Annotated in this window: 113 protein-coding genes, 5 pseudogenes and 2 riboswitches (2 of these 120 only partly in view); of the genes and pseudogenes, 83 read left to right on the top strand and 35 right to left on the bottom strand. The window is 39.1% G+C overall.

Translation table 11 applies throughout. The features are described 5' to 3' along the window. A protein-coding gene (locus NAF01_RS14575) for a hypothetical protein (protein WP_250800646.1) crosses the window boundary here: on the top strand, positions 1-45 show its final stretch. Its footprint begins 1551 nt before the window's first position; only the last 45 of its 1596 coding nucleotides appear in the window; its start codon lies off the left edge, out of view; the stop codon is at positions 43-45. Positions 46-266: 221 nt separating this feature from the next. Then, positions 267-470, top strand: coding sequence for a hypothetical protein (locus NAF01_RS14570; protein ID WP_250800645.1), 204 nt, complete (start codon positions 267-269; stop codon positions 468-470). 360 nt (positions 471-830) lie between these two features. On the opposite strand, the gene istB is transcribed toward NAF01_RS14570, so the two are convergent. Further along, on the bottom strand, positions 831-1577 hold the full coding sequence (gene istB, locus NAF01_RS14565) for an IS21-like element helper ATPase IstB (protein WP_250800644.1): 747 nt from the start codon (positions 1575-1577) through the stop codon (positions 831-833). Beyond that, positions 1574-2776, bottom strand: coding sequence for an IS21 family transposase (istA, locus tag NAF01_RS14560; protein WP_250800643.1), 1203 nt, complete (start codon positions 2774-2776; stop codon positions 1574-1576). The genes istB and istA overlap by 4 nt, the downstream gene beginning before the upstream one ends. 170 nt (positions 2777-2946) lie before the next feature. On the opposite strand from istA, the gene NAF01_RS14555 reads away from it, so the two are divergent. The 6 genes and pseudogenes from NAF01_RS14555 (at position 2947) to NAF01_RS14530 (ending at position 11667) form a co-directional block, all read left to right on the top strand. Further along, complete coding sequence (locus NAF01_RS14555; protein ID WP_250800642.1) at positions 2947-5643, top strand: DEAD/DEAH box helicase; 2697 nt, start codon at positions 2947-2949, stop codon at positions 5641-5643. Further along, the gene (locus tag NAF01_RS14550; RefSeq protein WP_250800641.1) at positions 5634-8300 is read left to right on the top strand and encodes a DEAD/DEAH box helicase; all 2667 of its coding nucleotides are present in this window, start codon (positions 5634-5636) and stop codon (positions 8298-8300) included. Before NAF01_RS14555 ends, NAF01_RS14550 begins: the two co-directional genes overlap by 10 nt. Positions 8301-8835: 535 nt before the next feature. Then, a pseudogene (locus NAF01_RS14545) lies at positions 8836-9432 on the top strand (thiamine pyrophosphate-dependent dehydrogenase E1 component subunit alpha); the annotation flags it as partial. A 1-nt stretch (position 9433) separates the two neighbouring features. Then, a pseudogene (locus tag NAF01_RS14540) lies at positions 9434-9751 on the top strand (sigma 54-interacting transcriptional regulator); the annotation flags it as partial. A 374-nt stretch (positions 9752-10125) separates the two neighbouring features. Next, positions 10126-11025, top strand: coding sequence for a formyltetrahydrofolate deformylase (gene purU, locus NAF01_RS14535; RefSeq protein ID WP_250800639.1), 900 nt, complete (start codon positions 10126-10128; stop codon positions 11023-11025). A gap of 153 nt (positions 11026-11178) precedes the next feature. Continuing rightward, positions 11179-11667 carry a DinB family protein gene (locus NAF01_RS14530; RefSeq protein ID WP_250800638.1) on the top strand — a complete coding sequence of 163 codons (489 nt, stop codon included), beginning with the start codon at positions 11179-11181 and terminating at the stop codon, positions 11665-11667. 95 nt (positions 11668-11762) lie between these two features. Here NAF01_RS14530 and NAF01_RS14525 read toward each other — a convergent pair whose 3' ends face one another. Then, complete coding sequence (locus NAF01_RS14525; protein WP_250800637.1) at positions 11763-12233, bottom strand: DinB family protein; 471 nt, start codon at positions 12231-12233, stop codon at positions 11763-11765. Positions 12234-12557: 324 nt separating this feature from the next. Continuing rightward, positions 12558-13115 (bottom strand): helix-turn-helix domain-containing protein, encoded by a 558-nt coding sequence (locus tag NAF01_RS14520; protein WP_250800636.1) that lies wholly within the window; start codon positions 13113-13115, stop codon positions 12558-12560. Between the two features lie 113 nt (positions 13116-13228). Here NAF01_RS14520 and NAF01_RS14515 point away from each other — a divergent pair, with 113 nt between their 5' ends. The 9 genes from NAF01_RS14515 to NAF01_RS14475 all read left to right on the top strand — a co-directional run bounded on the left by NAF01_RS14515 (position 13229) and on the right by NAF01_RS14475 (position 23676). Next, entirely contained in the window at positions 13229-13825 is a 597-nt protein-coding gene (locus tag NAF01_RS14515) for a LysE family transporter (protein WP_250800635.1), read from the top strand. Between the two features lie 162 nt (positions 13826-13987). Next, complete coding sequence (locus tag NAF01_RS14510; protein WP_250800634.1) at positions 13988-15562, top strand: PucR family transcriptional regulator; 1575 nt, start codon at positions 13988-13990, stop codon at positions 15560-15562. A gap of 111 nt (positions 15563-15673) precedes the next feature. Continuing rightward, complete coding sequence (locus NAF01_RS14505; protein WP_250800633.1) at positions 15674-16858, top strand: metal-dependent hydrolase family protein; 1185 nt, start codon at positions 15674-15676, stop codon at positions 16856-16858. 182 nt (positions 16859-17040) lie between these two features. Further along, positions 17041-18447, top strand: a complete 1407-nt coding sequence (locus NAF01_RS14500) for a sodium:solute symporter family protein (protein WP_250800632.1) — start codon at positions 17041-17043, stop codon at positions 18445-18447. A 26-nt stretch (positions 18448-18473) separates the two neighbouring features. Continuing rightward, positions 18474-19604, top strand: coding sequence for a M24 family metallopeptidase (locus NAF01_RS14495; protein WP_250800631.1), 1131 nt, complete (start codon positions 18474-18476; stop codon positions 19602-19604). A gap of 69 nt (positions 19605-19673) precedes the next feature. After that, positions 19674-20849, top strand: a complete 1176-nt coding sequence (locus tag NAF01_RS14490; RefSeq protein ID WP_250800630.1) for a metal-dependent hydrolase family protein — start codon at positions 19674-19676, stop codon at positions 20847-20849. Between the two features lie 173 nt (positions 20850-21022). Then, a complete protein-coding gene (locus tag NAF01_RS14485) occupies positions 21023-21385 on the top strand; it encodes a Na-translocating system protein MpsC family protein (protein WP_019382235.1) in 363 nt (120 codons plus the stop codon). Between the two features lie 129 nt (positions 21386-21514). Further along, positions 21515-22537, top strand: a complete 1023-nt coding sequence (locus NAF01_RS14480) for a Nif3-like dinuclear metal center hexameric protein (RefSeq protein ID WP_250800629.1) — start codon at positions 21515-21517, stop codon at positions 22535-22537. A gap of 17 nt (positions 22538-22554) precedes the next feature. Beyond that, complete coding sequence (locus NAF01_RS14475) at positions 22555-23676, top strand: hypothetical protein (RefSeq protein WP_197216229.1); 1122 nt, start codon at positions 22555-22557, stop codon at positions 23674-23676. Between the two features lie 10 nt (positions 23677-23686). Here NAF01_RS14475 and NAF01_RS14470 read toward each other — a convergent pair whose 3' ends face one another. Next, the gene (locus NAF01_RS14470; protein WP_250800628.1) at positions 23687-24151 is read right to left on the bottom strand and encodes a hypothetical protein; all 465 of its coding nucleotides are present in this window, start codon (positions 24149-24151) and stop codon (positions 23687-23689) included. Between the two features lie 305 nt (positions 24152-24456). On the opposite strand from NAF01_RS14470, the gene NAF01_RS14465 reads away from it, so the two are divergent. After that, positions 24457-25422 (top strand): hypothetical protein, encoded by a 966-nt coding sequence (locus NAF01_RS14465; RefSeq protein WP_250800627.1) that lies wholly within the window; start codon positions 24457-24459, stop codon positions 25420-25422. A 29-nt stretch (positions 25423-25451) separates the two neighbouring features. Further along, entirely contained in the window at positions 25452-26069 is a 618-nt protein-coding gene (locus tag NAF01_RS14460; RefSeq protein WP_250800626.1) for a hypothetical protein, read from the top strand. 186 nt (positions 26070-26255) lie between these two features. On the opposite strand, the gene NAF01_RS14450 is transcribed toward NAF01_RS14460, so the two are convergent. Then, positions 26256-26729, bottom strand: coding sequence for a DUF2975 domain-containing protein (locus NAF01_RS14450; protein WP_250800625.1), 474 nt, complete (start codon positions 26727-26729; stop codon positions 26256-26258). A gap of 449 nt (positions 26730-27178) precedes the next feature. Here NAF01_RS14450 and NAF01_RS14445 point away from each other — a divergent pair, with 449 nt between their 5' ends. Continuing rightward, the gene (locus tag NAF01_RS14445; protein ID WP_226617805.1) at positions 27179-27805 is read left to right on the top strand and encodes a class I SAM-dependent methyltransferase; all 627 of its coding nucleotides are present in this window, start codon (positions 27179-27181) and stop codon (positions 27803-27805) included. Between the two features lie 628 nt (positions 27806-28433). On the opposite strand, the gene NAF01_RS14440 is transcribed toward NAF01_RS14445, so the two are convergent. Further along, complete coding sequence (locus NAF01_RS14440) at positions 28434-28577, bottom strand: hypothetical protein (protein ID WP_226617806.1); 144 nt, start codon at positions 28575-28577, stop codon at positions 28434-28436. A 285-nt stretch (positions 28578-28862) separates the two neighbouring features. After that, positions 28863-29084 (bottom strand): hypothetical protein, encoded by a 222-nt coding sequence (locus tag NAF01_RS14435; protein WP_197249608.1) that lies wholly within the window; start codon positions 29082-29084, stop codon positions 28863-28865. Positions 29085-29535: 451 nt separating this feature from the next. On the opposite strand from NAF01_RS14435, the gene NAF01_RS14430 reads away from it, so the two are divergent. After that, the gene (locus tag NAF01_RS14430; protein ID WP_250800624.1) at positions 29536-29844 is read left to right on the top strand and encodes a YciI family protein; all 309 of its coding nucleotides are present in this window, start codon (positions 29536-29538) and stop codon (positions 29842-29844) included. 386 nt (positions 29845-30230) lie between these two features. Here NAF01_RS14430 and NAF01_RS14425 read toward each other — a convergent pair whose 3' ends face one another. Next, the gene (locus NAF01_RS14425) at positions 30231-30983 is read right to left on the bottom strand and encodes a YwaF family protein (protein ID WP_250800623.1); all 753 of its coding nucleotides are present in this window, start codon (positions 30981-30983) and stop codon (positions 30231-30233) included. A gap of 495 nt (positions 30984-31478) precedes the next feature. On the opposite strand from NAF01_RS14425, the gene NAF01_RS14420 reads away from it, so the two are divergent. Beyond that, on the top strand, positions 31479-31769 hold the full coding sequence (locus NAF01_RS14420) for a hypothetical protein (protein WP_226617809.1): 291 nt from the start codon (positions 31479-31481) through the stop codon (positions 31767-31769). A 116-nt stretch (positions 31770-31885) separates the two neighbouring features. Here the strand turns inward: NAF01_RS14420 and NAF01_RS14415 are convergent, their stop codons facing one another. Both NAF01_RS14415 and NAF01_RS14410 read right to left on the bottom strand, forming a co-directional pair. Continuing rightward, the gene (locus NAF01_RS14415) at positions 31886-32605 is read right to left on the bottom strand and encodes a nucleotidyltransferase domain-containing protein (protein ID WP_250800622.1); all 720 of its coding nucleotides are present in this window, start codon (positions 32603-32605) and stop codon (positions 31886-31888) included. A 283-nt stretch (positions 32606-32888) separates the two neighbouring features. Continuing rightward, positions 32889-33440, bottom strand: a complete 552-nt coding sequence (locus NAF01_RS14410; protein ID WP_226617810.1) for a DUF6143 family protein — start codon at positions 33438-33440, stop codon at positions 32889-32891. A 271-nt stretch (positions 33441-33711) separates the two neighbouring features. On the opposite strand from NAF01_RS14410, the gene NAF01_RS14405 reads away from it, so the two are divergent. The 11 genes from NAF01_RS14405 (at position 33712) to cyoE (ending at position 45528) form a co-directional block, all read left to right on the top strand. Beyond that, positions 33712-34701: a LacI family DNA-binding transcriptional regulator gene (locus NAF01_RS14405; protein WP_250800621.1), complete on the top strand. Its 990-nt coding sequence runs from the start codon at positions 33712-33714 to the stop codon at positions 34699-34701. A 220-nt stretch (positions 34702-34921) separates the two neighbouring features. Then, a complete protein-coding gene (locus tag NAF01_RS14400; protein WP_250800620.1) occupies positions 34922-36352 on the top strand; it encodes a PTS transporter subunit EIIC in 1431 nt (476 codons plus the stop codon). Between the two features lie 55 nt (positions 36353-36407). Beyond that, on the top strand, positions 36408-37898 hold the full coding sequence (locus NAF01_RS14395) for a glycoside hydrolase family 32 protein (RefSeq protein WP_250800619.1): 1491 nt from the start codon (positions 36408-36410) through the stop codon (positions 37896-37898). Positions 37899-37908: 10 nt separating this feature from the next. Then, complete coding sequence (locus tag NAF01_RS14390) at positions 37909-38886, top strand: carbohydrate kinase family protein (protein ID WP_250800618.1); 978 nt, start codon at positions 37909-37911, stop codon at positions 38884-38886. A 216-nt stretch (positions 38887-39102) separates the two neighbouring features. After that, positions 39103-39594, top strand: coding sequence for a fasciclin domain-containing protein (locus tag NAF01_RS14385; protein WP_227887761.1), 492 nt, complete (start codon positions 39103-39105; stop codon positions 39592-39594). Positions 39595-39984: 390 nt separating this feature from the next. After that, positions 39985-41079, top strand: coding sequence for a DNA sulfur modification protein DndB (locus tag NAF01_RS14380; protein WP_250800617.1), 1095 nt, complete (start codon positions 39985-39987; stop codon positions 41077-41079). Then, the gene (locus NAF01_RS14375) at positions 41076-42110 is read left to right on the top strand and encodes a DNA sulfur modification protein DndB (RefSeq protein WP_250800616.1); all 1035 of its coding nucleotides are present in this window, start codon (positions 41076-41078) and stop codon (positions 42108-42110) included. The genes NAF01_RS14380 and NAF01_RS14375 overlap by 4 nt, the downstream gene beginning before the upstream one ends. Positions 42111-42264: 154 nt before the next feature. Beyond that, positions 42265-42828, top strand: coding sequence for a competence protein ComK (locus NAF01_RS14370; protein WP_226617818.1), 564 nt, complete (start codon positions 42265-42267; stop codon positions 42826-42828). Between the two features lie 176 nt (positions 42829-43004). Then, a complete protein-coding gene (locus NAF01_RS14365) occupies positions 43005-43448 on the top strand; it encodes a hypothetical protein (protein WP_250800615.1) in 444 nt (147 codons plus the stop codon). A 191-nt stretch (positions 43449-43639) separates the two neighbouring features. After that, positions 43640-44380, top strand: a complete 741-nt coding sequence (locus NAF01_RS14360; protein ID WP_250800614.1) for a hypothetical protein — start codon at positions 43640-43642, stop codon at positions 44378-44380. A 230-nt stretch (positions 44381-44610) separates the two neighbouring features. After that, positions 44611-45528 (top strand): heme o synthase, encoded by a 918-nt coding sequence (cyoE, locus tag NAF01_RS14355; RefSeq protein WP_250800613.1) that lies wholly within the window; start codon positions 44611-44613, stop codon positions 45526-45528. 39 nt (positions 45529-45567) lie between these two features. On the opposite strand, the gene NAF01_RS14350 is transcribed toward cyoE, so the two are convergent. Both NAF01_RS14350 and NAF01_RS14345 read right to left on the bottom strand, forming a co-directional pair. After that, the gene (locus NAF01_RS14350; protein WP_250800612.1) at positions 45568-46569 is read right to left on the bottom strand and encodes an HAAS signaling domain-containing protein; all 1002 of its coding nucleotides are present in this window, start codon (positions 46567-46569) and stop codon (positions 45568-45570) included. Then, on the bottom strand, positions 46556-46903 hold the full coding sequence (locus tag NAF01_RS14345; protein WP_250800611.1) for a PadR family transcriptional regulator: 348 nt from the start codon (positions 46901-46903) through the stop codon (positions 46556-46558). Before NAF01_RS14345 ends, NAF01_RS14350 begins: the two co-directional genes overlap by 14 nt. A 249-nt stretch (positions 46904-47152) precedes the next feature. On the opposite strand from NAF01_RS14345, the gene NAF01_RS14340 reads away from it, so the two are divergent. After that, positions 47153-47473: a hypothetical protein gene (locus NAF01_RS14340; RefSeq protein WP_248347772.1), complete on the top strand. Its 321-nt coding sequence runs from the start codon at positions 47153-47155 to the stop codon at positions 47471-47473. Positions 47474-47598: 125 nt separating this feature from the next. On the opposite strand, the gene NAF01_RS14335 is transcribed toward NAF01_RS14340, so the two are convergent. Beyond that, positions 47599-48222 carry a LysE family translocator gene (locus tag NAF01_RS14335; RefSeq protein WP_250800609.1) on the bottom strand — a complete coding sequence of 208 codons (624 nt, stop codon included), beginning with the start codon at positions 48220-48222 and terminating at the stop codon, positions 47599-47601. A 359-nt stretch (positions 48223-48581) separates the two neighbouring features. After that, positions 48582-49559: an NAD(P)-dependent alcohol dehydrogenase gene (locus tag NAF01_RS14330; protein WP_250802476.1), complete on the bottom strand. Its 978-nt coding sequence runs from the start codon at positions 49557-49559 to the stop codon at positions 48582-48584. Between the two features lie 284 nt (positions 49560-49843). Between NAF01_RS14330 and NAF01_RS14325 the strand changes: the two genes are divergently transcribed. Both NAF01_RS14325 and NAF01_RS14320 read left to right on the top strand, forming a co-directional pair. After that, a complete protein-coding gene (locus NAF01_RS14325; RefSeq protein WP_250800606.1) occupies positions 49844-50170 on the top strand; it encodes an ArsR/SmtB family transcription factor in 327 nt (108 codons plus the stop codon). Between the two features lie 76 nt (positions 50171-50246). Beyond that, positions 50247-50762, top strand: coding sequence for an SRPBCC domain-containing protein (locus NAF01_RS14320; RefSeq protein ID WP_250800604.1), 516 nt, complete (start codon positions 50247-50249; stop codon positions 50760-50762). Positions 50763-51233: 471 nt separating this feature from the next. On the opposite strand, the pseudogene NAF01_RS14315 reads toward NAF01_RS14320, so the two are convergent. After that, positions 51234-51779: pseudogene (locus NAF01_RS14315) on the bottom strand (IS110 family transposase); the annotation flags it as partial. 400 nt (positions 51780-52179) lie between these two features. Between NAF01_RS14315 and NAF01_RS14310 the strand changes: the two are divergent. From NAF01_RS14310 to NAF01_RS14230, 17 genes and pseudogenes are all read left to right on the top strand, one after another. After that, entirely contained in the window at positions 52180-53700 is a 1521-nt protein-coding gene (locus NAF01_RS14310; protein WP_250800602.1) for a class I adenylate-forming enzyme family protein, read from the top strand. A gap of 71 nt (positions 53701-53771) precedes the next feature. Then, positions 53772-54521, top strand: coding sequence for a helix-turn-helix transcriptional regulator (locus NAF01_RS14305; protein ID WP_222501604.1), 750 nt, complete (start codon positions 53772-53774; stop codon positions 54519-54521). 150 nt (positions 54522-54671) lie between these two features. Next, complete coding sequence (locus NAF01_RS14300) at positions 54672-55784, top strand: XdhC family protein (RefSeq protein WP_250800600.1); 1113 nt, start codon at positions 54672-54674, stop codon at positions 55782-55784. Beyond that, a complete protein-coding gene (locus NAF01_RS14295) occupies positions 55785-56402 on the top strand; it encodes a nucleotidyltransferase family protein (RefSeq protein ID WP_250800599.1) in 618 nt (205 codons plus the stop codon). Then, entirely contained in the window at positions 56386-58797 is a 2412-nt protein-coding gene (locus tag NAF01_RS14290; protein ID WP_250800596.1) for a xanthine dehydrogenase family protein molybdopterin-binding subunit, read from the top strand. Before NAF01_RS14295 ends, NAF01_RS14290 begins: the two co-directional genes overlap by 17 nt. A 17-nt stretch (positions 58798-58814) precedes the next feature. Further along, positions 58815-59270 carry an SRPBCC family protein gene (locus NAF01_RS14285; RefSeq protein WP_250800594.1) on the top strand — a complete coding sequence of 152 codons (456 nt, stop codon included), beginning with the start codon at positions 58815-58817 and terminating at the stop codon, positions 59268-59270. A 16-nt stretch (positions 59271-59286) separates the two neighbouring features. Continuing rightward, positions 59287-60162: an FAD binding domain-containing protein gene (locus tag NAF01_RS14280; protein ID WP_250800592.1), complete on the top strand. Its 876-nt coding sequence runs from the start codon at positions 59287-59289 to the stop codon at positions 60160-60162. Position 60163: 1 nt separating this feature from the next. Further along, complete coding sequence (locus tag NAF01_RS14275) at positions 60164-60670, top strand: (2Fe-2S)-binding protein (protein ID WP_250800591.1); 507 nt, start codon at positions 60164-60166, stop codon at positions 60668-60670. After that, complete coding sequence (locus NAF01_RS14270; protein WP_250800589.1) at positions 60670-62226, top strand: class I adenylate-forming enzyme family protein; 1557 nt, start codon at positions 60670-60672, stop codon at positions 62224-62226. Before NAF01_RS14275 ends, NAF01_RS14270 begins: the two co-directional genes overlap by 1 nt. Beyond that, entirely contained in the window at positions 62226-63029 is an 804-nt protein-coding gene (locus NAF01_RS14265; RefSeq protein WP_048008582.1) for an enoyl-CoA hydratase/isomerase family protein, read from the top strand. Before NAF01_RS14270 ends, NAF01_RS14265 begins: the two co-directional genes overlap by 1 nt. Before the next feature lie 51 nt (positions 63030-63080). Then, positions 63081-64337: a benzoate/H(+) symporter BenE family transporter gene (locus NAF01_RS14260; RefSeq protein WP_250800587.1), complete on the top strand. Its 1257-nt coding sequence runs from the start codon at positions 63081-63083 to the stop codon at positions 64335-64337. A gap of 285 nt (positions 64338-64622) precedes the next feature. After that, positions 64623-65334, top strand: a pseudogene (locus NAF01_RS25110) (IS110 family transposase); the annotation flags it as partial. A 133-nt stretch (positions 65335-65467) separates the two neighbouring features. Then, complete coding sequence (locus tag NAF01_RS14250) at positions 65468-66370, top strand: LysR family transcriptional regulator (protein WP_048008584.1); 903 nt, start codon at positions 65468-65470, stop codon at positions 66368-66370. Positions 66371-66591: 221 nt separating this feature from the next. Then, positions 66592-67107, top strand: a complete 516-nt coding sequence (locus NAF01_RS14245) for an acyl-CoA thioesterase (protein WP_163140467.1) — start codon at positions 66592-66594, stop codon at positions 67105-67107. A 24-nt stretch (positions 67108-67131) separates the two neighbouring features. Beyond that, entirely contained in the window at positions 67132-67503 is a 372-nt protein-coding gene (locus NAF01_RS14240) for a hypothetical protein (protein ID WP_048008585.1), read from the top strand. A gap of 633 nt (positions 67504-68136) precedes the next feature. Further along, the gene (locus NAF01_RS14235; protein WP_250800583.1) at positions 68137-68565 is read left to right on the top strand and encodes an ASCH domain-containing protein; all 429 of its coding nucleotides are present in this window, start codon (positions 68137-68139) and stop codon (positions 68563-68565) included. Positions 68566-69374: 809 nt separating this feature from the next. Next, on the top strand, positions 69375-69887 hold the full coding sequence (locus NAF01_RS14230) for a CBO0543 family protein (protein ID WP_250800582.1): 513 nt from the start codon (positions 69375-69377) through the stop codon (positions 69885-69887). Between the two features lie 3 nt (positions 69888-69890). Here NAF01_RS14230 and NAF01_RS14225 read toward each other — a convergent pair. From NAF01_RS14225 to hxlA, 3 genes and pseudogenes are all read right to left on the bottom strand, one after another. Then, positions 69891-69998: pseudogene (locus NAF01_RS14225) on the bottom strand (short chain dehydrogenase); the annotation flags it as partial. Positions 69999-70093: 95 nt separating this feature from the next. Further along, on the bottom strand, positions 70094-70651 hold the full coding sequence (hxlB, locus tag NAF01_RS14220; protein WP_076258576.1) for a 6-phospho-3-hexuloisomerase: 558 nt from the start codon (positions 70649-70651) through the stop codon (positions 70094-70096). 8 nt (positions 70652-70659) lie between these two features. Next, positions 70660-71292, bottom strand: coding sequence for a 3-hexulose-6-phosphate synthase (gene hxlA / locus NAF01_RS14215; RefSeq protein WP_222501614.1), 633 nt, complete (start codon positions 71290-71292; stop codon positions 70660-70662). A 252-nt stretch (positions 71293-71544) separates the two neighbouring features. On the opposite strand from hxlA, the gene NAF01_RS14210 reads away from it, so the two are divergent. Continuing rightward, positions 71545-71907, top strand: coding sequence for a transcriptional activator HxlR (locus tag NAF01_RS14210; RefSeq protein WP_250802474.1), 363 nt, complete (start codon positions 71545-71547; stop codon positions 71905-71907). A gap of 162 nt (positions 71908-72069) precedes the next feature. Here the strand turns inward: NAF01_RS14210 and NAF01_RS14205 are convergent, their stop codons facing one another. Next, positions 72070-72504, bottom strand: a complete 435-nt coding sequence (locus NAF01_RS14205) for an Rrf2 family transcriptional regulator (RefSeq protein WP_048008591.1) — start codon at positions 72502-72504, stop codon at positions 72070-72072. A 224-nt stretch (positions 72505-72728) separates the two neighbouring features. On the opposite strand from NAF01_RS14205, the gene NAF01_RS14200 reads away from it, so the two are divergent. Then, the gene (locus NAF01_RS14200) at positions 72729-73592 is read left to right on the top strand and encodes an SDR family oxidoreductase (protein ID WP_250800580.1); all 864 of its coding nucleotides are present in this window, start codon (positions 72729-72731) and stop codon (positions 73590-73592) included. Between the two features lie 629 nt (positions 73593-74221). Then, positions 74222-75316 carry an L-dopachrome tautomerase-related protein gene (locus NAF01_RS14195; RefSeq protein ID WP_250800579.1) on the top strand — a complete coding sequence of 365 codons (1095 nt, stop codon included), beginning with the start codon at positions 74222-74224 and terminating at the stop codon, positions 75314-75316. Between the two features lie 130 nt (positions 75317-75446). On the opposite strand, the gene NAF01_RS14190 is transcribed toward NAF01_RS14195, so the two are convergent. The 7 genes from NAF01_RS14190 to NAF01_RS14160 all read right to left on the bottom strand — a co-directional run bounded on the left by NAF01_RS14190 (position 75447) and on the right by NAF01_RS14160 (position 79496). Then, a complete protein-coding gene (locus tag NAF01_RS14190; protein ID WP_048008595.1) occupies positions 75447-75746 on the bottom strand; it encodes a spore coat protein in 300 nt (99 codons plus the stop codon). A gap of 18 nt (positions 75747-75764) precedes the next feature. Continuing rightward, positions 75765-75959, bottom strand: coding sequence for a hypothetical protein (locus NAF01_RS14185; RefSeq protein ID WP_048008596.1), 195 nt, complete (start codon positions 75957-75959; stop codon positions 75765-75767). Between the two features lie 18 nt (positions 75960-75977). Continuing rightward, the gene (locus NAF01_RS14180) at positions 75978-77114 is read right to left on the bottom strand and encodes a zinc-dependent alcohol dehydrogenase (protein WP_076258590.1); all 1137 of its coding nucleotides are present in this window, start codon (positions 77112-77114) and stop codon (positions 75978-75980) included. Between the two features lie 18 nt (positions 77115-77132). After that, positions 77133-77501: a spore coat protein gene (locus tag NAF01_RS14175; protein WP_222501620.1), complete on the bottom strand. Its 369-nt coding sequence runs from the start codon at positions 77499-77501 to the stop codon at positions 77133-77135. 16 nt (positions 77502-77517) lie between these two features. Then, positions 77518-77763, bottom strand: a complete 246-nt coding sequence (locus NAF01_RS14170; protein WP_048008599.1) for a hypothetical protein — start codon at positions 77761-77763, stop codon at positions 77518-77520. Between the two features lie 273 nt (positions 77764-78036). Continuing rightward, entirely contained in the window at positions 78037-78525 is a 489-nt protein-coding gene (locus NAF01_RS14165; protein WP_250800577.1) for a CBO0543 family protein, read from the bottom strand. A gap of 494 nt (positions 78526-79019) precedes the next feature. Further along, a complete protein-coding gene (locus NAF01_RS14160; RefSeq protein WP_250800576.1) occupies positions 79020-79496 on the bottom strand; it encodes a hypothetical protein in 477 nt (158 codons plus the stop codon). A gap of 320 nt (positions 79497-79816) precedes the next feature. Between NAF01_RS14160 and NAF01_RS14155 the strand changes: the two genes are divergently transcribed. The 6 genes from NAF01_RS14155 to NAF01_RS14130 all read left to right on the top strand — a co-directional run bounded on the left by NAF01_RS14155 (position 79817) and on the right by NAF01_RS14130 (position 85312). Next, positions 79817-80284, top strand: a complete 468-nt coding sequence (locus tag NAF01_RS14155) for a hypothetical protein (protein ID WP_250800574.1) — start codon at positions 79817-79819, stop codon at positions 80282-80284. 369 nt (positions 80285-80653) lie between these two features. After that, positions 80654-82417: a Rieske (2Fe-2S) protein gene (locus tag NAF01_RS14150; protein WP_250800572.1), complete on the top strand. Its 1764-nt coding sequence runs from the start codon at positions 80654-80656 to the stop codon at positions 82415-82417. 513 nt (positions 82418-82930) lie between these two features. Further along, positions 82931-83134 carry a helix-turn-helix transcriptional regulator gene (locus NAF01_RS14145; RefSeq protein WP_283935809.1) on the top strand — a complete coding sequence of 68 codons (204 nt, stop codon included), beginning with the start codon at positions 82931-82933 and terminating at the stop codon, positions 83132-83134. After that, entirely contained in the window at positions 83131-83565 is a 435-nt protein-coding gene (locus NAF01_RS14140) for a hypothetical protein (RefSeq protein WP_226617863.1), read from the top strand. Before NAF01_RS14145 ends, NAF01_RS14140 begins: the two co-directional genes overlap by 4 nt. A gap of 17 nt (positions 83566-83582) precedes the next feature. Further along, complete coding sequence (locus NAF01_RS14135; protein WP_250800571.1) at positions 83583-84125, top strand: small multi-drug export protein; 543 nt, start codon at positions 83583-83585, stop codon at positions 84123-84125. A 338-nt stretch (positions 84126-84463) separates the two neighbouring features. Continuing rightward, positions 84464-85312 (top strand): sialate O-acetylesterase, encoded by an 849-nt coding sequence (locus NAF01_RS14130; RefSeq protein ID WP_222500937.1) that lies wholly within the window; start codon positions 84464-84466, stop codon positions 85310-85312. Between the two features lie 153 nt (positions 85313-85465). Here the strand turns inward: NAF01_RS14130 and NAF01_RS14125 are convergent, their stop codons facing one another. From NAF01_RS14125 to NAF01_RS14105, 5 genes are all read right to left on the bottom strand, one after another. Continuing rightward, complete coding sequence (locus NAF01_RS14125; RefSeq protein WP_250800569.1) at positions 85466-86470, bottom strand: DUF3231 family protein; 1005 nt, start codon at positions 86468-86470, stop codon at positions 85466-85468. 856 nt (positions 86471-87326) lie between these two features. After that, positions 87327-87842, bottom strand: coding sequence for a cupin domain-containing protein (locus NAF01_RS14120; protein ID WP_222500933.1), 516 nt, complete (start codon positions 87840-87842; stop codon positions 87327-87329). 81 nt (positions 87843-87923) lie between these two features. Beyond that, complete coding sequence (locus NAF01_RS14115) at positions 87924-88340, bottom strand: hypothetical protein (RefSeq protein ID WP_222500931.1); 417 nt, start codon at positions 88338-88340, stop codon at positions 87924-87926. A gap of 396 nt (positions 88341-88736) precedes the next feature. Next, the gene (locus tag NAF01_RS14110; protein ID WP_250802473.1) at positions 88737-89840 is read right to left on the bottom strand and encodes a GerAB/ArcD/ProY family transporter; all 1104 of its coding nucleotides are present in this window, start codon (positions 89838-89840) and stop codon (positions 88737-88739) included. 929 nt (positions 89841-90769) lie between these two features. Further along, positions 90770-91123, bottom strand: a complete 354-nt coding sequence (locus NAF01_RS14105; RefSeq protein WP_250800567.1) for a DoxX family protein — start codon at positions 91121-91123, stop codon at positions 90770-90772. Between the two features lie 112 nt (positions 91124-91235). Between NAF01_RS14105 and NAF01_RS14100 the strand changes: the two genes are divergently transcribed. The 12 genes from NAF01_RS14100 to NAF01_RS14045 all read left to right on the top strand — a co-directional run bounded on the left by NAF01_RS14100 (position 91236) and on the right by NAF01_RS14045 (position 101528). Further along, positions 91236-91943: a Crp/Fnr family transcriptional regulator gene (locus tag NAF01_RS14100; RefSeq protein ID WP_250800565.1), complete on the top strand. Its 708-nt coding sequence runs from the start codon at positions 91236-91238 to the stop codon at positions 91941-91943. 178 nt (positions 91944-92121) lie between these two features. Continuing rightward, the gene (locus tag NAF01_RS14095; RefSeq protein ID WP_048008614.1) at positions 92122-92358 is read left to right on the top strand and encodes a DUF896 domain-containing protein; all 237 of its coding nucleotides are present in this window, start codon (positions 92122-92124) and stop codon (positions 92356-92358) included. Positions 92359-92546: 188 nt separating this feature from the next. Further along, on the top strand, positions 92547-92945 hold the full coding sequence (locus NAF01_RS14090; RefSeq protein WP_048008615.1) for a DoxX family protein: 399 nt from the start codon (positions 92547-92549) through the stop codon (positions 92943-92945). A 149-nt stretch (positions 92946-93094) separates the two neighbouring features. Beyond that, complete coding sequence (locus NAF01_RS14085; protein WP_250800564.1) at positions 93095-94033, top strand: ring-cleaving dioxygenase; 939 nt, start codon at positions 93095-93097, stop codon at positions 94031-94033. Positions 94034-94056: 23 nt separating this feature from the next. Beyond that, positions 94057-94665 carry a flavin reductase family protein gene (locus tag NAF01_RS14080; RefSeq protein ID WP_250800562.1) on the top strand — a complete coding sequence of 203 codons (609 nt, stop codon included), beginning with the start codon at positions 94057-94059 and terminating at the stop codon, positions 94663-94665. 34 nt (positions 94666-94699) lie between these two features. Then, on the top strand, positions 94700-95632 hold the full coding sequence (locus tag NAF01_RS14075) for a ring-cleaving dioxygenase (RefSeq protein WP_250802471.1): 933 nt from the start codon (positions 94700-94702) through the stop codon (positions 95630-95632). A gap of 321 nt (positions 95633-95953) precedes the next feature. After that, positions 95954-97198, top strand: a complete 1245-nt coding sequence (locus tag NAF01_RS14070) for a helix-turn-helix domain-containing protein (RefSeq protein WP_250800561.1) — start codon at positions 95954-95956, stop codon at positions 97196-97198. Between the two features lie 386 nt (positions 97199-97584). Beyond that, positions 97585-98781, top strand: coding sequence for a styrene monooxygenase/indole monooxygenase family protein (locus tag NAF01_RS14065; protein ID WP_250800559.1), 1197 nt, complete (start codon positions 97585-97587; stop codon positions 98779-98781). A 4-nt stretch (positions 98782-98785) separates the two neighbouring features. Next, on the top strand, positions 98786-99310 hold the full coding sequence (locus tag NAF01_RS14060) for a DinB family protein (protein WP_250800557.1): 525 nt from the start codon (positions 98786-98788) through the stop codon (positions 99308-99310). Positions 99311-99336: 26 nt separating this feature from the next. Beyond that, positions 99337-99885 carry a GNAT family N-acetyltransferase gene (locus NAF01_RS14055; RefSeq protein ID WP_250800555.1) on the top strand — a complete coding sequence of 183 codons (549 nt, stop codon included), beginning with the start codon at positions 99337-99339 and terminating at the stop codon, positions 99883-99885. Further along, the gene (locus NAF01_RS14050; RefSeq protein ID WP_163139654.1) at positions 99885-100391 is read left to right on the top strand and encodes a DinB family protein; all 507 of its coding nucleotides are present in this window, start codon (positions 99885-99887) and stop codon (positions 100389-100391) included. Before NAF01_RS14055 ends, NAF01_RS14050 begins: the two co-directional genes overlap by 1 nt. Before the next feature lie 201 nt (positions 100392-100592). Then, a complete protein-coding gene (locus tag NAF01_RS14045) occupies positions 100593-101528 on the top strand; it encodes a transporter substrate-binding domain-containing protein (RefSeq protein ID WP_250800553.1) in 936 nt (311 codons plus the stop codon). Positions 101529-101866: 338 nt separating this feature from the next. Here the strand turns inward: NAF01_RS14045 and NAF01_RS14040 are convergent, their stop codons facing one another. Further along, entirely contained in the window at positions 101867-102634 is a 768-nt protein-coding gene (locus tag NAF01_RS14040; protein WP_250800552.1) for an alpha/beta fold hydrolase, read from the bottom strand. Between the two features lie 557 nt (positions 102635-103191). After that, positions 103192-103929: an IclR family transcriptional regulator gene (locus tag NAF01_RS14035; protein ID WP_048008627.1), complete on the bottom strand. Its 738-nt coding sequence runs from the start codon at positions 103927-103929 to the stop codon at positions 103192-103194. A gap of 177 nt (positions 103930-104106) precedes the next feature. On the opposite strand from NAF01_RS14035, the gene NAF01_RS14030 reads away from it, so the two are divergent. The 5 genes from NAF01_RS14030 (at position 104107) to NAF01_RS14010 (ending at position 110736) form a co-directional block, all read left to right on the top strand. Next, entirely contained in the window at positions 104107-104961 is an 855-nt protein-coding gene (locus NAF01_RS14030; RefSeq protein ID WP_250802469.1) for a dimethylarginine dimethylaminohydrolase family protein, read from the top strand. Between the two features lie 40 nt (positions 104962-105001). Continuing rightward, positions 105002-105805 carry a dimethylarginine dimethylaminohydrolase family protein gene (locus tag NAF01_RS14025; RefSeq protein WP_284709484.1) on the top strand — a complete coding sequence of 268 codons (804 nt, stop codon included), beginning with the start codon at positions 105002-105004 and terminating at the stop codon, positions 105803-105805. 50 nt (positions 105806-105855) lie between these two features. Continuing rightward, complete coding sequence (locus tag NAF01_RS14020; RefSeq protein ID WP_250800550.1) at positions 105856-107490, top strand: M20 family metallopeptidase; 1635 nt, start codon at positions 105856-105858, stop codon at positions 107488-107490. A gap of 87 nt (positions 107491-107577) precedes the next feature. After that, positions 107578-108984 carry an amino acid permease gene (locus tag NAF01_RS14015; RefSeq protein ID WP_250800549.1) on the top strand — a complete coding sequence of 469 codons (1407 nt, stop codon included), beginning with the start codon at positions 107578-107580 and terminating at the stop codon, positions 108982-108984. A gap of 534 nt (positions 108985-109518) precedes the next feature. After that, entirely contained in the window at positions 109519-110736 is a 1218-nt protein-coding gene (locus NAF01_RS14010) for an MFS transporter (RefSeq protein ID WP_250800547.1), read from the top strand. 328 nt (positions 110737-111064) lie between these two features. Here NAF01_RS14010 and guaC read toward each other — a convergent pair whose 3' ends face one another. Continuing rightward, entirely contained in the window at positions 111065-112048 is a 984-nt protein-coding gene (gene guaC / locus NAF01_RS14005) for a GMP reductase (protein ID WP_284709483.1), read from the bottom strand. An 81-nt stretch (positions 112049-112129) separates the two neighbouring features. Beyond that, a riboswitch (purine riboswitch) is annotated at positions 112130-112228 on the bottom strand. Positions 112229-112477: 249 nt separating this feature from the next. Between guaC and NAF01_RS14000 the strand changes: the two genes are divergently transcribed. The 4 genes from NAF01_RS14000 to cobJ all read left to right on the top strand — a co-directional run. Continuing rightward, on the top strand, positions 112478-112735 hold the full coding sequence (locus tag NAF01_RS14000) for a DMT family transporter (protein WP_250800545.1): 258 nt from the start codon (positions 112478-112480) through the stop codon (positions 112733-112735). Continuing rightward, complete coding sequence (locus NAF01_RS13995; protein ID WP_250802464.1) at positions 112728-112844, top strand: DMT family transporter; 117 nt, start codon at positions 112728-112730, stop codon at positions 112842-112844. The genes NAF01_RS14000 and NAF01_RS13995 overlap by 8 nt, the downstream gene beginning before the upstream one ends. 179 nt (positions 112845-113023) lie before the next feature. Next, positions 113024-114358, top strand: a complete 1335-nt coding sequence (dsdA, locus tag NAF01_RS13990; protein ID WP_250800544.1) for a D-serine ammonia-lyase — start codon at positions 113024-113026, stop codon at positions 114356-114358. A 231-nt stretch (positions 114359-114589) separates the two neighbouring features. Beyond that, positions 114590-114768, top strand: a riboswitch (cobalamin riboswitch). A 233-nt stretch (positions 114769-115001) separates the two neighbouring features. Further along, positions 115002-115343: the start of a precorrin-3B C(17)-methyltransferase gene (gene cobJ, locus NAF01_RS13985; RefSeq protein WP_250800543.1), read on the top strand. 1281 nt of this gene lie beyond the right edge of the window; the window shows 342 of its 1623 coding nt (coding positions 1-342); it begins with the start codon at positions 115002-115004; its stop codon lies off the right edge, out of view.

Raw genomic sequence — 115343 nt, 5'->3', positions numbered from 1 at the left:
AAAAAGCTTTATTACAAAAAAGATTTTAACTGGCCTACTACATAAAATGGGATTACCAGAATGTTAAATACAACAATGAACCTCACTAAAGAAAAAGAGATTGAAGACATCCTTTTAAATATTGTAAAAGGAGCCTATGACCAAATAAGAATGATTCAATGTTATTGACAAAAACCAGTTAAACATAATGGTTGCAACTGAGCATTATGAAGAATTTCAAGAAGCAATAAAATGCAACTTTATTCTTGATGAAGATAACGACATTTATGGATGAAAAGGGATATTACCAGTTATTAAGAGAATTGCAGGCCGAGTTTATCAGCATGTATAAAGAATGTGGCTTGTTTGATTTTTTTTCAAAAGGCAGTTATGAAGTGAATGGAGAATCAAGATTTCAGGATAGCGATTGTATCGCACCTAAGGGGAAGTTTTTTGCTCCGTTTGAAGATGCTTTATTGATGGTTCATTAATAATTATAAAAAAACAGCATGACAATTTAGGCATGCTGTTTTTATTTTGTTTCCACTTAGGTATATAGAGGACTTTCCCTTTTTTTCTACTATATTTTTAAAGGCAAGCATTATAAAAAATTTAGGTGCAATTTTTTTGAAAGAAATTAATTTTATACTGAAAAATAGTGCTCGTTGATTATTTCAGTTCATATTTACAGGTTAGAACAGTAAGGAACCATGAGGAAGCAAAGAAACACAACCATATACCCGTGTTATTTGCTCAGTTTATCAAATAACCTTACTAAATTTTTGACTGCCTGTCAAGGCCGGTTGTATCTTCCTCAAAATCGCCGGTTTAAAATTCCCCAGAAGGACTTTTCAGTCCTTCTGTGTCTTCATTTGCTTTTCCTTAAGCCTATAACTATTACCTTTTAGATTGAAAATCCTTGAATGGTGTAAAAGACGGTCTAGCATAGCTGTCGCAATAATGGGATCTCCCACCATTTCTCCCCACTCACCAAACCCTTTATTGGAGGTAAGTATAATCGAGCCACGTTCGTATCTTCTTGAAATTACTTGAAACAGGTAATGAGCACTTTGAGGATCTAGGTTAAGGTATCCTATTTCATCAATTATCAAAACTGAAGGTTTAACAAACGATCGTATCTTTCTTTCAAGTTTCTCGTTCTGTTCTGCTTTTCTTAATTGCGAAACCATATCACTCAATGTAATGAAATAGGTTTTTAGCCCCTTCGAAACTGCTTCAAGTCCAATCGCCACTGCTAGGTGAGTTTTTCCTATGCCAGGTGGCCCGAGGAAAATAAGGTTTTCATTTTCCTCTAAAAAGGACAGATTCATTAACTCTTTAATCCTTCTCTCATCAATGTTTGGCTGTACTGTAAAATCAAAATCGTCCATCGTTTTCCTGTAAGGAAATTTCGCAAACTTTAGCAGTGTCTTCATCGTTCTTTCCTGCTTTTCTATGATTTCTAATTCAAGAAGGCTGAATAAAAACTGCGAATATGGTACATTATCTTTAGATGCTTGCTCGGCCAATATGGACCATCGGTCCGCTATTACGGGCAAGTTCAACTTGTGGCTATATTCCCTTATTTTCTTTCTCATGAGGATTCACCTTTGGTGAATTCGTCGTAGATTGAAAGGGAACGTGTATCCACTTCCACAGAAACAGGCTGAGGGGCGCCAACCACGACAGTCTGTTTCTTTTTTATTTTCTCGGAGAATGGAATTATCTTTTTACGTCGTTGCTGAATTCCAATTTCCTCTCCCTGGTAGAATATCTTGATGGAACCAGCCAAGGATTCCTTAACTAAAATCTCTTTTCCTGCATATTTAGAGGACAATATCCAGTGTTCGCCTTTATAAGAGAAACTCGAATCCCAATGGACCTTTCTAAAAGAAATATAACTAGTATCATATTCTTTCTTATCATGAATGGGCTGAAGCTTTTCCTCTGTCCACCTTTCTTGTGGAGAATAACCGGTTGTTTCGTTTCTTTTTCGATTTCCTACTGCATCCAGCCACCTAAAAAGAAGTTGATTTAATTCCTCCAGGCTCTCAAACTTCGTTCCATTGTAAAAGTTATTCATGATATACTGGATTGCTCTTTCGACCTTGCCTTTTGTCTGAGCACGGTAAGGTCTACAGGCCTTTGGAATAAAACCATAGTAGGCTGCGAATTCCGAGAATCGTTTATTCCACTTAACTATTCCTTGATCCCTGCCATCCGTGACCGTCCTCATATTATCAAACAATACAGAGGAGGGGACTCCTCCAAGATATTTGAAGCTGTTAATCAAACATTGCATTACATGTTCTTGATCTTGAGATAAGGTGAACGCTGCGTATTTCATCCTGGAATATCCGAGAATGCCTACAAACATTGATAGCTTTACCTTTCTCCCATCAAGGATGACTTCTCCGACTTCTTTCCAGTCTACCTGCATCTGTTGACCCGGAAGGGTTTCATAACGGACCGTATATTTCTTTTTGGCCTGTTTCCTAAAAGGCTGCATGTAGTCTTTTAATATGGTTTTGCCCCCCTGATAACCTAGTGCTTTAATTTCTGAAAGAATCTTTTCCGAGTTAAATACCTGGTCTTCCATCATTCTCCTATCAATGTAATCTTTAAAGGCATCAAGTTTACTGCTTCTTTTTCTTTTCTTTCCAGTGGGTACCGTAGCTGAACTGATGTATTTTTTTACTGTCTTCCAGTCCATTTTCAGCTCTCTTGCTATGTCTGAAATGCTCATACCTCTCTTATACATTTCCTTAATCATAAAAAATTCCCCTCTAGTCTTCACAAACCATAGCTCCTCTCAATCACTATGGTTCTATTTTAGATGGGGAATTTTATTCCGGCTATTATGGGGATTTTAACATCGGCTTTAACACTGCCTATTTCTGGTATACTATAAATACAATATTTTAGAATTTTATTGGAATATCAATTTATAAATTTGGAGGAAGATATATGCCATATCTACAGTGTACTTGCGGTTCATTGCTAAAAGGTTATCAGTTGAGTCGAAAGGTATTATCTGCAGGTGAATATAGGCTTTGTGAGTATAAAGTGGGAGCTGCTTTGGAAGCGGGTTCATGGAGGGGTATTGATGAAGCAAACGAATGGATGAAGAATAAAGACGATGCCGTCTATTGTCCTAAATGTCATAATGAGATATCAATCGATCCCGCAGAAGTTGAAGTTTTATTGGATAAAAGAATTCCAGGGCTAAGCTCAAGTGAGTTTGATTCCATTGAAGTTATCGAAAAATTGAAGCAGGTGAGCCAAAAGGAGCGTGCTGAAATATTCGTCCATAGCATTCCGGAGAGTGATCCTGTTTTTGGGGAGATTTACGATGAATTGCCAGAAAGTTTATGCCATGCCCTCAAACAGATGAATATAGAATCCCTTTTTACCCATCAGGCTGATACATATAATGCAGTTAGAAAAAACAAGGATGTTGTGCTTGTTACACAGACTGCTTCAGGAAAAACACTGTCATTTAATTTACCTATTTTACATGGGCTATTAGAGAATGAAAATGCAAGAGCATTATATATTTTCCCAACAAAAGCTTTAGCTGATGATCAAGTTGAACAGCTATATCGTTGGACAGGGGAAAAGGTTGAAGAAGATTTTTTCGAGCAGGATGAGTGGTTCGAAAGAACTATCCGATTAGGTTCTACAAACCTTCCTTATGGGCGTCTTGATGGAGATACACAGCCAGGATCAAGAAAAAGGTTGTTGAAGGATGGCAGAATTCTGTTTACAAACCCAGATATGATTCATCATTCTATTTTGAGGCAGGTTCAAGGAAACCATCAAACTTCCAAACACGTCTGTAACCTTCTAAAAAATTTGAAGTATATTGTCATAGATGAAATGCATCTGTACAGAGGGGCTTTTGGTAGTCATGTTTCATTGGTCATCCGCAGGTTAAGGAAGATTTGTGAGGAACTGGGTAATCACGATATCCAATTTATCTTATGTTCAGCCACGATTGAGAATCCGAAACTATTAGCTGAGGAATTGACTGGGAAAAGTGAATTTACCTTAGTGGACAACGATGGATCATCAAAGAGGAAACGTCATGTCGTATTTTGGAATCCAGGAGTAACCCTGGATACAGGAGTGCGTAAAGCACCTGTATCGGATGCTATTTCCATTGCTGAAAATGTTCTTGTGCATGAAGAAAAAATCATTCGGACAATTATGTTCCAGGGGTCCAGATTGCAAGGGAAAGTAACAGCTCGTTCTATGAAAGATGTATTAAGAAAAAAGCTAAAACTAAAAAAGGAAAATGTAGCAGGGGTCCAGTTGTCTGCTTTTTATAATGGCATGCTAGGTGTTGATGAGAGAAAGCAGGTAATTAATGCAATTAAGAAAAGTGATGTCCATTTAGTAATAGCCACTAATGCTCTAGAAGTTGGAATTGATATCGGAGACTTAAGTTTTGCGATTTTAAGCGGTTATCCTGGGAGTAAGGCTGCGTTTTCGCAACAAATAGGCCGAGTTGGGAGAAAAGGTGAAGGGGTGGCAGTCATGATTTTTGAAGATGAGCCGCTTCAGCAGTATTACATGCAAAATCCAAATACCTTCTTGGAAAAGCCGCCAGAAGTTGTAAGAATTGATCCAAAAAACGCAGAACTATTAAAACTGCATCTTGCTTATCTGCAGGAAGAACTTGGTAGACCGCTGTCAATAGAGGATTTGAAAATTTTCTTGGTAAATGATGAAGTTTCTAAACAATTACTTGAAAATATAGAACCACCTAATGAGGAAGAATTGCCAAGGTGTAGTTTAAGATCAGGATCTTTGCAAAGCTACAAGGTCGTGGTCACAAAATCGCGGGATGTATTACTAGAAAGTATTGATGAGTGGACTGCATTCAGGGATTTTCATGAGGGTGCCATCTACTGGAATGCTAATGAAAAGGGTTATCGGGTTGATAGTATTAATCGCAAGAAATTAGAAATTCTTGTGACACCGATACGGGGAGAGATAGAATACTATACTCAATCTATTTTTAAAGACTTTATAAATGTTTCAGAGGAAATATCTGTTCAGGAAAGCCAAAAGGTTATAAAATCTACTGGCATTTTAAATATAAAAAGGTCAATATTTGGATTCAATAAATCATATTTTGGTTCCCGTGTTCCTGATGTCGAGAATCTCAATCCTCCATTGGTAGCTGATTTTGATGCAGAAGGCATGTGGGTAGTGTTATCTGATGAGTTAATACAAGAAGTAAAATACGCTTTAGGATTGGATTACACTGAGGAAAAACTGGATGGGTCTATACGCGCTGCTGAGCATGTTTTACTGTCAGTTATACCGGATACCATCATTTGTGATGCAAATGATATCTCCGGTTTTTCAGGGCTATCTGTTTCTGGGTTTGCTAATAAGCCTGTTATTGGTTTTTATGGTAATCAATCAGGAGGAATGGGTACAACCAAAGCGATAGGTGAACATATAGAAAGGATATCGAAAAGTGCAATTCACCTCTTGAACAATTGCTCATGCTCTGGCGGATGCCCTTCATGCATTCAATACCCGGGTAAGGACAATGACCATCTTTCAAAGATAGGTGCAAAGGCTATCCTTCTGTTGCTTAGCCATTCTATCAAGAATAGTATAAAGGGGGCTGAACTTAATTGCCTTTAGTATGTATAAATTGCCATACAGCAAAACAAAAGCAGTTATATTTTTATCAGATTAGTAGAAAGTTCAAAGGTATCCCTTATAGAAGGCTGATTAAGCAGCCTTCTAATGGTCTTCATGTTGAATCGTGGATTAAAGATAATGATAATATGGATAATACTCCAGACGGGATATACTGTGAAAACTGCCATAAGAGTTTAAATGAAGAATTTTTAACATTTGATGAATTAGCTTTACTCGCAGATAACAGAATGGAGACCTGGTCATTTAAAGATCAATCACTAGACGAGGTAGTAGGAACTCTAACCTCCCTAAGTAATAAGATAGGTTCTTCTGTTGAGAGATACCATATTAATTCGAAGTCAGCTAGGTATGGGGAACTTGAGAAAGACTTGCCTTCTTCCTTAGCAAACAAATTAAAAAAAATAGGTATTGAAAAACTATACTCTCATCAGGCTGAAGCAATTAATCGTATACGAAATGGTGAAAATGTAGTCATTACAACAGGTACTGCTTCCGGAAAGTCTATGGTGTACACAATACCAGCACTAGAAACATTTCTAAATGATGAGAATGCAACTGTTCTTTATTTGTCACCGCTTAAAGCGCTTACTCGCGATCAGCTTCTGACATTAGATAGATTTAATGATAATGAAACTGAAAGTCAAGATTCTTTTGGATACAGAACTATTTCATTGGGAGGGAAAAAAGTAAGTGCTGGGGTACTCGAAGGAGGAAAGTCTGATTCTGTAAAGGAATTAACTTATGATTATGCAAGATATTGGTTGACTAATGCACACTTCCTGCACTTTATTCTTCAAGGTGCAGTACATTTTAAACACAAAAGCAGGTATATTCGTTTTTTTAAAAACCTTAAATATGTTGTAATAGATGAATTGCATGCTTATAACGGCATTCTTGGTTCAAAGGTGGCAATGCTCTTGAGGCGCCTCAGGAACTTATGCAAAGCTCTTGGAAATATTGACCTTCAATTTATCGCATGTTCTGCTTCTATAGGGAATCCCAAGGAGCATGCAGAGGAAATTACAGGATTAAAGGGTAGAAATGGCTTTTCCTTAATTGACGATGATGGGAGCCCTGCTTATGAAAAGGAAATATTATTATGGAATCCGGGATTTCTTGGCCAAAAATCAGAGCAAAGGACTAGAAGAGCGCCTATCTCAGAGGCTATAGAAATCTTAAAGTCAATCGCAGCATCATACCGTATGCTTCCCAAGTCTATTCTCTTTTATGGAAATAGAAAAGCGGCAACGAATGCTAGCTTTGAATTAAATAGTGCAGTAAGATCTAGACTTGCGGAGGTAATGCAGAATAAAGAAATACCTTTGGAACTTTTTTCACCATTCCATGCTCAATTAAACGGTTTCAAAAAGCAAGAAGTTATGGACAAACTTAAGAAAGGAGAATTGGTGGGTCTGGTGTCAACTTCAGCCTTAGAAATGGGCATAGATATTGGAGATTTAAGTTTATGTATAATGATCGGGTACGCCGGGAGCAAAGCTAGCTTTTTGCAGCAAGCTGGTCGAGTAGGAAGGAAAGGTCCTGGATTAATAATACAAATTTTTCAAGAGGACCCTTTGGAGCAATATTATGCAGCCAACCCTGTGGAATTTATGGAACGGAAATCTGAACATGTGACGATTGATGTTTCAAATCCTCTTATTGTTTCTGAACATATGCAATATGCTGCATTTGAAGTTAATGGAAAATTGACTTCCCCACATAATTACTTTAAAGTTTCTGCTGCTAAGAAAGCTGATGGCTTTGTTGAAAAGATGAAAGAAATAAATAGAGGTTTGTGGGAGCTAATAGATAAAAATGTGATATATAATAACCTATTAAAAGGTGGTAGAGTCTACACTGTCATAAATCAATCCACAAAAGAAGCTCTGTTTGAGGGAGTGGATGATAGGTCATTACTAAGGGATTATCATTACGGTTCGGTGTTTCTTTATAACCAAAAAACCTATAAGGTAACGCGAATCTTATCCAATAAAAATGAAGTATGGACTGTCCCTTTTAAGGCTGATTATACAACAAGAGGACAAGTTAATGATTCAATAAACGTCTCAGGAGAAGTCTCCACTCAGCCAGTTAATGATTTAATGGAATTAGGAAAAGGAAAACTCGTGATTACAATGAGATTATGGGGATATAAGAAAGTAAACCTATTTGGTGGAGGCACATCAGATCTTATCGAAGACAGTAATATGTATCCGGTAAAATACTCAACAGATGGGTTGTGGATTCAATTCCCATCAGAAAAAATAAATGAGTCAGCGTTGCATGTACTGGAGCATGCTATTGCTTCAGCAATACCTACAATCGTCAAGTGCTCCCATAGTGACTTTTCTTTAATATCTTCGAGTAATTTAAAGGAATTTGAATATCTTCCAACTATTGTTTGTTATGAAGCAGATGGTGGAGGCGCAGGGATTATGGAAGCAATAGAATCAAGATTATCTCATATCTTAAAAAAAGCATTAGCAATCTTAAAAGCTTGTGAATGTGAAGATGGTTGTCCTAACTGTACCCACTTATCAATTTGTGAACGGGGCAATGAAAATCTTGATAAAGTGGGCGGGGTTCAGTTGTTGGAGAATGTATTGTCTTCAATTGCATTAACAAAGAGGTTTTAAGCATAAAAAGAAAGCTAATCAAAACAGAAAAGTTTAATATGTTTTATCCTTCTGTATTCCAGACTATGAACGGTGTAATAGGTACGGTTCTTTTGCTTTCACTTAGAAAGCAAGAGAGCCGTTTTGTTATTTTGCACATTTATTCATGTTTTATTGTGGATGCTCAGTTCAACTTTAAAAGCGGAACTCAGTTTCATTTTAATAATCAGACTTTTCCGATTTTAATTAGAGGAAGTTATCTTTATAATATTAACAAATTAAAATATTCATAATTTAATTGATTGCAGTTATATAAATGGGGATTGGGATTAATTTAGGGGAACGGGGCAGGAGGTAAGCTGGCAGGCTTCTTCCGTTTGCAAAATAGAAACCCTTTTTAATAGAAACAAAAGTAGACAAAACGAGACACTGTCTCAATTTGTCTATTTTTTTGAGCAAAAATTACCCTGAAATGCTGAAATTTGTGCCTTAGCTTCTTGGCACGGTTCTTGCAATTAAGGTAGATGAAATCTATTTTTCCAAGGAGGCTGAAAAAATGAAAGCATTGGAAAGCAGTAAAGATGTAGCTTTAACGAAGGAAAAAGCCCAGTGGATTTATCAAAAAATGGTTGAAATCCGAAATTTCGAGGACAGAGTTCATGAGTTGTTTGCAAAAGGAATCCTGCCGGGATTTGTTCATTTATATGCTGGGGAGGAAGCGGTCACTGTTGGGGTTTGTGCTCATTTAAATGACAAAGACAGTATAACAAGCACCCACCGGGGACATGGGCACTGCATTGCTAAAGGCTGTGATTTGGATGGAATGATGGCTGAAATTTATGGAAAAGTTACAGGGCTATGTAAAGGAAAGGGCGGATCCATGCATATTGCCGATTTTGATAAAGGCATGCTTGGAGCCAATGGCATTGTAGGTGGAGGATATCCGCTTGCATGTGGTTCAGCACTAACAGCCAAGTATAAAAAGACCGATAATGTAAGCGTTTTCTTTTTTGGTGACAGTGCTCAGAATCATGGAACTTTCCATGAAGGAATTAATTTGGCTACGATCTGGAAGCTTCCGGTTGTCTTTGTTGCTGAAAATAATGGATATGCAGAAGCGACTCCATTTTCGTACGCATCGAGCTGTAAGTCCAGTTACTCCGATTGGCGGCACTAAAGAAGTACCTTTGGATATCCGGATTATAACGGCCACACATCGTGACATTACAGATTTTGTAAAATGGAGAGAATTCCGCGAGGACCTTTATTACCGGTTAAATGTATATCCGATTGATGTTCCGCCTTTAAGAAATAGAAAAGAAGATATCCCGTATCTTATTAAGTATATTTGCCGAAGAAACAACTGGAGCTTAAATCGCATGAACATTCAAGATCTGATGACTAGTTTAAGAGACTATGACTGGCCGGGAAACATAAGAGAACTGACCAACCTGCTAGAGAGGCTGCACATGAGACCCCACAGGCGCTGTGCGCCGAGGATGCTCACCTCCCGCCCCGCGGTTCGCTGAGCATCCTGCAGCGGAAATCAACCTCTCCTCACTCTTTGTTTTTTAATCACAAAGTCATAAAAAACCAACAATCTTATAGCAAAGAGCCAACTTTAAAAAAGAGCTGCCGCTAATTCGAGTAGCTCTTTCTCGTATACATTCCACTCGAAGAAGTGCCTGTCTGGCCATTCCATTGAAAGGGCTGGCACCAGGAATTCAGCATTACTCCATGTTTAACTATCCCATAAATCCAAATAAATAACTTTATAAGAAAATATGCTTTTAAATCCAGAACAATAAGTCTATTATAGTTATTAAAATTAAAAAAGGAGATTCATATGAATTCATCTATTCAAGATCAACTTCAAGTATTTAGAGAAAGTCAAAAAAACAGGGGGCGGCTGCTTATCAATTGTCCCGATCAACCGGGAATTGTTGCTGCTGTATCCAAGTTTCTGTTCCAGCATGATGCTAATATTATTGAATCGAGTCAATATTCGACAAATCCAGAGGGTGGAACCTTTTTTATACGAATTGAGTTTGAATGTCCTGGTTTACAGTCGAAGGAAGAAGAGTTGAAGAGTCAATTTAAGGAAATCGCAGAAACATTTTCAATGGAATGGAAATTAGCATTTGTTTATGAATTGAAGAAGACAGCTATTTTCGTATCAAAAGAACTTCATTGTTTACGTGAGCTGTTATGGGAATGGCAAAGTGGTGATTTACTTACCGACATCGCTCTTATTGTGAGCAATCACGAGGAAGCAAGACAAATTGCAGAATCCTTGCATATTCCATTCTTTTACATACCAGCAAGTAAAGAAAATAGAAAGGAAGTGGAAGAAAGACAGCTGCAGCTTTTAAAAGAATTTGATATTGACTTAATCATCTTAGCCAGATATATGCAGATTTTGACGCCGGCTTTTGTAGAGGCTCATCCATTCAAGATCATTAATATTCATCACTCTTTCCTTCCTGCATTTGTTGGTGCGAGGCCATATGATCGAGCCCATCAGCGCGGAGTAAAAATAATTGGGGCAACGTCTCATTATGTTACAAACGATCTTGACGAAGGACCAATTATTGAACAAGATATCAAGCGTGTTGACCACCGGGATCATATAGATGATCTGAAAAAGAGCGGACGTTCTATTGAACGAAGTGTTCTTGCCAGAGCGGTTAAATGGCATTTAGAAGACCGGATTATTGTTAACGAAAACAAAACAATTGTTTTTTAAGGAAAAGGAGCAGTAATGAGTGCCTGTCCCTCAGGGGGGGCGTTATCAAATTTGTGCAGACATAACACTTATCATATTGGACAGATCATCTATATTCGAAAAGTCCAGGGTCCCATGCAAAGTAAAGAGTAGAAAGAAAAGAGGACGGATACAATGGAGCGGAAGGAATACGAGTGGGTCAAAGAGAATCGAGAAGTGCTTTTGGACTTTTGCAGTAAAATGGATCCAAAAGATTTTACGTGTGAAATGGGATTCGGCTGGCAGAGTGTGCGTGACACACTTGTTCATGTAGCGAATTGTTATCATGGCTGGCTAGGATCATTTGTTTTATTAAAAACGAAGAAGCCTATCACACCTAGAGAAAACTATCCGACAATCGGTATCGAGGAAATCAGGACACTTTTTGAACAAGCAGATGCTTATGTGTATGAAGTTCTTGAGTCATTTTCTCAAAAAATGGATGAGTCAATCGTGCGGCCTATTCCTTGGAGAGAATCAACTGAGGAGATTTCAATGACTCCTCGAAAACTGTTCATGCATACTGTCACTCACGAATACCATCACAAAGGACAGATTATGGCGATGGCCCGCCAGTTGGGGTATGAACCGCCAAATACAGATGTTCTGGGGACGAGAGACTAGATTTAGATAAGAAAGGATGCCCAATGGTGCTGTTCGTAATATCAATGGGCACCCTTTGTAACTTTTAAGACTAAAATTAAATGATCTTTCCTTTTTTAGTTCTTTACACCTGTATGATTAATAACCCGTTCCATTGCTTGAATATGCCCCAAATGGTTTGCTTCATGAAACAACGCAAATTCGGCTAATTCACCAAAGGTTTCAAGTCCCAAAAATGGTTTAGCCAGCTTTTCATTTAACCGTTCAGCTGGAATTTGCTGGATTCGGACCAATTGATCCTTCAGCTGTATAATGAGCTCATCTGTTTCAGGTATATCACCTTTCCAATCAGCCGGCTTTGTACCGTTCCCAAATAATTCAATATAGTTTGCAGGGATATGGGTCGTTTTGTGGGGAAAGCCAAACATAAACTGTTCACAGACCGTTAATACATGGCCAATATGCCAATGGATCGTGTTGTTAAAACCGTCTGGCTGTATACCTGCTACATCCTTTGATACTGACTCGATCTTTTTAATAAAATAACCTCTTGTCTTCTCAAACTGTTTAAACACTAGTTCATTCATTCTTTTCTCCCCTTCCAAATATTCTCATCTGTCAATATACCAAAAATCCGGGAAGATTAGGAGTGTCAATGGACTGAAAAATTGATTATTGTTATCTTTTATATACGGCGAAGGTTTAGAAAATGCAGGACCTTACATCCAACCAATTATAATGTCACTTACACAACGTTACGCAAACCATTAAGCTTTTCTTTATCAAACAGGTTGATGATATGCTGTGGGGAATATTAACCGAGGAAAGCAGCCCCGGGAGGCTGCTTTTTGTGCGGAAGGGTTTGTCAATTTAAGCTTTCAGTTAAATTTTCGCCAATCATAGGAATTCTTTTATTCTGCCGGATAAAATAAGATCATACTGACACGTGCCAATGATTTCCCTGAATTATGATAGGTATGCGGTCTATCCGCTTTGAATCTGATGGAGTCACCGCTTTCTAACGTATATTCATCGTTATTAACCCGTATGGTTATTTCCCCGTCAAAGACCACGATCAGCTCTTCGGTTCCCTCGATATGCGGTTCAGCGCTAAGGTATCCTCCTTTGTCAATTTCAACGGTATACACTTCGAAGCGCTTATCATTTTCGAAAGGAAAGTAAGGGTATACCCGATACCTGCCATGATCTTCTGATAATGTCTGAATTTCCTTTTTTAAAACAAGCTGCGTATCCGGCTGGGGATGATTAATCAGTGAGGTAAATGAAATCTTAAGACCGTTCGCAATCTTCCAGATCGTTGTAATCGTTGGGCTTGATTCGCCCCGTTCAATTTGGCCGATCATCGTTTTGCTAACTCCCGTTAATTCGGCCACCTTCTCTAAACTTAATTTTCTATTTTCTCGATATGCTTTTAAATTTTTAGCAAGAATTAAATGAATTTCCTCCATAGCTGCATTCCTTTCGTGTGTACAATATAACGTCCGTGATATACAATATGTAGTAAATCGTTATACTGTCGTTTTTGTACATTATAACATACATGCGGAGGGGGAAAGGAGCTATGTCTTTATTATCTTTTTTCTTATATGTTTTTGTTACCAGCTTTACTCCAGGTCCAAACAATATTATGGCCATGGTATTTGCCAATCGGTTTGGGTTAAGAAATACGATTCGATTTTGTTTAGGGGTAAGCGCCGGTTTCTTTGTCATTATGATACTTTGCAGCTATTTTAATCTATTGCTTCATCAATACATTCCGAGAGTTGAATTGATTATGACCATCATTGGAGTTATTTATATGCTGTTTTTGGCATTTAAGATTATGACCAGTAAATCGGATGATCCAAACCATAAGGATGGGAAGCATAACGGCTTTTTAATTGGGATGCTTTTGCAATTTATTAATCCAAAGGGGATTTTATATGGGGTTACCGTTATATCAACCTTCATCCTCCCATACCACACATCCCATGCGAGCCTGATTTTCTTTTCTATCCTCCTTGCTTTTGTTGGTTTTCTGAGTACCTTTTGCTGGAGTGCTTTTGGATCTATTTTTCAATCCTTTCTGGCAAAGTATCGAAATCAGTTTAATGTCATAATGGCTTTGTTGCTGGTGTATAGTGCCGGGTCGGTTCTTGTGGGGTATTTTATTCGGTAAATGTCTTATTAATGGGGTACAGCCAATAGCTGTACCCCATACTTGTTTAAATCATGAGTTTTATTCATTTTATTTAACAGATGTTGCCTTTATAATATAAACAAACTATTGGATACATATAAGAAATTCATAGATAAGTATTTTTCCAAAGGGGGGAGTCTAATGATTACAGTCAACGAGTTTGCAGATGTGTTAGAAGGGGATAATATTTTGCTGGTAGGCGGCAAACAAAGTATAAATAAAGAAATCGCCTACCTAACAAGCATGGAGCTTACCGAAAAAACATCCCGCATGAAAGAAAAAGGGTTTGTTATGACCACATTTCACGCTTTTAAGGATGTGGATCAAATCATTAGCCATTTAGAATGGATGCAGGAGATCGGAATTAGTGCAATTGGTTTTCATACAGCAGCATTGAAGACAATTCCGAGGGAAGTTATCGACTACTCCAATACCCATTCTTTCCCGCTTTTTGAAATCCCCCAAGAGGTCCCATACTATAGCATCCACGAGAAATATAATCAGCTGGTAAATAAGAAGGAAAATGAGCAGGCTTCGAAAATACATAGATTAAATGAAAAGCTAATGGAAATTGTTCTCCTGGAAAAGGATTTGAATTCAATTGTAAAAGTAATAGGAGAATATATAAACAATGTTGTGTGCGTGTTAGATCCGTATTTTGATTTGATTGCGTATTGGAAAACGAAAGAGCAAACCAGAGATGAGATTAAGCACCTGATTAATTTAATCATAAACCAGCATAAAGAGAACGTGTTAAAAGTGCGCTTCACCAATCGTGAAACGAATATTACGGTGAAAAGGGATTCTCCTTCTGATCAGAATTTCAAGGTAGCGCCGCTGTTTTCTAAGATGAACTTTCTTGGCTATCTGATCATTTGTCAAAATGGAACTGCGAATAAGTTTTCAGAAGAAGTTATTAAGAATGGTATACGTGCTTTAAGCTTAGCTGCCTATAATAAAAATACTTTGCTTCACTATCAAAAGAGCAAAGATACCGAAATGCTCGAAAGTATTTTCCAAGGTGAGGCCGATGATAAAAATCTATCTGACTTTTATATGGACCTTAAGAAAGTAAGATGCATTTTCCAGGTGCAGTCCTCCACTCCGGAAACACTTCAATCAAAACTTCAAATGCTTTCAGAGAGTTTAATAGAAAATGAAACAAATTCCCGATTATGGATTTATAACAGAAAAATCGTCGGGGTGATCGATTCGATATTAGAAAGAGAGAGGGTAGCGACTATTCTGACAGACTACCCTGGAATCCGTATAGGTGTAAGTGCGATAGACAAGGTGAACCATTGCAGCAAAATCAAAGCTATGTATGACCAATCATCTATGGGGCTGCTGCATGGTCACCTTCATGATGTACAATTGGTGTTCTGGGATGAGATGGGGATTGAAAAAATTGCCTACAATTTACAATCCCATCATTTGTTTCAAAACTTTGATGAAGAATTACTGGGTCCATTGATTGCCTATGATTTGGAAAAGAATGCTTCCTTAACCGAGACACTATATACATACTTAAAACACTTTTTCAATCTGCAAAAATCGAGCGGCGAATTATTTGTGCATCCTAATACAGTAAAGTACCGATTGCAAAAAATAACCGAATTGATGCATGTGGATATTCAAAACCCATCCCATTATTCAATGCTCATAATGGCCTTTTCCATATACAGATTTAAACAAAAAGCAGATCGATTTCAATAGAATTGTTTAAAAGGGACAAATTACTGTCTCTTTTTTGTTTGTAGTATACAATGATAAATAATCTTTCTATTGTTATGATTTTGAATAATCACACAATAGGAGGGCTTCAAAATGCCAACAGACACGAATTGGATCTTAAAAGGTGGCAGCATTATTGACGGACTTAATGATGAAGTGGTGGAGAATTCGTACATCAAGGTTGAGAACGGAAGAATTACTGAGGTTAAAGAAGGGGAGCCAGGTGATACAGAAGGGTTTGAAGTCATTGATTGCACCGGAAAATATATACTTCCCGGTCTGATTGACTGTCATGTGCATCTCGTTTGGAATGGCAGTGCAGACCCGCAATCCCTCATAAAGAATGAAGAGAATGACAGAATCGCTTTGGAAGCCTACAAGCATGCATTGGATACACTGAAATTAGGCGTCACTACGGTCAGGGATTTGGGTGCACCGGATCGAACCGTATTACATGTAAGAAATGTCATTGATTCCGGCTTGCTTTCAGGCCCTACCATTATTGCTGCTGGTGCACCTATTTGTATGACAGGCGGACATGTCTATTATTTAGGCTATGAATCTGACGGGCCGGATGAAGTCCGCAAGAATACAAGAAGGGTGCTCAAGGAAGGGGCAGACCTGGTGAAAGTGATGGCAACTGGCGGTATTTATACCAAAGGGGAAGAGCCCGGTTCCGTTCAATTAACAATAGAGGAACTGAGTGCAGCAAAAGAAGAGGCACTAAAGAAAAATAAGAAGGTCTCTGCACATGCAGATGGAATTGAAGGGATCATGAATTGTTTAGAGGTGGGGATTGACACAATCGAGCATGGAATTTACGCAGATCGTCAGGCTCTTGAAATCATGAAAAATCAGGGAACCTTTTTGGTTCCGACAATGGCCGTCATGAGACAGCTTATAAGCAGCCCGGACATTCCGGCATATGCTCTAGAAAAAGCGAAGCAAGTAGTGGGACCGCATTTCTGCATGCTGCAGGAAGCTGTTCAAATCGGAGTGAAGATTGCAACAGGAACTGATTGTGGCTCTCCATTAACCCCGCCCCGCTATTATTTTGATGAATTAACGATTATGCATGAAGCGGGAATGTCAGAAATGGAAGTCATTAAAGCATCAACGAGTGTTGCCGCTGAATGTCTCGGGATTGAAGATCAGCGCGGCAGTATTTCTCCTGGAAAGTACGCAGATTTGCTGATTGCAGACAGCAATCCGCTGAATGATTTAAATAGTTTGCGGGGAGACAAGCTTGTGATGAAAAATGGTGTTTTGGTCAACTAACGTACAACTATAGTGTCATGGATCCTGTAAGCTGTAACGGGGCTCTGCGATTGTGGAGTCTCCCTTGGATACATGCCTCCTAAAAGAATATTCATTAGGAAACATGGATCACTGTTTCAAGATTAAATCTGCATTAAGCTTCCACACAGCCTTATATAAAAATAGTAAAAGGAGTGAGCTTATTGAACATTTATTTAGTTGCAGTTGTGATTTATCTGGTTTTCATGGCGTTAATTGGTGTGTATTTCGCAAAAAAATCGGTGAAAAACAGTGATGATTTCATGGTTGCAGGACGAAGCCTGCCTCTGTTCGTCGTCATGGGTACTCTTCTTGCAACGTTTGTTGGATCTGGAACTGTAGTCGGCGGAGCAAGCTTTATTTACCAATACGGACCGTTTGCCGCTATTTTCAATCTGTCAGGCGGAATTGTTGGAGCTATTATTTTATATTTTATCGCTTCTAAAATCCGCCAGATTGAAATCTATACAGTACCAGATCTTTTGGAACGGCGCTTTGGAAAAGCAGCTCTTTATATATCATCCGTTATTATCATCTTTGCCTTTGTCGGAATCACAGCCTACCAGTTTACAGGCGGAGCTTATGTGCTGCAATTAACCACAGGCATTCCACTGGAAATAGGAGCCATCATTATGTGTGCACTGGTTATCTTCTTAACGGTAAGCGGCGGGCTATTTTCAGTTGCGTATACGGATGCACTTAGTGCCATTTTAATTATTATTGGCTTTCTTTTCGGGGTTCCCTTTGCACTGAATGCTGTTGGGGGATTTGAAGGATTATCTCTATCTTTGCCTGAAATGAATAAATCCTGGAATGGCGGCTTATCATTTCCTCAGCTTCTCGGCTTCTTCCTGCCATTGTTTCTGCTCGTTCTGGGTGATCAAAACATGTATCAGCGATTTTCCGCTGCGAAAGATCCGGACGTAGCCCGAAAATCCACTATCGGCTTTTTTGTTGGCAGTGTTTTTGTCATTAGTTTAACCATCATCTTAGCAACTACCTCCATTGTACTTTTTCCAGAAATCAAGCCTGATACAGCTATACTATCGCTTGCGATTGATGGTGTGCCCCTTGTAATCGGATTGCTTATTCTTTGTTCAGCCGTTGCCTTTATAATCACAACAGCCACTTCTTATCTGTTATCAGCTTCAGGAAATATTGTCAGTGACTTAATCCAGCGCTCAAGTAAAAGCAAGCTATCAGAAAGCAAACTTCTATGGTACAACCGTATGATTGTCGTGGTTTTAGGGGTCCTTGCGTATGTATTAGGGCAATTCTTCCCAAGTGTTCTGGCCATCCAAATGTATTCGTATACGATGTATGGCGCATCCTTAACTCCAGCCATTCTTGCAACCGTATTATGGAAGAATGCAACAAAAGCAGGCGTGATCAGCTCCATGCTTGTGGGTGGTTCTGCAACGATGATTTGGGAAATCGGTCTTGACCGTCCTTTAGATTGGAATAGTGTCCTGTTTGCCTTGCCATTGTCCGTTTTAACACTCATCATTGTCAGTTTGGCAACGAGAAATAAAAACGTCACAACAGATCTCACTACTGATCATACAAGCTAATATGACTTTAAAAGGAGTTGGAAAGCGTGAATTCAACGAAACGAATCAATCGATTGAAAGAGTATATGAAAGAACAAGCCATTTCTGCCGTATTTGTCTTTAATCCTGACCATCAATTTTATTTAACGAATTTTAAGGCTTTAATTTATTCACGGCCCATCATCTTTCATTTACAGGAAAAGACAGCCATGATTGTTCCTGGCCTTGAAGAAACCCATGCCTTGGAACATTCACACGCAGATGATGTACTCGTCTATTATGAACATCCTCGGGCCGGCAGGGATGAGACTTCGCATATGGAGCATATACGTGAGTTGGTAAAACAAAGTCCTGACTCTACAAAAATTGGTGTTGATTTAGCCTTTATTCCGGGTGAGGTTCTTCTTTATCTTCAGCAATCAGGCTATCAGGTGGTTGACATCGGGCAATTCATTTATCACATGCGATTTATCAAAGATGAAGAAGAAATTCACATGCTGGAGGAGGCCGGACAATTAGTGAACCTGGCAGTAAGCAAGTCATTAGCGCAAATTCAAGCGGGAATTACAGAAATGGAAATAGATGCAGCAGGAAATGCAGCACTGTTTGAAGCAACTGCCGCTAAATATCCGGATTCGGTTATTGATATTGTGGTTATGTCGCCTTCCGGATTAAAACGAAGCATTATGCCGCACGTATTCTCCAACACTAGAAAAATCGAAGCGGGAGATGTCATTATTCACAGCAGGCAGGTCGGGCTAAATGGGTATCGTGCTGAATTAGAGAGAACCGTCATTGTCGGGAAGCCAACAATTGAGCAGGAAAAGGCGTTTCAATCTGCTATAGAAGCACAGCAGCGTGCGATTGATTTTATTAAGCCGGGTGTGAAATTTTCAGAGGTAGATGGTGTTGCCCGTGAAGTGTTTGAAAGGGCGGGACTTGAGAAATATGCGATTCACCGCACTGGACATGGAATAGGTGTATCGGCACATGAGCAGCCATTTTTGCGTTATGACCATCATGATGTGGTAGAGGAAGGAATGGCTTTCTCAATCGAACCTGGGATTTATATACCGGAGGTTGGCGGTTTTAGACACTCTGATACTGTTCTGATTACATCTGATGGATGCCGATTAATCACAGAATACCCGCGTGATATGGAGTCCCTGCTTTATTAACTTAAATATCAAACTTGAAAGGGAGAAGTATCACACTTCTTCCTTTTGAAATGATAGGAGGAACATGCGATGGAGTTTGTGATTTCGAATGTGCAGCTGTTGTATGGGGAAGAATTGGATTGTAAAAAGGGGTTAGCACTTTGGATAAAAGATGGTTTGATCAAGGAAATGATCCCTGAATCCAAACTGCCAGCCGGCGTAAAGGTCATCGATGGAAATGGAGGATTTCTCGCTCCAGGATTAATAGATTTACATATTCATATGATGTGGGACGGTTCATTAAATCCAGTTCAAACCTCTGAAACAGAAGGCTATGAACAGATGCTGATAAGGGCCGTTGCTAATTGTCAAACCTATCTCAAGCACGGTATAACAACTGTCAGGGACATTGGCTCCATTGATGACATTGCGCTGCATGTGGCAAAAGGGATCAAAAGGGGGCTTATTCCAGGACCTGATGTCATTGCCAGCGGAAAAACAATAACCATGACAGGCGGGCATGATCCGTTCTGGGCAAGATTTGTCGATGGGAAGGATGAGGCATTAAAAGGAGTACGCGAACAAATTTTTAAGGGTGCTGAAGTAATTAAAGTAAGTGCAAGCGGCGGGGTCTATGGAAGAATAGAAGGGGAACAGGTCGGCCATGCAGAGCTTAGCTTGGAAGAGCAGGAAGTCATCTGTAAAGAGGCACACCGTTTTGGACTTAAAGTGGCGTCCCATGCGATTGGCCGTGAGGGAATACTTAATTCGGTTCTTGCTGGTGTGGATACAATTGAGCATGGTCATTTTCTGGATGATGAATTGGCTGCCTTAATGGAAGAACGGAAAACCGCCTGGATTCCGACATTGTTCGTCTACAAGCAAATTGCAACGCAGGATGGGATTCCTTCTTATGCAAGAGACAAAGCTGAGGAAATTGTCAGCATTCACCGAAATGCATTTGAAACCTATTTTAACCGGAATATTTTAATTGGGGCAGGTTCAGATGCGGGTTCACCATGCACCTCTCACCGGGCGCTGCTGGATGAATTGTATACCATGAATGAGATTGTTCCTGATGCGAAAAAGGTGCTAAAAACAGCTACAGTAAATGCCGGGAAAATCTTAGGACGTAACGTTGGGCAAATTAAAGAGGGATACAGGGCAAATTTGATTTTGCTTAAAGGAAATCCGCTTGAGTGCCTGAGTAATTTAGAAAGTATAAAGATGGTTGTATGCAGGGGAGAAGCTGCTTATGAAGCATAACAATAAGAACCTTGAAAAGCAGGAGAAATAAGCAGTGTCCAGGTGACTAGCCTCTGAAGGGTGATTTATCTAGTAAAATATATTTTTAATATAAACACTTTACAGATAGAATTAACTATGATAAATTCTATTTATCGAAGGATTCTGAAATTTCAAAAAGATGGTGTGAGTGAATGAGTTGGACTGCTGGCCCATTTAAACAGGAACTGATCAAGGACTATAACAATATCAATCTTCTTTTGTTTAACATTGGCGTCAAAAGTCAAAGAGTCGAGTTTTTGGGGGATAAGATATTAATTTTCGCCAATCATAAGAGAATTCCATCTCTTAAACATTTGGACGAGATTAATCGCTTTGTAACCCGAATGACTGACATTGCCATCATAGATAGCTATAAGGAACATTTAAGGAATGTCCTGGAAGAAAAATATGGGATGAAGGTACTTTCTATTTTAAAGGACTATGATCCCGTTACTGAACTCTCAGGAACGATCATTACCCTTGATCAGGATACAAGTGCCTATATTTCAAGGTAATTAAATAATGGTGACTGGTCAAATGAACTCTTAAGAGTGCATAAAAACCGTCAGTACAAGCTTTCAGACTAGCGTCTGTTTGTATTGTGCTGACGGTTTTTTTTATAAAAAAATAGAGGAGGCAACATTATGAAAACAGTAGAAGATGTATTGATTGCGCTGGATGAGCTGACAGGAGGAAGAGTGATTAAATCTCTGAATGACATTACGAGAGGGGAGCATCCCTTTGTCATCATGAAATCTTCCAACATTCCCGGGAAAGAAATCATTGAAACGCCTGGTCTTGTTTATGGTGAAATGAAGAAGGAGGTAAAAAAAGTAGCAGTTGCTATGACAATGACAGAAGGATCTATCGAACTTGCCGGCGCCACTGGTGTCGATGCCATTGTTGCTCATCATCCGATAGCTGAAGCGGCTAATTCAGGTGGAGTTATCTTGAAAAACTATCTGGATTTGTATAATGTCGCTGCATTTGAACTGCATGAAGCTTTCCATGGATTACATCCTGGCATTCCTTTTTTGCACGGCCATCAGGTATACCGGACAGAGGTTTCTTATGGAGGCGTACACGGAAATATTTTATATGCAGGGAAAGTGCTCCCTGATGTGAAAACGCTGGGGGATATTTTAACACGGCTGGACCATTTTATGGGTCTGAGAGATGAAGAGGAATTGTTACATACGGAAAAGGAAATACGCCATAGTTCATCTCTGTCTGAAACTAGTATAGTGACACGCGGGAGAATTGTTCATGGAGAAGAGACAAGCCCCGTGAACAATATTGTGCACATTTTCCCGCATACAGGATTTTCCCCGGAACATTTGCGTCAAGCCATCCAGGAACACCCGGAAGCTGACACAGTTCTCGCTAGCATTAGCCGGGTTTATGACGGACATCCCCTTATTGAAACAGCTAAGGAGTTAGGACTTAATTTTATTATCGGAAATTGCCATGTGTTAGAAATACTTGAAAATGGTTTACCTTTAGCTTATGCCTTGGACAGACTGCTGCCTGATGTTGAAGTTGTTGTTTTCCGGGAACGTGTGACAAGCATATCCTTAAATGAAATGGGATCTCCTCAGTTAAAGAAATATGCAGAAGAAATGGCTGAAGGCTATCTATTGAAAAAAACGGCTGTCCAAACAGTATAAAAAAGGGGTGCAGGTAGATGAGCGAGGTTAAATCGTTAGTACAAGAAAATTTAGAAATAGAAGAGAATAGTGTTCCGATTCCTTTAACGAGAAAATGGACACGAATTGAAGCAGTCGGTCTGGGTTTGGTCATTATCTCACTGCTGGTATTGTTAATCACGCCAGGCACATTAGCCGGGTTATTTACTTCCATTGTCGACCAGGTTTTCCCGGTCATCGTAGAGATATTCTTAACCGGCACGGTAGGAGTGTCCATTATTGTCAGTGTCATTATAGGCCGGGTCCTGGAAAGGCTGGGATTTACGGATGCGCTAATTCGGATATTCATTCCTGTTACAAAGCTGATGAAAGTGAATTCGGCTGTTATCATTCCAAGTATATATAATATTCTTGGTGATATTAATGCTGCCGGGAAAATTGCCGGACCGATCTTAATCCGTTCGGGAGCAACAAAAGCAGAGCAGAAAATAGCGGTAGCCACTATGGTTCAATCGCAGCAGTCTTTTGCTACATTTATGTTAGGCATGGTTGCTTTAACGGCAGTAGGGGCCAATGCCTTTGTCGTGGTTGTGCTGGCTGTCTTCATGCCTGTCATTGTTGTCCCGTTCCTGCTTTCTAAAACCATTTACCGGGATACGAAAGCTGTCCAAATTGCAAAGCTGCCTCAATTTACACCGAAGACTGGCTTTTTACCCACTTTATTTAATGGAGCCAGGGAGGGAGCAGAGCTTTTATTCCTTCTCATTATACCGGCTGCCGCTGTCGTGTTTGCTGCTATTGGTGTTTTGGACTACATCGGGATTTGGTCAAAATTTGAATCCGGCTTATCAGCCGTTTTGTTAGCTCTTAATATTCATCCAGAGACCGGAATTCTCTCCATTTTGGCAAGCCCTGCGCTGGCCATGGCCCAGTTATCAGAAGTTGCGGGTTCATTGGATCCGCGTTTGGTCATCGGATCATTCGTATTAGCTTCATCCGGCTTACCTTTGTCTACAATCTTTGGTCAAATTCCGGTTATATGGGCAGCTAATTCTGACCTTAGTGAAAAGGAGGCAATGGGAGCGGCTGTACTAGGAATCGTCATGCGTATATTGACAGCCTTTTTAATTGTTTATTTCTTAACGCCGATATTGGTTTAATGCTCGAAGATTAAATTTTACCCAACAAAAAAGAGAGATCAATAAAATATTGATCCGGACGCTTCTTCTCAAATGATTGGGGGTCCAGGTGGAGCTCTGTTTTTCTTAAAAGATTGTTTTCCTCGCTCCATAAGAAAAGAACGGCCGTTTGATGAAAAGGTTCCATAATCCCTTTCATCGGCGCAAGAAGTTCAATCTTAAGATCATCCAGGGAAAAATCAGGACGGCAAATAAGTTTACAAGGTGCTGTTTGTAAGGGTTCATAGTGATTTATTGTATGATCAGACAGATGGTGGATCCTTCCGGTAGCTGCAATTCTTTTATCAGGGAGGATCAGTCCAGATTCATGATAGATATCTCTTCCGATGGAGGAAGGGATCTTTTTTTTGTTCCAAAAAATGGACATCGAAAAAGTGTGGCCAGGCAAAATCGTCCATGCTCTTTTGGCTATCAGTTCAAATCCGATCAAGGACATGGCTATCCCTCTTTCCTGCTGCTCGATACTGATGTTTATGCTCGAGGAAGAAAAAATATCTGCTATGTCTCCATCGATTCTTTATGATAGCTATTGCTCACGAACCCTCTTTTTGTTGAGAACTGGTCTGTTAAGATCCCAATCCCTTGGAGTACCGCCTTAAGAAAAATAATTTAGCCTTTATGCAGCATGCAAAAAAGTATGCTGTGTTTCTTTTCCTACCCTGCCGATTTTTTGTGCACCCTTCTTGTTATGATTGATATGTACCAGATAATTGGTAAGGAAATGGAAGGGGAGTTATATTAATGAGAATAAAAGTGTTAATGGGTTTAATGCTTGTTCCATCAATTTTAATTGCCATGACCGGATGCGGAAGTGAGGAGAATCATGAAACATCAGTGAAATCAGAAGAGGCTGCTGATGTGGAAGCTGTTGAAGAGAAAGAAGAAGCTGCTGAAGAGATGGAGATACAAGAAGAGGTTGAAGAAGCAGTGGACCCTGATGAATTGTTCACTCGTTTTATGGAAGAAAAAAATATTCAGTTGAAAGCAAGGGATGTACAGTTTGATATGCAAAATAACTCAGATCAAAAGTTTGCCATAATGGGAAATGCGAGTCTTGATACGTATTACAACTATGGATTTAGCAATCTTGAACAATCCCATTTTGCTGTCAGTGTAGAGGACGAAGGTGCAGGGTATGCTGACCGCTGGGTTTTGTATTTTGACCGATCCAAGTTTTCTAATTTGTATGAAACACTGAAAAAAGGCGACACCTATATAGCAGCAGCGGCTGTAATCCCAAAAGCACAATATGAAGATGGCCAGGATTCATTGGCACTTGGTGTTGAATTTGTGATCTTGGGTGGAGAACAGGCTGTTTCAAACGAAGCAGGTTCAGTTGTTCAGGCAGCTGAAGAATATAAAAGCCAAAATGGTTTGGATCTGGTGGCACAGGATGTTTTGTATGATATGGAAAATCATTTGGATAAAGAGTTTTTAATCTCCGGTACCGCCAGTCTGGATACGTATTATAACTATGGTTTTATCTCCCTTGAAAAAACTCACTTTGCCGTAGGGGTATGGGATGAGTCAACAGGAGGGAAATGGACTGTGTACTTTGACAGGAAAGAATTTGCTGAACTATTTGAAACACTGAAGCAAACCGAAGAGTACGTAACTATTACGGGAATGATTCCCTCATCCTTATATGAAGATGGGCAAGGGGAATTGGCAAAGGGCCTTGATATCAGAATTGGAACAGGGTATTAATTAATTTATCTTGAAGGGGATTATAAACGATGAAAAAGCTTATTGTATTTATGTCAGTTATGATTGTTATGTTGAGTGCATGCTCTAATGGTGAAAAGATGGCAGGTAAAAAAGAGGCTGGTACTGAAAAAAAGACTGAGGAAAGTGAAGCCGTTGAAGTTGATAAAGGCCTATTAAACGTTGAGGTAACCTTGCCGGCTTCCATGTTCGAAGGAGAAGATGCAGATAGCTCCATTGCAGAAGCCGAAAAAGAGGGCATTAAAGTCACCAAGAATGATGATGGCTCAGTCACGTATAAAATGTCTAAAGCTAAGCATAAAGAAATGATGAAAGAGATGCAGACCGAACTGGAGAAAACCATTGCCGATACGAAGAATGGTGAAGATTACCCTTCTGTGAAAGAAGTTACGAATAACAAGGACTTTTCAGAGTTTACATTGGAAGTCGACAGAGAAGCTTATGAAAATAGCTTTGATGGATTTGCGGTGTTTGGACTGGGGCTTTCCGGAATGTTTTATCAGCTATTCAATGGTGTTGATCCTGAGGATTATGAAGTAAAGATATTGGTGAAGGATACTGCGACAGGCGAGGTATTTAATGAGGTCATTTATCCGGATGCGATGGAAGAAGCAGGGGACGAATCCTAATAGGAAATGGCTTGCCTTAAACATAGGAACGGTTCTGGCGATTCAATCTGATACGCCGGAACCGTCCCTGTGTTTTTTATATAAGATATGTCTGGATACAATTCTCCAGCAAAATTACCGAAATTAGACACTAAAAATATGTACAATGCAGGAATTGCAATTCATATAAGTGCATCCATTTTTCATTTATTTTTTATCCAGCAATTTTTTTAATGGCTTTTGAAGTACATCCATAATGCCTGCGATGATACTTGTTGCCAAAATGCCCATTAGACTTAGTGAAATGGGACCTGCTGCATCGTCACCTGTAACTTTTGCAAGCACTTTTAAGCTTACTATTCCTAACAGAATGAGGAAAATGACCGTAAAAGAACATTTTTTTATAACATTTAAAGATTTAAGTGATAACTCGGAGAAAGCATTGTTCCTTTCGATATAGGTTAATAGTTTAAATGCTTGGTACAACGCAACGGAAAACGTGATACAGAATCCATATGCACATACTAAAAAGGGGATTAGGAAATAAGCTGTATCTGGATGTACCTTTGCATCTTGTATGGCTATTTCAGGTAACCAGAAGATACACAAAGCAAACACCGCAATTCCAATTAGAAAAGTAATTATTTTTAAGAAAGTGGTTGAACCTTGTTTAGCACTCATTTAAAGCACCTCATTGATTTAATGATAAAATGACTATAACACGGTATTTATTGTTTTTCAATAAAATAATATTGTTTTTAGTTACTTTATTATTGTTATATATAATGGGGGTGGTTAGCTGGTCTCCTTGGACAAATGTGGTGCATTTAAGTGGAGAAGGGGCTATATTCTCTCTGCCTGAGAAGGGAAAAGTGCTGGATCATTTCTAAAAATGATATAAGAGCGCGATCACAAAACTTAGGGGCGGTTCTGGCGATTCATTCTGATACGCTTGAACCGTCCCTGTGTTTTCATAGTTGTTGCATGAATGATAAATATGTGATTTAATGATTTTATAAATCGTAACAATTACGATTTTTGCGTGAATAAGGTAAATTTCAAAATATAGCTAAGGCTAATAGAAAACAGCCTTATCTTAAGAAAGAAGCCAAACAGAAGGAGATTGAAGGATGACAGAATTCTGGGAATCAAGTTTTATAGAGAAGCAGACGATGTGGGGATTTGAACCTTCAGACTCAGCAATCCAGACTAAGGATTTTTTTCTCGAAAAGAAAGTGAAGGATATTTTAATTCCTGGGTTTGGATATGGCAGAAATGCGAAGGTGTTTATTGACAATGGAATAGATGTAACAGGAATTGAGATTTCAAAAACAGCGATTGAATTGGCAAGAGACAATGGGCTTACATTGCCTATTTTTCATGGTTCCGTAACCGATATGCCTTTTGATGACAAGCTTTATGATGGGATATTTAGTTATGCGCTTATACACTTATTGAATGAGAGTGAACGAGAGAAGTTCATTAAATCTTGCTATAATCAGTTAAAGCCAGAGGGATATATGATTTTTACTTCGATTTCAAAAGAAGCTCCGATGTATGGAAAGGGTAAACAATTGGGTAAAGACTATTTTGAGATCATGGACGGAGTAAAAATGTTTTTCTATGATTCCGACTCCATTAAACAGGAATTTGGACAATATGGACTGATCGAAATCTCGGAAATTGTGGAGCCGCATAAGGATAATGAAACGAAACCTCCATTTAAATTTACAATGGTAAAATGTCAGAAAAAATGATGAAGAGGATTGCACTTACTTTTCACTAAGTCTTGTAAAACGCTTAAGGATTTCCCTTTAAACCTAAATGCCCGCCTATTAATAAAGGCAGGCATTTTTTATGAACTTAAAACAGCTTAAAAATCAGGAAAATAGTATCTATCTCTTAACACATGATTAACAACTATTCACCTGTCCCTGCTTTTGAATAATCTATTATGAAGGAGGTGAGCTGTAATGTTAGGGGATTCGAAAGAGAATCAGTTAAGCTGTTCTTCCGGAAGAAAGGTTAAATCATTATTTCCACAAATAGAAATTGTGCCTAGAAGTAATTTGGGAGACACTCCAGACGACAACTGCGAGTATTATTGTATCGGCTATGTTTGTGTTAAGGTCTGCTATGGAGAATAACCAGCTTATTTTGACCATGAGCGTGTTTTGCGCTCAGGTATACATAATAGTACTGGTCCTGGATTGACGATTTATAGCTTAACAGTCAGTTATTAGAATAACGCAAAAACCTATAGTATAGACACTATTTAGCAGGCTGTTCTTTCCTTGAAAAACATTCATTCGCAAATTTTGTTTGGCAGCCTAAATTTTCAACTCGATACGATAGAAATAAAGAAAAACCACTCGAAGTGGTCTTTTAATCTCTCATTGCTCCTGCTTCTCTGGCAGTCATTGCACCTTGTCCCCGGCTTACATCTTTTTGAATTTCTTGTTTTACTTTTTGTGGATCAGTTCCGGCCGGTTTCATCATATTGTTCTTCGCTTGTTGCTCCTGTTGCATACAGATCCCTCCTCCATTTTTTAACACAACCTTATAATTTACAATAAAACACTCATTTATCAGAGGATTTGAGAAAAAAGAGAGGAGAGTATTAAAGCTAAGAAGAACACTTTCTGCTTTATGCATGAAAATCATGTATTAATGACTGTTGAGATAAGGGCACGATCATTTAAAGAGCTGCTATCAGCTGCATTTACAAAATTACCATCTATAGCAAGAGAATACGTATATGTTCCAGGAGATGATTGCGTTCCTTAACTTCTGCTACAGGGATTTATTCCAGTCCTATTTCGTCATAGTAAAGATTCTTCCATTATTTAATTCGCACCAATCTATGCCCTCATATGTTTCCTTATTTCCATACTTATTAAAAAAAGCTTCCTTGTTATCGAATACTTCCATTAAGCCATTTTCCAGTAATGTGGTCATTCGAAAAGTATTTAAATTAAAAACGCTGGAGACAGCTATTAATTCACCTATATGGACATTGTTAGCAACATTTTTCAAAATTTACACTCCTTTTTAGAAAAAATCTGCTTAGATTTACCGTTCCTAATAGAAATATCCCGATGTGTGCTTAACAAGACATATATTTTTAATCTTAGCTGAATTGATGAATGTATGCGCCGACCCATCCAACACAAATTCAAAAGAAAAGAATTGACTGTTAGCTGGCATAAAATATCAAAAACTCGCCAGGGTAATGACGAGTTTTCTCTGTTTAGAGTTGAAGAGTAAGAAAACAATTTATTGTGTTATTATTTGGTTAAAGGATGCAGTTTATACAAAAGTGCTGGCAGCATTTGCTGATCAGTCTGGTTTAGTGATTGTATGGAACACAGCTAGAGAAGCGTTTGGTCTACATAATGTTCACAGTACCTTTTGGTTATGAAAATCAATTGGTTGAAACAGAAGCAGTCGCTGCACTATCAAAAAAAAGGCAGAGGGGGATAAATTTATGCTATTTATTATTACGGCTTATGACGGCACTGATGAGAAGGCATTGGAAAGAAGATTACAGGCAAGGGAAGAACATTTAAGAGGTGTAGAGAAGAGATGTAAAGAAGGAGAGCATTTATATGCTGCAGCGATCCTTGATGATGAAGAAAAAATGATTGGCAGCTTGATGGTGGTGGAGTATCCATCAAGAGAGGAACTGGACCTATGGCTTAAAGAAGAACCTTATGTAACCGGAAAGGTATGGGAGAAAATTGAGGTTCATCCTTGTAAGGTGCCACCCATTTTTATGCAGCTGCATGGGGAATGAAGCTCATAATACATCCGTCTGTAAAAGTACTGGCGGCTTTTTAATGTAAATGTAATGTTCTAAATAACTAGTAATTTTCTTTTATCTTGGGTGCTAATGTAGTTAATCCTGCGATTTATTTAAAGTACGATCGGTATTCTTATTTATTCTCCATATAAGATATTCTGTCTGTAACTGGGACCATACAAAGCCGCCGACCATTAAGGCGAAGTAGAGTTTCCTATCTTGTTTATTTTCTGATTTTCTTCCTGCAAATGCAGTAAGAAAAGCTGCTAGGACGTGAGCCAATACAGGGAGAAAAGTTTTCATCTTTGACACTCATTTCTTTTTAAATTTTAATTCAGGAATTTATATCTTTTTTCTCTAAACTCCAAGCAAAACTTACTCTATTCTTCCTGTTTAGAAAGATCAATATTCAGCTGAAAACGTTCCTCGTTTTTCACCAACTTTCGCAAGATGAACCAGGTAATAGAGCTTAGAGCAATTAACAGACTTTCCAATGTAAAGATATACCATGGATAAGGACCCAGTAAATCAAATAAACTCGGGCTTTCAGGTTTGTGCCGCAAGAACCAATAATTTCCACCTGCCTGGTTATTTACGAAAAAAATGATTGGCAAAAGGAGATTGATAAAGATCAATAGCTTCCTTAATGACCGGAAGGACGGATAATAGCCTTTTACCCAAGTAAAATATAAGGCTGCCCATACTACCATTATATGCTCATAAAAAAAGCGGAAGTAACGAAAATGCGGGAAGTCATATGTAAGGGCAGGGGTGATGATCGCTTGTGTAGCACCTAAAACAGCTATAAAGAACATCAATTCAAAGAATATTTTTCTTCGCGTCATTAGTAAGAAAATACATAAAATAAGAGCAATGTTACACAATTCCAAAGGCAGGGAGCGACCGAAACTCCATACTCCATTGATGTACATCCAAACGTGATTCATACCTTCAATCAAGATCAATGAAAAAGCTGTCCCTATTTCAATCTTTCTCCATTTCTGATCATTTAATTTCTTTCGGTTTAGAAATATAGCAGCTGCAACAAGCACAAAAATGCTTAAGGCAGCTATGTGATTTACAGAAAACAAGCTAAATTGGAAAGAATGATTACTTCGGCTAAACCACTCCATGATTTTCCACCCCACGATTGAATAAGAGCAAACATAAGGTGTGCTTTTTCAATGTGTTTTATACACTTTTATGCCCTTAAAGGTTAAGTTCATAAAAAATCATTGCCATTGGAGTATGAACATTAAATCCATTAATCGTTTCTCACAGATCAATCAAATCCAGCCGGAAATAAAATATGATACATTTTTCTATCGATAATAAGGAAAATTAAAAAATAAAAAAGGGAGAAAAAAATGCCTAATCCGATTTGAAGCCGTATTTAACATGCTAAAAATCTCAATTGATGCGACAAATGAGCCTAAATCTCCATTGCATGTCATAAAAATAGGCGGTTGTTGACAGTATCTAACGGTCGTTGAAGAATTTATTCGATATGAGGAAATCGGACACAATACAACTTCGGATGAGGAAGTAAAAGGTTACTAGTCGATGTAGTTAAAATATTTGAGTCCCACTAAAAGAATCAGTGGGTTCATGAAAGAGGAGAGAATTCCATGCGAGATGTAACTTCTTCAAAATCGATATCAGAGCCTAACACTGTTCCTTTAGGGGTTAAGTTAACAGATAATGAAATTACAAACGGACTAGCATTCAAGCTCGTTACATCCTCTCAGCTTTGTGCAAAGGGAAAAGCAGATGCAGTACGTAATGATGCAGGCAAAATGTGGATTGAATTCTTTCTTGAATGGGCTATGTTTGGTGGAACTCTAAAAACAATTATGCGAAAACGAGGGTGGATAAAGGTTCCGCCTTATTATTTTCCCCCTGGATTTATGAATAAGTAGAAAACGAACTCCTATTTTTATTTTGTCTCTGTTAATCAAATGTAAATTAAGGGCCTTATAATAGGCCCTTAATTTTTTCATCTTCAACTAACGCTCCCCGCAATTGAAGATCACATCTATCTTTTTCCTAAAGAAAAACCATCAAACAACTTTCCCCCAAATGGCTGCAGGACATTATCAGCTAATTCTATAACTTGGCCTTTGTTACCTGTCTTATAAAATATATCAAAAGCCTTTACAAATTGATTTGCGAACTCCTCATCATAATCTTTTAATGAACGATATACCCATTTAGATGTACCAATCCATTGACGGTTTGTTCTCAAAACGAATTCACTTAATAACTCAGCAAGTGTAGTGGCTATAAATAATTCTTCTGATCTATTAGAAGAACCTATAAAATCATCGAGTGCATCCGAAAGAAAGTATCGCTTTGTAGTTATCGTTTCTTCGGACCATTCTTGTGGACCGTTATGTAATAAATCATTTGCCTCTTTTTTTATAGACTCAATTATCCCATCATCTTTTAGGACGATCCCTTCTGAAACCATCTTTGGCATCGACGGTCTCGCTCTTTCATAATCCATTTTAAAAAATTGTTTATATGAGGTTAAATTATGTACAAACACTTCAATATGCCAACCATATTCTATTAATGACTCTCTGTAAGATGTTCTAAGGTTTTTATCAAAAATAACAATATCAAGGTCAGACTTTTCTGTTGCTTCACCCCGTACAACACTTCCTGCTAATAAGGCTCCCTTACAATTCGGAAAATGTTCATTAACAAACTGGTGTGCTGCTTCGATAGGGGCTAATCTATTTAAATTTGTCATTGGTTTCACATCCGATTAATCAAATTTCATATACTTGTTCTATATTAAAGAGAAAAATACCTTTAAATTCCATGCCTTGCTTAACTATCCTGCCCAGTTGAAGAAGTGAAAATTTACTAAAACTATAATGTCGATAATCTTACTTTATCAAAAAGTACTATTGGCATATAAGAGTTTGTTAAAGTAAATGCATATTATTCCTCGTAAAAACATCCAGGGCAATTACCTTGAAAATCAGCTCTGCTATTCTGCTGCCGGTATCGGCGGCTTTTTCTAAAATAACTTATATTTTAGCTTCCCACCAGCCAAACGCGATTCTTCCTGATGTAGCAGTTCTCGGTGTCTCCGGATTCGATAAAAATACAAGAAAGGAGCCGCCTGGCGGAAAAATGAATTTCCCATTTTCTGTATCAACGAGGGTCGTTTCCGGCTGCCCTCTGCGGACAAAGGCTTTTATCCCCCCGGTTGGCTCCCCAACGACATTTGTTGCATATTGAAGTTTTATTTTGGGCATGGGAAGGGGAGTGATGGCAGTATTTGCTGGTGTCACTAATTCTGATTCAATTGGTGTCCCGGGAGGATCAGCATTGAACCAAAATTGTGCCCGGAAGGTGGAATCCGATACATCCGTTACGGTCCATACATTCACATGCAAATTCACTCCTGAGTTAGGAGGATTATACAATCTCGCCCATGCACTCGTCCCCCTGCCAAAGCTTAATTCATCCGCATAACCGATAAAATATTTTCCTTTTAAAGACTGATAAAGTTCCTGTGGAATGTCTACTGCCTGAATAAACCGGCCTTGAACGCCATTTCCTTTTTTTGAACTCAATCTTATCCCTTCTTTCCAAAAAAATAAGATATTGCCCGTATATCAATAATACGGGAGTATTGGAATTATATGGGTGATGATAAAAGCACTTCTTTCACGATGATATGTTCTACATCAGCATTTCATTCGTCATGGGGAAGGTGCAGAAAAAATCAAGCTTGTTTTTGAAAAGTTTGGAGTCTTCTTGTGTAACCAACACACAACTGCCTATAATTACTTCCTCTATTCATATATAATAAAAGCAATTCTATTACAAATAGGTGAACAAATCATGAATACAACGATCAAAGATATAGCAAAGCTTGCCGGAGTTGCCAAGAGTACCGTTTCGAGGTATTTGAATGGCGGCCATGTAAGCGAACAGACGAAAGCCAAGATCAGAAAGGTGATCGAGGAAACGAAGTATGAACCTAATTCGTTTGCGCAAAGCCTGAAGGCTAAGAAAACGAACTTTATTGGGGTCATTGCACCTACGCTTGATTCGTATGTTACATCGACGGTGCTGATGGCCATTGATGAAGAACTGAGAAAGAGGGATTATACCACCTTGATCATTAGTACAAGCAAGCATGTTGACCGGGAAATCGAAAGCCTAATCAGCTTGTCCCGCCAAAAAGTCGACGGCATTATTCTGATTGCGACAGGCGTAACGGAAAAACATATCGAGACGATTAACTCCATACAAATTCCGGTTCTGATCGTCGCACAGGAAGTCGATCATTGCACCTGCATTATTAATGATGATTATCAGGCAGGATTTAAAATGGGCCAGTTTGTTGCACAAAAAGGGCATCGTGCTGTCGCATATATCGGAGTAACGGAAAGCGATATTGCCGTAGGGCAGCGCCGGAAGCAGGGAATTTTGGAGGGGTTAAAAACAGCTGGAGTTTCTGATGTTAAAACCTTTGTATCCCAGTTTGATTTGCAGGATGCAGCCAGAATCACACAGGAAATGCTTAAGGACATCTCACCGACAGCCATCATTTGTGCGACTGACACAATCGCGTTTGGGGCTCTGAAGACCATTTCAAAACTCGGCAAAAAAGTGCCGGAGGATTTTTCAATCACAGGTTTTGGGGGATACAATATTTCAGAAGTCATTCATCCTTCCCTTACGACTATTCGCTTTAAAAATGAAGAGACAGGTGTAATGGCTGCCGAGACAATTATTAAATTGACCAACGGGGAAGAAGTCACGCCATTACAGGTCTCCGGATTTGATTTTATTGAAGGCGAGAGCGTGAAAAGTGTAAATAGCTGATAACGTTTTCAAAAATGGGTTGTTGAAAACTGAAAACTGTACTATAATCAAATTAATGGAACCGGTTCCCGCGCAACGAACCCTTATATCGGGTGAAAAGCGGGTTGTTTTTTGAACTGAAAAGGAACCGGTTCCAAAGAGATGATAAACAAACATGACTATTTTTTTATCCAGAAATGGAACCGGTTCCGTTTCTGGATGAAGGGGAGGAAATAGACAAATGGCAAACATAAAATCCAAATACCTGCCTACAGTCCAAGAATTACTAAAGTTAATTGGAGGGAAGGAAAACCTTCAGGGTGCAGCCCACTGTGCCACAAGGCTGCGGCTGGTTCTGAAAGATAATTCACTGGCAGACACGAAGGCCATTGGAGAGCTTGATTTTGTGAAAGGATCGTTCGTAGCCGGAGATCAGCTGCAGGTTATTTTTGGGGCAGGTACAGTTAATGATGTGTATGCTGTCTTTACAGAAGAGGCAGGCATTTCAGGAATGTCACTTGGCGACGTAAAAGAGCAATCTGCCCAGAAACAGAATGCGTTCCAAAAAGGGATCAAGGCTTTATCCGATGTGTTTGTTGAAATCATTCCAGGATTATTGGCTGCTGCACTTTTGATGGGGGTTACAGGACTTCTCAGCCAGGAAGGGATTTTCGGTGAACAGTCGGTGGTTGAGCTGTATCCGGCCATTGCTGGATTTAATCGTTTCATTAGCATCATGTCAACCGGGATCTTTACGATTCTTCCATTGCTCGTTGTGTATTCGGCAACCAAGCGGTTTGGCGGCAACCCGGTTCTCGGATTAGTGCTCGGTGCAATTATGCTTCACCCCGATCTTGCAAACGCTTATTTAGTTGGAAACGGAACGGTCGAGCCGGAAGTCATCAGTTTATTCGGCTTAAAGGTTTCACTCGTTGCCTTCCAGGGCGGGATTATCATTGCATTGTTAATGGGACTTGTTGTGGCTAAGCTTGACCAATTTTTCAGCAGAAAAGTTCCGGATATTATCAAGCTTTTCCTTGCGCCTTTTCTAACGATTGTCGTTTCTGGTTTCCTATTATTCTCGGCTATTGGCCCATTTGGCCGTCTGTTATCAGATGGAATTACGGCGGGCCTGATGTGGAGTGTTGATAATTTAGGCATTGTCGGATTCATGTTGTTTGCCGGGATCCAGCAAGTGATCGTTATTACCGGCCTGCATCACGTTATTGGGGCGGTTGAAGCACAGCTGATTGCTGACACAGGATCAAACTTTATTATGCCTCTGATGTCGGTTGCTTTAATGGGACAGGGTGGAGCAGTGCTTGGCTACACTTTGGTTCTATGGAAAAATGATAAAGCCAAACAGATTGGTATTTCATCGTTTGGTTCGACATTGTTCGGAATCTCTGAACCTGCACTGTTTGGGGTTAACGTGAAATATAGATTTCCGCTCGTAATGGGCTGTATTGGCGGTGCCATCGGCGGAGCGTATGTATATATGACAGGAATCAAGGCATTAGGCTTTGGTGCGACTGCGCTGCCTGGTTTTGCGATTGTGGCGGCACAAGGCAACGGACATATCAATTACATTATCGCCAATGTGCTGGCCTTAGCAGTAGGTGCGGTTCTGACGGTTGTGTACTTTAAAGTAAAAAAACCAAACTTAGATTAATAGAATGGGAGGGAGAAATTCCTCTCTTCTCTATTTTTACAGGAGAGGACTTAGTATGAAGAGATATACAGAACCAAAGTATCGAACGTTATATGAAGCAAAAGAGAATGAACTGGAGAGACTCATGGAAAAATCCGCAGAATCCCCATGGAAGCCGGCCTGCCATATCCACCCTCAGTACGGTTTAATTAATGACCCTAATGGGCTTGCCTATTACAACGGTGAGTTCCACGTTTTTTATCAGTGGTACCCGTTCGGTGCGATACACGGCATGAAGCATTGGGCCCATGTGAAATCAGCGGACCTTGTGAACTGGGAGCGTCTCCCGGCTGCACTGGTTCCGGTGGAGGATTATGAGTCCCATGGTGCCTATTCCGGAGCTTCTCTTGAGGTGGACGGAATGCTCTATTTGTATTACACAGGCAATATCAAATACAGTGCAGAGGAAAGATCGGCGAATCAGTGCCTGGCGATCATGGACCAGGAAGGGAAGATTCAAAAATATGAAAACAACCCGATTATTAAAGGGGTTCCGCAGGGCTATACCGGGCATGTCCGCGATCCAAAGGTGTTTGAAAAGAACGGCCGCTACTATATGCTGCTTGGTGCACAGCGTGAAAACCTGACCGGTGCAATTATTGTCTATGAATCTGAAAATGCCATTGACTGGTCATTTAAAGGGGAGCTGAATCTGCAGATTGATTTTCCTGGTTCGGTGTATATGCTGGAGTGTCCGGATTATTTCGAGCTCGACGGCAAAGATGTGCTGATTTTCTCTCCGCAAGGGTTAAAGCCTGAAGGGCATGATTACCATAATCTATATAATGTCATGTATGCAGTGGGCCATTTGGATGTAGAAGCTCTTTCATTTGAGCCGGAGCATTTCCAGGAGCTTGAAAAAGGGTTTGATTTTTACGCTCCGCAAACGTTTGCCGGCAAATATAATGAGCGCCTGTTATTTTCATGGGCGGGAATGGGTGAAATCGATTATCCGAGTGATAAAGAGGATTGGGCGCATTGCCTGTCAATTCCGCGTGAGCTGTGTCTTGTCGATGGGAAGCTTTCTCAAAGACCAGCAGATATGCTGAAGCAGCTTCGCGTAAAGTCGGTAACGAGCAGCGTGACCACTGAGTCGGGAAGCCTGATGATTGATGAAGGAATCGGGCAGCACGAGCTCGAATTTAATTTTGATACAGTAGATGCTGATGTATTTGGGATTGAGCTGTTTGCTTCTGAAAAGGAGGGTTTAGTGCTTGAGTTTGACCGCAGCTCACAAACTGTGAGTCTGAACCGGGAAAAATTTGCATCCTCATTTGGCGGGGAATACGGTTTTGTAAGGAGCTCTGAACTGAAAATCGATTCTTCTGTAAGTGTTCAAGTGTTTGTTGACCACAGTATTGCTGAGATTTTTATCAATGATGGGGAAGCTGTGTTCACGGCAAGAGTATTTCCTGAAAAAGAATCAAATGGAATCAAACTGTTCAGTGATCAAAAAATGACATGCACTTATACGAAGCATGAGTTAAAGCAAGGGATTACACGGTAAGGGTGAGAACATGACGAAACTATACTCGATTGGTGAAGTGTTAATAGATTTTATCCCGCTTGAGAAGGGGGCAGCCTTGAAGGATGTCACCGCTTTTGAGCGGGCCCCGGGCGGTGCACCGGCTAATGTTGCCGCGGCCGTGGCAAAGTTGGGTCGCGAAGCTTCCATGATTACCAAGCTTGGAAATGATGCATTTGGCGACTTCCTGATTGAGCAGCTTCAAAGCGCCGGAGTGGAGACAGACAAGATTCTCCGCACCAGCGAAGCGAACACAGGGCTTGCGTTTGTTTCTCTGAAAGAAAACGGTGAGCGGGATTTTTCTTTTTACCGGAAACCGTCTGCAGATTTGCTGTTTGAAAAATCGGAGCTGCAGGAAGAGTGGTTTGGTGAAGGAGATATCCTGCACTTCTGCTCGGTTGACCTGGTCGATAGCCCAATGAAAATAGCCCATAAGAGAGCTGTGGAAGTAATGAAGAAAAAGGGCGGCCTTGTCAGCTTTGATCCGAATGTCAGACTGCCGTTATGGGAGAGTGCGGAGGATTGCCGGGCTACAATTCTTGAATTTTTGCCCCATGCTCATATTTTGAAGGTTTCGGATGAAGAACTGGAATTCATCACCGGAATCAGTGATGAGGCTGAAGCGATTGCTTCGCTCTTCAAGGGAGATGTTCAGGCTGTGGTCTATACAAAGGGAGCTGATGGAGCCGAATTATATACACAAGCTGATAAATGGGAATCTTCGGGATTCACAGTAGATGTCCAGGATACCACTGGTGCAGGAGATGCATTTATTGGCGGATTTTTATTTAAGCTTCTGGAAGCTAAAGCAAACCCTGAAAATGTGTTAAGTATATTAAGAGAAAAGCATGAAGACATTTTGCAGTTTGCTAATGCAAGCGGGGCGTTAACAGCTGCAGGCAAGGGGGCTATATCGGCACTGCCTGTTAAGGAAAAAGTGCTGGCCCTTATAAAGGAACAGGAAAGATGACACGCCATGTTTTGATATTCAAAGAAGATGCAATGAAGCATAATTTCCGTATGAGGAGATTATGCTTTTTTAGTTATAAAAAATATAGTATTTCTGAGCATTCATGCTGCTTATTAGGCACTTGAGTATAATCAGGATAAAATTTACAGAAAAGTAAACAATAATTCCTGGTGTTTACATAGTGTGCACCATTAAATGAAAAAGGAGGCATTTCAATTGAAGAAGATAATTGCATTTTCACTGGTTTTTATGATGCTGCTTTCCTTCTCTGGACTGGCATCAGCTGCAGAAAACACTGGTACTAAGAAAGACATCGTTGATACTGCTGTACAAGCTGGGGATTTTAAGATCCTGGCAGCTGCTTTGGAGAAAGCGGGACTGGTTGATACGCTTAAAGGTGAAGGACCATTCACAGTTTTTGCTCCAACAGATGCGGCTTTCAACAAGCTTCTGACGGAATTGAACATTACGGCAGAACAGTTATTGGCAAGAAAGGATCTGAAGGATATTTTGCTTTATCACGTTGTTCAGGGTAAAGTCATGTCTTCAGATTTGAAGGATGGAATGAAGGCAAAAACACTCGCAGAAAAAGATGTGACAATTTCACTTAACCCTGTTAAAGTCAATGATGCCACTGTGGTAACACCTGACATTGCTGCTTCCAATGGTGTAATCCATGTCATTGATCGTGTATTATTGCCGAAATAGATCTGAGAAGAGACTGAAATCCCCTCGGGGTTTCAGTCTTTTTTATGCCTTCTTTTCACGTAGTTTCAAGATGATCCAGCTGAGAACAGCCTGTCACAAAATGTTCGAAATTAGAGGAAAATTTGTTTTTTTTATATCTGTTTTTTTTTAGGAAGGTTGAAAAGAGTGTTTTAAGAAGGTATTTGTGACATAAATCACAAACAAAAGTCTTACGCCAGGTTCGAAAATTGAGCAGCATATTTTATCTTGTCTTCCCGCTACTGTCAATGGTATGAAAGCAGGCTGACTTATCAAAATCAGGCCTTTGAAAGAACGGAGCGAGTGTGATGGTGAAAAATGATTTTACAATAATCAGACAACATGCCTATAATGAATCTCGGGGTGAGAAATATGACAGATATTGGCGTATTAACCAGAATTATGGGCTCGGCATACAATCAATTTGGTAAAAAAGTACTAGTCACTCAGCTGCGATATGCGACTTTGGAAGCGATATTTGAAGTGGATGAGGAAGTTCAGAGAAAGCTGGATCCAAAAAGGCGGGTGGAGATCAGAGAGTTTATCATCCAATCGCTTGAAGAAGGCAAAGATTTTTACTTTTCCCCATTTGTGTTTTCGGCCAGAGGCGCGATTCGCCAAACGGAGGATGGATGGGAACTGACTCCCGGAAGCAAGCTTTACATCATTGATGGACAGCATCGCAGCGCGAGTTTCTCATCTGCCATAAGCCATCTTAAATCCAGAAAAGAATCAGCGGAGGAAACAGGCAGGCTGGATGAAGCCATTATCCTGCAGACCTATATTGAGAGAGTGAAAGAATATCCCGTTGCCATGCAGGTATTCCTGAATTTGACAACAACACAGGAGAGGCAGCTTTTTACTGATATAAATACGGAAAGAAGAGATGCTCATATCGGGCAGGTTATGCTCTATGATCAGCGTGACCAATATACGGAGATGACAAGAACCGTAGCAGCAAAGCTTCAGCCTATCTTTGAAATAGAACAAAACCTTTCCAGAATTTCCGTTCACAACTCCGCACTTACATCGTTAGCCACCATGAGGAGATGTATCATTGCCTTATTTGAAGGTATTTTAACAGTAAAAAAAGGTACCCCGTATTATAGATGCAACCCGAAGGAAGCAGAAGAGATCGCAATCGAATTTTTTCAGATATGGCAGCAGATTTTCCCGAAGAAAAGCGCCAATAGACTTAAATTTGTAAGCGGTTACTCAGGGGTGCAAATTGCTCTTGCCTATTGTGCCAATCAGCTGACCAGGACTCATAACTTATCCTACAAAGAATCTATACACGAACTCAAACACTTAAAATTCGAGTGCAGCTGGAAGCACGATGATCCGTTGTTCCGTCACCTGTTTGACCCGGCGGCTTCGAAAATTAAAGGCCATTCAGCCACGAGAAAAATCCAGCAGACCTCATTGGAATTCAAAAAGAAAATCGTACAGGGAGGGCTGAAGCCGTGATTGTTCATGATATTTTCACTAAGCGGCAGGCTTTTATAGCGCTGCCTGTTTCCGAACTGGTCAAAATGCATAAAGAAAAAAAGCTTATTCTGAGAGACACGAATCAGCTTCAGGTCAGACGGATTAAAAAGTATATCTTCTCGAATGCTGCAGGAGGAGAAATATATATGCCGCCGCTGGTTGCCGCAGCAGAAGAGGGGATGTTAGGAGGGCAAACGCCAGGCGGATTAAGAATTGTAGATGGGTCACACCGGATGAAAGCCCTGCTTCAGCTTGAGGATCAAATTTTCATGAGTATGAAAAGTGAGAAGGACGAAGAAATCCGGAATGCTTATTATCTTCAATATCTGCTGGAGAAGACAGAGATCTCTATTCAGGTCCTTGAAGGACTCTCCATGGATGAGGAAAACCAGCTTTTTATTGATTTAAACACAAAAGGGAAACAGGTGGCATTGTCCAAGCGAATCGCCTATGATTCGAGAGACCGTTTAAACGGGATGACAAACCGGATTCTTCAATCCAATGCCAAGCTGATAGAAGCAGGTGTGGAAACTGAAAAAAGGGCTATTATTCGGCCGGCTAATAAAAAGTTCCTTTCACTTTCCCAGCTGCGCTTGCTTGTGGCCACTTTACTGGCAGGCAAGCTGTTAAACAGATCGGATGAATGGAAGGAGATTGCCGGGGGAGAGGATGAAGCTTATAAGGATATCGTAAATTCCTGGTTTGATAAACTCTTCAACTTTAAATCTCCTAAAAGAATCGGAAACTATCACGAAACCATGCTGGCGAGCTTTCCGCTTATTCAGGCCATATCCTTATACGCTATGAAAGACTGGGGATATCAATCACTGTCAGTCAAAAAAGAAAGTCTGATTGAACGAATGGATAGCTTAAAAGAAGTGAACTGGAGCAGCACGAATCCGGAGTGGAGAAGATTTGACGGAGTTGCAAGAGGAGAATTCTTTTACCTTGATAAAAGCAAGAGAAATATAGAGAAGATTGCCTATTGGCTGGAGACGAAAAGGAGGTGAGCATGATGTAACAGCATAAAAAAACCCTCAGGCGGGTCCGGGAAGACGATAGCCTGAGAGTCTAGTTGAGATGGAGTATACCAGCTCATAAGTTAGTATACTCCTTAATTTACATTTTTTAAATAGTGAAGTATAAGGGAGGATATTAATTACAATGAATGCATTACTAATACGGGAGTATATCATCATACCGGAAACGAAATCAATCAGGGCCCATTATAACGAAGTAGGTGAATGCTGCAGTTTGGTTTTGGAAGGGAATTATACGTTTATGGTAAACAAGAAACCGATTGAGATCATAGATGAAAGCATCAATTATTATGGCTTTGATCTGAATGGTGCATCGAGCGGTTCGAAAACCATACTTGGACCCTGCAGATCTGCCCCTGTAAGAATTCCGGGTGGGATGGACATGTATTGGTTTTCTCATACATCGCCTGGCCACGATGAGTGTGTGTGGTTTGCGCTTCATCATGTGGATGCCATCATGCCAGAGGGCTATAATACCTCAAACGTTTATGTGAGTGGCGGTCATTGTTTTAAACTGAATGCGGCTGAAAAAGAGGTCTCTATGAAATATGACCGGACAGAGATACTGGCATCAAGAATATCCAAACGAAAGGAAAACACTTTCAGCTTTATTATGGAAAGAACCACCGATACATACTCGGTTAAAAAAGGGAAGCGTAACTATATCATTGAAAGGAAGAAAGAGTAGCATCAGACAGCGTCTTTTGAAGGCTTAAGGGTGCCTGTCCAGCATAGCAGTAATGGGGATAGGCACTTTCTAATACAGTAGATTGATAAGCTGATACTATCCAGGCTAAGATCTCTTTGATGTTGTCTAATTCGACATAGTTCCTGATATAATGATAAGAGAAGGAGGTGAGAAAGGTGGAAAAAGTACTGAATTTAATCCTGAACAAGCTTGAATCATTAGATCATAAAGTGGGTTCCATGGACAAAAGGCTGGATACACTGGACCAAAAGGTCAGCTCGATGGATAAAAGGCTGGACGCACTGGACCAAAAGGTCAGCTCGATGGATAAAAGGCTGGACACACTGGACCAAAAAGTCAACTCTATGGATAAGAGGCTGACAGCGGACCTAAAACGGCATGAGGATCTTATCCAGCAATTGATTCATAGTGTCGCTAGCTCAAATGTTAAAATGAATGAAATGAATGAAAAATTGTCTGCTATTGATGCTAAAGCAGATCAGGCTATTGAACAGATTGCTGATCTTAAAGAATCAGCGGCATCTAAGCATGATCTTGCTTATTATGATCAGAAGATTTCAGAGCACTCCCGGCAGATTTATAAGCTGAACAATCAGTAATCCTCCAGAAGAACACTTCGCATTATCTTCATCTTCACTATTGGATCCAAATCAGGCACCTGACCTCATGCATTGGACTAAGAGGACAGGTGTTTTCATTTTTCTAACCCACCCCACTAAAAATTTAACAGGGCAGCGTCGTACAATTAATGTAGGAAGAGGATGACATAACTCAGAGGGAGATATCATACATGAAAAACCTGACTATATTTACCGCCTCAGCTGCAAAGCCAAATATCATCGTGAATTCTGCTGATGATGCACACCAAAATGAACCTCCGGCAGGCTGGAGCATTTCAGCCGAGAACCCTGAAGATATCATCCATGGATTCTCTCAATTAAAAATCATGAAAGAATACAAGCTAAGAGGCTATCAATATTTCAGCGGCAGAAACGGAAATGGGGTGGTGTGGGCGATTCCAGCAGCAGTGGAGCTTCCTGATCCTGATCTTTGCGGCCGGTTGGATGACTTTTTCCTCAGTCCGCCTAAACCTCAGTTCGCATTGGATGACTTTATGGAGGCGATCGATGGGGACAGGTCACCTTTATCCTATCTGCAGGCGGCGATTGCTTTGCATGAGCTTTATGAATTTGGGGCGATATGGCATGGCTGTTCATGGGGACAGGATCGGATATTGCCTTATACGGATGATTACAGAGAAGAGATGCGTTCAGATATAGACGAGCGGAATCCGCGAATAGAAGACTACTTAAATTTTATTCACCCGTGGGATGACCTGAAGGAAATTCCGGATATCCTAAATCCTCATTTTTTCTATAAAAATGGAAAACCGGTAATCATTTTTTATACGATTAATGATATCGGCTATTACAAATTAAACCGGTACATCCATACCTTTGAAAAGGAATCCTATATCCAGAAGGTAAAACGTGAAGAAATTGGCTCAGGTCCAGGGGGAATTATTTTCTGATTGAAATGAAACAAAGATGTCACGATTATAAGCCCCATTACCATGCAAATAATGTTAGAATCAACAGGGAGGACTAAGCGGCAGGCAAGGTTCTCTTTTCTTTTTGCAGAGAGTTTATCAGCATTGGGATTTTTCAGAAATCATTGAGCATCAACTCCTGTTATAATAGGTGTATAATGAGTATTGGTGTATAGAGAAAGAGAGAATAATTAAAAGGGGAAGAATTGATCATGAAAGAGGAAGAAACCCTGAAGACGCAGGGACGGCCTTTATCAAAGATCCTCGCACTGACAGTCAAAACAGGGATTATTAAATCCAATCTAATCCCGATGTTTGCAGGATTAACACTGGCCTTATATACGTATGACTTCGGCCTTCTGGAGAAGCTGCCCGAAATTCTGCTGGCCTTTATAGGCTCGAGCCTTGTAATGGGGGCAGCAGGGGCTTTTAATAATTTATATGACCGTGATATCGATTCGATCATGAAGCGGACTCAAAGCCGACCAACTGTTACAGGGGAAATCAAGCCAAAGCAGGTATTGTGGCTTGCAAGCCTCATGTCTGTGTTTGGAATTCTCGCTCTTACCTTCACGACTCCGTTAGCGGGGCTGCTTGGATTTTTGGGGCTGTTTTTTTATGTGGTCCCTTACACGATGTGGAGCAAACGAAGAACCATTTATAACACGGAGGTCGGAAGCATTTCAGGTGCGATGCCGCCTCTTATCGGCTGGGCTGCCATCCATCCGGATATCACGCACCCTGCCATCCTAGGGCTGTTCATCATCACCATCATCTGGCAAATGCCGCACTTTTATGCGATTGCGATAAGGAAGCATGATGAATATAAAGCGGCGAATGTGCCGATGCTGCCTGTTGTTAAAGGCGTCAGAAGGACATATATCCAGACGAATGTTTATTTAGTTATTCTGATCGGGATCAGCTTTCTGTTAGGTTCCTTAAGCACCGGCCTTATGCTCGTAGCTTTACTCCTCGGGATTGCCTGGCTGGCACTCAGTATCTACGGCTATAAACGGATGGATCCTGAAAAATGGGCAAAATCACTGTTCATCTTCTCGCTTGTCCATATGACAGTTCTTTTTTCGACGGTGATTATTTATTCGATTATGGGGATTATTTTTAATTTGTAAAAAACAGACACACTGGACAATCAGTGTGTCTGTTCTTGTTTAAGAGGTGATTCTTGATTTGCGGATTCCATCATAAATACTGATTCCTGCATAAATGATGAAAATAATGATGATGCTGCTGAGCAGCCAGCTCTTCAATTGGGCGGCTGATATTGCAAATAAATCGGTCATGTATGCAATAAATTCTGCCTGGAGCAAATTTGGGTTCAGCAGAATGAAGATGAATACGATGGTGGCAAACAGTTCAAGGATGGTGTTGAAGATCGCCATTCTTTTCGTCCATTGGCCAATGATGAGTTTGTAGAGAGCGAGTCCCGCTTCAAGCGCTATGATGACTACCACAATAGGCCAATATCCGAGCAGCACATCCTGGTTAACCGCGGGAATCTTAAATTCCAGTCCTTCACCTCCGCCTCTATAGACACCCATCAGCCGGTCGGCATAAAAGTAAAGGGTTGCCCAAATGGCAGTCCACATTAAGCTTCCGAACACCTCGAACTTGGAAATGGCTTTTTTCTTCGGAATATACGTAATGCTTTTCAAATCCTCCGGAGTCCACGGTTTTAAGCTGGGTGATAAAGGATGCTGCTCTTTTCCTTTATCCATCCTTTCAATTACGGCGAATACAATCGTCAGCCAGAAAAATACCTGGACGGCCACTTCCATGAGTCTCCAAATTCCGTAGCCCATTAAATCGAGTATGGCATTGATGATGGTAACGTCGCGGCTAAAATTAAAAATAAACTCGGCAGCAAGTGAAATCAATGAAATCGCTGCGGCAATCGGCAGGATCATTTTTAACAGTGATACATATACATCGAAATAGCGCGGTCCTATCAGGTGCATCGGCTGATCCCGGTATCCGGCCGCCAGGGCTGCGGGACTGCCCAATTTGCTGAGGACATCCTTCACATCTTCCTCATTGTAATCATCCGGAAGCATATCCCCGATTGTTGACTGAAGCTCGAGTGCGATATCCGCACGGCTCTTTTCAGGCAGCCTCCGGGTCACTTCCTGTATATATATTTCAATTAAATTCATCTTCCTCATCCCCCTTTAACAGCCCGAAAAGCTGTTTGGAATTCTTAATCCATTCTTGTTTCAGCTGCAGAAATGTTTCCAGACCCATTTCGCTTAAAACATAATACTTGCGCGGCCGGCTTTCCGTATGATCCCAGCTGCTCGTGACAAGCTCCTGTTTTTCCAGACGCCGCAGCAATGGATATAATGTGCTCTGATCAATATTGATGCCGGAGTCCTCCAATAGCTGAACCAGTGAATACCCATACTGCGGTGTCCGAAGCTGGCTCAGCACAGCCAGCGTCAATGTCCCTCTGCGCAGTTCAGTTGTTAACGAATTCAGCAGCGTGCTCATTCAATCACCTCGCTCCATATACTATATGTCATACACTATATGGTTTATACTATGTATCATACAGTATGAATGTGATAATAATCTACTGCTTATTGTACTTTTTTTGGCACTGTTTTGATAAGCAGATGTGCAGTGCAGCCACTTCCTTTTGTAATCCAGGTGGGCTAAGTCTTCATTTTTTAAACATCGGGACAATGGTCTGTCCAAATGAATATTTAGAAATATGATAGTTATTAAGGAGGTGATAGTATGTTTACTTTAGGAAAATGCTGGTGGTGTGAACTTCTTCCTTCAGCTTGTGAGGGATGTGCCTGCAGCATTTTAAGGAATGCGAGAGAAGGGCAGGAGTTTTTGATTTTGCTGAAAGGTACTGCGGAATTTTTAGCTTTAGATCCTGGTCAAACCCTTCAGCCCACTGCCTTTTCTTTTGTCCGGTTTAAAGAAGGGACGTGCTGCGCAATCTTTACCTTCTCCCAGCAGCCGGCAGTGGCACCTGTTCCAGCAGAAAGAGAATTTATCATTGATTGCCGAAGCATTGCTGCTCTTTCTCCATTGACAACTCCTTGCTAAATTGAAGAGGAAATTGTGATCATCAGGTTACCCTGTAATCTGCATGTGGTCCGCTTTCTTTTTTGCTGGAGTGCATCAGCATGAGAGTAAAAAAACATTGGGTTATCCAATGTTTTTTTTGTAATTTAATGCTGTTTATCCATTGCCAGCTTTAATCCGAAACCGATTAACACAACACCTGTAGCTTTATCCATAACTCTTTGAACCTTTGGGGACATGAGCCAATCCCGCAGGTAATTGATGAAGAATACGTATAGGAAAAACCAGGATATGCTTAGCAGTGTGTATATAATTCCCATAATGATCAGCTGCTGCTGTGCGTTTTCGCCTGCCTTCACAAATTGCGGCAGAAAGGTTAAGAAAAACATCGCAACTTTTGGATTGAGCACGTTAGAAAGGAGTCCCTGTTTAAAGGCAGACTTTTTTATATCGGTTTTTACTTCAGTTTCTATATCAGAATTCTTCTTCTTTTTCAAAGAGATGAATGAAGATAACCCAAGGTAAATCAAATAAACCGCCCCGGCATATTTAATGACTTCAAATGCTGCAGCAGACTGCATTAAAATGGCTGATAGGCCAAAAGCAGCCGAAAAGGTATGCACTAAAGAACCTGCTGTAATGCCCAGCCCCATTTTATAGCCATCTGTCCTTCCGTCTGAAATCGTCCTCTTTGTTATAAGGGCAGTATCAATCCCTGGACTCATGACCACAAACAAAGAAAGAATTAAAAACGTAAAGAAATCATTCATTTTTTTCACTCCTTGCCCATGTGATAAAAGAGGATGAACATATTTAAATATAATTTAACACATGGTAAAACTATTTTGTTCAAAAAATTTAAAAAATTAAAGGGCTGGTCCCGACAGAAAAAACTTGAACCTAACGTAATGTTTTATAGTGTTCTTAACAGTGAGAAAGAGGAAGGAAGCATGAAATAGAGAATATAATTGTTAAGACACTGATTTATGACAAACATGTCCGTTTAATTTTTATTGATAATACTGCTTTCAGAATGTTCATAGCCTTACAATTTTTTATAAGGGGGAGAAGAGGGTAAAGGGATTCTTCTTCTCCCCTGCACTGAACACACAATGAATCTTAACCGCTATTAATCTTCTGTAATCGTAATAATTACTTTTCCTTGAGCGTGACCTTCTTCAAAATATCTAAAAGCTTTGTCCACTTCACTTAATTTAAATGATCGATCAATGACCGGCTTTACTTTTCCGGCTTCAATAAGTTCGCTCATGTAAATCAGGTCTTCCTGATTTTGCCTCTGCAGCATGCTGCTCATTTTCTTATTCCCTGTGAATGAAATCCAGGGCCCCATGACCATCGCCTGTGTGAATTGTGCTCCTGAACCTCCGGAAAGTACATAAGTTCCATTTGATTTTAAAGCCCGCTTATAAGCTGAAATGGGCTGATATCCGTTAACAGCCAGAATCAAATCATACTTCTCTGTCCTTTTGGCGAAATCCTCTTTTTTATAATCGATGGCATGATCTGCTCCAAGAGTCCGCAAAATGTCTAAGTTTCTTGTACTGCATATACCGGTAACCTCAGCACCGAATGATTTGGCGATTTGTACGGCGAAAGTACCCACACCCCCTGACGCCCCATAAATCAAGACGTTTTGTCCTGCTTGAATGTTTCCTTTGTTCCTTAATGCCTGAAGTGCTGTGACTCCCGCCATAGGAACTGCGGCTGCCTCCTTGAAGGTAAGATTGGCTGGTTTTATGGCCAGGGCCTTTTCAGGGACAGATACATATTCAGCAAAACCGCCCCAGCCGCAGCCTGAAAGGTCTCCGTACACATTATCGCCTGGCTGGAACTGTGTGACGCCTCTGCCGACTGCTTCCACCTGACCAGCGATGTCACCTCCTGGTACCGTGTGTTTTGGTTTGAGAAGCCCGTAGGCAAAGCGTGCCAGGTATGGTTTTCCTTTTAAAAGAACAAGATTCCCATAATTCACAGATGCTGCGTGAACCTTGACGAGTACCTCTTGATCCCTGGGCATTGGTTTATCTAAATCTGTCAATCTAAGATTATCTGGCGATCCGTATTTTTGATACACAATTGCTTTCAGAAAAAATCCCTCCTAATTTTCCAGGTAACGCATAATTTTAAAAGTATATCTTTTAATTCTATTCCGGGACAAAATATTCAAGACTATAATCCTTCTTTTGCTGAAGATGAAGGACTGTATAGGTTAATAAAGTCCGTTTTTTAAAATATTTAAAATATTCCTTTACAGGAATATTCCTGACAGTGTATATTATAATCATGGAAAGTTAAAATTAAGGAATCGGGGGTGGGATATACAATAGAAATGGAGAAAGTCAACAAAATCACGCTGGGAGATGATACAACATGAACGGGCAAATTTTCAGTGCACTGGCTGAGCCCAACCGCCTGGATATCATTGACCTGCTGCTGGAAGGAGCGCTTCCGGTGGGGGATATCGCAAAAAAACTTGAGTTGAACCAGCCTCAAACTTCCAAGCATCTTCGCGTTCTTTGTGACGCAGGCCTCGTCGAAGTTCAGCCGATCGCCAACCGCCGTATTTATAAAATCAGGCCTGAACCGTTTCAGGAACTGGATAGGTGGCTTGATTCCTATCGCCGATTATGGGAAGACAGGATGGATAGGCTGGATGATTACCTTAACGTATTGCAGGGCAAAAAACCTTTGAATTGATAAATAAGCTCAGGCAAGGTCTGTCCCTAGAGTTGCAGACGGTTTTTCAAATACAGCTTCTAATGGAGGAGTAATAATGTCAAATAATGCAATGCTTTCAAGAGTTGAAGATGAACGGGTGCTGGTATTGGAACGCGTATTCGATGCACCGCGAGAGCTTGTCTTTAGAATGTTTAAAGAGCCGGAACACCTGAAACACTGGTGGGGCCCGAGAGGCTGGGAGCTCCCGGTTTGCAGCGTTGACTTCAGACCTGGTGGAGTATGGCATTATTGCATGAAGTGTGTCGATCGGAATCAGGGCCAATTCTATGGCATGGAATCCTGGGGCAAGGGGATATACAAGGAGATTAGCGAGCCGGAGAGGATCAGCTATACTGACTATTTTTCCGATGCTGAAGGGACTATTAATGAGGATATGCCCTCTACTGAAGTGACTCTGGAATTTGTGGATGTGGACGGAAAAACCAAATTAATTAACCGTGGAGAATATGTATCTGCAGAAGCGCTCCAGTCCGTAATGGAAATGGGTATGCTGCAGGGTATTACAGATACTTGGAATCGTCTGGAAGAACATTTGAACGAAATCAAATAACCAAATTTAACATACAGAGGCAAGAGTGGCTGCAAATTTATAAATTAAAAATGGCGTTGATCCTAGAAGGATTAACGCTTATTTATGAATTACGCTTGTAGGTGCAACCGATAATCAAAGTTCCCTTTTGATGTGGATTTTTTTTATTCACTAAAGGGTGAGTAAAAAAATCGTCTTGACTATTTAGGAGGGAGGAACAATTGGCAATTCGAGATTGAGTCTTGATGAAGTCAATATATGATCTATTTGAAAACTAAAGACAAGGGCTTGTTTAGAATTATTTTTTATAACCTTTAGGTGTTGAAAACGATAAAGACTAGCGCGAAATGCAGCACGCTATTTATCTAAGATCAGATTTGATTTGGCATCGTTTCTATTTATGAGGCGTCCTCTGGATATAAATACTTTTTCTCGAAAACTGAAGTAAACGCCATCTGCATTGATAATTATATATTTTTGCTAGGTTTTGTACTATTTTCTTTTATTTTGGTTCCAAGCTATATCTTGGAAAGTTGTTTTGTTTTTAAAATGGCAAATATCCAATGTAAGAGCTTATTTACACAAGCAATAACAGCTACTTTAAAAGGTTTTCCTTCTTCACTTTTTTTATCATAGAACTCTCGTAATTTCTTATTTCGAGGAATAATCTCATCGCTTGTTTTGCTCTTACGACAGTCACGAATCGCACAACGAACAGCAATATATTAGGCGTGACAAAGCCTGCTAGATCTTCTTTTCGTGATTCGGTTTTGGGTGGCTGTAAACTTACTCTATTTCCCCAATTTCTGAAATAATCGTTGCAGAGATCTTTTCTCAGATATCTAAGATAGATTTGATAATATTATATTCTTCAACTTCTTTTGCGAGGGCATCTATCTCTGACTCTAACTTGGATAGGTGCTCTTTGTATTGAAGAATGATGGTTATATACATACCAAGACTCAAAATATGACGCTGATACAAAGTCTTTTCAAACGGATTTCGGTTTGCGGCAGCTTTGAGTTGAATAGCTTTTTCATAATTACCTGATTCTACTCCTAAAAGTTGTCGCACGTACCTTTTAATAATCGTGAAATATCCGTATAGAATACGGTATATCAAAAAATATAATTAAGTTAGCATTTCTTATAACTTTTGCCTGCCCAGTGATGATTATGAACACCCTCGATAATCCATCTATTCGTACTAACCTATTGATTTAAATATTTATCTCTGTCTTCATTAGTTCTTCTTATAGAATATTCAATCTTCAAATAGTGTCACTAAATCTATTAATAGATATAAGTTGTGGAAGTATTGTTTAGATAATATTTGCTTCTTTATAACTCGTGTATATTTCTATATTGCTTTGTAAGAAGGGTTTCCCCACATTTTAGCGAATTTTTATGTAGTTAAGCACTTTAAAGGAGGAATCTCTTTGGATCTTCGAACAGTATTTGAATATTCTATTGAAAGACATCCTCAAAAGGTTGCCATTATAGACGGGGATAGAAGGTATACATACCGGCAGCTGGGTTTAGAGGTTAACAGTGTAGCCTCTTCCTTACATAGACTCGGTGTTAATAAAAATGACCGAATAGCTGTGCTTTTGAAAAACCGTTTTGAAACAGTGGTTATATTCTGGGCCATTCAAAAACTTGGTGCTATATTTGCAGGAATAAATGTTAGACAATCCCAAGAAATCGTTCATTATTGTTTAAGTGATTTAGAGTCGAAATTTGTTATCTACGATGTTTCGACTGAGTATTTAATTAACAAAAAAAGGTTCATGGAACGGCCAGTATTTATAAATATAGATGGAAATGGCGGGGATATTAATTATGAGGAACTAAAAAAACAAGAATCTTACGACTTTAATCCCAATCAAATCAATGAAAATGATTTAGCCGTCATCTTATATACCTCTGGTACAACAGGTAATCCAAAGGGTGTTCCACGTTCACATCAAAATGAATATGCAGCTGCTTTTGCCCATATCTTCCAATGTCATTATGAGTGGCATGATTCCACATTAGGGGTAGTACCCCTGTATCACACAATGGGATTGCGCTCCCTGCTTAGTATGGTGCTGTTAAATGGTACCTTCATCATTCTTCGGGATTTCGACTCTTATGAGGCTATTCAATTAATAGAACAAGAAAATATAAATAGTCTATATCTGCTCCCTAATATGTATCATGATATGGCAACATTGCCTGAAGCGAATAAATCGAATTTTAATGAATTGCGTACTATTGTGTATGCAGGAGCTCCTATGACAAGCAAATTAATTGGCTTATGTATGGAAGTTTTCCGTCCCAAGTATTTTATTAACCACTATGGCAGTACAGAAATTTACACCTATTCCTATTGTGATCATATCTCGGAAAAGCCTGGATGTGTTGGGAAGCCAGGCATCCATCAAAATTTAAGGATTATAGAACCTGATATCAGCCGATCCAAGACACCTGCTGACACCGTTAAGGATGGAGAAATAGGTGAAATTATTGTTCATATCGGCTCCCCTGAATCGTTTAAAGGGTATTGGAATAAACCGGATCATACGAAAAGAAGTGTGATTCAAAATTGGTTTTACACAGGGGATTTAGGATACAAAGATGAAGATGGAGATATGTTTGTGGTAGGACGCCTGGATGAAATGATTCTTCACGCTGGAGATAATATATATCCTATAGAGGTCGAATCTATACTTTTAGAACATGAGAAGGTTCAGGAAGCTGTTGTGGTTGGGGAAGATGATGAACGCTGGGGACAAGTGGTGGTTGCATTTATCGTGCCAAGTGATCCATCTTTGACCGTTGATGAATTGGATTTATTTTGCAAAAGACACCCTAAATTATCAAACTATAAACGGCCGAGAAAATATATCTTTCAAGCATCCTTTCCAAAAACGGCTGTAGGAAAAATAATGCGTAAAAAAATAAAGTCGAATTATTAAAGATAGAGAGGACTTTCAAAATTTTATCATAAAAGCAATATTTTAAACATGAAATAGGCAGGAGGCTTGAAATGCCCAATATGCTAATTGTAGATGATGAATACGAAAGCCGTTATTTCCTTCGTGAGTTTATCGCTTCCAGTGAATATCATTATTTTTCTGTACATGAAGCAGAAACGTATGAAAAAGGACTGTTATTGCTTAAACAGCTAAAGCCTTCCATCCTCATAGTTGAGATCTCCTTGCCGGGCAACAATGGTTTCGAACTGGGAAAAGAAGCAAAGCGGTGGGATCCGGAAATTTCTGTAATAATCTATACTCAGCTAAAAATATTTGAATATGTCCAAAGTGCTATTAATCTAGGATTTTCAGCATTTTTGCTAAAACCTGTATCAAGAAGTGAAATCAAACAGGCTTTTGAGCGAATAATTGTCCATAGTCTATCGACGGAGACAAACCGTTTTATTGGAAAGCGGGAAGATACCGCAAATGTCGATCTTGCCCATCCAATAGAATCATCTATTCAATATATTCAGAGTCATTTTAAAAACCCTATTACACTAAATCAGGTTGCGGATTCAGTCTATTTAAGCCCTTCCCATTTTAGCCGTTTATTCAAGGAAGAAATGGGTGTAACCTTTATCGAGTATTTAACTGCATATAGAATTGAGCAATCGAAGTCATTGCTCAAAATGACCTCTTTACCTATTGAGGTAATCGCCCATCAAATAGGCTTTACTAGCTCTGGGTATTTTGCAACGACCTTTAAAAAAAGCGAACGCTGTACACCATCTGAATATAGAAGTCTTTTTATAAATTAAATAATGGATAATTAATATAAGGATAAGTCCCATTTCGGGATTTATCCTTTTTTAATAATATTTTAAAAGTTCAATTGCAAATATATTAAAACCTTAAAATTATGAATCTTTTTATAATTCAATTAACACATTCAAAGGAGCGAAGGAGCTTTGATTATAAGTGAACTTAAGAGATGCATTCGAAATAATGAAAAAGCAATCCTAGCAACTATCATTGATAAAAAGGGTTCTTCCTATCGCCAAGTTGGGGCAAAAAGCCTCATTTGCTCAGATGGAACTGCCTATGGTGTACTTAGCGGTGGGTGCATTGAGCAAGACTTGCTTGAACATGCAAGGGATGTATTTGAGACAGGTGAACCAAAACAGATTATTTATGACCTAAGGAATGATGATAATGTGCCATGGGGGTTAGGTGTTGGGTGTAATGGCGTCATAACAGTTTTGCTTTCGCTTATAGATCCTGTAAATAATAGAGAATCAGCTGTAAAGCAATTCAAAGTGTTAAAACAGCAATCTCTAAGTAAGGAGCCATATCCAGTCTGTACAGTCATTAAATCAAGTAATCAGAATGCCCTTCTTCCAGGAACTATTCTGGAAAATATTGAGTTGCCCTTATTTAAGATTATGTCAAGCGGGATTCTGGAAAATTATTCAATGGAGGTGGATGGAAAAAAGGAAACCGTAACTTTATTTTTGGAAACGGTTACACCTACGCCTCATATCATCATTTTCGGAGCAGGACCAGATGCATCATCGTTAATAGATCAATTAAAGCTTTTACATTGGAGAATAACATTAGTGGATCATCGTCCAGGATATTTAAATAAGGACAACTTTCCTTACGCAGATGAATTGAACTTAGTGCCCCCGGGAGAGTTTCCGGAAGATTTAAATGCGAGTGAAAATTCTTATGCAATCATCATGACTCACCATTATGAACAAGACCTTGTTTATTTGAAGGGATTGCTCCAGCTGAATCTTAGCTATATAGGCCTATTAGGTCCGAAGAGAAGGTTCAATAATCTTAAAAAGGATCTTCAAGCACAAGGGTTCATGATACCTGCAAAAGCTGCTGAAAAGATATATTCACCTATAGGTCTTGATATAGGCTCTGAGACACCTGAGGAAATAGCACTGAGTATCGCAGCAGAAATTATGGGCCACAAAAATAAAACAAGCAGCCAATCGCTTAAATGGAAAAAGGATTCAATTCATCCTTCAAATCCTGCTTCAAATGAAAGATTAAAAGAATTGGTTCAATAGATGAAGATGGAAATCTGGAACATTGTCTTAGCGGCTGGTCATTCTACCAGGATGAAAGGAACTCATAAGTTACTTAAAAAGCTTGAAGAAGAAACAACAATCCTTAGATATACCGTCAAAAAGATTTCGGCTAACATGGCCAGTAAAACGTTGGTTGTATTGAATAGGGATTTTCCTGAATTGGAAAATGAAATCCGTGATTTGCCAGTATCCATTGTATGGAATCCTTGTCCGAAACTTGGAATTAGCAGTTCCCTAGCTGCAGCAATTGAAAGCTTGTCTCCTGCGTGTGAAGCTTTGTTGATAACATTAGCTGATCAGCCCGAGATAAAAGTAGAAGTAATGAACGAAGTAATTAAAAAGTATCTCATATCAAAAAATCCCTTAATTATTACTTCATATAGAGGGAAAATCAGGCACCCCATTTTATTTGGCGAAATGTATTTCAAGGAACTCTTGAACCTAAAGGGAGATCAGGGAGCAAAATTACTTATTAGTGCTAATAAAGAAAAGGCGCACATTTATTATGAGGATGAAGAAGCTCCGGAGGACATCGATACTATTAAAGATTATAGGAGACTATTAAAAAGGAGGAATGAAATTGACCTATGTAGGTAAGCCTGTGAAACGAATAGAGGATGCCAGGTTATTGTCCGGAGAAGGAACATTCATTGATGATCTTTCGCCATTGCCAAATATCCACAATGCTGCGATTCTTAGAAGCCCCCATGCACATGCCCGTATTAAAGCGATTTTTTCAGAAGAAGCGGCAAAAACACCAGGTGTAATTGGAGTAGTTGTTGGAGAACATGTAAAAGCTTTAACCAATCCTTTTCCAGTCGGCGTAAAGGCACCAATAAAATACTACCCCATTGCAGTAGATAAGGTCCGGTTTGTGGGAGAAGCTGTTGCAGTTGTTGTGGCTAAAGATCGTTATATTGCAGAAGATGCTCTCGCAAAGATAAAAGTCGAGTACGAACCGCTGAATCCTGTGGTCCAAATTGAAGATGCTCTTTCGTCTGAGTCAGCCGTTCTTCATGAAGAAGCAGGTACGAATATAGTTAATCATCGTGTATTCCAATACGGCAATGTCGAGGATTCATTTAAAAGTGCCGATTATATTATAAGTAAAAAGTTCACTTTTCCAAAGGTTAGCGCAACTCCTGTGGAAAATTATGGAGTAATCGCGAATTATACAAAAAGTGAAGGTGCTTATACCATTTGGTCAAACTTTCATGGACCTTTCACACTTCATTCCGTCATGACTGCTGCACTAAAGGTGCCGAGCAACAGACTGAGGATTATTACGCCAAAGGATATTGGCGGAAGCTACGGGATCAAATCAGGTGTATTTCCATACATGGTCTTAATGGGAGTAGTGTCAAGAATTTTGGGTGTACCCGTTAAATGGACGGAAGACAGACAAGAACACCTCATGGCAAGTTCCAGTGGTACAGATCGTGTAACGTGGATTGATGCAGCGGTAAAAAAAGATGGAACCATTCTTGGTTTGAAAATGAAATATGCGGATAGTGTTGGCGGATATATACGTGCACCCGAGCCTGCTTGTTTATATAGAACACACTCAAATTCAACTGGAGCCTATCGAATTCAAAACGTCAAAATGGAAGCGATTGCAGTCGTTACGAATAAAAGTCCCACGGGGCTCATAAGAGGCTATGGCGGTCCCCAGCACTATTTTCCGCTGGAAAGAATGATGCAGATCATTTCAGCTGAATTGGATCTGGATGTGATTGAAGTCATAAAGAAAAATTTAATTACGAGAGAAGAATTTCCCTATCATACAGCTTCAGGCGGGATATACGATAGCGGGGATTATCATAAAGCATTGCACCTTGCGCTTGAATCGATTGATTACGATAGCTTTAAAGAGAAACAAAAAGCAGCCTGGAAACAAGGGAAATATCTGGGGTTAGGGTTTGCTTGCATCGTTGAGCCATCCGGTTCGAATATGGGTTATGTGACCATTGCTTTGACGCCGGAAGAGAGAGCAAAATCATTGCCGAAATCAGGCTGTTCTGAAGGTGCAACGGTATCGATAGATCCAATGGGTGGAATCACAGTCCGGATCAGTACGGTACCATCTGGGCAAGGCCATGAAACAGTTACTTCCCAAATCGTTGCGGACGTTCTAGGTGTTGATCCTGCTTCTATCCGGGTCATTGCTGAATTGGATACGTTAACAAGCCCGTGGTCAGTAGCATCAGGCAGTTACTCCAGCAGGTTTGCCCCTATAGGGTCAAGTGCCGTTTATCAAGCAGCGCAAAAAGTAAGATTGAAACTGTTAGAAATCGCCAAAAGCCAATTAGATACAACAGTGGACGAATTGGTCATGGCAGAAGGGAGGGTATTTGCAGAAAAAAATCCTTCTAAGAGTATCTCCATTAAGAGATTAGTAGGTTTGGCACATTGGAATCCGCAAGGTCTTCCCGCTGGTATTGAACCAGGTATCCATGAATCTGCATTTTATACATTGTCTGCAGCGGAGTCCCCAAATGAATTGGATCTTGTTAATGGATCCGTCACCTATGGATTTGTTTTTGACGCTGTTCAAGTGGAAGTGGACATTGATACCGGTGAAGTGAAGATTCTTGACTATACCACGATCCATGACGCTGGGAGACTATTAAATCCAAATATTGTGGAAGGTCAAATAATGGGGGGGTTAGCTCATGGACTAGGAGCCGCACTTTATGAAGAACTTGCCTATGACGAAAGGGGGCAGTTTCTGACTGGAAGTTTTATGGACTACTTATGTCCTACGGCTACAGAAATCCCAAATGTGACCATAAAGCATATTGAAACACCTTCCCCCCTAACCCCTCTTGGAGCTAAAGGGTTAGGAGAAGGAAATACAATGAGTGCTCCGGTTGTCATCGCAAATGCGGTTACGGATGCGTTAAAACCATTTAATATATCAATTGATCAACTTCCTTTATCTCCAGATCGGATTTGGTCAAAAATTCATAATAAGAAAACGATACAAATCTAACTTAAGGAGGAATTGTCATGAATGGTGAAGGAAATATTCAGCTTAACGGAAATCTAGATAAAGTATTCTCGAGTTTATTAGATCCGGAAGTATTAAAAAACTGCATTATGGGATGCAAAGAACTATATAAACAAGAAACCAATATGTATGTGGCGGACTTATCTGTTGGGGTCGCTGCAGTTAAAGGGAAATATGATGCAACCATTCGTCTTACGGACCTGGAGCCTCCTCATTCCTATAAGTTAATTGTTCATGGTGAAGGGGCACCAGGGTTTGTAGATGCCGAAGCAGCCATTCATTTGGTTTCGGTGGACGATGAAAATACAGAGCTTAGGTACACTTATGAGGCTGCTGTAGGTGGAAAAGTCGCTTCAATTGGCCAGCGTATGTTAGGTGGAGTAGCTAAACTGATTATTAAAGACTTTTTTAAAAAGATAAAAAGAGAGCTGGATAAAGTAAATATTGCTGACTAGGAAGGAGGACGCTTGTATGAAACCAGCAACATTTACTTACTGCAGCCCTTCAACTATAGAGGAAGCAGTGAAACTATTAGAAGAATATGGAGATACAGGGAAAATCATTGCTGGCGGGCAAAGTTTTATTCCCATCTTAAATATGAGGATGTCCGAACCGGAGTGTCTCATTGACATTAACCAAATCAATGAGTTAAACGGAGTCAGGGTAGAAGAAGGGGTTCTGAAAATTGGTGCTCTTACAAAGCAAAGGGAACTTGAACAGTCAGATGCCATTAAAATCCATGTTCCTATACTCTCGGAAGCCACTCCATATATTGGTCATGTCCAAACGAGAAATAGAGGAACTGTTGGGGGAAGTGTTGCCCATGCAGATCCAAGCGCAGAGCTGCCCCTTTGCTTTTTAGCACTGGATGCTGAAATCGTTATCCAAAGTATAGATGGGACCAGGAAAATAAGTATAAATGACTTTTTTATTACCTATTTAACAACAGAGGTGATGCCGGAGGAAATATTAACTGAAATTCATGTTCCCTTATCTGAACATACTGGGTATGCCTTTGAGGAATTTAGCAGGAGACATGGTGACTTTGCCTTAGCAGCTGTTGCTTGCATTTTATCAGTTGATGAAATTGGAAAAGTAGATAAAGTGAGACTTGTCTTAGGAGGGGTGGATGCAATTCCCCTTTTAGCAGAAGAAGCTATGGAATATTTGGCTGGAAAAAGTATAACAGAGGAAACAATTGAAAGAGCTGTGGAGCTGGCTGTGAAGGATGCTGATCCGGATGAAGATTTACATGCTTCAAAAGAATATAGAGTCCATATGGCTAAAGTTCTAACAAGAAAAGCATTGATAAAAGCATATAACCGTGCATTAGGAAAGGAGGTGTAACATGTCGAATCTCTCCATTGAACAGAAAATGAACGTTTCTTTATCAATTAATGGAAGGGAGGTGGAAGCAGAAGCTGAGCCTAGAAAACTATTAAGTGATTTTATAAGAGAAGATCTGGGTCTTACAGGTACACATGTTGGATGTGAACATGGTGTTTGCGGTTCCTGCACGGTGCTTTATAATGGTGCAGCCGTACGAAGCTGTTTAATGTTTGCAGTTCAGGCAAATGGATCAGACATTCAAACAATCGAGGGTTTAGCAAAGAATGGAGAACAGCATGTTTTGCAGCAGTCATTTACAGAGTGCCATGGACTTCAATGCGGCTTTTGTACACCGGGAATTTTAATGTCCTCATTAGAAATGCTGAATAGTGGTGAAGAACCCACAAAACAAGAGATTAAAGAGATGTTATCCGGCCATCTTTGCCGCTGTACTGGGTACACAGGAATTATTGCAGCTATTGAAAGAGCATGTGGGATAAAAAAATGTAAAGAAGGTGACAATTAGTGGATCTTGGAACGCTGTTTGATTTCGCAGTGAATCGATTTCCTGATAAAACAGCCATCGTTCAGGATGATAGACGGTTATCCTATAAGGAATTTCAAGTAGAAATTAATAAACTTGCTTATTCATTGCAGAAGCTGGGGATCGAAAAAGGAGATCGTGTTGTCATCATACTGAAGAACCGCTTAGAGATGGTCGCAATTTATTGGGCTGTTCAAAAAATCGGTGCCATTTTTACACCAATAAATTTTCGTCTTTCAACAGAAGAAGTGGCATTTTGTGTAAATAATGCTGAGGCTAAAGCGGTCATTTTTGAGCCAAGCAGCCAGGATGCTGCATTAAATGGCACATATGCAAGTAAGCCTCATTTTATAAGCGTTTTAGGTGCGGAAGGTGCAGATATAACCTATGAAGAGCTTATTAATCATGATCAAGAGGCATTCCATCGCCCCAATATTGATTTGGATGATATTTGCTTAATGTTATACACTTCAGGAACTACAGGGAAACCAAAGGGTGTTCCCAGAAGCCACAAGAATGAATATAGCGCGGCTATCGCACACATTATTCAAAACCAATATGTACTCCATGAAAGCACTCTGGGTGTCATGCCGCTCTATCACACGATGGGGATGCGCTCGCTATTATCCATGGCATTTATCAATGGGAAAATGGTCATGATTCCTGATAATAATACAATGAAAATGTTAAAAGTAATGGAAGATGAAAAGATTAGCTGCGTTTATTTAGTTCCTACCATTATTCATGATCTGTTAAATCATAAAGATTTTAATAGGTATAATTTACGGAATGTTCGGAAAATAGGATACGCTGGAGCATCCATGACAACGGAGTTAACAGAAGACTGCTTTAGGAAATTAAAGCCTGATGTTTTCGTAAATCACTATGGCAGTACAGAGGTATATACTTTCAGCATTTGCAACTATTTAGATAAAAAGCCAGGCTGTGCGGGCAAAGCAGGTTTCCATCAGCAGCTAAAAATAGTTGAACCTGACCCTGAAGGAAGTTCAGGACCTGCTGATATTGTACCGCATGGAACTCCAGGAGAAATTATTGTAAATATTGACTCATTAGAAGCATTTAAGGGCTATTGGAAACGACCTGATGCAAACATCAAATCGATCAGAAACGGCTGGTATTTCACAGGAGATATGGGTGTTCTGGATGAAGATGGCGATCTTTATGTTGTTGGCCGCGTGGATGACATGATCATTTCTGGTGGAGAAAACATTCACCCTCTTGAGGTTGAAGATGTATTGTCTTCACATCCGGAAGTATTAGAGGCTGCAGTTGTCGGTTTACCTGATGAGCGTTTTGGAGAGAAGGTTGTCGCATTTATAGTCAGTAAAAGCCCAACTATTTCAACTGCAGAGCTGGATAACTATTGCAGGGAATCCGGCAGCCTGGCAAACTTTAAGCGGCCCAGGGATTACTGTTTTATAAAAGAGATACCTAAAAGCCCTGTCGGGAAGATATTAAGGAGAAAATTAAAAGAAAATTATTCATCCATTATACAAAAAGAGGAGAGTGTAGGTTAATGACAACAATTAATAACAAAGGTACTTATCAATGGGATCATATTTTAGTAGACAAGAACATTGAAGCAAAGACAGCCACTATTACATTAGATCGGCCAGAAAAAATGAACACGCTAAGTTTTATTGCACGCTCACATCTTAATCAAATTTTCACTGAATTAAATAATGATGAGGATGTAAGGGTGATTGTGATAAAGGGAGCGGGTGAAAAAGCCTTCAGTTCGGGCGGGAATATTGCAGAATTCATGGAGCAGCATCCATCTGTACTTTCAGAATTGCATGTAAATGTTGCTGCGCCAGAACGTTCTCCCAAACCAGTTATTGCCCAATTGCAGGGGTATACATTTGGGGTAGGTCTTGAAATCGCAATGGCATGTGATTTTCGAGTGGCATCAGAAACCACGCAGTTGGCATTACCCGAGATCAATCTTGGCATGATTCCTGGCAGCGGCGGGTCACAGCGGATTGCAAAAATTGCCGGAGTCGGCCGTGCAAAGGATATGATCATGAGGGGAAGACGGATACCAGCACACGAAGCACATCAATGGGGCTTGTTAACAACTGTGACAAGTCAGGAGAATTTAGAAGTGGAGGTAAATAAATTGGTTAAAGATCTTGTCAGACTATCACCAATGACATTAAAAGTGTTAAAAAAGGTCATAAATAGTTCCCAGGATGCGCCTTTAAGTGTCGGGATGGAGATTGAAGGATTTGCATATGGAATGCTGCGATCTACTGAAGATTTTAATGAAGGTGTACAGTCGTTTGGAAATAAGGTGAAACCCAGTTTCAAAGGAATATAATCCTTTTTACTAGATAAATGGGAATGTTGAATAGGGAAATGGAGGGAATATATGAAATACTCAATGGGTGAAAGTTTGAGAATGCTGCCCAGGTATTTAAATATTAACACCTTTAGTGCTGGAACACTTGCGGCGATTTTTGGATGTACCGGACCAGCTTTAATTATCATTGGCGGTGCTGCTGATGGCGGATTATCAATTGAGCAGACTATTTCTTGGCTGTTTGCAGTTTATTTTTTCGGAAGCTTGATCGGGGTTTATTTGGCATTAAAGTATCGTCAGCCTATTGCGGGAGCCTGGTCCATTCCAGGGGCTGTTTTAGTCGCAGGTGCCCTGCAGCATTACTCCCTTAGTGAAATTTCAGGAGCCTATTTAGTTTCCGGTATTCTCGTATTTATTCTGGGGATTTCAGGGCTCATAGGGAAAATAATGAAATGGATCCCAGTACCGATTGTTATGGCGATGATAGTAGGGGCAATGATCAAATTTGGCACTGGAATGATTACATCTCTTGAAGGGACACCTCTAATAGTGGGGACAGCCATTTTGGTTTATTTATTTTCTTCACGTTATATAAAAAAAGTGCCTCCTATTTTAATGTCCTTTGTCGCTGGTGGAATTTTGGCAGCGATAATGGGAGAGTTTCAATCGTCCAGTATGGAAGCAGGATTTACACTGCCGCAAGTATTACTGCCGACATACAGTTTTGAATCCATCATATCAGTTTCAATACCCTTGACCCTATTGGTGATTGGGGCGGAGAATGCTCAAGCCATAGGCGTCTTGATGGCAGAGGGATATAAACCCCCTATTAATTCAATGACGATCTGGAGCGGAATAGGCGGGATAGTTACATCTCTATTCGGCGGACATAATGCTAATATTGCAGGACCGATGACAGCGATCTGTTCATCTAGAGAATCTGGAGAAAATAAGGAAGGGCGCTATGCCTCTGTTATTGTAAATGCAGTAATATTTGGAGGCTTTGGCTTAATTGCAGGTTTAGCTGTTCCATTTGTGACTGCCTTACCAGGTGCGTTGATTTCAACTGTTGCGGGACTAGCGATGATCGGAGTACTGGTAAGTTCCCTTCAAGCATCCTTTTCTGAGAGGAAATTTCAAATTGGTGCATTTTTCTCATTAGTTATTGCGATGTCTGGAGTCTCTTTCTTTAGTATAAGTTCCCCTTTCTGGGCTCTTATTGGTGGAGTTATCGTTTCGTTAATCATTGAAAAAGGGGATTTTGATAACTTTAAATCTAAAACTAAAGCGGATGAAGGAAAAGAGAAATTTGAGAGCGCGGTGTAATCCTTAATTACTTTAAAGGCACTATTTCCCACGCAAGGGAATGCAACAAAGATAAATAATTCGATTGGAGAAACCCGATTCCTTCATGAGGAGGAACCGGGTTTCTTTTTGTGGCTAGATTGTAAGCTGTGCAAATAGCACAGAAAAAATGCACATAGGATGGCAGCTTTTACAGAGTGAGAGCTTTTGAGGAAGTATCCGATGAAATATGGAAGACTACTTCAAAACGATAATATGAATTAAAAAAGTGCTCATTTCCTATTTAGGGCGAGTACCTCTAACTTGAAAAGCAAGAAGCTGGATGATAATTCTCCAACTAAGAATGATGTAAAAGGTGCCAAGGGCCTTGCCCAACTGGTCAAGGGCGGAAGATACGCCGAACCTACAACCGCAAGGTGTTTATGCTGAACTCCGTGTGGCAAAGAAAATTGGCGATCTTTTAACAGAGGACCTAAAAACGGTTCAGGGACAGATGCACAACTGGATGGACCGGAATTTTCCGGAATTCTTGAAGGTCTTTAAGAAGTGGGAGGGCAAGGCTGCATTACAATTCTTACAGCTTTATGCATTACCACATGAAATAGCAGATTTACTTATCCATTTAAGAAAAACCGCAAAGTGAAGTGTAGGTGCCAATAAGATTTGGAGTTAAGCAAGCAGCGAGTCAGCTCATCGGAATCCGCCAAGGCTCTGAGATGGCAAAAATGAAGCTGAAAACTTTTCTGTGTAAATATGATTAGATCCAGACGGAATTCGAAGAATTGATCGTACAAGAAGATTCCCTGCTTGATGAAATCCCGGGTGTAGCTCAAATGTTAACTGTCAAGGTGTTGGAAGAGATACTGTCGCTGGTTTCTTTGCGGAAGCGGGTGTCCAAAGTGGACTACACTCACTCCCGTCAAATCTTTTAGCTGGCCGGCTTGAGCCTGAAGGAAATTACGAAAGAGGCCGTAAGAAGTTAAGGGCTTTGACTAGTTTAATATTAATCATGGAGAACCATACCATAAGTAAATGAGGCTTTTTAAAAAATATTGATTTGATTTTTTGATTAATCACAAGCGAGGTTGCCAAAGTAAAAACTGTGGTAAAATAAATTATCTTTAAAAAAGTATATAAGGTGTTTGATAAAATTGGAAATTAAACATTTGGAGTGTTTTATTGAAGTTACACGTACTGGCAATTTCACTAATGCAGCTGAAAATCTGTTCATTACGCAGCCTGCCCTCAGTAGAATTATCAAATCATTAGAGGTTGAACTTGGTACACAGCTATTTATTCGTACAAGAAAAAAGCTGATATTAACAGATGCAGGATTTATTCTAAAAAAACATGCATTAATAATTGAAAAGCAGTTGCAGCTATTGGATGCGGAACTTGGTAAGATGTTCATGCTAAAAAAGAGCCATGTCCGTATTGGGCTCCCTGCGATTACCAATTCCATTTTCTTCTCACAGCTGATTGCTTCGTTTCATGAAAAATATCCAGAGGTTACATTTCAATTGGAGGAGCATGGATCTAAGCCGATTGAAGAGAAGGTTATCAATGGCTTGCTAGATTTTGGGGTTGTCGTTCTTCCAGATAAAATTGATGATTTCGACTATTATATGTTTGTTAATGAGGAATTGAAACTAGTTGTACCCGCGTCTCATCGTCTTGCCGGGAAGCAGGAAGTGTCATTGGAAGAACTTAAAGAAGAGAGCTTTATTATGTTCAACCGGGATTTTGAGTTAAGAAACCTTGTCACTACTGCTTGCAGAGAAGCTGGTTTTCAACCGATAATTATTTCGGAAACATCACAATTAGATTTTATTCAAGAATTAGTTGCTTACAATATAGGTATTACATTGCTGCCTGAGAATACATGTTTAGAACTAGCTAGTGATTTTCGGACTATAACCGTAACCAATCCGACAATCGAATGGAATCTAGCGATGATCTGGAAAAAAGATGCATACTTATCACAGGTTGCGAAAGAATTTATCCGATTTGCCAAAGTAAAGCTGTCGACAGCTAATCATAACCATGATTCATAATCTAGAATAAGTCAAAAATTAGAAGGCTTCCCCTTGTTTAAGAGGGGAGGTTTTTTTAATTGTATAGGCTAAAGAGCGCTTACATACTGTTTTGTTATGAATTGTATATGGGATTGGCATTGTATCTTTCCACAATAGTCATATTATAATTGTCCTTGTGAAAAAGCTAATGCAAATGAGGCGAACGCTTCAATGTAATTTATATAGGGTGGTAGTCATTCATGGAAGCTAAAAAAGTTAAAGAAACGCGTGTTGTTCAAACGGATCAAGTACTCATTAATGATTTGAACAACTATCATACATTATTTGGTGGAGTTCTAATGAAGAAGATGGATGCTTGTGCGACGCTTTCCGCTCGCAGGCATTCACGGGTAAAGGAATGTGTTACTGCATCGACCGATTCAGTTAATTTCCTCGAACCGATTCGACAAAGTGATTCGGTCTGTATAGAATCATTTGTCAGCTACACAGGTAAAAAGTCAATGGAGATTTTCTGCAAAGTAATTGCCGAAAATCTTGAAACTGGAAACCGCAGAATCGCAGCTACTGCATTCTTAACTTTTGTACCTCTAGATCAAGATAAAAGACCGATAGAAGTGCCAACTGTTATTCCAGAAACAGATGAAGAAAAATTTCTCTATGAAACGGGAAAAGAACGTGAAAGAGTTCGCAAGCTAAAAAGACAAAAAAATAAAGAACTTGTGTCCAAACTTTCACTGGATAAACCATGGGACTAATACGAATCAAAAAGGAGAGATATTATGCTGACAACATCGAGTTACGACCAATTGAAAAATGCGCAAATGGCTATCGGAAAATTAAAAGACGCAAAACCATCTATTTATAGAAAATTTATAAATATCATTAAACTGACTCGTCAATTGCAGTTTGGATATCAATATATGGGCGCATTAATTATGGATGAAGACCCAGGTAAATTCAATTCGAAGTCAAAAGATGATTATGTATTGTCTGTCTATTATCGGGAAATCGAAAATTTAAAAACAGATAAAAAATTCCTTGATTTACAACAGTTACTCAAAACGTATAAACAGCTTAGCTATGCTAATATTAGCAAGTTGGCATTGGGGGAAAAACCAGAAGCATTAGTTGGTCCAACTATAGTCCGTTAATAGCGGAAGGGAACCTTTCGCTTAGAACTTTTATGTGAACCGTACTAAATTCATACAACATTAAACTTACCTAATCTATAGAAATTTTTTAGGAACAGTTTAACATTGGCCAATAAAACTGTTCCTAAAAATCTTTTTTGTGAAATGGTGCATGGAGTGCCGGTTAAAAACCTTCTGCCGCATCTAATTAACGACTGTAGAACTAAAAGATGCGGAAGGTTTAGTAAATATAATCATCCAATCGATTCATCAATAATTCAGGCTGACCCCGAGGTTCTTATGAACACTTACAGGGTCAGCTTTTTTATATTCAGAGGAATTTTGGAAGTGATTTATTTCTAAATGAAGGTTAAATTAGTGGTCGGGATTTTCCTGATCACTAACCATTCCAGGTTTTTAAGATAATGAATTATTTGGCTGGGCTTTATTAGCAAATAAAGTAAAGATGAGTTTGGGAAAAATTAGTCGCTTCCGCCGTACAGGTTTCAATGTGCTTTTTAGTAGTAACCCCCTCAATTTTTATTTTTCCGGAAGATTACTGCTTACAGTGGGCAATTAAACCTTTTTGCTAATAATATTCTTCTCTACGGACACGATAAGACAAAGGAAACTTATAGATTGGTGGCAGGGAGAATGAAGGTATTATCTATGATTCAGCCTTGGGCAAGTCTTTTTGTCCTTCGAGAGAATGAATTTGAAACAAGGTCATGGAAAACAAATTATCGCGGGCCGCTGGCCATTCATACAAGTAAAAAAATAGATAAGGCTGTCTGCAGGCATGTGGCCATCCGTTCGCTGCTCGGTAAGCATGGATATACAGAAGAGACTCTTCCGACCGGAATGATCATTGCTGTAGGCCGACTTGAAAATTGTCTGAAGATAACTGAAAAAAATCAGACATCAGCAGTCCTGGAAAATGGACAAATCGTATCAGGGAATGATTATTTTTTAGGAGACTTTAATGTGGGTGGATATGCTTGGGAGGTTCAAGACATGAAGATCTTGAATGAACGTATCCCAGCAAAAGGCCAGCTTGGGTTATGGGAAACTGATTTATTATGAAAGGCGATGGAGGTAAGCAGTATTTCACTTGTACATAGGAATAACGGATTAATTTTTATACTGAGGTGACTTTAAACGAGAGGGAGATTTAGTGATCTTTGGATGTTACAAAGGCTTTCCGCCGAGTTAAGAGAGAAAGTTCGTGGGAGGCATAAATATCATCATGCATAAGATTTTCTATTCCTCAAAAGTTGACATCCTATTAGCTAGTATAACGAATAACAAATAAGAATCCAGCTTTCCGTTTACTGTTTGTTTTCTTTAGATGCAGTATTTTTTTGACATTATATGTACAAATTAATGTAGATGAAAATAAAAATGGTGGCTATTATGAAAACAGTGTGGCTTTTTCTTATTTTAGCAATATTATCCTTTACTTCCTTATACATCTTGATGAAGAAAATGAACGTCACTAACATCTTGGGCTGTTATTTTTTCTCCAATATTCTTATTACAAATACAGGTCTAATCATTAATTTGAATTTAGAACTTACAAAGCAAGACCCAAGTCAGTTAATTTTTTGGACACAAAAAATTCCTGAGTTGTCACTCAAGCCAGCGTTACTTTTATGGGTTATTTATATTTTGTTCTCTAAAAGAACTATTTTCAGTAAACTTATTCATCTCTTCATCTTCTTAACAGCACTCATTTCAATTGAAATATTTTTCGTTCATATTGGATATTTGGAATGGGTAAATTGGAATGTATTTTATTCATATTTGAGATACACTTTGATAATTTTATTATTGGCTATTTACTCATTTTATTTAGAAAAACTTATTTATAGAGACAAAGAGGTGAATACGTCATGATGTTACCTCTTCCTGAGAAATTTGATTCAAATGAAATTTTTATTATCTTTTCCACAATACTTACTTGGGCCCTCATGTTTATATTACCTAGACGATTGCCTGCTGCTACCATCACAATTATTTGGACATTTAATGTTTTTCTTGCTTTGTTAGCTGATATTACCCTTAGTGTAAAACCATATGAATTATACTTTACGATTGATCATAAAAAGCATGAATTATTTGATGTATTATTGCACTTTGTAACTTACCCTACTCTTTCTTACTTTGTCGTAAACTTCTATCAATATAAAAAACCAAAAGGCCTAAAGTATCTATTTTATATTATTTTTTGGGCTGGGGTAGCGATTGCTCTAGAATGGATTGCAGTAAAGTTTCAAGTTTTTACATATACAGGCTGGAAATTGTATTTATCCTATATCACTTATTTGGTTGTTTTTGCTGCTACCATTTGGCTTTCGAACTTTATTGAAAAGAAGGACCCATACAAAAGGACTTCAACTAATTGACTCGATTAAAACACCATTAACTCCTTCTTTTGCTAAGGCGATAGCAGTAGCTCGTTCAATACCTCTGCCTGCACCAGTAACTAAAGCAGTTTTGCCATTTAATGAATTCATTTTTTTCACTCCTATGAACTGGTTTTTATACAAATTAAAATAGAAAGACCGCAATCTTGCATAGATAGTTTGCGGTCTTTCATAGACAAAACGTTTTATTCTAAATTGGCGTGTTTGCCATACATCTTATTCGTATCCAAGCCCTTTTTCTCCATGAACCTCAGAATGACAGCATCGCAGAATAGTAAAAGAGTTTGCTCGAATAATGAGCCCATAGGCTGAATGGTTTTATAATCACCTTCCGATTGATCCTTAGGTGAACCAGGTAACTTAATCTTTATATCCGCTATTTTTCCGATTGTGGATTCGGGGAAAATCGTTACGGCGGCAATCGTTCCACCTATACTTTTTGCTTTCTCTGACATGGAAACAAGGCTTTTCGTTTCTCCTGAACCTGAAGCGATGATCAAGATGTCATCTTTTTCAAAGTTAGGGGTCACCGTTTCGCCTGGTACATAAGCATCTATGCCCATATGCATCATTCGCATCGCAAATGACTTGGCCATAAATCCAGATCTGCCTGCGCCAGCTACAAACACTTTTTTTGCTTCAAGAATCCCATTAACCAATTTCTCAGCTTCTTCATCCGGAATGTGGTCAGTTGTTCTGATTAACTCTTTTAAGATCTTAGCTAAATATTGTGAAGTATGCATGCTTGATCTTACCCTTTTTTGATCAGTTCTTGCATTGTTGCTGCTGCAGCTTTTTTATCAGCTTGACCTGTAATACCGCCGCCAACAATGACAAGGTCTGGATTTACTTTAATGACTTCTGGAAGTGTTTCTAATTTAATGCCGCCTGCGATTGCAGTTTTTGCATTTTTTACAACACTTTTAATCGTTTGCAGATCTTCAAAAGAGTTTTTTCCTACTGCTTGAAGGTCGTAGCCGGTGTGGACACAAATATAGTCTACACCCATTGCATCGACTTCTTTAGCGCGGCCAGCTAGATCTTTTACAGCAATCATGTCAACAAGGATTTTTTTGCCTTGTTTTTTCGCTTCTTCTACAGCACCTTGAATAGACATATCTTCGGCTGTGCCTAGAATCGTAATAATATCAGCACCTGCTTCTGAGGCTTTCATTACTTCATAACCAGCAGCGTCCATGATTTTCAGGTCTGCTAAAACCTTTAAATTAGGGAATGCTTCTTTTACTGCCTTTACTGCATGGAGACCCTCGTTGATTACGACTGGGGTACCGATTTCTACGATATCGATATGTTCCTCCACTTCTTTAACAAGCTCAATTGCTTCTGGAATATTGACTAAATCTAAAGCTAATTGTAATTCCATATATGTTCACTCCTATTAATTTTATTCGGATTTTTCGTACAGTTATACTGTCTCCAAAATTAAATAGATCCTCTTCAGGAATATTATCCTTTTGGAGTATTATCTGTACCAGCAGCCGGGATCGATGATGTTCCCAATCGCTGAACAATTGCAAGTATACAACCTATAACATTTTAGTGGAAGTACGCACTTTTATTTTACATAGTGCTAAAAAGTATACTATGGGGTATAATAATGATAGAGGTGAGTGAAATGTCACGAATGCAGGATAAGATCTTTAACTGTGAAAAGGAATTGACGCTATCAGTTATCGGTGGAAAGTGGAAAATGCTGATTTTATGGCATCTAGGGAAAGAAGGAACCAAGCGATTTGGTGAATTGAAGGCTCTCATGCCAGGAATCACGCAAAGGATGCTTGTGAACCAATTGCGTGAACTGGAAGAAGACTTGATAGTAGATCGGAAAGTGTACCCGGTTGTTCCTCCAAAAGTGGAATATACCCTTACTGAACAGGGGAGAAGCTTGATGCCGATTCTTGATGCTATGTATAAATGGGGTAAAAACTATATGGAGACTGCAGGGTTAAACCCTAAGAAAGAGTCAATTAAATCTTGACTATATAAATCGAGGCAAATAGCACCACAATATAGAAAGGGGCAATGTGATATAGCATTGCCCCTTTTTCTTTGTTTGCCTTGTAAAAGGCTGACAAAACATATCTATTAGATTGTAAATGCCAATGGTAATGACATACCTTTATTAAACTATGACTAGTTGTTAATTTATTTTTTCTTTTTCAAGCATATCCTTAACTACATACTCGATGGTTACATTTCCTAAGACCTTTTCCATCGCTAATTGTGCAGCAGACAATATAGGAATGATCGTATTTTGAATGTTTCTGCCTACAGGACATTTAGGATTTGGACTTTCATGAACATTAAACAACTCATTATCCTGTACGACATTAACTGCCTTATATACATCTAGCAGAGTAATGTCAGATAAATTCCTTGCAAGCTTAGTTCCCGGAATACCAGGATGTACCTCTACTAACCCTGCTTTCTTTAGCATTCCAATAATTTTCCTGATAAGTGCTGGATTTGTGTTTACACTTTCTGCTAAATATTCAGATGAACTTACACCGTCTTTATTAAACTCTATAAGAGATAATATATGAACGCCTACAGCGAATCGGCTGCTAATGGACATTTATTCATCACCTTTCTTGCATCTTTATAAGGATAAATCTTTTCTTGTAATAAATGTGGTTACACCCTTAATATTATACCTTAAAAAATGACCATTTATAGTTATTGACAAAATCTTAAAATGTAATTATTATGATTACATGTAATTAAGGTGGTTACAGTTAATTTAATTTTATGTAATTGAAGGATGTAACGATAAACAATTTAATTGGGGGGGAATGGAAGATGAGATTGTTAGTAACTGGAGCTACAGGGAAATTGGGCTCCAAAATTGTTGATGCATTGTTGAAAACTGTTCCAGCAAATCAACTTGCAGTTAGTGTTCGGAATCCGGAGAAGGCAGAAGGAATAAAAACTCGAGGAGTAGAAGTTCGCCAGGGAGATTTTGACCGTCCAGAAACTTTAGATACGGCTTTTAAAGGAATCGATCGCTTATTGATCATTTCTGCGGATGGAGACAATGAAACAAGAATTCGTCAGCACACAAATGCGGTGGCTGCATCAGAGCGTGCCGGTGTTAAATTTATTGTATATACTAGCATTGCAGACGCCAGGGAAAGTAAAAACATGCTTGCTCCAACACATAAGGCAACGGAAGAAGCTATTTTGAAAACAGGAATTCCTTATTCTTTCTTGCGTAACAATTGGTACTTGGAGAATGAAAGTTCAAGCATTCAAGGTGTACTGGCAGGAGCACCATGGGTGACATCTGCAGGAACTGGAAAAGTTGGCTGGGCACTGCAACAGGATTACGCAGAGGCCGCAGCAGCAGTATTAGCTGGTAACGGGCACGAAAACACTATCTATGAGCTCTCTGGTAAGTTATTTACACAGGAAGAGTTTGCCTCTGCACTTGGCGTTGTATTGGGTAAGGAAGTACCAGTACACCAGGTTGATGATACTTCCTATGCTGAGGCAATAAAGGGTGCTGGCGTTCCAGAATTCCTCATTCCTTTTCTAGTTGGTATCCAGAAAGATATTCGAGAGGGTACACTTGAAATCGAGAGCAGCGATTTTGAAAAACTACTTGGACGTCCTGCTGCACCACTTAGCGAAGGATTATCTCAAATCGTTCAAAGTATCCAATAAAGTGTATTTTGGGATTTTATTATAAACCCGTAAATAAAAATCGCCTTTTAATAAACAAATAAACAACATAATTCAGAAAATAAGTAATAGGTCTGGTTTTTGCGTATAAAAATTAAATTAGCACCCAAAGAAGCAGTCCATTTCGCAACTGAATTGGTCTGCTTCTTTGGGTTAATGAGAAAAATTTTGAATAGGAATGGTATATTATGCGACCAACCTATTAATGTTTAAAATGAGGTAATGATAAATCGTGAAACTGACTATAAAAAATTGGCTTTCTAATTTGCGATGGTACAATTTTAAGGCTATTATTGCGTTTTTTGGATCAGCATTATCTTACATATTTTATAAAGATTATCCCATCCTTGAATATCGGGAGTGGTATTTGTAAAAAAATTATATACTTTAATGCGAAGCTGGGTACTCAGATGATGTTGCTGTTTGATACCTGAATTTCTTAAACTTGTCATTTGCTCTGAAAGCATATGAAGTTCCGACAAGACTTTTTAAATTTTAAACAATCAATTCCATCATCTTTAGTTTAGAAAAATTTGTTAAAAAACATGCACTAGAAAAAGTATAAATCATATATAGGTGATATCCCGTTTTAAATGGCTGAGGAGGATAACATGAAACCTATGCTGCCTAGTGAAAAATATTTCGGTAAGTTAGAACTAGTTCATACATTTTATGGGGCTATGCCTACAGGTGTTAGTGTTTCGGAAACTGGTCGTATTTTCATTTGTTTTCCGAAATGGGGAGACGATGTTAAATTTACGGTTGCCGAAATTGTTGAGGGTGAATTGCAGGCTTATCCTAACTTACAAACCAATTTGGTTAACCCCGGGAATATCAGAATGACTTTCATCAGTGTCCAAAGTGTAGTTGCGGATGGAAGGGGAACGCTTTGGGTATTGGATACAGCGGCACCCAATTTTTCTGCACCAATTAAAGGTGGGGCAAAATTAGTCGCTGTTGATTTAAAAACCAATACAATTAGAAGCGTATATACCTTTACAGAGGATGTAGTCCTGCCAACAACTTATCTGAATGATGTCCGATTTGACTTTCGTGTTGGAAAAGCAGGTTATGCCTATATAACGGATTCATCTTCCAAAGGACCCGGAGCTATTATCGTTGTAGATTTAGAAAATGGAAACGCGTTTAGACGGTTAAATGGAGCAAATTCAACTTCACCCGATCCTTATTTTTTACCGAAAGTAGAAGGTGAAATCTTAATGAACCGAAACAAAGATGGTTCCACATCTCCATTTAGATTGGCGTCTGACGGTATTGCGATTTCTCCCGATGGAAAGGTATTATTTTTTTGTCCACTTACAAGCCGTCATCTGTTCTCGATCCCAACAGAAGCCCTGAGAGACAGAAATATACCGGACATGGATTTACCTTATCAGGTGGAGTACTGGGGAGAAAAAGGTGCTTCTGATGGAATGATTACTGATGCAAAAGGAACCATTTATGCCGGAGACTATGAAAACAACAGTATTCGAAAGATATTGCCAAATGGCACAATGGAAACCATCGCACATGACCCGAGAATTTTATGGCCGGATACTTTTTCGATTGGTCCGGATCAATACTTATATGTCATTGTGAACCAATTACATCGGCAGGCAAGATTTCATTATGGAAAAGACCTGCGACAAAAACCTTATAGTTTAATTCGTATGAAAATTGGTGAATTTCCTGCTCCTGCCATTTAATAATAAATAAAATCGAATTTGTAATTGTGAAAAAATTATGGTCACAAAAGGAGGAAGATTATATATTAAATCATTTTTGGTTTGTTAGGAACAGTTTAGGTTGTAATTCTAAACTGTTCCTATTTTATTTTTATAGAGAGGGTAAGTTCAATGCTGTATCGATATTATTTAAATCTAAATTGATTTGTTCGTTTGTATCCCAAGCATGATACCATCCTTTTTCTTCCATATATAAGGAAACTTGTTCATGCATATCAATAGCTTCCGTTAAATGGCGAGTGAGCATTTCTTTAATTTCGGGCGTTCCTGATTCTGTAACAGCCATGGCAAAATTTCTAACTCCACTCTTAGCTGCAATCAATAAATCCATTGCAACCACTTGATCAGAGAGTGCGTTCATGCCAGTTAAATTTTCAATGATTGGATTCATGTTCATTCACCTCCTAATTTACTGCTTAGCGTTGGAAAGGATAGAAGCATATTCTTGTAATTGTACCGTAGATAAATCAATGTCTTGCTGCATAATATCTTTTAATCGCTGATCTGTAACTAACGCTTTCATCGTTTTGGATTTAGTTAGACAATTAGTCTTAAATGCAGCCATCTCATGGACCTCAAGAACTTCATGCAAGGCGTAGTTCATTTTTTTATACCTCCTTCCTTAAGGTTTCAACACGACTTTAATACATTCGTCCATTTTTGTGTCAAAAATCTCATAGCCATGTTTTGCTTCACTAAGAGGAAGGACATGACTTACTACATCGCTCGGGTCGATCTTACCAGTTGTTACCAATTCAAACATGTATGGCATATAGTGGATGACAGGAGCTTGACCGGAGCGGATATTGATATTTCGCTGCATAATATCTCCAAGAGGGAAACCATTATATCTGCCGCCGTAAACGCCAGTTACTTGAATTGTCCCGCCTTTACGTACTGCTTGTGAAGCCATTATAAACGCACTTAATGCTCCCCCTTGAAGCTTCATTCCGCTCGCAAGGAACTCCATATCAGTCATTTTACCGTCCATACCAACAGCGTCAATAACAACATCTGCCCCGCCTTTGGTAATTTCCTTAAGATAATTTCCTACATTCTCATGGTCCTCAAAGTTAACAATTTCTACTTTGTTGGTGCGCTTGGCGTGCTGCAGGCGATAATTGACATAATCAACGGCAATTACTCGCTTTGCCCCTTTTAACCAGCAGAATTTTTGAGCAAAAAGACCAACTGGACCGCAGCCAAATACAATAACTGTATCTCCGGCCTTTACACCTGCATTGTCAACACTCCAAAAACCAGTGGTCATAGCGTCAGCGATAACGGATAATTTTTCATCTGGTTCTTCACAGGTTTCTGGAATCTTAAAGTGAGTGAAATTGGCAAAGGGAACACGTAAATATTCAGCTTGCCCGCCTGGATAACCGCCAGTCGTTCCCGAGTATCCGAAATACGCCCCCATATCACCATTATCATTAGAATTATCACATTGGCTTTCCAAATGGTTTTTACAATAAATGCATTCCCCGCAGGCAATGTTAAAAGGAATAATAACACGATCCCCTTTTTTTACTTTCGTAACATTTGGTCCAACCTCTTCAACAATTCCCATCGGTTCATGACCGATAATATAGTCTTCCTGCATATTTGGAATCATTCCATGGATTAAATGTAAATCAGACCCACATATAGCTGTACTCGTTACTTTAATAATCATGTCATCTGGTTTTTCAATCTTTGGATCTGGGACGTCTTTGACTACAACATTTTTAATACCTTGATATGTTACTGCCTTCATTGGTTACAGCCTCCAGTGTTAGTGATCATCAGGTGTCCGGTCAAACATACCTTTTCTATTGGTCTCAACGGGAAATAGATTCATTTTGCCAATCATCAATGTATTGTTGGCAGAGAGTTGATCTAGTTTATACTGTTCACTTAGTTCGTAAGGATGGAACCATTTTTTATTAATCATTAGTTCTGTAACTTCTTGGTGCATGGCAATCCCTTGCATTAACTGTTTTCGTAAGAGGTTTCTGACATCAGGTGATGCGGACTCTGTTAATGCTACAGCAATATTGCGGACACCTTCTTTGGCACGAAGAAGTAAATCCATCGCAAATGTGGTATCTGCCAGCTCTGGTACGTGTAGCGAGTTTATAGGGTCTAAATAGTCATTATTCAATGAATTTTCCTCCTTTTCAATTTACTATTGGTGTTGGCCGGTTTTGAGGAACAGGAGCTTCAAAAGGTGCGCGTTGATAAACTGCCTGTAATTCTCCAAGCGCTTGAATGGATTGTTCAACATCTTTTTGCATTAATGCTCTTAAATCATTATCAAATACCAGTCCTTGCATTAGTTTTGATTTCGCTAAGCAAAGGGTTTTAAAATTTATAACTTCATGTAGATCCAATGACTCATGATCAGCTAATTTTTGATTATCCATTTCTAATTAACCTCCTTATTCTTTCGCACAATCAATTGTATTGTTCCAAAATAGGAGGGAAACATTCTTTAATGTTTTTTAAAATTAATGGTTGGAATATACATACAGTGGAGGAATTCATTTATTGTGATGGCTGTGGATGATTGTTGCGGCGGTCTTTTTTCTTGTATCTAAAAAAAAGTTCAACCAGAAATATCTGGTTGAACTTAAAATACGAAAGGAAGGAGAAATGCCTTATCCTTTTTACTCTCTTGTTGATTAAGAACCTCCATCTTAAGAAAAATCGTATTTATTATTGAAGAGACTCCTTATAACAGACATTGAAAATCTGACCAATAAGAAGGAAAAAGAAAGCGAATAGAAAGTAGTTTTCCAATTCCATCCCTTTTTATATTTAACAAGCTGTGTATTTCTTTCTAACCATAGCTCAGTAATAGTCATCGGTACACTGAAATACAGAACTTTTAAAAGGCAATGAAGGATGCGAGAATCCTTAGTCAGTTGATTATAAAAAACACAAGAAATTGGGAAAAGAATGTAATCAAAAACCAAACTTGTTTTAACTTGTTTTGGAAATCGGGTGGGATATTTAACGTAACCTTTATTTACAACTAGTTGATCTACCAATGATGCATAATAACTTTTTATAAAGAAAACAAGGAGCCAGTCCTTTGCAAGAGGTTTTTTAATTAAGTAAATAAAGGAACTAATACCAAAAAAATAAAGCAATTTTATAAGGTTTTTTTCAAATTTTCTACCCATGTTTAGCACCTCTATAATATAGGTTATCTCTGATGCAGGTGATTATACTTAGGACATTCGAACATTAGTTAAGTAAACAATATGGGAAATATAAGGAGGATACTATTAACCATCTAATGCATACATTTTTAGGTTCAGCCAATGATCAGAGTTCCCTTTTATGTGGCTTTTCACAAAGGGGTTAGGGAAAGAATCGGACATTAATTTAACAAATCAGTTTATGAATAATCGTGGGGAACCTTATCATAATTAGAGGTATAAGCAAGGAGTATCATTTGATTTACAGTAGAATTCATATGCTATTGCACTGCAAAAAAAGACCAAATAAAGCAGGCCAAACCAATGAAAGATCTGTTAAAGGCTTCGTAGAGTCTGTTGAACAAGCTTAATGATTGTGAAATCAGCGTGTACAAGTATTCGACTCGGAAATCTCCCTGTTTTCAGGTGCTTTGCTTTCCTTTCCCCTATGAATGGGACGTCAAGTCAGTTCTTGGTCATTTATTTACTTTGGGCTGTTCCAACACTTCTTCCTGCCACAATTGATACAGATAGAGGATGAACGCAAAACTGACCATCATAGCAACAATAGCTATTGTAGACAAAGTCGATTCACTCGAAACAAGCCCCATTCGTTGCCATACCGGGTAAACAATGTACATAAAAGATCCGTCCAAAAGTATATTGACAGTCATATACAACCAAAATTTCCTAAAAGTAAAGTGGAATACCCAGATAACTATAACTAAATATGCTCCATACACCCAAGGAACCGGTACGACTTTATCCCATCCGAACAGACTGGAACCTGCCTCTTTCCACCATCCGTAATGATAAGCCGCCTGATATGCCAAGGTATGAATAACGGTCATAAATAGAGCAACAGGCATGTACCTGCGTACAGTATCCATTTTTAAAAAGAACAAGGACGCCCAAGGCAATATCAAGAGTGACCAGAGAATAATCTGTTTCATGTTTGTAAAACCCCACATTAGTTTTATATGTAGTGTACTCTTGGTGCATATATTTATTCGATTATTCGATAAAGGTAACTGAAACACCGACTTGGTTATGCAGATTTACATTCAAATGTGTATGATTTTTTGCGTTGGGCTGCGAAGCAAAGGGTTTTACAGCCATTTCATTTAATTTGTGAAAGTAAGTGTATATTCAGAGAGGGGTCAAAGGCAGAGCAGGAGGGTAAACCGACAGTATAGAAAACGCAGATGGAGATATTTAACAAAAGAACCTAGAGAGTAATTCAATAATAATTCTTTTTTAGGAGGAAACAATCATGAAGAAAAGGTACCATATTATAGCTCTCTTTGGTTTAATCATCACTGGGTGTACAAATAATGGTGTGACTCAAGAAGAGCCTAAGCCACCTAAAGCCTTTATAGAGGTGGATAACGAAAGATTCGAAACTATACTTGGAACCTATTGCTGGTCGACAAAAGGTCAAGCCGAATGTGTGGATAAAGCTGGATTAATCGAGCTTTTGGAAGAAAGTGAACCAATTGAAGTAAGTCCTGGTGAAAGTGTAGCTTTTATTATGGAATATGAACCAAAACCAAATAAAATTCATGTTCTGCAAATAAGCAGCTCTGAAGAATCGGAAGTTGAAATAAGTAACAATCATTTCACAGCGCCTGCCCAAAAAGGGATTTATTACTATTCATATGGAGCATGGTGGATGGATGAAAAGAAAGAGAACACATCTACTGGAGATGCTAATTATGCATTTGCCATAGAAGTAAAGTAGATTTTCTTCTTTAGTTAACGGGTTAACGGGACAGGTTACTTTAAGAACGTATCTGATAACACTATTGCTTATAATCTGTGTAATAAATTCAGAATTGAAGGTTACCTGTCATAGTCGTTGTGAGAGGAGGCAATTCAAAAACAGCTGAATAACCAAGAGGCGATTCAGATTCATAAGATTATCAATATATGAATGGTCATTGGAAGGGAGAGCATACCGATGTTAACCTTTGTTTTTGGGTAGATTCTCAGACTTTTGGATGAAAAAAGTCCACACCTATGAAGGATTCCTGTATTCCATCAATAATATAAAATAATAGATAACAGTTATTGTAAATCTTTTATGAATTCTTTAGGGAGAGTGATACCATTGTCAGAATTGATTTATGCCGGTTCATTAAAAACGCTTGAAGATGAAGGGGCAAAGGTTATTAAAGGTGGAAGTCATGCAATTGCTGTATTTGTTTACGAAAAACAAGTCTATGCGGTGGATAACCGCTGTCCGCATATGGGCTTTCCCCTCCATACCGGAAGCCTATGTGATGGGATTTTGACGTGTCACTGGCATCATGCCCGCTTTGATATAAAAAGCGGCGGAACCTTGGATCCATGGGCAGATGATGTCCCTACTTATCCCGTCGAGATTAACGGGGATGAGGTTTGGGTTTATCCAGTTCCGTTTAATAAGGTGACAATCGAAAAATTAAGGCAGCGATTACGTGACGGCCTTGAGCAAAATATTAGTCTTGTCATCGCCAAATCAGTTGTCGGATTGATGGAAGCTGGTTTTCCAGCGACAGAGATAGCAAAAATCGGCGTCGAATTCGGAACAACACATCGGAGGAGCGGATGGGGATCGGGATTAACGATTTTAACAGCCATGACCAATGTATTGCCCAAATTAGATAAAACTGGGCAGGTTTTAGCGCTGTTTCAAGGCCTGGTTCATGTTGCACGGGAAAGTTCCGGCATGGGAACACGCTTTTTACTTGGATCCCTTCCTGTATCAAATGAAAAGAATACCCAATCATTCGAACAATTATCAGAATGGTATCGTCATTGTGTGGAGGTGCGGGATTCACAGGGAGCTGAGCGGGTGCTATTGACCGCGGTACAATCGGGATTCTCGGACGAGCAGCTTGCTGACATGATGATGACAGCGGTCACGGATCATTTTTATGTAAACACAGGTCATACTCTTGATTTTAATAATAAAGCATTTGAAATTTTAAATCAGATTGGTATTGAGCACCGGTCCTATGTATTATCATCCTTGCTCCCCGGTATCGGCGATGTGTCCCGCAGTGAAGAATCCCATAGCTGGCAATCACCTGTGAACCTGGTCAAACCCTTAAAGGAGGCGTTCCGGGAATTACCTGATATCCTTGCTGATGTCTCATCACGAGGGGACGCTGGTATAGATGAACCAGCCTTGGTTGAACAAATTTTATCAGATAACCCTATTAAAACGGTAAATATGATGATGGATGCACTTAAAAACGGCGTCACTCCTTCCCGGTTAGCCCAGCTCGTAACTTTAGCGGCTGCTGATCGGATTTCCCGCTTCCATGTGCAAAATGATTTCAGGGATTGGATCACTGTACTTCATACTTTTACCCACGCACATGCTGTACACGAATCGCTGCGCCGCTCTGCTACACCTGAATTGACCCGGGCTGTTTTCCATGGAGCAATGAGTGTGTATCTTGATCGTTTTCTCAATACACCATCCGCCAGAAGGCCGGAACCAAAGGATGTGGAAACTGAACCGCAAAGTCCTTCAGAATTGTTGGAGATGATGAATCAACAGCAGCAGGTTGCGGAATCAGCAAGATGGGTAGTGAATTACCTGGCACGCGGCGGTGATAAAAGCGAACTCTTCAATACGCTCGGTCACGCTTTACTAAGAGAGGATGCAGAGTTTCACTCATTTCAAATGTATGAAGCAGCAATGGTCGAACACGATCATTGGGAAAAAGAGGATTCAGAGCTTGCCAGGTATGCACAGGAAACATTGATCCTTGCAGTAACACGTTATCTGGCAGGCCATGCCCCAACTGCGAGAGAAATGCCGCATACAGCACAAATTGCCATGCGCCTCCACCGGGGAGAAAAATTATTTGAAGATGATTGATCAATCGATGACGAGTCATGATTCAGAACGAGAAGGACAAACAATCGTATCATGCTGATCAACACTTTTATAAACCTGTTTTAAAAGTGTCTAATCCCTTGTATATAAGGGGTTAGGCACTTTTTTAATATCATAATTAACGTTAAGAGCCAAAGGGGAGTGGAAAAATCGTCATGACTATTATCCAGCAAACTGGCCATATTGTTGAATAATTGATAAGCCTCAATAAATATTTGTTGAAAACATGTACCATCAGCTGCAAGGCGGATAGATCATCGAATCAAACCCTTATATTCTACAGGAACTTTAAACACAATCATGGGCAAGAGGGCTTCCATTACAAATTTGGAGGTTCTTTTTCTTTTCATAGATAAGTCCTTTTGGATAGCTATCATAATCTCAACTAAGTTAAGTGGTATGTAATCTTAACAAAATGGAAAATATCCTTGACCTAATGTTAAGTATTCTTTACAATAAAGAGGCAAGAAATGGTAATAGGGGATGTTAAATTTGCTGAGAAATAAAGTGAAGGAATTAAGAGCGAGGCATAATTATACTCAATCTGATTTAGGTAAATTGGTTGGAGCTACCCGCCAAACCATTGGCATGATTGAAAAAGGTGACTATGCTCCGTCTGTACTGTTGGCATTGAAAATTGCTAAAGCATTACGTGTCGATTTAGAGGAACTGTTTTGGATAGAGGGGGAGGATGAGTGATTATGGAACGGTTTTTGCGTTCACCTTTTACAATGAGTGTGTTTCTGATTGGGCTTGCGGTAATTTATTCGATGAGCATCGTTTTGGAGCAGCGGAATAACATGACGACTATTATTTTTGTTGCATATGCTATTTTTGTCATCATCTATTTCGGAACAATGGTTTATTTTAACCGTAAATTTCCAGACCGGAAGATTCGTATTCTTACCTTCATCCCTTATGAGCTGAAAGAAGAAGATGAAGGGCATCAATATATTACGTATCGTGCTTGTCGAAAAGTGTATATTTATTATTATTTTGCGATTCCGGCAGCTATTGTAGCGGTTTCACTGTTTAGAAAAGTCGAGTTGCTCCCTGTCATCACTTTGACTGTACTTGGCATCGGGCAGTATTTTATTTTTTGGTCGGAAGTTAAAAAACTTTATGAATAAAGGGGAGGATGTAGGATATGTTTTTATCGTATATATTTGTATTTCTTCTGGCAGCAATTCCGTTATTTGAACTTGTTGCTGTGATTCCATTGGCTATCATCGGAGGTCTATCTCCAGTTCTGACAGCGATACTTGCTTTTTTGGGGAATGCTCTGACAGTGGTTCTGTTAATTGTTTTTGTAGATCAAGTGAAGAAATGGATGAGAAAGCGAAAACAAAAAAAACGTATGCAAGATATTATGCATGTGGAAGAAGTTGCGGCGACGCAAGCTGAAGCTGAAGGCATGGAAGAGTCGAAAAAAGGCAAACGGGCACGGACACTTTTTGATAAGTATGGCTTACCTGGCTTAGCGATTATTGGCCCTTTTTTCGTTGGATCTCATATATCTGCGTTTATGGGAATGAGCTTTGGTTCTACAAGAAAGAGGGTAACCGGCTGGATGTTGACCAGTTTATTCCTTTGGACAGTCATTATGGCTGTAGCTTCAAGTTATGGAATCACCTATTTTATGCCTCATGTTGAAGAAGATGGTTTTTTAGTCCGCCTATTCAGCAACTAACATTTCATTAGAGACTTTTAAGATCCTTCATACTCATTCAGTAAGCAGGCGCTTTTCCTGAGTAAGGAAGCGTCCTTTTTCTTTAGTAAGTGCTCTCTTGGTTCGGAGAATATGCTATATAATTCGGACAAATTCAGTTATTCTGCATGGTAAGGTGAGAAAAGAAGGGGAAGTATACTTTATACCCGTACCACTTCTATGGATGAATGATACGGTAAAGAGACGGCAGATGTATTACGGAAGGCCCAAAAGGCGTATGAGTGTGATGCACATTGGCTTGTCTATTTATTATCAGGCCATTAAATTGAATTAAAACTCGACAGAAGGAAGGATACTCTATGAAATCTATACTGTTAATCGGACAATCCAACATGGCTGGCAGAGGATTTATGGACGATGTGTCTCCAATTTATAATGAGCACATAAATATGCTGCGAAACGGCAGATGGCAGATGATGGCGGAGCCAATTCATTTTGATCGCCACGTATCTGGTATTGGGCCGGCAGCCTCTTTTGCTCAGGCTTGGACAGAGGACCATTCAGGCGAGGGGATTGGGCTCATTCCATGTGCCGAGGGAGGAAGCTCTATTGATGATTGGGCAATAGATGGAGTTTTAACCAGGCATGCGATTTCTGAAGCAAAATTTGCAATGGAAACAAGTGAATTAGCGGGGATCCTATGGCATCAGGGAGAAAGCGACAGTTACGGAGAACGATATATAACATACGAAGCCAAACTGCTTTCCTTATTCGAACACTTGAGAGAAGAACTGAATGCACCGGATATCCCGATCATAATAGGTGAGCTTGGGCATTATCTTGGACAGTCGGGATTTGGGAAAAGTGCTTCAGAATATAAACAAATAAATGAGATATTATCTAAAGTGGCTCATTCCGAAAAGAATTGCTTTTTCGCAACATCAAAAGGCTTAACGGCAAATCCAGATGGCATACATACTGATGCTGTTTCCCAAAGAAAGTTTGGGTTAAGATACTATGATGCTTTTTCAAAACAAAAGCATGTTTTAGAAACTTTAGATATAGAAGATGGATGGATTGAAAAGGCAGCAAAACGTGAACTAACGAAAAATGAACGTATTTTTGTTGAAAGTACGAAGTTTGCCTTAGGAGAAATGAGTTTTGAGGAATTCTCTAGTGCTGTCTCCAATATTAATGACGGTAAGTAATCAACAAGCGAGCGCTTTTCACAAATAAGGAATGCGTCTGTTTTTATTTATATGTAAAAGGCTATAGCCAAAAGCCATAGCCTTTATTGGGATATATTAAGCAAATAGAGTTAAGTTGCAGAATACCTTGGTTAGTTCTCTCCTTCATTTAAGTTAGGATTCATTAAGTTTCTTTCGATCAATGGGCTGTGGGGGCTGCTCCATCCAGCCTCGTTCAATCAAAAGTTTGAGTCCTTCTTCCCCGTATTTTAAAACCTCGGTTGTAATTAAGGAATAATGGAGAGCTAAATCTTTTCGCATTGAGACAGATAATGCATCCGCAAGTGCTGACACTGCAATTTGGTTTGCCGTAGCTATTATAAAAAGAATTAACCTGTCAGAAAACGGAGAAACAGTTGAACTACTTACTTCCACAGGCAATGGGAAACCAATATAATGATCACTATCTTTCAATAATTTTTCATACGTTTCCACTTGCTTTTCAGCTAGTTTTTTCCCTTTTAATAAATAATTCTTTATTTCCTTATCTTTCGTTACCTGTATTAATCCTATTAAAAGGATTAAACCAATGGCATTTCTTTCAATTTCGACGAAAAGTTCTGATATTTCTATGGAATTTAGAGGTCTTTTTTCGCCTAACCAAGTAGTTAGTAATGATGGTCGATTCTGAATGTATTCCACATTTTCTGGATATTCCATATTTGGAGGCCGATCGATTATTCCTTTAGAAAGCATAATGCTTAATGCTTTCTGATGTATTTCCGTTTCACGGTATAAACACTCTTTGAAAAGTTTATATACATCTAACCGAGTCACTCGTTGTAAAACATTTGCATAACTTGGGATAATAACCTGTCCTCCACGATAAAGGAAGCTTAATGCAAATAAGTCTGTATATAAGGGAGGGGCTGATAAATCAATATCTTTATCTGAGAACCCATTTGGTATTGGGAACCCTTCTTCTTCGAATATGTATTCAATTTTTTCAATAATTGATTCAACTAAAACCAATACCTCTTCAATGATTAGCTTAATTTCCTCATCTTGAAGATGATGCAGAAGATGTATGTAAAAACATCTTACTGCTGTATTTGAAATGTTTATTTTCCAAAGAGCTGCGATTTCAGCTGTAGTTAATTTAACATTACGTTCTTCCATATAAAAACAACCTCCTAGTGAATAGTATGTCTAAAGGGGATTAAAAAAATAACCCAATATCATTTTCAATATAGCCATTAGCATTTTGGCGTATTTAAGAGAACTTTTAGATGCTGCTGATGCAGTATTTTTTATTGTATTAAAGGGGGTAGGTGCGTTGAAGAAGGGCATTGATATGGTTTATAGAATAAAAAATTAAAATTGAGATAATGGAAGGGTTTGATTAGTAGAGAGAAAATCAATTTAATTTGATAGTGAAGACTAGAAATTTTCTAAAGGAACACATTTATAGTCCCAATCATAAGAGTTAAGATTATTTCTTAATCCCATAAACGAGGTGCTTTTTAGGAAAAAAAAGGACTAATAATAAAGCGCAGGGGAAAATTCCGCAGCTCAATCAGTGGATGGCATTGACACCCAAAGAGCAGGTTTAAAATAATTTTTAAATGCTGGATTAGATTTACTCGATGCTAAGGACACACTTAGTAAAGGGAGCTCCTAACTACTGAGGAAAAGATACGATGGTCACGCGACATTGATCATTTGGCAAGGAGAAGTGAAGTTTTATGAGGACTTCTTAAAAAGGACTCGGTCAAAAGAGCCATTTACCCTTTTAAAGTTTGAAGAGAAGCAAATTTAAATTTCTAAAAGAAATGCAGGATTTGATTGTCCTTAGAGTTGATTTGAACGAGGACAACGAATTAGATCTCAATTTAGAACACTAAAAATAGGGGAGTTACCCCACTTTTTTTATGTAAGTATGTGATTTTCGAGTAATAGTTTGCTTGTCTTAATAGAGATGGTAAGTATGGCCGATTAAGACTAGCAGCAGTCATCCGGAAGAGACCTAATTTCTCTATTCAGGAATCCTTTCATATGCTAATTTTAAAATAATTTCCTTATATTGAGGGTATTTGGATAAAAGGTCTGTTTGTGTGAACAGTTCAAAATCCTGAAAATCAAAGCCTGGAGAAACCATGCAGCCTACCAGTGAGAATGTATCCGCCTCCATAACAGACGAACCAAAGATTGAATTTTTCGGCACTAAAGCTTGAGGTACTTCTCCGTTATCAAGGTTTATACCTAATTTAATTTCTTCATATTCACCATTTTCATTGATGATATGTATGGTTAGTGGACTTCCAGCGTGAAAATACCATAATTCATCCGATTTCAATCGATGAAAGTGGGACACATCGTTGGACGTTAATAAGAAATAAATGCTTGTATAGAGCTTGCGTGTTCCCGCAAATTTCACAGACAATTCTTGATCAGAAGTACATTCCTCTGATTGAAACGTTCTTTTATAATATCCTCCTTCTGGATGAGGAGTTAATCCAAGCTTTGAAACCCAATAATGCTCATTCTTCATTTTAAATGCTCCAATCCCTGCATAAATAAATACCAAAAATGTTCCTTAAGTTGGCTTAACCTATTTTTTTGTATCTGTAACTTATTTTTCCTTAGAAAAGTCATTATAATTTTTGAACTTTGAAGGCCACTTTTTCTTCTTTAAGTACTTTTCATTAAGCACTAAAATCTTCCCGCTCTCAGCGGGTATGTATTTTTTATAAACTGATTTATATTTTTCGAATGCCAAGTGCCCGAAAATATAAATTGGTAAAATCATGAAAATGAGGATTGCCAATTGCAGTAACCAGTTGAATTCATCTCCAATGATATAAATCGTAAATACAGCATGTGCTGCAAAAGAAACCATTAAGGTGAGAAGCACATTAGATATATGAAAAGGGATCATTTTATTTTTTTCCCGGAACATTCGCTCTAGTTCATTTTTGATAAAAAGTGTAGTAAATACCGATATCACAATGACAACAAGGGAAACAAAATATGTAAGAACACTGTACATGTTTTCCGCCCACGCTCCTTCAATGACAATAGAAGAAAAAGCTGATCATCAATTATACTTACTATCGTTATCATGGTCACAAACCGATTTTTAATGGGAGCCTCAATTAACAGTTAATGTCTGAGATTAAAGGATTAAGACGCTTAGAGTCTAAATCTTTGTTTTGTTCAGAAAAAAATTTATCTTCATTTTAACATAAAAATTAATAAAGGTTTTGGTTGAGCTAGAAGAAGTAAAGCGTGTAGATTTATAGGAGAAAAACGGCTTTGCGAAAATAGCAAAGCCGTTTTTTTATGACTCGTTTATCTCTTTAAGAATTCTTGAAAATTGAAATTTGAGTGGGTAAACTTCTAATATTTGAACAGCAGCAGAACCAACCCCATTAAGATAAGTTTTTCATTTCTTTTTACCCTTCTTTTTTACCCTCTTGGCAATCATGATAGCGGCAAAGAACAAGGGGATATAAATGAATGTAAAGCCAAACCCTGCTTTCCCAAAATATTCATTAAACAGACTAATCTCTTCGCGCGTATTAATAAAGTTAATCAATAATAATAATGCACCCACAATAAAAAAAACACCGATTTTTTGTCTAATATTAAAGATCCTTTTGATAAGTCTCGAACAAATCCAGATGGCAATACACACATTCGGAAGCATAATTAAGTTCCAGTTTGCAATCCCAATATATTCGAAACGTTCCACAAAAGGCATTTCAACAATTTTCCACATGGTTAAAGTCGGCCAAACCTGTTTAGCAAGCTGATCTTCAGAATAATATGCAAAGGTAATGACTGCTAAAATCGTATAGATCAGGGTAGTGGTTAAAACAGCAAGGTGGGCCCACTTTTTGGATTTCTTTGGTTCTTTTATAAAAGGATAAACGAACAAAATAATCTCAAAACCGATGAAGGTAAGCGACATATTGTAGGAACTGATGAGAAGTTCCTTAACGGAATGATCCCAAATTGGGAGGAGATTATAAAAATTTGAGAATTTAATGGCCCAGCCAAATGTGAGAAGGAGATAAGCCGGCAATACAAGACCAAAAAAGGCTATACCGACTACGGTTCTTAACCCTCCAAAAATGATATAAGTACAAAGTATCATGAAACCAAAGGAGAACCAGAAAGTGCTCAGATCCGGAAACATCCACACTTGAATGATTTCGATAAATGTTCGTGCGATAGCTAAGACATACAAAAAAAAGTAACCTATAAAAATGGAACTGATTGCTTTGCCGATCAAATTGCCCAGAAGGTACTTATGTGCTGTCACAAAATCTCCATCAACCGTTTCGGCAATTTTATAGATCATCCAAAGGATGACATGTATGCATCCCCCGGCAAACAGGATGGAAATCCAGGCATCATAGCCAGCATCCTTTGCGATGTCTCTCTGATAGCTAAGAACCCCAATGCCAATTTGCATGGACATAATTAAATAAAACACTAGAAATGGGGATATCTGCAATCTGTCTGGTATTGGCTGTTCCTTTATCTGGTTCACCTCCGTTTCATAATTTGATATCTGGCTGTGGTAAAACTGCGTTCTCACTCCGGCGGTATTCATCAACTTTTTATCTTGTGTTCTTTTTTTGCCAAAGGGGATAGAATGTTTATTAAAGTAAGACCAAAGCGTACATTTGTTTTTTGACTATATTAAAAATTTATTGGAATAAAAAAGGATTTTTCCCATACCTCATGCTGGACTTCATCCTTAATCCTGTTTAGTCATAAGTAAATCACCATTATTTTCTGCATTACTCTTAATATTACCGGTGTTGGAAAACTTATGAATGGAAGCCAATAAAAAAGTATGGCGGTAAGTGGAATTATAGGGGAAATATATGCCTGGCATTACACAAATGATATAAAATCTAGGAACTGTGCCAACGCCCATCTGCATTTTGATTATAATGATAGGCTGGTTAGTTCACAAAGGAATCTGTATACTCTCCTCTGAATGTCGATAATTAGTGAATAAGATCATTAGTGGAATCAATATACAAAGACCCATCTTGCTGTAATTCAGCGTAAAAACATCATATATGACCTGGTTTCACAGCACCTTTCAAATGATAATTACAGTGTTCAGATATTGCAGCTTAAGCTTGAGTTGAACCGCCAAAAAATAACCGCCACTAAAAAGTAGTCCAAGACACAGTTAGCTTTCTGGCCGAAGTTCTATGCTTCAGCTTGGAGGATTATACAGGAACATTAAGATCATTCCCATAACTTCCTATGAAAGAATTATGACCCCCGTCTTGAATTTAGATGGGGGCAGGGCTGTTTGGAATACTTTAAGAATGGATCATTAATTTAGATGTTCTCTTTGGGATAGCATGCTTCCCGAAATGGTAACGGTATGTACAAAGTACTCAAGGCTTCAAACTGGATACCGGACATTGTAAACTTAGTTATTTTTGACTACTTATTAATTTGAAAAAAGGTGATTACAATAGCTAAAATCAGCATTGTTAAGGCATTTAATCCCATAATCGGTCTATGTCTGGCTCTTAAGAAGTGAGCGTGCAGGGCACCTAGCATAAGAATAGTAATGAGGGATCCTGAAAGCAAGATAAATTTAGGAAACCCAAATCCGATGATCAATCCGCCTACGCTCAATATTTCCAGGAAAGCAATTAATTGCATGAACCATAGGGGGTAGCGATATTCTCCCCAGTGCTTAACCATTGACTTGGTACGTGCTAATTTCATCGAAATGGATATGGTGAAAATAAAAATTAAAATAATTTGAATGATCATAGTTACAACATCCACAAAGTTTCCTCCTTTTGTATAATAGACGTAGCTGCTATGTATACATTCTAGGCTTGTTAGGTTAGTGAGTATGTAGTCTGGACTACATTCGGCAGAATTGGGGGAGAGGCATATGGATAAAATGAAGTATTTATCGAGAATACAGATTTTTAAGGATCTGGAATTGGAGGAATTAAAGAAATATGAACCGGTCACACCTATGAAAGTTGTGGAGAAAGGTACCGTTATTAGTTCTCCACATATGGATCAAAAGTTATTGTATTTAATCAAATCGGGTAAGGTTCGTTTGTATAGAATAACTGAGAGCGGGAAAGAGCTTACAGTTGATATTTTAGAAACGGGGCATGTATTTGGAGAAATTGGTACTTTTACAACCGGTTCTGAAAATTTATATGCTGAGGCATGGGAGGATTCTGTTATTTGCAGAATAGATAGAGTGCAGTTTGAAAAAATAATACGTGAAAATCCAAGTATTTCTTTAAAGCTTCTTGAAATAATCTCCAGCCGCCTAAAGGAAGTCGAAGAGTTACTGGAGTATATGGCATATAGCAGTACAAGGAAACGGCTTTTATTCCTGCTAAATAAACTTACAGAGAAGTTTGGGGATAAATTGTCAAGCAGCAGTGCGGAAGAATGGGCTGTACTTGATATTTACATAACTCATCAAGAGTTAGCATCGATGATGGGCAGTATCCGTGAAACAGTGACAGCACTTTTAAATGAATTTAATGCAGAAGGAATAGTGCGCAAATCAGGAAGGCGGGGAACCATGGAAGTTCATAGTGTACGCCTAAAATGTGCATTAAAAGAGGAAGGATAAAAATCAGCACTTATTGAAGAGTGCATTAGATCAAATTAAAATACACGCAAAAATGATATATTTCCATTTGAATAATCAAGAGAATAGTGTTGACATATTTAATAAAATAAATTATCTTTAATTCAAGATATTTTATTTCGAGGTATCTTTGGATTTTTACTTGAAAGGAGTAAGTCTTATGCATGAGATTCTAAAAAGAATAAATGAACTCGCAGCAAAAAGAAAGAAGAAAGGCTTAACACAAATTGAAAATGCTGAAATAATCATTTTGCGCTGTCAATATATCCAAGAATTTCGCGGCTCAATGGAAGAGCTGCTATTAAACACAACCATCGTTGATCCTATAGGAGATGATGTAACTCCTGAAAAATTAAAGAGAGCCCAGGCAAGACATAAAGTTAAGCCAATATGGTAAATCATATATTATCCAGAAAGAACGCAGCAGTTACAAAGGGAACCACAAAAAACATTAATTTTAGGTAAGATTATTAAATGCATAGGAACTGAGGCATTAGTTCAATTTCTCGAAATGATAAGAAAAAGCAAAAAAATTTTAAAATAATATCTCGAATTCGAGATAATTAAAATTAGGAGGAAATAAAAATGATGGACTTAGGATTATTAATTATTAGGCTGGTAATTGGCGTTTTATTCATTGGTCACGGAGCTCAAAAATTGTTTGGGTGGTTTGGGGGTCATGGATTAAAAGGAACCGGAGGCTGGTTTGATTCCATTGGGATGAAGCCGGGAGTAATGATGGCTCTTTTTGCAGGATTAGCAGAACTTATAGGGGGAATCTTGTTTGCATTAGGATTTTTAACTCCTCTCGCAGCACTAATGATTGCAGGAACTATGATCATGGCTATCGTTAAGGTGCATGGTCCAAATGGTTTATGGGCAACATCTAATGGATATGAATATAACTTAACGTTACTCTCTGTTGCCATTGGTATCGCCTTAATTGGTCCTGGCCGATATGCATTGGATTTCTTTTTATTCTAAACTATCCCGAATTAGTAATACCTCAAATAAAGCTGAAAAATTTTGTTCCTTTCCAGTTTGTAGATAAATTTATTAACTGAATTGATAGCAGGGCATGTCCTAGTTACAGAATATAATTAAAATCCAAGTTTTAAAGGAGTGCGGGAAATATGGGTAAAAAAACAATGGGGATTCATCATATTACTGCAATCGTAGGCCATCCTCAAGAGAATGCAGATTTCTATGCAGGAGTTTTAGGATTGCGTTTAGTCAAGCAAACGGTCAATTTTGATGATCCCGGCACTTATCACCTTTACTTTGGAAATGAGGGCGGCAAGCCAGGAACAATCATTACTTTCTTTCCATGGGCAGGTGCCCGTCAAGGGGTTATTGGCGATGGCCAGGTAGGAGTTACTTCATATGTCGTTCCGGCAGGTGCCATGAAGTTTTGGGAGGAAAGGCTTGAAAAATTTAAAGTGCCTTATACAAAAATGGAACGGTTCGGAGAGCAATATTTGGAATTTGATGATCCTCATGGAATTCATTTGGAGATTGTTGAAAGAGAAGATGGGGAAGTAAATTCCTGGACTTACGGGGATGTTACCCCTGAAACAGCTATAAAAGGCTTCGGTGGAGCAACTCTCCTATCAACTCAGCCAGCGAAAACGGCTGACCTGCTGGAAAACATTATGGGACTCGAAGTTTTAGGTCAGGAAGGAGATTTTATCCGTTACCGATCTTCTGCTGATATTGGAAACATCATCGATCTTAAATTAACTCCAATTGGACGGGGGCGAATGGGTGTGGGAACCGTCCATCATATTGCCTGGAGGGCTATTGATGATCAGGATCAATTGGATTGGCAAAAGTATGTTGCCGATAATGGATATGTGGTTACACCAGTTCAAGACCGAAACTACTTTAATGCGATCTATTTTAGGGAACATGGGGAAATTTTATTTGAAATTGCTACTGATCCTCCAGGGTTTGCCCATGATGAATCCCAGGAAAAAATGGGCGGGAAATTAATGCTGCCTGAACAATATGAGCCACAAAGGGATAAGATAGAAAGTGTTCTGCTTCCGTTTACAGTCAGGGAATTGGATTAAATTTTATAGAGGTGATGCACGCTATGCTTTCCATTGACCCAGCTGACAATAATGAAAGAGAAAATTACAAACTTTTAATAGGAAGCATCATACCAAGGCCCATTGCTTTTGTAACCACGATCTCAAATGAAGGTGTATTGAATGGGGCGCCATTCAGTTATTTCAATATCGTAACATCAAATCCCCCAATGATTTCCTTGGCGATTCAAAGAAATGAAGGAACACAGAAGGATACGGCCAGAAATATTATCAGCACAAAGGAATTTGTTGTTCATATTGTCGACGAGGACAATGTAGAAAAAATAAATAAGACAGCAGCAACTCTGCCTCCTGATCAAAGTGAAATAGAATTAGCACAATTAACTTCAGCTGAAAGTACAAAAATTTCCGTGCCTGGAGTGATGGAAGCGAAAATCCGTATGGAGTGTACCTTGGAACAATCTCTTTCATTTGGGGGGACGGATACTCCTGGCTGTGATCTTATCATTGGAAAAGTTGTTCAATTTCATATTGATGAAAACATCTATGATAAGGGAAGAATTGATCCAAAGGGGCTCGCTGCAGTGAGCCGTTTAGCTGGCATCCATTATGCAAAGATTGGCGAACTGTTTTCTATCGAAAGACCACAGTAGAATTAGGTCACTTTTAAAGAAGTGGAGGGAATAGATTTTGCAAATCACTGCAGGTATCCATCATATTACGGCTATGGTTAACGATGCCCAGCGAAATATCGACTTTTATGCAGGGGTACTGGGACTAAGGCTTGTAAAGAAGACGATTAATTTTGACCGGCCGGAAGTTTATCATCTTTATTTTGGAAATAAAAATGGCGATCCTGGAACGGTTATAACTTTCTTCCCATGGGAGAAGCAGCTCAAAGGGCGGATTGGAACCGGCCAGGTCGGGGTGACCAGTTATGTGATCCCTGAACATTCAATTGAATTTTGGAAAAAACGGCTGAGTAAATTTGGCGTTAAGTTCATACAAACCGTTCGCTACGGTGAAACCTACCTGCAATTCCAAGATCCGGACGGCCTTGAAATCGAACTTGTAGAGAGGTCTGAGGGGCCTTTGAACACATGGGCTTTGAAAGACGTTCATCCAGAGGCTGCCATTAAAGGATTTGGAGGAGCAACCCTGATTTCTGCAAAGCCAAATAAAACGGCTGAAGTACTTGAGGATGTATTAGGGCTTGAAGGCATCGGCCAGGAAGAAGGGTTCTTAAGATTTAAATCAGAAGCCGAACTTGGAAATACGATCGATATAAAACTTACCCCTTCTGTTCGAGGGCTGATGGGGGCAGGTACAGTTCATCATATTGCCTGGAGAGCGAAGGATGAAGAGGATCATATGAGGTGGAGAAACCTTCTTCAGGAGAAGGGCTATTATCCAACCGAAATTCTCGACCGCAATTACTTCAAAGCACTTTACTTTCATGAAGAAGGCGGCATTTTGTTCGAGATCGCGACAGACCCTCCAGGATTTACGGTTGACGAACCACTAAATGAACTTGGCAGCAGGCTTATGCTGCCTTCCTGGCTGGAATCGAAGAGGGAGGAATTGGAAGAGGCTTTACCTGCTTTAGAGGTCCCTGTATAAAAGGATGAAAATATTTCAAAAAGGAAATGCCAATCAGTAAAAAAAGCTAATCCGCGTTATTCGATTAGCTTTTTTATTGTATTATTGGCAGCTCTTTTTTTCTTGGAATTACCAGCTAATAGTTTATCAATCTATTTCAATAACAACTTTTAAGCTAGATCCTGGAAAGTCGTTTTGTTTTTTTAAAGTGAAAATATCCAGTGTAAGAGCTTATTTACACAAGCAATAATAGCCTGTGCCAATAAGCTTTTACACTATCATTTTATAAACTATTCCATCCTTTATGTTCGTTATTTATACTATCAGTAGGAGGGAGAAAAAATGATCGAAGGGAAAATTCTAAAATACTACAGAGAAAAACAAGGATACACACAGGATCAGCTTTCAAGAGGGGTTTGTTCTGTCACTCATTTAAGTAAAATTGAGCGAGGCATAACAGAATATTCTGGGGAAATTATTACACTTCTTTCTAAAAAATTGAACATAAATTTTCAAGACGAAGTAAGGAATTTCAATAGGTTTAAAGAAACATTAGAAGAATGGAAAAATGCTATTGTTATGTTAGATACCGAAAACATGAAAGTAAAAAAAGCAGAACTTGACGCTAATCTATTAAAGGATTTTCCCGACTTTCAAACACACTACTCACTGCTTCTAGCCCGTCATTATCTCATTCTTTATGAAAATGAAAAATGTCATAAAGTGATGCAAAAGATCAAGAAACTGGACATCAGCCTTTCACCTTATGAGAGCAATCTATATAAACATGTTCAGGGAATCTGTTATTTTAGTATCGGAAACTACAAGGATTCAATTGAAATCCTAAAGAAAATTGATTCCAGTTATTCGAGCGAAGAATATTACTACCACCTGGCTATTTCCTATCATGCAGTTCATGACAACACTTTAGCTTACTATTATGCTCAAAAAGCTTTGCGCTATTTTCAAGAAACATTAAATTTCACACGCATACTCGATACAGAGTCGCTTATTATCCTTCAATTAAACGCCAAATCGCAATTTAGCCTAAAAGAGACTCGCAGCTATTATGATAAATTAATCCAATCTGCAAAAAAGATTCAATCTGCAGATAGGTTAACTAAACTCTATTTTAATCTTGGACAAGAGCTGTTTAGAAGAAAACATTTTCGAGAGGCGAAAGAGTATTTTGATAAAGGGTTGACCTTACTGAAAGAAGAAGATTTCTTATATCTTACCATGTTAGATTTATACATAGACATTTGTTATAAGGGAAACTTGATATCGAAAGAAGACCTATTATCCGATGCAAAAAAAGGTCTGCAACTCGCCCAAAAACGAAACGACCAAAGTTATTTATTTTTTCATCTGCATGTTTTATTACTGAACGGGGAGGAAGATTCCTATTATGACTATGTTGAAAATAAGGTGCTTCCATATTTCATTCAGTCCGGAAACGAGGATCTAATCCAGCACTTTGAAGTTAAGCTTTTTCGGTATTATATCAAATCAGAGCAAAACGAAAAGGCATGGGCTCTCGCTAAAAAGAAAATGCTTGCTGAGATGAGCTATTATGAAATGGATTAGTGACGTGTACTTTTAAATGGAATAAGGACTAATGCCCCCTTACAAATTTGACGGGTGCTCTTCTTTTCCTCTTTTCTAATTTGATGAAAGAAACAGACACTTTCCTTGAACAGGAAGTGCTCTTTTTTAATTTTAGGTCAGCATTATTGTAATGAGTTATTCCACAATCTGGGGCCTATCAGGAGCAAGAAATTTGCTCTTTCCTTGTGAATAGGACCTGATTGTCGAAAAGGGATCGTTTGACTTGCTTAGACATTAATAATATGGAAAATAAATAAATCGTCGTATTTACATCACCATGTGTATTCTTTAGACTAAAAAGGCAGAAAATTACCAATGTTATTATAATATCTTCGCGTCTACCAGATAACAAAGGGGAGAGAACCTTGAGGAAGAAGATTTGTATTATAGGCAGCGGCACAGCAGGTTTACAGCTGGCTTATTCTCTGAAAGAAGAATTTGATGTGACTGTTATTCACTCAAATTCTTCGGATAAGATCCGAAATGGACGAATTATGTCTACCCAAGTACATTTTGGTTCAACGAGAACCCGAGAAAATCGCTTTAAAATGCCAAAATGGGAGGATAAAACTCTTCTTAAAAGTATTCACATGACGATCGGTAATCAAAAACTATTTGTTGGCAATCTGAAAGAACCAGCATTATCTGTTGACCAGCGTTTCTACTTTTCACACTGTTTGAAGGATCTTGAAAACCAGGGTGTCTCTTTTCGACTTTTAAGAGTAAATAAAGATCAGATAGAAAGTTTGGCAGATGAGTTTGATTTAACGATTGATTGTTCTGGAAAATCGGGCCCTCTCTTTCCATTTCCTATTGAAAAGCAGCTTTCTCCTATCCAAGTGCCTCAACGAAAATGTATCGTTGGTTATTTTTTGGGGGTAAAGCCAAATGATCCTCCAGGTATAAGCGTAACCGTTCTGCCTGAGATAGGTGAAATGTTTGAGATTCCTGCAATGACAGAACAAGGGCCTGTTACCATATTGTTCATTATGGCAGTTCCTGGCGGAGAGTTAGATGTATTTAAAGAAATAAAGGACGTAAAAGAATTTACAAATCAAATGAAAAATATTACACAAATGTATTTCCAGGACATCCACGAACGTATCCAGCAAAATATCTTTTCTCTTTCCGATGATAAAGCCTTCCTTAATGTTGCCATTAAACCTGTAATTAGAAAACCTTACGTAATCTTTAAAAATAAAATAGTAATTGGTTGTGGAGATAGTGTTTTTCTTAATGACCCAATTACTGGTCAGGGATGTAATCTTTCTTCTTTTTGTGCTGAACAGTTGTACGAAACGTTGATTCAATATAAAAATTCAATCTGGGACATCCGAATTGGTGAGACATATTGGGATCGAACAAAAACAGTTGTAAAAGAAGTAACAGAATGGACAAATGCCATGACTCAGGCATTGCCTCAGCATGTAGTTCAAATCCTGTTAGCGGGCGCAGAAAATCAAAAGATTGCAGATGAAGTTGCAGAGTGGTTTGCGAATCCCCGAAAAGCTTATGAAGCTTTTTTTCAAAACATTAATTGCAGCACAGAGGTAAAGGAGTGATTAAATGAGTAATTTAAAACTAATTGAAACATACAAACACGATTTGCAAAACTATTCACTTGAGCAACTAAGATATATAACAGCTGAAGGAGTTTGGTCCATTGGTCAAATGTACGACCATGTGATTCTTGTTGCTATGGAGTATCTTGACAATGTGGAAACATGTGCGGCATCAAAGGAAGAGCAAAAGCTCGGGAAAACGGAGTTTGGTGAGCATTTATATAAAATTGGAGATTTCCCGCCAATTAAAATCAAATTACCGGACGAACTAAATACCCCGCCAAGCAATTCAGATAGTAAAGAAGACCTTACGAATAGGCTAGATCTGGTAATGCAGAGGCTGAGACAATGGGAATCTAGAGTAGATACTATAAATCTCAATTACAAAATTAAACATGAAGGTTTTGGCTGGCTGAACGCGAGAGAGTGGTTCGATCTTGTCGGTATGCATTTTCGCCATCACTTGCGTCAGAAGTGTGAACTGGAACAAAAGTTTTTTAATCATAGTTCAGCCAATTTAATAAACTAAACCAATTAAACTCTCGGAGGTTTATAATGATATATTTAGAAACATCGAGATTGCAATTACGCGACTGGGAGGAAGAAGACATAGAGCCATTTAGTCGACTAAATGCAGATGAACAGGTTATGAAGTATTTTCCTAAAACCTTATCAGCCGAAGAAACAAATGTGTTCTATAAATCGATTGTATCTGAATTTAAAGAATGCGGATTTGGATTATATGCCGTGGAAGTAAAGAAAAATAAAGAGTTTATAGGATTTATAGGATTTCATAGAGCAACATTTAAAGCTGATTTTACACCGTGTATAGAAATTGGCTGGCGACTGAAAAAAGAGGCTTGGGGAAAAGGATATGCATCTGAGGGGGCGTCAGCCTGTTTACAATATGGATTTAACGAATTGGGTTTTAGTGATGTTTTTTGTTTTACTGCCGATGTTAATAAGCCTTCGAAAAAAGTAATGAAAAAAATCGGAATGAATTTTATTAAAACATTCAATCACCCGAAAGTTAAGAAAGATAGTCCTTTAAATAAACATGCTTTATTTCATATAAATCAAAAAGAAGAGGGTGGAGTGAGCTAATGGAAAATAATCGCGCAAAGAAAATGTACGATTACCACGTTTGGGCTAACCAAAAATTGATCCAGCACTTGAAGCAGCTGCCTGATAGGATTTATAACGAGACAGTTAATAGTGTTTTTTCATCGATATCAGAGGTGCTGATTCACCTGTATGCAACAGACATTACTTGGCTGGAGACGATGAAAGGAAGCAGCTTCCACGATACTGTTAGGGAAGTTGAGCGTCGAAAGACAGAAGCATCAAGAGCGTCTATAGATGAACTTAAAGTGTTCTATGATTCGCTTTCAAATGAATTTTACCACTTTTTTGCAGATAATCAGGATCCAGAACGTATCATCATTACAGAGCACCCGAAATATGGTCGCTGTGAGTTCATACTTTCCGATCTCATTCACCATGTAGTGAATCATGGAACCTACCATCGCGGAAATGTGACAGCGATGCTGCATCAGCAAGGTGAACGAGGCGTACCTACGGATTATGTATATTTTCTTTTTGAATGTTAGCGTTTTGTGATTATGCCAGAAAAGGAGCGCAATTCTGCAGCAAAAGAATTGTGCTCTTTTCAACGTTTTTGTGTTTAAGAAATATAGGGGCTATTTTCCTCGTATAAACGAACTATTTTATCGAAAATTCAGAAAATAAATTTACTTTATGTACCTTCCTAAAGATAATAGACATAACCAATTGAATAGGAGGGAAACAGTTTGCAAAAAAAAGTACTCATCGTGTTTGCACTTTTTGCATTATTGATTACCGGAGGGACAAGCCTGTCGCTTGCCGACAGCCAAACCGAGCAGCTAGAGTTAAACGGAAAAAAGTTAAGCACGGTTACAGTAAATGAAAAACCTTATGTATCAGTGAAACAGGTGGCCGAGGCTGCAGGAGGGTATGTAGATAAAAAGGCCAATACATTCGTCATTAGTTCAAGACTCGACCGTATTTTAAAGAAAGGTGTGATTCGGGTAGGTACAACTGGTGACTATAAGCCATTTACGTACTTTAATCCGAAAACAAAAGAGTATGAAGGCTATGATATCGAAGCGGCTAAATTAATGGCAGCAGACCTTGGGGTGAAGATCACTTTCGTTAAAACTTCCTGGCCAACCTTAATGGAGGACCTCCATAAAAATAAGTTTGATATAGCGGTTGGCGGGATCAGCCGCAATACCGATCGGCAAAAAACAGCACACTTAACGCATCCTTATATTAATGATGGAAAGGCTCCTTTAATCCGGCAGGAAGATAAGGAGAAATATACAAGCTTGGAAGCGATTGACCAGCCAGATGTCACCATCGGTGTAAACCCAGGGGGAACCAACCAAAAATTCGTGGATGCCAACATTACACAGGCAAAGGTTGTCGTAATCGAAAACAATCTGGATATTCCGAACATGGTTGCTGAGGGAAAAGTAGACGTGATGATTACCGACAGCATTGAGGCCATCTATTATGCAAGCCAGGATTCCAGGCTGTATGCGGCTCTGACGGACAATACGTTCACGAAGAGCCAGAAAGGCTACCTTATGCATCGCGGGGATACGGTATTCCAGAACTGGGTCAATCTCTGGATGGAGGAGATGGAGCTCAATGGAGAATTTGACCGATTAAAAGAAAAATGGATTTACAATAAGGGAGAATAATAGAAAAGATAGGCAAGGCTTCTATTTCCTATGCCAACCTCTTTTTAGATTCAGCCGTGTAAATTCTATTAGAAAAAGAGATGACAGAAAAAAAACGGATGGTTCTGCTGCAGAAATACTACAGGTTTAACTTCAGGTGTGAGTGTGGCTGCCAGTACAGCAGGAAAACGATCTTCCATTAAAGGGCGCTATCCTTAAATAAATGAGGTAGCGCTCTTTTCCTCTTTAAGGGCGAGACTAAGGTATTGAACTGCCCATGAAAAGATAGCCAAATAAAGAGTAGCCCGAGATGATTTATCAATAAATAGTGAATGGTGACAGGTACCTATAGATACCTGTCATTTTGTGTTTACAAATTGAAAAATTAGCCGGTTAAGTTCTTTTGCAGCCTTGGTCGGGATACGGTGGTCAACATTCTCGATAAAGTACAATTCGTTTTGTGGCAATTTCTCATGCAATTGCCTTGCATAGGAATGAAAGGGCTTATCCTTCTTACCATAAACCAATAAGGTAGGCAAATTAATCTCATTAAGCTGATTGACACAATTGTATTTTAAACTATAGCGATAATATTGCTCAATGTTGCGGTAATCCCCTTTTTTTGCTTCTGAAAACATATTTTTAAACAGCTTGAGATTATTTGAATTATTCCAGGAGATGGACCAGGCTAATAAGTTAATAGCCCCTTTGCTTGAAAGCTTGATTCCTAAAGAAATCTTCTTTCTCAAGTAATCGTCATTTACATCGGGCATTGCCCCAATTGAAATTCCCCCCAAAGCTCTTTCAGGAAACGTCAGCATGAATTGTAAAACAATAGAACCGCCAGTAGAATATCCGCATAAAAACGCTTTATTTATATTAAGGTGGTCCAATAGTCGAATGATATCCTCAATAATTAGTGGATAGGTTATTGGTTCTGGGGAGTATGGGCTTTTTCCGTGTCCGCGTATATCAAAAGTAATTATCTGAAAATTTTTTGAGAGTTCTTCTAATTGATATTGGAAGTTTACTGAAGTCAATACAGGCGGGTGGATAAAAACAATCGGAGTTCCGCTTCCTTTTACAGTATAAAACAGGCTGGCACTGTTCATATTTATCATTGGCATGTACTGTCACCTCAATTACTTATTAATTTTAATTTTTTAGCCAATTTGTCTGATCAGGAAAGAATTAAACTGTCATTACAAAGGTTAATGAAGACACAATAAATATTTTTCCATACTTTTTACAAAAAATGCATATGACCAGGGTAAGTAAAACGGGAAAAGGATATGAAGGAGCATTTCGTGTAGCGTCAAAAACTATTTATACAATGGAATGGCACATATATTAATAATTGCAGGGAGGTAAAATTTAGGGTACGAGTTAGAAGGAATTCTAAAGAGCGAGGATTTAATAGCAGAACGGATACTAGTATATATGCAAGAGACTAGAAAGGTACAGTGTGAAGGATGCATTTTTTCATTTCTGACTAATTAAAACCTGAATCTATGAAATGGTTTTCTTAAGTGTTTTTGGGTTGAACAGGTAACTAATTTGCTGGTTAATATACATTTCAAACGCAAGGCAATTTTTAACCTTGCGTTTTTTTTAATGTTATTTAGACTTAAGGACAATTTTCTTCCTAATCCTTGTTGTTAAAATGCACTCTTTTTTAATTACCTCAGTTTTTACTGCCTAATTTATTGCAGATTCGCATACCGTACTCGATTACTTTTTCAATTAAGCAGTTTTGTCTTTCTTCTGTGATATTGAAATTAACATATCCGATGCTTATGGCTCCCAGGAGTTCATTGGCGTGATCGAAAATAGGCGCAGCTACAGATGAGGTTCCAGGCGTTTGTTCGCCATGACTTTCCCCATAGCCCTGTCTTCTAACTTTGCTCAATAATTTTATAAACGAATCTCTTTCCTCAGATGGCACTAAGGAATTAATAGCTTTAACAGACTCGGAGTTTGGCATATTAGCTAACAGCACTTTGTTTGCTGCCCCAATATTCAGCGGGATACGAATCCCCAGCTGATCATTGATTCGAATCGGATTGTTGAGACAATCAATTCTTTCGACTACAAGTGATTCTAATCCAATTGGCTTGCTAAAATACACACTTTCCTCCACCTCATGCATTAATTTTTCCATCTCTGGGCGAATCAGTCCAACAAAATCAAAGGTGTCATACATTTTAAGTCCATATTCTAACCAGGTGTTACCCATGGAATATAATTTCAAATCGGGGTCCTGCTGAATAAGTCCGTGCTGCTTCATGGATTGCAGGAGGCGATGAAGTGTACTGACAGGCAAGTCGCATTCCTTCGATAAATCTGTAATGGAAATCCACATTCTTGTATCATTTTTAGACAAAACCTTGATTACCTGCATGGCACGATCGATTGTCTGCATCTTTTATCCTTCCATTCCTTTTAATTTACATAAGTGTATTGAAATAAATTAGTCAGTAAATTCAAAATATATTGACATGAAGAATCTATCACTATAATATCATATTATAAGTTTTCCTGTCAGAGGAAACCTATTCCGATATGTGGAAAAAGGAGGTTAAGCCAATTGGTGACTTCAATGTACAAAAAGCTAAACACTGTCATTGTAAAGCATCCAAAAGAAGCCTTTATCAGTCAGGAGCATTTAAGAAGTGAGTGGAAAAAGTTTAACTATATCAGTGAGCCGGATTATATGAAAGCCCAGCAGGAATACGAACAGTTTCTATCCATAATCAAGAAGCATGTCGGCCATATTAAATTTCTGCCGGTTTCAGAAAAGGCGGGGCTGGATTCGCTTTATGCCCATGATCCCGTTAAATTTACGAAAAAAGGCGCAATGATTTTAAAATCAGGGAAAAAATTACGCCAACCTGAAGCAGAAATTTATAAAGAATTTTTACAGGAAAAAAATATCCCGATTTTGGGAGAATTAACTGGTGATGCTGTAGCTGACGGGGGAGATCTTGTTTGGCTGGATGACCGCACTTTATTAATTGGACGCGGTTATCGAACAAACGATGAGGCGATTCGCCAAATTAAAGAAATGACAAAAGAGATAGTTGATGAATGTATAGTTGTCCCGCTCCCGCATGAACAGGGAGAAGAGGTATGTCTTCACCTTATGTCTTTTATAAGCATCGTAGATGAAAATCTTGCTGTGGTGTATTCACGGCTTATGCCCGTATTTCTAAGACAGATGCTTCTGAAACGGGGTTTCCACCTGGTTGAAGTACCGGACGATGAATACCGGCGGCTCGGCTGTAATGTGCTGGCTGTTGCACCTCGCATTTGTGTCATGGTTTCCGGAAATCCTCAAACCAAACAGGGACTATTGGATGCAGGGGCGACCGTCTATGAATACGAAGGTAATGAAATTTCTTATTTAGGCACTGGAGGACCAACATGCCTCACATGTCCTGTGGAACGTATTTAACCGAAGCTTACAAATCAGAAAAATGATGGGGGAATAATACATGTTAAGAGAATCAACAACAAAATCAGCACAAGCTGCAAAAATGTTTCATAACACAATTGTAAAAAGACCCGGCTCAACTTTTATCAATGGATTAACAACATCTGACCTTGGAATACCTATTTTAGAAAAAGCATTAGAGCAGCATGATGCCTATATTGAAGCACTTAAAGCTTGCGGTACAGAAGTAACTGTCCTTCAAAGCAATGATCAATTTCCGGATTCTACGTTTGTAGAAGATACAGCTGTTTTAACTGCAGAGTTCGCAGTAATTTCCAACCCTGGTGCGGAAAAAAGAAATGGCGAAATTCACGAAATAGAGCCGGCAATCAAATCCTTCTTTGATAAGATCTACTATATTAAAGCACCTGGAACACTTGATGGCGGCGATATTTTACAAATCGAAGATCACTTTTACATTGGGATCTCTACCCGGACAAACCAGGGAGGCGCCGAACAGCTTAAGCAAATTTTAGAATCCGAAGGCTATAATGCAACCATCGTTCCATTACAAAAATTCTTCCACCTGAAAACCGGAATAGCATATATAGGCAATCAAACGATTGTCGTTGCTGGAGAATTTGTAGACCACCCGGATTTTAATTCCTATCAAAAAATTGTTGTTCCTCCGGAAGAGGAATATGCAGCAAACTGTATTCGCGTCAATGACTATATCATCATCCCGTCCGGATACCCGCATACAAAGCAAAAAATTAATGAAGCCGGCTTCCAGACGATTGAACTTGATACATCTGAGTTCCGTAAACTTGATGGCGGATTAAGCTGTTTGTCTCTTCGTTTTTAATACTAGTTGAAAAATGGTCGTTTTAATTTGCATAGAAGGAGCGTTTAGTTATGACACAGCTAAGGTGGGGAACCCCGGATGCATTGCGCAGGTTATTGTGTGAAGTAGTAAGCTGGAAAAGCATGACACTTACAGATGGAGAGCGTAAATTTTCTTGTAAGGTGACAGAGAAGCTCAAGGAGTTGACCTATTTTCGGGAGAATCCTGATCACCTGGGGCTCCATGATGCCGATTTGGGCCGTCGGTTTGTAACCGCTTTATATAAACACCCTGATGCCACAGAAACGATCGTGTTAATCAGCCATTTTGATACAGTAAATACCGAAGAATATGGCGATCTTCAGGAGTACGCGCATCTACCGGAGGAATTAACGAAATTGCTCCACTCCAGGGCAGATGAGCTGCCGGAAGAAGCCAGGCAGGATCTTCTCTCGGGAGAGTTCTTATTTGGCAGGGGCACGATGGATATGAAAATGGGGCTTGTCATGCATATGGGATTATTAGAAAAAGCTGCTGTTGAACATTGGCCTATTAATCTTATTTTGCTGACGGTTCCGGATGAAGAAGTGAACTCTTCCGGTATGCGTGCAGCGGTTCAGAAACTTTTAGAATTGAAGGAAAAACATCAGCTCACCTATAAGCTTTTCTTGAACGGGGAACCGGTGTTTACGCAGGAACCGGGTGACAGGAACTATTATGTGTACTCAGGCTCTATTGGTAAAATCATGCCTGCCGCTCTTTTTTATGGAAAAGAAACGCATGTGGGGGAGCCGCTTAGCGGCATTACAGCGCCTTATATTGCCTCGTTTTTAACACAAAGAATGGAGTGGAATTTAACACTGCAGGAAACGGAGATGGGAGAACAAACCCCGCTTCCGGTGACACTGCAGCAAAAGGATCTGCGTCTGGAGTATTCCGCGCAAACACCTTATCGTTCAGCGGCTTTGTACAATGTATTTTTAATGAAACGGAATGCCGGGGAAATCATGGATATTTTCGAAAAGGTAGCGCTAAATGCGGCTCACGCCTGCAACGAAGCCTATAAAGAAATCTGCAGTGAACGGAATGTATCTCCCATCGGAGAAGTGCGTGTGCTGCGCTATGAAGAACTGGAAAAGCATGCCGTTCGAAAATTTGGTGCAGATTTTGTTGCGGGCATCAAAGACTTGGTACAGAAAAAAGCGGAATGGGATGACCGGGAGAAAACTATCCGAATTGCTGATGCCTTAATCATTCAGTGCCAGGAGCTGACACCGGCAATCGTTCTGCTTTATGCACCGCCTTATTATCCGGCAGTCAATTCCTCTGAGGATAAGCTGGTCGCAGAATGCATTGAATATGTAAAACAACAAGGCTTTGAAAAGTTTGGACTGCCTGTTAACCAGGTTCACTATTTTAATGGGATTAGCGATTTGAGCTATGTCAATTATCATGATGCTGGTGACGGCTGGATCGTATTTAAAGAAAACACGCCGGTTTGGGGCAGCAGCTACAGCATTCCATTCGATGAAATGACACAGCTCCAGGCACCGGTACTAAATGTAGGTCCATTCGGAAAAGACGCCCACAAACGAACCGAACGCCTCCACATCAAAAGCGCCTTCGAAGAAGTACCCGCACTTGTAGAAGGGTTGGTAAAAATGCTGGCAAAAAAGCACCTAATGGTATCTGGCGCAACTAGCTGACAAAATGGTGGTTTTGTCCATTCAGGGTGGACAATTCACGAAAGCTTAATGTGTCTGATGCCAATTTAATCAAGGGATGTGATCAAGATGGTAGAGCAAGAGGGTCAGAAGAATCAATTAAACCGGTCGATGAAGCGCCGTCATTTATTTATGCTATCTTTGGGTGGAGTAATAGGAACTGGACTGTTTTTAAACGCCGGCTACACGATCAATCAAGCGGGGGCAGGAGGGGCTTTAATCGGGTATTTATTCGGTGGAATCATTTTATATCTTGTCATGGTTTGCCTGGGGGAGCTTGCTGTGTACATGCCTGTTACAGGATCCTTCCAGACTTATGCCAGTAAATTCATTAGTCCTTCGGCTGGTTTCTCGTTAGGCTGGATGTATTTCATTGGGTCAGCCACCACAGCTGGAGTAGAATTTACGGCTGCCGGAATTTTGATGAAACGCTGGTTTCCGGATATCTCGGTATGGGTGTGGTGTGCCATATTCATCCTTCTTTTATTCGCACTCAATGCCTTAACAACAAGAGGCTTTGCTGAAGCGGAATATTGGTTTTCCGGCATTAAAGTGGTAGCTGTGATCTTCTTTATTATTATTGGCTTCAGTGCCATTCTGGGCATCATACCACTGGCGGACAGGCCGGCGCCATATATGGAACATTTAGCTCCTAAAGGCCTTTTCCCTGCTGGAATTGCCATCGTGTTTGTAACGATGATGAATGTTATCTTTTCCTATCAGGGATCTGAATTAATCGGGATTGCGGCCGGAGAGAGCGAGGAGCCTCAAAAGAATATTCCCCGTGCGATTCGAAATGTCCTATTTAGAATCATCATTTTTTATATTGCTTCTATTATTATATTATCCGCCATTTTTCCAACACAGGAGCTCGGCATATTAGAAAGCCCATTTGTAACCCTGATGGACCTGGCTGGGATTCCATTTGCCCCTGATATCATGAATTTTGTTATCTTAACCGCTATTTTATCAGTAGGAAACTCTTGTATCTATGCTTCGACCCGCTTACTTTGGGCGATGGCCCATGATGGAATGGCACCAAGAGTTTTTGGAAAACTCTCAAAACGAAAGGTTCCGTTCACTGCTCTGGTATTCACCATGATCTTTTCTCTTTTATCATTACTCACAAGCGTATTTGCAGCTGAAACCGTGTTTGTATTATTAATGTCCATTGCTGGTATTTCTGTCACCATCTCATGGATGGGAATCGCTCTCTATCAATTCATGTTCCGGCGCAAGTATATACAGGCAGGCGGAAAGGCAGAGGATCTAAAATACAAAGTCCCATTCTACCCAATCATCCCGCTGATTTGTATTATATTCTGTGTCTCGATCCTGGTATTCCTGGCCTTTGACCCAACTCAGCTGGCAGGACTGCTTATCGGAATAGGATTCCTGCTTGTCAGCTATCTATTCTATTACTTCAAAAATCGGAAAACTGATAAAGTTAGTTCTAATAATGAAATAGGTGCATGAGAGCAATCGCAGACATTTGTATGTTTCTGTGTGATTATTTACCAGGATTAACCGGATGACCATGATGGCTGTCCGGTTTTTTTAATGCTTCATCTTATACTAAAAACCTTAATTTACTTTATCTTAAATGGATGAATAACGACGAAAAAGAAGACGATGTGCAAAGAATGGTAGTTAATTTGGAGGAATAACGACGAAAATGAAGTTAGTGTGGAAAGAATGGTAGTTAATCTGAATGAATAACGACGAAAAAGAGGATAGTGTGCAAGGAATGGTAGTTAATCTGGATGAATAACGACGAAACAGAAGACGATGTGCAAAGAATGGTAGTTAATCTGGATGAATAACGACGAAAAAGAGGATAGTGTGGAAAGAATGGTAGTTAATCTGGATGAATAACGACGAAAAAGAAGATGATGTGCAAAGAATGGTCGTTAATCTGATATTCTAAAAAATATTATGTATTTTACGGGAGAACAGACTGTTATATTCTGTATAATTATAATATTACTCGTTATTTAAGGGAGGGATATCATGATTCCAGGTTCATGGAGAGCGTTAGTATGGATTGGATTAGCTGAATTATGTGCATTAAGCTTATGGTTTAGTGCTTCGGTTATAGCCCCTGAACTAATTCAAGTATGGAATCTTAGCTCCAGCTCAGAAGCATGGCTGTCTGCTTCTGTCCCAATTGGCTTTGTAATAGGTGCATTAGTTAGTTCATATTTTGGGATAGCAGATCGTTTTAATCCCAGAAAGGTTCTTGCCGTTTCAGCGTTTCTGGGGGCACTATTGAATCTCTTGCTTATACTGGCAGATCAGGCTTTTTTCGGTATCCTGCTTAGGATATTAACCGGTGTATCACTCGCTGGTGTATACCCGACAGCTGTAAAAATTTTATCACAATGGTTTCCAAAAAAACGTGGGCTCGCTGTCGGTATCTTAATAGCCGCCTTAACGCTAGGGTCCTCTTTGCCACATTTTATTGTTATATTCTCTTCTTCTTTAAATTGGCAATTAGTGATTATTTGCAGTTCAATATTGGCTCTACTGGCAGCTATCATTGTCAATTGGGTTTTAAAAGATGCTCCAGTAACAACTAAAAAATTACCTTTTTCTTTTAAATTAATTAAAAAGGTAGTATCGAATAAACCCGTAATGCTTGCGAACTACGGCTATTTTGGTCATATGTGGGAATTGTATGCGATGTGGACGTGGATTCCTATCTTTTTGACCTCTAGTTTTACAAGCTATTCACCAGGGGTTCCTCCCTGGTTCATTGCATTGTCCTCTTTTATGATCATTGGAATTGCAGGGGGGATTGGCTGTGTAGCAGGCGGATTGGTCTCAGATAAAATTGGAAGAGCTAATCTAACGATTATTTCAATGGTTATCAGTGCCATTTGCTGTATCTTGATTGGTTTTACTTTTGGTCAATCTATTTGGTTAACCTTACTCCTTTCTATCATTTGGGGAATGTCTGTCATCGCAGATTCTGCCCAGTTTTCTGCCGCAGTTTCAGAAGTTGCAGAAGCTGAGTATGTAGGAACAGCCCTGACTTTTCAAATGTGTATTGGTTTCCTGATCACTATATTTTCTATAAATCTAATCCCTATTATTCAGAGGTTAGTTGGCTGGGAATGGGTCTTTGCCTGTTTAGCGATTGGACCGATACTTGGCATTGTATCTATGGTCCAGTATAAACGGCATGAATTTACTAATGTCAAAGGGACAATAGGTCATTTTAAATAAATGAAACCTTTATTTGTACTAACTTTGTGAAAGTAACGGGTGCAAGAGCTTCAGTATGTGCTGCAAATAAGAAGGCAGGGTTCTTTGTACCAGAGCCACCAAAGAACTTTCCGCAGCTGATGTGGAGTATACGAATAACACACAGTTTTTTAGGAGTACCTCTTTAGTCAACTAAGGATGCACACTTTGACAAATATTAAATAATAACATAACCATAAAATACTAAAAACCCTTGCTGCGCAAGGGTTTTCGTGTATGGAGCATAGGGGGCTCAAACCCCAGACCTCTACGCAGCCAGAGGAAAATCTAAAACAATTGAGTAAAAGGCTTAATATACTTTATCGCCATTAAAAATAGAGTTTTTGACAATAACATAATCTACGTGACGAATGGAGTCTAAAGTAGTTCCACCAGCATATGAAATAGAAGATTGGAGATCTTGTTCCATTTCAGTCAAAGTATCTTGTAAGGAACCTTTATGCTCAACGTACATTTTCTTACCTTCTACGTTCTTCTTTTCACCTTTTTGATATTCAGAAGCAGAGCCAAAATATTCTTTAACAATCTTTCCATCTTGGTTGATGGTTTCTCCTGGTGATTCTTCATGTCCGGCAAAAAGGGAGCCAATCATGACCATCGATGCACCGAAACGGATTGATTTGGCTATATCACCGTGTGTTCGTATTCCGCCATCAGCAATAATCGGTTTACTTGCTGCCTTTGCACACCAACGAAGTGCTGCCAGCTGCCAGCCTCCAGTCCCGAATCCTGTTTTAATTTTTGTGATGCATACCTTACCAGGACCAATCCCAACTTTTGTCGCATCAGCACCGGCATTCTCAAGTTCTCGCACAGCTTCAGGAGTACCAACATTACCAGCAATGACAAAGCTCTCGGTTAGGTGTTTTTTAATATGCTGAATCATATTAATGACAGCATTTGAATGACCATGTGCAATGTCGATCGTTATGAATTCAGGGGTAAGCCCTGCCTCTGCAAGCTCTTCAATGAATTGATATTCTTCTTCTTTCACTCCAACACTAATTGAAGCGTAGAAACCTTTTGCTTGCATATCCTCTACAAATGACCGCCGTTTTTCTGGCTCAAAGCGATGCATAATATAAAAATAATTATTTTCAGCAAGATAAAGGGCTATCTTTTCATCAATGATTGTTTGCATATTGGCTGGCACAACAGGAAGTTTAAATTGACGACCTCCTAGTGTCACAGTGGTATCACACTCAGAACGGCTGTTAACCACACATTTAGCAGGAATTAACTGAATATCTTCATAATCAAATACATTTTCCATGATATACACTCCTAAAAAAATAATTTTAATAGTAATGTTCGTCAAAATCTAAGATGAAAAAAATCCTAACTATAAATGGGTATAGTAATCACACCCATTCGTAGTTAGGATTTTTGGCTCCTAGTAGAAACTCTTAGACCATAATACTAAGAATATACGAATGATTTTAAATAATTTATTTAACCACAAATTTGATTATAAACGAACCTTTATTATATGTAAACGTTTATTATTCGGATTTTCATTGAAAATTAAAAGGGATTTGAACATTATCATCAAAAAAATTGTTTTTTATAAAAAAAGGGAGGAAATTAAATTAATATATTTAATCATTTTTTGGTTTTTCCAGAGCATCGGATTTCTTCTTCGAATAACGGGGAGGATTGTGGAATAAAGGGGTATTTTTTTGATTAATGGTCATCGAAGAACATGATTAGAACCTTTTATAGTGTTTTTAGTTCTGGATTAGGAACAGTGGGAACAGTCGCAGCCGGGATGCTTTTTTGGGGGGAGACTATTAATCTATGGAAAGTATTTTTTGTCGCGTTAATGATCACAGGGATTATTGGACTAAAAGTAAGTCAAGGGGAACCCAAAAACATGAAAGGTTACGGGCTAGGAGTTGATTTAATTGGATTGGTTTTTTCTTCTTATTGCCGGCTTTGCCAAGATTGGAAGTGTGATTAGTCTGAAGCGTGCAGATGGATTTAAAAAGTGGCCCTCTACGATCAGTTGTCTTGTTTGCGGAAGTCTAAGCTTTTATTTCTTTCTTTGTCAGTTACTTCCCTTCCGGTAGGGACTGCTTATGAATATAGACCGGCATCGACTCTGTCGGAAGTGTTTTACCCGGCATGCTCTTCTTAAATGAACCTAGAAATTTAAGATCGACCTTATGGATTATGTGTATTAATGCAGGGGCTGTCGGTGTTAAAATAACTTCAGGACATTAAGATTTCATTTGGAGGAGAATAAGTGATGAAAACGGTTCAAGATTGGATAAAAGAATATCCTTTAATAGGTGAGCTGGTAGATGTAGAGGAAGTATTTTGGACAAATCCGAAAAAGAAACCATTTCAAACAGAAGTTAAGAAGCTTCCGCTTAATGAAAATGATGTAAAAGATGCAGAGGAAAGGTTAATGCGTTTTGCTCCTTACATTGCAAAGGTTTTTCCAGAAACAAGGGAGAATAATGGAATCATTGAATCTCCTATTGTCTCCATCCCCGCGATGCGTGAAAAATTATCACAGATGTATGAACATCCATTAGAAGGGGAATTTTTGCTGAAATGTGACAGCCACCTTCCGATTTCAGGCTCCATTAAAGCGCGCGGCGGCATATATGAAGTGTTGAAACACGCAGAAACATTGGCGATCCAACATGGTTTATTATCAGTAGCGGATGATTATTCGATCCTTGATAAGGAGAATTTCAGAAACTTCTTTTCCGAATACTCCATTGCCGTCGGATCTACGGGCAATTTAGGGTTAAGTATTGGCATAATGAGTGCCAAATTAGGTTTTAAAGTCACGGTCCATATGTCTGCAGATGCAAAGGAATGGAAGAAAGATCTCCTTAAAAGCAAAGGAGTAACGGTGGTTGAACATAAGGAAGATTACAGCAAAGCGGTCGAAGAAGGGCGCAAACAAGCTGATCGTGATCCGAAATGCTATTTTATTGATGACGAGAACTCCCGCGATTTGTTTTTAGGATATGCAGTGGCAGCCAGTCGCTTAAAAAAACAATTAGAAGATTTGAATGTTACAGTAGATGAAAACCATCCGCTATTTGTTTACCTTCCATGCGGAGTAGGCGGCGGACCGGGGGGAGTCGCTTTTGGTTTAAAATTAATGTATCAAGATCATGTTCATTGCTTCTTTGCAGAACCTACTCATTCTCCATGTATGCTGCTGGGACTCGTAACAGGAATGCATGATAAAGTTTCGGTCCAAGATTTTGGAATTGACAACATCACATCAGCTGACGGCCTTGCCGTTGGGAGACCATCGGGATTCGTCGGTCAAACGATTGAGCCTTTGTTAAGCGGAAGTTATACCGTAAGTGATCATGAGTTATTTAAACTATTAAGCACATTGGCCGATACAGAAAACATTCGTCTTGAGCCTTCCGCATTGGCAGGCGTCATAGGTCCAGTAAAGTTATCGACTGAGAAGCAAGGGAAAGAATATGTTCAAAATCATAACTTAAAAGATAAAATGAAAAATGCTGTCCATCTCATGTGGGCGACCGGCGGAAGTATGGTTCCGAAAGAAATAATGGAAGAATATTATATAAAAGGTGCAGAACTATAATGCTAATCTTCGGTCTCCAAAATTTTAGATGAGAGAAAATCATCGGGATTGCTCATGAAGTGTCCTTAGAACTAGCCAATCGGCGAGTTTCATTTTGTGAAGAGCACACTTGCTGATGTCTTTTACCAAATCTTATTTCAAAAAGTCTAAGGCATTAACACAGCATTAAAAAAATTAAGAAAAAAATAATATGTCAAATTTGGTCATTATATGTTATATTAGTAAAAAATTAATATATCAATTTGAATAAGTGCTCACTATTTGTGAGGTAAAAGGGAAACCAGTGAAAACCTGGTACAGCCCCCGCTACTGTAATAGCTGATGAAATTACAATGCCACTGAGAAATCGGGAAGGTGTAAGAGTAAGAAGAAGCTTAAGTCAGGAAACCTGCTTATTTAAACGACACTTGCTTTTCGGAGGGAGAAGTATAGGCGGGACAATTATGATCAATTGTTTTTGGGTTTCAGTATGCTTATTTTTATACTGTCATTTCATATGCCTGTATTCCTTTGAAAAGGAGTGCAGGCATTTTTTATTTGGCAAGAATCATTGAACTTTGAGAACTAGATGGCGCAGGCCGCCTGCTTGAGCAGTAAGGCAGCAGGAATGGCGCATGTGCTTTTCTTAATTGGAGGTAAGCCTATGAAAAAGGGGAAAATCTTTGTTGTCGGCTTTGGTCCGGGCGATCGTGAGCATATAACCAAACGGGCTGTAGATGCGCTGCAGCAGAGTGATTGTATTATTGGCTACAAAACTTACGTAGAGCTGATCATGCCATTCGTAACAGCAAGTTCGATTGTCAGCACAGGAATGACTGAAGAGGTATCCCGTGCGCAGGATGCAGTGAAAAGAGCTGAAGCCGGCCATATTGTTTCCGTGATCTCGAGCGGTGATTCAGGGGTATATGGCATGGCCGGCTTAGTGTATGAAGTGCTGATCGAAATGGGCTGGACGGAAGAAGAAGGAATCGAAGTGGAAATTGTT

It is taken from the genome of Cytobacillus firmus (assembly GCF_023657595.1).
Classification (GTDB): domain Bacteria; phylum Bacillota; class Bacilli; order Bacillales; family Cytobacillaceae; genus Cytobacillus; species Cytobacillus firmus_B.
This window is presented reverse-complemented; position numbering and strand designations above follow the sequence as displayed.

What these genes read in the sequence shown, in the direction of transcription:
- NAF01_RS14390 (WP_250800618.1), top strand. Translation starts at nt 37,909, where the DNA reads ATGACGAAACTATACTCGATTGGTGAAGTGTTAATAGATTTTATCCCG.
- NAF01_RS14485 (WP_019382235.1), top strand. Translation starts at nt 21,023, where the DNA reads ATGAGTTGGACTGCTGGCCCATTTAAACAGGAACTGATCAAGGACTAT.
- NAF01_RS14055 (WP_250800555.1), top strand. Translation starts at nt 99,337, where the DNA reads ATGATATATTTAGAAACATCGAGATTGCAATTACGCGACTGGGAGGAA.
- NAF01_RS14405 (WP_250800621.1), top strand. Translation starts at nt 33,712, where the DNA reads ATGAATACAACGATCAAAGATATAGCAAAGCTTGCCGGAGTTGCCAAG.
- NAF01_RS14085 (WP_250800564.1), top strand. Translation starts at nt 93,095, where the DNA reads ATGGGTAAAAAAACAATGGGGATTCATCATATTACTGCAATCGTAGGC.
- NAF01_RS14015 (WP_250800549.1), top strand. Translation starts at nt 107,578, where the DNA reads ATGGTAGAGCAAGAGGGTCAGAAGAATCAATTAAACCGGTCGATGAAG.
- NAF01_RS14115 (WP_222500931.1), bottom strand. Translation starts at nt 88,340, where the DNA reads ATGTACAGTGTTCTTACATATTTTGTTTCCCTTGTTGTCATTGTGATA.
- NAF01_RS14245 (WP_163140467.1), top strand. Translation starts at nt 66,592, where the DNA reads ATGGAAGCTAAAAAAGTTAAAGAAACGCGTGTTGTTCAAACGGATCAA.
- NAF01_RS14515 (WP_250800635.1), top strand. Translation starts at nt 13,229, where the DNA reads ATGTCTTTATTATCTTTTTTCTTATATGTTTTTGTTACCAGCTTTACT.
- NAF01_RS14320 (WP_250800604.1), top strand. Translation starts at nt 50,247, where the DNA reads ATGTCAAATAATGCAATGCTTTCAAGAGTTGAAGATGAACGGGTGCTG.
- NAF01_RS14235 (WP_250800583.1), top strand. Translation starts at nt 68,137, where the DNA reads ATGAAGGTATTATCTATGATTCAGCCTTGGGCAAGTCTTTTTGTCCTT.
- NAF01_RS14530 (WP_250800638.1), top strand. Translation starts at nt 11,179, where the DNA reads ATGGAGCGGAAGGAATACGAGTGGGTCAAAGAGAATCGAGAAGTGCTT.
- NAF01_RS14070 (WP_250800561.1), top strand. Translation starts at nt 95,954, where the DNA reads ATGATCGAAGGGAAAATTCTAAAATACTACAGAGAAAAACAAGGATAC.
- NAF01_RS14440 (WP_226617806.1), bottom strand. Translation starts at nt 28,577, where the DNA reads ATGCAACAGGAGCAACAAGCGAAGAACAATATGATGAAACCGGCCGGA.
- NAF01_RS14465 (WP_250800627.1), top strand. Translation starts at nt 24,457, where the DNA reads ATGAGAATAAAAGTGTTAATGGGTTTAATGCTTGTTCCATCAATTTTA.
- NAF01_RS14260 (WP_250800587.1), top strand. Translation starts at nt 63,081, where the DNA reads ATGAAATACTCAATGGGTGAAAGTTTGAGAATGCTGCCCAGGTATTTA.
- NAF01_RS14210 (WP_250802474.1), top strand. Translation starts at nt 71,545, where the DNA reads ATGTCACGAATGCAGGATAAGATCTTTAACTGTGAAAAGGAATTGACG.
- NAF01_RS14125 (WP_250800569.1), bottom strand. Translation starts at nt 86,470, where the DNA reads ATGGAAGAACGTAATGTTAAATTAACTACAGCTGAAATCGCAGCTCTT.
- NAF01_RS14130 (WP_222500937.1), top strand. Translation starts at nt 84,464, where the DNA reads ATGAAATCTATACTGTTAATCGGACAATCCAACATGGCTGGCAGAGGA.
- NAF01_RS14265 (WP_048008582.1), top strand. Translation starts at nt 62,226, where the DNA reads ATGACAACAATTAATAACAAAGGTACTTATCAATGGGATCATATTTTA.
- NAF01_RS14155 (WP_250800574.1), top strand. Translation starts at nt 79,817, where the DNA reads ATGAAGAAAAGGTACCATATTATAGCTCTCTTTGGTTTAATCATCACT.
- NAF01_RS14475 (WP_197216229.1), top strand. Translation starts at nt 22,555, where the DNA reads ATGAGCGAGGTTAAATCGTTAGTACAAGAAAATTTAGAAATAGAAGAG.
- NAF01_RS14400 (WP_250800620.1), top strand. Translation starts at nt 34,922, where the DNA reads ATGGCAAACATAAAATCCAAATACCTGCCTACAGTCCAAGAATTACTA.
- NAF01_RS14050 (WP_163139654.1), top strand. Translation starts at nt 99,885, where the DNA reads ATGGAAAATAATCGCGCAAAGAAAATGTACGATTACCACGTTTGGGCT.
- NAF01_RS14280 (WP_250800592.1), top strand. Translation starts at nt 59,287, where the DNA reads ATGAAACCAGCAACATTTACTTACTGCAGCCCTTCAACTATAGAGGAA.
- NAF01_RS14030 (WP_250802469.1), top strand. Translation starts at nt 104,107, where the DNA reads ATGTACAAAAAGCTAAACACTGTCATTGTAAAGCATCCAAAAGAAGCC.
- NAF01_RS14200 (WP_250800580.1), top strand. Translation starts at nt 72,729, where the DNA reads ATGAGATTGTTAGTAACTGGAGCTACAGGGAAATTGGGCTCCAAAATT.
- NAF01_RS14135 (WP_250800571.1), top strand. Translation starts at nt 83,583, where the DNA reads ATGTTTTTATCGTATATATTTGTATTTCTTCTGGCAGCAATTCCGTTA.
- NAF01_RS14525 (WP_250800637.1), bottom strand. Translation starts at nt 12,233, where the DNA reads ATGAATGAACTAGTGTTTAAACAGTTTGAGAAGACAAGAGGTTATTTT.
- NAF01_RS14080 (WP_250800562.1), top strand. Translation starts at nt 94,057, where the DNA reads ATGCTTTCCATTGACCCAGCTGACAATAATGAAAGAGAAAATTACAAA.
- NAF01_RS14450 (WP_250800625.1), bottom strand. Translation starts at nt 26,729, where the DNA reads ATGAGTGCTAAACAAGGTTCAACCACTTTCTTAAAAATAATTACTTTT.
- NAF01_RS14430 (WP_250800624.1), top strand. Translation starts at nt 29,536, where the DNA reads ATGCTATTTATTATTACGGCTTATGACGGCACTGATGAGAAGGCATTG.
- NAF01_RS14395 (WP_250800619.1), top strand. Translation starts at nt 36,408, where the DNA reads ATGAAGAGATATACAGAACCAAAGTATCGAACGTTATATGAAGCAAAA.
- NAF01_RS14060 (WP_250800557.1), top strand. Translation starts at nt 98,786, where the DNA reads ATGAGTAATTTAAAACTAATTGAAACATACAAACACGATTTGCAAAAC.
- NAF01_RS14345 (WP_250800611.1), bottom strand. Translation starts at nt 46,903, where the DNA reads ATGAGCACGCTGCTGAATTCGTTAACAACTGAACTGCGCAGAGGGACA.
- NAF01_RS14370 (WP_226617818.1), top strand. Translation starts at nt 42,265, where the DNA reads ATGAATGCATTACTAATACGGGAGTATATCATCATACCGGAAACGAAA.
- NAF01_RS14000 (WP_250800545.1), top strand. Translation starts at nt 112,478, where the DNA reads ATGATTAGAACCTTTTATAGTGTTTTTAGTTCTGGATTAGGAACAGTG.
- NAF01_RS14240 (WP_048008585.1), top strand. Translation starts at nt 67,132, where the DNA reads ATGCTGACAACATCGAGTTACGACCAATTGAAAAATGCGCAAATGGCT.
- NAF01_RS14505 (WP_250800633.1), top strand. Translation starts at nt 15,674, where the DNA reads ATGCCAACAGACACGAATTGGATCTTAAAAGGTGGCAGCATTATTGAC.
- NAF01_RS14195 (WP_250800579.1), top strand. Translation starts at nt 74,222, where the DNA reads ATGAAACCTATGCTGCCTAGTGAAAAATATTTCGGTAAGTTAGAACTA.
- NAF01_RS14160 (WP_250800576.1), bottom strand. Translation starts at nt 79,496, where the DNA reads ATGAAACAGATTATTCTCTGGTCACTCTTGATATTGCCTTGGGCGTCC.
- NAF01_RS14180 (WP_076258590.1), bottom strand. Translation starts at nt 77,114, where the DNA reads ATGAAGGCAGTAACATATCAAGGTATTAAAAATGTTGTAGTCAAAGAC.
- NAF01_RS14520 (WP_250800636.1), bottom strand. Translation starts at nt 13,115, where the DNA reads ATGGAGGAAATTCATTTAATTCTTGCTAAAAATTTAAAAGCATATCGA.
- NAF01_RS14230 (WP_250800582.1), top strand. Translation starts at nt 69,375, where the DNA reads ATGATGTTACCTCTTCCTGAGAAATTTGATTCAAATGAAATTTTTATT.
- NAF01_RS14510 (WP_250800634.1), top strand. Translation starts at nt 13,988, where the DNA reads ATGATTACAGTCAACGAGTTTGCAGATGTGTTAGAAGGGGATAATATT.
- NAF01_RS14185 (WP_048008596.1), bottom strand. Translation starts at nt 75,959, where the DNA reads ATGAACTACGCCTTGCATGAAGTTCTTGAGGTCCATGAGATGGCTGCA.
- NAF01_RS14090 (WP_048008615.1), top strand. Translation starts at nt 92,547, where the DNA reads ATGATGGACTTAGGATTATTAATTATTAGGCTGGTAATTGGCGTTTTA.
- NAF01_RS14555 (WP_250800642.1), top strand. Translation starts at nt 2,947, where the DNA reads ATGCCATATCTACAGTGTACTTGCGGTTCATTGCTAAAAGGTTATCAG.
- NAF01_RS14350 (WP_250800612.1), bottom strand. Translation starts at nt 46,569, where the DNA reads ATGAATTTAATTGAAATATATATACAGGAAGTGACCCGGAGGCTGCCT.
- NAF01_RS14190 (WP_048008595.1), bottom strand. Translation starts at nt 75,746, where the DNA reads ATGAATCCAATCATTGAAAATTTAACTGGCATGAACGCACTCTCTGAT.
- NAF01_RS14490 (WP_250800630.1), top strand. Translation starts at nt 19,674, where the DNA reads ATGGAGTTTGTGATTTCGAATGTGCAGCTGTTGTATGGGGAAGAATTG.
- NAF01_RS14425 (WP_250800623.1), bottom strand. Translation starts at nt 30,983, where the DNA reads ATGGAGTGGTTTAGCCGAAGTAATCATTCTTTCCAATTTAGCTTGTTT.
- purU (WP_250800639.1), top strand. Translation starts at nt 10,126, where the DNA reads ATGAATTCATCTATTCAAGATCAACTTCAAGTATTTAGAGAAAGTCAA.
- hxlA (WP_222501614.1), bottom strand. Translation starts at nt 71,292, where the DNA reads ATGGAATTACAATTAGCTTTAGATTTAGTCAATATTCCAGAAGCAATT.
- NAF01_RS14285 (WP_250800594.1), top strand. Translation starts at nt 58,815, where the DNA reads ATGAATGGTGAAGGAAATATTCAGCTTAACGGAAATCTAGATAAAGTA.
- NAF01_RS14100 (WP_250800565.1), top strand. Translation starts at nt 91,236, where the DNA reads ATGGATAAAATGAAGTATTTATCGAGAATACAGATTTTTAAGGATCTG.
- cyoE (WP_250800613.1), top strand. Translation starts at nt 44,611, where the DNA reads ATGAAAGAGGAAGAAACCCTGAAGACGCAGGGACGGCCTTTATCAAAG.
- NAF01_RS14415 (WP_250800622.1), bottom strand. Translation starts at nt 32,605, where the DNA reads ATGACAAATTTAAATAGATTAGCCCCTATCGAAGCAGCACACCAGTTT.
- NAF01_RS14275 (WP_250800591.1), top strand. Translation starts at nt 60,164, where the DNA reads ATGTCGAATCTCTCCATTGAACAGAAAATGAACGTTTCTTTATCAATT.
- NAF01_RS14170 (WP_048008599.1), bottom strand. Translation starts at nt 77,763, where the DNA reads ATGGATAATCAAAAATTAGCTGATCATGAGTCATTGGATCTACATGAA.
- dsdA (WP_250800544.1), top strand. Translation starts at nt 113,024, where the DNA reads ATGAAAACGGTTCAAGATTGGATAAAAGAATATCCTTTAATAGGTGAG.
- NAF01_RS14380 (WP_250800617.1), top strand. Translation starts at nt 39,985, where the DNA reads ATGACAGATATTGGCGTATTAACCAGAATTATGGGCTCGGCATACAAT.
- NAF01_RS14040 (WP_250800552.1), bottom strand. Translation starts at nt 102,634, where the DNA reads ATGCCAATGATAAATATGAACAGTGCCAGCCTGTTTTATACTGTAAAA.
- NAF01_RS14460 (WP_250800626.1), top strand. Translation starts at nt 25,452, where the DNA reads ATGAAAAAGCTTATTGTATTTATGTCAGTTATGATTGTTATGTTGAGT.
- NAF01_RS14480 (WP_250800629.1), top strand. Translation starts at nt 21,515, where the DNA reads ATGAAAACAGTAGAAGATGTATTGATTGCGCTGGATGAGCTGACAGGA.
- NAF01_RS14205 (WP_048008591.1), bottom strand. Translation starts at nt 72,504, where the DNA reads ATGTCCATTAGCAGCCGATTCGCTGTAGGCGTTCATATATTATCTCTT.
- NAF01_RS14010 (WP_250800547.1), top strand. Translation starts at nt 109,519, where the DNA reads ATGATTCCAGGTTCATGGAGAGCGTTAGTATGGATTGGATTAGCTGAA.
- istB (WP_250800644.1), bottom strand. Translation starts at nt 1,577, where the DNA reads ATGAGAAAGAAAATAAGGGAATATAGCCACAAGTTGAACTTGCCCGTA.
- NAF01_RS14165 (WP_250800577.1), bottom strand. Translation starts at nt 78,525, where the DNA reads ATGGGTAGAAAATTTGAAAAAAACCTTATAAAATTGCTTTATTTTTTT.
- NAF01_RS14120 (WP_222500933.1), bottom strand. Translation starts at nt 87,842, where the DNA reads ATGAAGAATGAGCATTATTGGGTTTCAAAGCTTGGATTAACTCCTCAT.
- NAF01_RS14305 (WP_222501604.1), top strand. Translation starts at nt 53,772, where the DNA reads ATGCCCAATATGCTAATTGTAGATGATGAATACGAAAGCCGTTATTTC.
- NAF01_RS14020 (WP_250800550.1), top strand. Translation starts at nt 105,856, where the DNA reads ATGACACAGCTAAGGTGGGGAACCCCGGATGCATTGCGCAGGTTATTG.
- NAF01_RS14445 (WP_226617805.1), top strand. Translation starts at nt 27,179, where the DNA reads ATGACAGAATTCTGGGAATCAAGTTTTATAGAGAAGCAGACGATGTGG.
- NAF01_RS14295 (WP_250800599.1), top strand. Translation starts at nt 55,785, where the DNA reads ATGAAGATGGAAATCTGGAACATTGTCTTAGCGGCTGGTCATTCTACC.
- guaC (WP_284709483.1), bottom strand. Translation starts at nt 112,048, where the DNA reads ATGGAAAATGTATTTGATTATGAAGATATTCAGTTAATTCCTGCTAAA.
- NAF01_RS14360 (WP_250800614.1), top strand. Translation starts at nt 43,640, where the DNA reads ATGAAAAACCTGACTATATTTACCGCCTCAGCTGCAAAGCCAAATATC.
- NAF01_RS14335 (WP_250800609.1), bottom strand. Translation starts at nt 48,222, where the DNA reads ATGAATGATTTCTTTACGTTTTTAATTCTTTCTTTGTTTGTGGTCATG.
- NAF01_RS14095 (WP_048008614.1), top strand. Translation starts at nt 92,122, where the DNA reads ATGCATGAGATTCTAAAAAGAATAAATGAACTCGCAGCAAAAAGAAAG.
- NAF01_RS14340 (WP_248347772.1), top strand. Translation starts at nt 47,153, where the DNA reads ATGTTTACTTTAGGAAAATGCTGGTGGTGTGAACTTCTTCCTTCAGCT.
- hxlB (WP_076258576.1), bottom strand. Translation starts at nt 70,651, where the DNA reads ATGCATACTTCACAATATTTAGCTAAGATCTTAAAAGAGTTAATCAGA.
- NAF01_RS14570 (WP_250800645.1), top strand. Translation starts at nt 267, where the DNA reads ATGGATGAAAAGGGATATTACCAGTTATTAAGAGAATTGCAGGCCGAG.
- NAF01_RS14470 (WP_250800628.1), bottom strand. Translation starts at nt 24,151, where the DNA reads ATGTCCTTGATCGGATTTGAACTGATAGCCAAAAGAGCATGGACGATT.
- NAF01_RS14025 (WP_284709484.1), top strand. Translation starts at nt 105,002, where the DNA reads ATGTTAAGAGAATCAACAACAAAATCAGCACAAGCTGCAAAAATGTTT.
- NAF01_RS14420 (WP_226617809.1), top strand. Translation starts at nt 31,479, where the DNA reads ATGCGAGATGTAACTTCTTCAAAATCGATATCAGAGCCTAACACTGTT.
- NAF01_RS14325 (WP_250800606.1), top strand. Translation starts at nt 49,844, where the DNA reads ATGAACGGGCAAATTTTCAGTGCACTGGCTGAGCCCAACCGCCTGGAT.
- NAF01_RS14035 (WP_048008627.1), bottom strand. Translation starts at nt 103,929, where the DNA reads ATGCAGACAATCGATCGTGCCATGCAGGTAATCAAGGTTTTGTCTAAA.